Source organism: Enterocloster alcoholdehydrogenati (genome assembly GCF_013282095.1).
GTDB lineage: Bacteria > Bacillota > Clostridia > Lachnospirales > Lachnospiraceae > Enterocloster > Enterocloster alcoholdehydrogenati.
Map to the genome: position 1 here is coordinate 1 of NZ_BLTJ01000008.1, position 115343 is coordinate 115343.

The 115343-nt window shown below is 50.4% G+C and carries 109 protein-coding genes, 2 tRNA genes and 1 pseudogene (1 of these 112 running past the window's edge); 86 read left to right on the plus strand and 26 right to left on the minus strand.

Features of this window, described 5'->3' with window-relative positions; genetic code table 11:
- Window positions 1-122 precede the first annotated feature (122 nt).
- The 8 genes and pseudogenes from HW447_RS10140 to HW447_RS10175 all read left to right on the plus strand — a co-directional run.
- Window positions 123-1010: pseudogene (locus HW447_RS10140) on the plus strand (SNF2-related protein); the annotation flags it as partial.
- Between the two features lies 1 nt (window position 1011).
- Complete coding sequence (locus HW447_RS10145) at window positions 1012-1818, plus strand: DUF3848 domain-containing protein (RefSeq protein ID WP_002569160.1); 807 nt, start codon at window positions 1012-1014, stop codon at window positions 1816-1818.
- Window positions 1815-2159 (plus strand): plasmid mobilization protein, encoded by a 345-nt coding sequence (locus HW447_RS10150; RefSeq protein ID WP_002569159.1) that lies wholly within the window; start codon window positions 1815-1817, stop codon window positions 2157-2159. The genes HW447_RS10145 and HW447_RS10150 overlap by 4 nt, the downstream gene beginning before the upstream one ends.
- Before the next feature lie 152 nt (window positions 2160-2311).
- Window positions 2312-2611 carry a CD1845 family protein gene (locus tag HW447_RS10155; RefSeq protein WP_002569158.1) on the plus strand — a complete coding sequence of 100 codons (300 nt, stop codon included), beginning with the start codon at window positions 2312-2314 and terminating at the stop codon, window positions 2609-2611.
- A gap of 125 nt (window positions 2612-2736) precedes the next feature.
- A complete protein-coding gene (locus HW447_RS10160) occupies window positions 2737-3330 on the plus strand; it encodes a type IV toxin-antitoxin system AbiEi family antitoxin domain-containing protein (RefSeq protein WP_425516120.1) in 594 nt (197 codons plus the stop codon).
- The gene (locus HW447_RS10165; RefSeq protein ID WP_176255197.1) at window positions 3327-4181 is read left to right on the plus strand and encodes a nucleotidyl transferase AbiEii/AbiGii toxin family protein; all 855 of its coding nucleotides are present in this window, start codon (window positions 3327-3329) and stop codon (window positions 4179-4181) included. Before HW447_RS10160 ends, HW447_RS10165 begins: the two co-directional genes overlap by 4 nt.
- Entirely contained in the window at window positions 4178-4504 is a 327-nt protein-coding gene (locus HW447_RS10170) for a hypothetical protein (RefSeq protein WP_176255198.1), read from the plus strand. Before HW447_RS10165 ends, HW447_RS10170 begins: the two co-directional genes overlap by 4 nt.
- A 54-nt stretch (window positions 4505-4558) precedes the next feature.
- Window positions 4559-5971 carry a relaxase/mobilization nuclease domain-containing protein gene (locus HW447_RS10175; RefSeq protein WP_176255199.1) on the plus strand — a complete coding sequence of 471 codons (1413 nt, stop codon included), beginning with the start codon at window positions 4559-4561 and terminating at the stop codon, window positions 5969-5971.
- 189 nt (window positions 5972-6160) lie between these two features.
- Here the strand turns inward: HW447_RS10175 and HW447_RS10180 are convergent, their stop codons facing one another.
- Entirely contained in the window at window positions 6161-6475 is a 315-nt protein-coding gene (locus tag HW447_RS10180) for a helix-turn-helix domain-containing protein (protein ID WP_002569154.1), read from the minus strand.
- Between the two features lie 157 nt (window positions 6476-6632).
- Here HW447_RS10180 and HW447_RS10185 point away from each other — a divergent pair, with 157 nt between their 5' ends.
- The 13 genes from HW447_RS10185 to HW447_RS10245 all read left to right on the plus strand — a co-directional run bounded on the left by HW447_RS10185 (window position 6633) and on the right by HW447_RS10245 (window position 15341).
- Entirely contained in the window at window positions 6633-7175 is a 543-nt protein-coding gene (locus tag HW447_RS10185) for an SLOG family protein (RefSeq protein ID WP_006059597.1), read from the plus strand.
- Window positions 7176-7468: 293 nt separating this feature from the next.
- Complete coding sequence (locus tag HW447_RS10190) at window positions 7469-8584, plus strand: hypothetical protein (protein WP_176255200.1); 1116 nt, start codon at window positions 7469-7471, stop codon at window positions 8582-8584.
- 60 nt (window positions 8585-8644) lie between these two features.
- Window positions 8645-8878 (plus strand): immunity 17 family protein, encoded by a 234-nt coding sequence (locus tag HW447_RS10195; protein ID WP_002569151.1) that lies wholly within the window; start codon window positions 8645-8647, stop codon window positions 8876-8878.
- 13 nt (window positions 8879-8891) lie between these two features.
- The gene (locus HW447_RS10200; protein ID WP_002569150.1) at window positions 8892-9434 is read left to right on the plus strand and encodes a hypothetical protein; all 543 of its coding nucleotides are present in this window, start codon (window positions 8892-8894) and stop codon (window positions 9432-9434) included.
- 31 nt (window positions 9435-9465) lie between these two features.
- Window positions 9466-10053 carry a hypothetical protein gene (locus HW447_RS10205; RefSeq protein ID WP_002569149.1) on the plus strand — a complete coding sequence of 196 codons (588 nt, stop codon included), beginning with the start codon at window positions 9466-9468 and terminating at the stop codon, window positions 10051-10053.
- A 14-nt stretch (window positions 10054-10067) separates the two neighbouring features.
- A complete protein-coding gene (locus HW447_RS10210; RefSeq protein ID WP_002569148.1) occupies window positions 10068-10409 on the plus strand; it encodes a hypothetical protein in 342 nt (113 codons plus the stop codon).
- 7 nt (window positions 10410-10416) lie between these two features.
- Window positions 10417-11496, plus strand: coding sequence for an ankyrin repeat domain-containing protein (locus HW447_RS10215; protein ID WP_002569147.1), 1080 nt, complete (start codon window positions 10417-10419; stop codon window positions 11494-11496).
- Between the two features lie 4 nt (window positions 11497-11500).
- Window positions 11501-12121 carry a hypothetical protein gene (locus HW447_RS10220; RefSeq protein ID WP_002569146.1) on the plus strand — a complete coding sequence of 207 codons (621 nt, stop codon included), beginning with the start codon at window positions 11501-11503 and terminating at the stop codon, window positions 12119-12121.
- Between the two features lie 12 nt (window positions 12122-12133).
- On the plus strand, window positions 12134-12724 hold the full coding sequence (locus HW447_RS10225) for a hypothetical protein (RefSeq protein WP_002569145.1): 591 nt from the start codon (window positions 12134-12136) through the stop codon (window positions 12722-12724).
- A gap of 13 nt (window positions 12725-12737) precedes the next feature.
- The gene (locus tag HW447_RS10230) at window positions 12738-13577 is read left to right on the plus strand and encodes a DUF2262 domain-containing protein (protein WP_002569144.1); all 840 of its coding nucleotides are present in this window, start codon (window positions 12738-12740) and stop codon (window positions 13575-13577) included.
- A gap of 13 nt (window positions 13578-13590) precedes the next feature.
- A complete protein-coding gene (locus HW447_RS10235; protein ID WP_002569143.1) occupies window positions 13591-14094 on the plus strand; it encodes a DUF2004 domain-containing protein in 504 nt (167 codons plus the stop codon).
- A complete protein-coding gene (locus HW447_RS10240) occupies window positions 14084-14683 on the plus strand; it encodes a hypothetical protein (RefSeq protein WP_002569142.1) in 600 nt (199 codons plus the stop codon). The genes HW447_RS10235 and HW447_RS10240 overlap by 11 nt, the downstream gene beginning before the upstream one ends.
- A 22-nt stretch (window positions 14684-14705) precedes the next feature.
- Window positions 14706-15341: a hypothetical protein gene (locus tag HW447_RS10245; RefSeq protein ID WP_002592902.1), complete on the plus strand. Its 636-nt coding sequence runs from the start codon at window positions 14706-14708 to the stop codon at window positions 15339-15341.
- Here the strand turns inward: HW447_RS10245 and HW447_RS18010 are convergent.
- A complete protein-coding gene (locus HW447_RS18010) occupies window positions 15338-15496 on the minus strand; it encodes a hypothetical protein (RefSeq protein ID WP_207742681.1) in 159 nt (52 codons plus the stop codon). The genes HW447_RS10245 and HW447_RS18010 overlap by 4 nt on opposite strands.
- On the opposite strand from HW447_RS18010, the gene HW447_RS10250 reads away from it, so the two are divergent.
- The 29 genes from HW447_RS10250 to HW447_RS10390 all read left to right on the plus strand — a co-directional run bounded on the left by HW447_RS10250 (window position 15425) and on the right by HW447_RS10390 (window position 41606).
- Entirely contained in the window at window positions 15425-15844 is a 420-nt protein-coding gene (locus tag HW447_RS10250; RefSeq protein WP_242869401.1) for an SUKH-3 domain-containing protein, read from the plus strand. The genes HW447_RS18010 and HW447_RS10250 overlap by 72 nt on opposite strands.
- A gap of 73 nt (window positions 15845-15917) precedes the next feature.
- Window positions 15918-16922: a DKNYY domain-containing protein gene (locus HW447_RS10255; RefSeq protein WP_002569139.1), complete on the plus strand. Its 1005-nt coding sequence runs from the start codon at window positions 15918-15920 to the stop codon at window positions 16920-16922.
- Between the two features lie 16 nt (window positions 16923-16938).
- Window positions 16939-17484, plus strand: a complete 546-nt coding sequence (locus HW447_RS10260; RefSeq protein ID WP_002569138.1) for a hypothetical protein — start codon at window positions 16939-16941, stop codon at window positions 17482-17484.
- A gap of 16 nt (window positions 17485-17500) precedes the next feature.
- The gene (locus tag HW447_RS10265; RefSeq protein ID WP_002569137.1) at window positions 17501-17827 is read left to right on the plus strand and encodes a DUF5713 family protein; all 327 of its coding nucleotides are present in this window, start codon (window positions 17501-17503) and stop codon (window positions 17825-17827) included.
- Between the two features lie 5 nt (window positions 17828-17832).
- On the plus strand, window positions 17833-18780 hold the full coding sequence (locus tag HW447_RS10270) for a DUF4241 domain-containing protein (RefSeq protein ID WP_002569136.1): 948 nt from the start codon (window positions 17833-17835) through the stop codon (window positions 18778-18780).
- 27 nt (window positions 18781-18807) lie between these two features.
- Window positions 18808-20289, plus strand: a complete 1482-nt coding sequence (locus tag HW447_RS10275) for a hypothetical protein (protein ID WP_002569135.1) — start codon at window positions 18808-18810, stop codon at window positions 20287-20289.
- Between the two features lie 13 nt (window positions 20290-20302).
- The gene (locus HW447_RS10280) at window positions 20303-20902 is read left to right on the plus strand and encodes a hypothetical protein (RefSeq protein WP_002569134.1); all 600 of its coding nucleotides are present in this window, start codon (window positions 20303-20305) and stop codon (window positions 20900-20902) included.
- Between the two features lie 31 nt (window positions 20903-20933).
- Window positions 20934-21533 (plus strand): hypothetical protein, encoded by a 600-nt coding sequence (locus HW447_RS10285; protein ID WP_176255201.1) that lies wholly within the window; start codon window positions 20934-20936, stop codon window positions 21531-21533.
- Between the two features lie 2 nt (window positions 21534-21535).
- A complete protein-coding gene (locus HW447_RS10290) occupies window positions 21536-21781 on the plus strand; it encodes a hypothetical protein (RefSeq protein ID WP_002569132.1) in 246 nt (81 codons plus the stop codon).
- A gap of 61 nt (window positions 21782-21842) precedes the next feature.
- Complete coding sequence (locus HW447_RS18520) at window positions 21843-22526, plus strand: Imm51 family immunity protein (RefSeq protein WP_243176270.1); 684 nt, start codon at window positions 21843-21845, stop codon at window positions 22524-22526.
- Window positions 22523-22933, plus strand: a complete 411-nt coding sequence (locus HW447_RS10300; protein ID WP_002569130.1) for a DUF6966 domain-containing protein — start codon at window positions 22523-22525, stop codon at window positions 22931-22933. Before HW447_RS18520 ends, HW447_RS10300 begins: the two co-directional genes overlap by 4 nt.
- A gap of 11 nt (window positions 22934-22944) precedes the next feature.
- The gene (locus HW447_RS18260; RefSeq protein WP_002569129.1) at window positions 22945-23700 is read left to right on the plus strand and encodes an SMI1/KNR4 family protein; all 756 of its coding nucleotides are present in this window, start codon (window positions 22945-22947) and stop codon (window positions 23698-23700) included.
- 9 nt (window positions 23701-23709) lie between these two features.
- Window positions 23710-25347: a hypothetical protein gene (locus tag HW447_RS18525; RefSeq protein ID WP_002569128.1), complete on the plus strand. Its 1638-nt coding sequence runs from the start codon at window positions 23710-23712 to the stop codon at window positions 25345-25347.
- A 42-nt stretch (window positions 25348-25389) separates the two neighbouring features.
- Window positions 25390-25860, plus strand: coding sequence for a DUF4259 domain-containing protein (locus HW447_RS10315; RefSeq protein ID WP_002569127.1), 471 nt, complete (start codon window positions 25390-25392; stop codon window positions 25858-25860).
- Between the two features lie 3 nt (window positions 25861-25863).
- Complete coding sequence (locus HW447_RS10320) at window positions 25864-31380, plus strand: immunity protein Imm33 domain-containing protein (RefSeq protein WP_117627362.1); 5517 nt, start codon at window positions 25864-25866, stop codon at window positions 31378-31380.
- Between the two features lie 15 nt (window positions 31381-31395).
- Complete coding sequence (locus HW447_RS10325; RefSeq protein WP_002569125.1) at window positions 31396-32259, plus strand: CbrC family protein; 864 nt, start codon at window positions 31396-31398, stop codon at window positions 32257-32259.
- A 16-nt stretch (window positions 32260-32275) separates the two neighbouring features.
- Complete coding sequence (locus tag HW447_RS10330; RefSeq protein ID WP_002569124.1) at window positions 32276-33052, plus strand: hypothetical protein; 777 nt, start codon at window positions 32276-32278, stop codon at window positions 33050-33052.
- Between the two features lie 26 nt (window positions 33053-33078).
- Window positions 33079-33954, plus strand: a complete 876-nt coding sequence (locus HW447_RS10335) for a hypothetical protein (protein ID WP_002569123.1) — start codon at window positions 33079-33081, stop codon at window positions 33952-33954.
- Window positions 33951-34829 (plus strand): DUF4261 domain-containing protein, encoded by an 879-nt coding sequence (locus HW447_RS10340; RefSeq protein WP_002569122.1) that lies wholly within the window; start codon window positions 33951-33953, stop codon window positions 34827-34829. The genes HW447_RS10335 and HW447_RS10340 overlap by 4 nt, the downstream gene beginning before the upstream one ends.
- Window positions 34830-34970 (plus strand): hypothetical protein, encoded by a 141-nt coding sequence (locus HW447_RS10345; RefSeq protein ID WP_002569121.1) that lies wholly within the window; start codon window positions 34830-34832, stop codon window positions 34968-34970.
- A gap of 28 nt (window positions 34971-34998) precedes the next feature.
- Window positions 34999-35961, plus strand: a complete 963-nt coding sequence (locus tag HW447_RS10350) for a helix-turn-helix transcriptional regulator (protein ID WP_176255202.1) — start codon at window positions 34999-35001, stop codon at window positions 35959-35961.
- A 131-nt stretch (window positions 35962-36092) separates the two neighbouring features.
- On the plus strand, window positions 36093-36461 hold the full coding sequence (locus HW447_RS10355) for a helix-turn-helix domain-containing protein (protein ID WP_002569119.1): 369 nt from the start codon (window positions 36093-36095) through the stop codon (window positions 36459-36461).
- 11 nt (window positions 36462-36472) lie between these two features.
- A complete protein-coding gene (locus HW447_RS10360; protein ID WP_020989792.1) occupies window positions 36473-37087 on the plus strand; it encodes an ImmA/IrrE family metallo-endopeptidase in 615 nt (204 codons plus the stop codon).
- Between the two features lie 104 nt (window positions 37088-37191).
- Window positions 37192-37728 (plus strand): hypothetical protein, encoded by a 537-nt coding sequence (locus tag HW447_RS10365; protein WP_002569117.1) that lies wholly within the window; start codon window positions 37192-37194, stop codon window positions 37726-37728.
- A 300-nt stretch (window positions 37729-38028) separates the two neighbouring features.
- The gene (locus HW447_RS10370) at window positions 38029-38577 is read left to right on the plus strand and encodes a sigma-70 family RNA polymerase sigma factor (protein ID WP_002569116.1); all 549 of its coding nucleotides are present in this window, start codon (window positions 38029-38031) and stop codon (window positions 38575-38577) included.
- Window positions 38578-39065: 488 nt separating this feature from the next.
- Entirely contained in the window at window positions 39066-39446 is a 381-nt protein-coding gene (locus tag HW447_RS10375; protein ID WP_002569115.1) for a type II toxin-antitoxin system PemK/MazF family toxin, read from the plus strand.
- Between the two features lie 30 nt (window positions 39447-39476).
- Window positions 39477-39704: a helix-turn-helix domain-containing protein gene (locus tag HW447_RS10380; protein WP_002569114.1), complete on the plus strand. Its 228-nt coding sequence runs from the start codon at window positions 39477-39479 to the stop codon at window positions 39702-39704.
- 104 nt (window positions 39705-39808) lie between these two features.
- Entirely contained in the window at window positions 39809-40246 is a 438-nt protein-coding gene (locus HW447_RS10385) for a helix-turn-helix domain-containing protein (RefSeq protein WP_002569113.1), read from the plus strand.
- Window positions 40224-41606, plus strand: coding sequence for a tyrosine-type recombinase/integrase (locus HW447_RS10390; protein ID WP_002569112.1), 1383 nt, complete (start codon window positions 40224-40226; stop codon window positions 41604-41606). The genes HW447_RS10385 and HW447_RS10390 overlap by 23 nt, the downstream gene beginning before the upstream one ends.
- 348 nt (window positions 41607-41954) lie before the next feature.
- Here the strand turns inward: HW447_RS10390 and HW447_RS10395 are convergent.
- Both HW447_RS10395 and HW447_RS10400 read right to left on the minus strand, forming a co-directional pair.
- Window positions 41955-42031, minus strand: a tRNA-Arg gene (locus tag HW447_RS10395).
- Window positions 42032-42152: 121 nt separating this feature from the next.
- Window positions 42153-42225, minus strand: a tRNA-Arg gene (locus tag HW447_RS10400).
- A gap of 748 nt (window positions 42226-42973) precedes the next feature.
- Between HW447_RS10400 and HW447_RS10405 the strand changes: the two genes are divergently transcribed.
- From HW447_RS10405 to yaaA, 4 genes are read left to right on the plus strand one after another with little or no spacing between them, the layout of a single operon-like run.
- On the plus strand, window positions 42974-43999 hold the full coding sequence (locus HW447_RS10405) for a TRAP transporter substrate-binding protein (protein ID WP_176255203.1): 1026 nt from the start codon (window positions 42974-42976) through the stop codon (window positions 43997-43999).
- Window positions 44000-44010: 11 nt separating this feature from the next.
- Window positions 44011-44604, plus strand: coding sequence for a TRAP transporter small permease (locus HW447_RS10410; protein WP_176255204.1), 594 nt, complete (start codon window positions 44011-44013; stop codon window positions 44602-44604).
- A gap of 1 nt (window position 44605) precedes the next feature.
- Entirely contained in the window at window positions 44606-45889 is a 1284-nt protein-coding gene (locus tag HW447_RS10415; RefSeq protein ID WP_176255205.1) for a TRAP transporter large permease, read from the plus strand.
- A gap of 31 nt (window positions 45890-45920) precedes the next feature.
- Window positions 45921-46703, plus strand: a complete 783-nt coding sequence (gene yaaA / locus HW447_RS10420) for a peroxide stress protein YaaA (protein WP_176255206.1) — start codon at window positions 45921-45923, stop codon at window positions 46701-46703.
- A 45-nt stretch (window positions 46704-46748) separates the two neighbouring features.
- Here the strand turns inward: yaaA and HW447_RS10425 are convergent, their stop codons facing one another.
- The 4 genes from HW447_RS10425 to HW447_RS10440 all read right to left on the minus strand — a co-directional run bounded on the left by HW447_RS10425 (window position 46749) and on the right by HW447_RS10440 (window position 51005).
- Window positions 46749-48311, minus strand: a complete 1563-nt coding sequence (locus tag HW447_RS10425; RefSeq protein WP_176255207.1) for an ICP22 family protein — start codon at window positions 48309-48311, stop codon at window positions 46749-46751.
- Window positions 48312-48415: 104 nt separating this feature from the next.
- The gene (locus HW447_RS10430) at window positions 48416-49024 is read right to left on the minus strand and encodes a GTP pyrophosphokinase (protein ID WP_243176271.1); all 609 of its coding nucleotides are present in this window, start codon (window positions 49022-49024) and stop codon (window positions 48416-48418) included.
- Between the two features lie 92 nt (window positions 49025-49116).
- Window positions 49117-50334, minus strand: a complete 1218-nt coding sequence (locus HW447_RS10435; protein WP_176255209.1) for a sensor histidine kinase — start codon at window positions 50332-50334, stop codon at window positions 49117-49119.
- Complete coding sequence (locus HW447_RS10440) at window positions 50331-51005, minus strand: response regulator transcription factor (RefSeq protein ID WP_176255210.1); 675 nt, start codon at window positions 51003-51005, stop codon at window positions 50331-50333. Before HW447_RS10440 ends, HW447_RS10435 begins: the two co-directional genes overlap by 4 nt.
- Before the next feature lie 248 nt (window positions 51006-51253).
- Here HW447_RS10440 and HW447_RS10445 point away from each other — a divergent pair, with 248 nt between their 5' ends.
- Window positions 51254-53503 carry a bifunctional diguanylate cyclase/phosphodiesterase gene (locus HW447_RS10445; RefSeq protein ID WP_176255211.1) on the plus strand — a complete coding sequence of 750 codons (2250 nt, stop codon included), beginning with the start codon at window positions 51254-51256 and terminating at the stop codon, window positions 53501-53503.
- 25 nt (window positions 53504-53528) lie between these two features.
- Here the strand turns inward: HW447_RS10445 and HW447_RS10450 are convergent, their stop codons facing one another.
- Window positions 53529-54404, minus strand: a complete 876-nt coding sequence (locus HW447_RS10450) for a DUF3881 family protein (protein ID WP_176255212.1) — start codon at window positions 54402-54404, stop codon at window positions 53529-53531.
- A gap of 160 nt (window positions 54405-54564) precedes the next feature.
- On the opposite strand from HW447_RS10450, the gene HW447_RS10455 reads away from it, so the two are divergent.
- A complete protein-coding gene (locus tag HW447_RS10455) occupies window positions 54565-55608 on the plus strand; it encodes a ribonucleotide-diphosphate reductase subunit beta (protein ID WP_176255213.1) in 1044 nt (347 codons plus the stop codon).
- 112 nt (window positions 55609-55720) lie between these two features.
- The gene (locus HW447_RS10460; protein ID WP_207714808.1) at window positions 55721-58003 is read left to right on the plus strand and encodes a ribonucleoside-diphosphate reductase subunit alpha; all 2283 of its coding nucleotides are present in this window, start codon (window positions 55721-55723) and stop codon (window positions 58001-58003) included.
- Window positions 58004-58118: 115 nt separating this feature from the next.
- On the opposite strand, the gene HW447_RS10465 is transcribed toward HW447_RS10460, so the two are convergent.
- The 6 genes from HW447_RS10465 to HW447_RS10490 form a co-directional block, all read right to left on the minus strand.
- A complete protein-coding gene (locus HW447_RS10465) occupies window positions 58119-58316 on the minus strand; it encodes a PspC domain-containing protein (RefSeq protein ID WP_176255215.1) in 198 nt (65 codons plus the stop codon).
- A 110-nt stretch (window positions 58317-58426) separates the two neighbouring features.
- Window positions 58427-58588 (minus strand): hypothetical protein, encoded by a 162-nt coding sequence (locus tag HW447_RS10470; protein WP_176255216.1) that lies wholly within the window; start codon window positions 58586-58588, stop codon window positions 58427-58429.
- Window positions 58585-59370 (minus strand): HAAS signaling domain-containing protein, encoded by a 786-nt coding sequence (locus HW447_RS10475; RefSeq protein WP_176255217.1) that lies wholly within the window; start codon window positions 59368-59370, stop codon window positions 58585-58587. Before HW447_RS10475 ends, HW447_RS10470 begins: the two co-directional genes overlap by 4 nt.
- Window positions 59367-59687, minus strand: a complete 321-nt coding sequence (locus HW447_RS10480) for a PadR family transcriptional regulator (RefSeq protein ID WP_176255218.1) — start codon at window positions 59685-59687, stop codon at window positions 59367-59369. The genes HW447_RS10475 and HW447_RS10480 overlap by 4 nt, the downstream gene beginning before the upstream one ends.
- 429 nt (window positions 59688-60116) lie before the next feature.
- Window positions 60117-63122 carry an insulinase family protein gene (locus HW447_RS10485; RefSeq protein ID WP_243176272.1) on the minus strand — a complete coding sequence of 1002 codons (3006 nt, stop codon included), beginning with the start codon at window positions 63120-63122 and terminating at the stop codon, window positions 60117-60119.
- A 107-nt stretch (window positions 63123-63229) separates the two neighbouring features.
- Window positions 63230-63478 (minus strand): TIGR03905 family TSCPD domain-containing protein, encoded by a 249-nt coding sequence (locus HW447_RS10490; RefSeq protein WP_176255219.1) that lies wholly within the window; start codon window positions 63476-63478, stop codon window positions 63230-63232.
- A 225-nt stretch (window positions 63479-63703) separates the two neighbouring features.
- Here HW447_RS10490 and HW447_RS10495 point away from each other — a divergent pair, with 225 nt between their 5' ends.
- The 6 genes from HW447_RS10495 (at window position 63704) to HW447_RS10520 (ending at window position 70924) form a co-directional block, all read left to right on the plus strand.
- A complete protein-coding gene (locus tag HW447_RS10495; protein ID WP_176255220.1) occupies window positions 63704-64399 on the plus strand; it encodes a 5'-methylthioadenosine/adenosylhomocysteine nucleosidase in 696 nt (231 codons plus the stop codon).
- A gap of 290 nt (window positions 64400-64689) precedes the next feature.
- Window positions 64690-65463, plus strand: coding sequence for a hypothetical protein (locus tag HW447_RS10500; RefSeq protein ID WP_176255221.1), 774 nt, complete (start codon window positions 64690-64692; stop codon window positions 65461-65463).
- A gap of 127 nt (window positions 65464-65590) precedes the next feature.
- Window positions 65591-66940 carry a glucose-6-phosphate isomerase gene (locus HW447_RS10505; protein WP_176255222.1) on the plus strand — a complete coding sequence of 450 codons (1350 nt, stop codon included), beginning with the start codon at window positions 65591-65593 and terminating at the stop codon, window positions 66938-66940.
- Between the two features lie 227 nt (window positions 66941-67167).
- Window positions 67168-69153, plus strand: a complete 1986-nt coding sequence (tkt, locus tag HW447_RS10510; RefSeq protein WP_176255223.1) for a transketolase — start codon at window positions 67168-67170, stop codon at window positions 69151-69153.
- Between the two features lie 218 nt (window positions 69154-69371).
- Complete coding sequence (locus HW447_RS10515; protein WP_176255224.1) at window positions 69372-70178, plus strand: motility protein A; 807 nt, start codon at window positions 69372-69374, stop codon at window positions 70176-70178.
- Between the two features lie 11 nt (window positions 70179-70189).
- The gene (locus tag HW447_RS10520) at window positions 70190-70924 is read left to right on the plus strand and encodes an OmpA/MotB family protein (RefSeq protein ID WP_176255225.1); all 735 of its coding nucleotides are present in this window, start codon (window positions 70190-70192) and stop codon (window positions 70922-70924) included.
- A gap of 103 nt (window positions 70925-71027) precedes the next feature.
- Here the strand turns inward: HW447_RS10520 and HW447_RS10525 are convergent, their stop codons facing one another.
- Window positions 71028-71669: an RpiB/LacA/LacB family sugar-phosphate isomerase gene (locus HW447_RS10525; protein ID WP_176255226.1), complete on the minus strand. Its 642-nt coding sequence runs from the start codon at window positions 71667-71669 to the stop codon at window positions 71028-71030.
- A 231-nt stretch (window positions 71670-71900) separates the two neighbouring features.
- Between HW447_RS10525 and HW447_RS10530 the strand changes: the two genes are divergently transcribed.
- Window positions 71901-74210, plus strand: coding sequence for an EAL domain-containing protein (locus tag HW447_RS10530; protein WP_176255227.1), 2310 nt, complete (start codon window positions 71901-71903; stop codon window positions 74208-74210).
- A 90-nt stretch (window positions 74211-74300) separates the two neighbouring features.
- Here HW447_RS10530 and HW447_RS10535 read toward each other — a convergent pair whose 3' ends face one another.
- Entirely contained in the window at window positions 74301-74567 is a 267-nt protein-coding gene (locus tag HW447_RS10535) for a hypothetical protein (RefSeq protein WP_176255228.1), read from the minus strand.
- A 219-nt stretch (window positions 74568-74786) separates the two neighbouring features.
- Between HW447_RS10535 and HW447_RS10540 the strand changes: the two genes are divergently transcribed.
- The 4 genes from HW447_RS10540 to HW447_RS10555 all read left to right on the plus strand — a co-directional run bounded on the left by HW447_RS10540 (window position 74787) and on the right by HW447_RS10555 (window position 80192).
- Window positions 74787-75896, plus strand: a complete 1110-nt coding sequence (locus HW447_RS10540; RefSeq protein ID WP_176255229.1) for a hypothetical protein — start codon at window positions 74787-74789, stop codon at window positions 75894-75896.
- Window positions 75897-75989: 93 nt separating this feature from the next.
- The gene (locus tag HW447_RS10545) at window positions 75990-76607 is read left to right on the plus strand and encodes a TetR/AcrR family transcriptional regulator (protein ID WP_176255230.1); all 618 of its coding nucleotides are present in this window, start codon (window positions 75990-75992) and stop codon (window positions 76605-76607) included.
- 82 nt (window positions 76608-76689) lie between these two features.
- A complete protein-coding gene (locus HW447_RS10550) occupies window positions 76690-78465 on the plus strand; it encodes an ABC transporter ATP-binding protein (RefSeq protein ID WP_176255231.1) in 1776 nt (591 codons plus the stop codon).
- Window positions 78462-80192, plus strand: coding sequence for an ABC transporter ATP-binding protein (locus HW447_RS10555; RefSeq protein WP_176255232.1), 1731 nt, complete (start codon window positions 78462-78464; stop codon window positions 80190-80192). Before HW447_RS10550 ends, HW447_RS10555 begins: the two co-directional genes overlap by 4 nt.
- A 46-nt stretch (window positions 80193-80238) precedes the next feature.
- Here the strand turns inward: HW447_RS10555 and HW447_RS10560 are convergent, their stop codons facing one another.
- The 3 genes from HW447_RS10560 to asnS form a co-directional block, all read right to left on the minus strand.
- Entirely contained in the window at window positions 80239-82128 is a 1890-nt protein-coding gene (locus HW447_RS10560; RefSeq protein WP_176255233.1) for an ATP-binding protein, read from the minus strand.
- 5 nt (window positions 82129-82133) lie between these two features.
- Window positions 82134-83204 carry a metallophosphoesterase family protein gene (locus HW447_RS10565; RefSeq protein ID WP_176255234.1) on the minus strand — a complete coding sequence of 357 codons (1071 nt, stop codon included), beginning with the start codon at window positions 83202-83204 and terminating at the stop codon, window positions 82134-82136.
- Between the two features lie 196 nt (window positions 83205-83400).
- Window positions 83401-84792, minus strand: coding sequence for an asparagine--tRNA ligase (gene asnS / locus HW447_RS10570; RefSeq protein WP_176255235.1), 1392 nt, complete (start codon window positions 84790-84792; stop codon window positions 83401-83403).
- A gap of 333 nt (window positions 84793-85125) precedes the next feature.
- Here asnS and HW447_RS10575 point away from each other — a divergent pair, with 333 nt between their 5' ends.
- From HW447_RS10575 to HW447_RS10610, 8 genes are all read left to right on the plus strand, one after another.
- Window positions 85126-86400 carry a glucose-1-phosphate adenylyltransferase gene (locus HW447_RS10575; RefSeq protein ID WP_176255236.1) on the plus strand — a complete coding sequence of 425 codons (1275 nt, stop codon included), beginning with the start codon at window positions 85126-85128 and terminating at the stop codon, window positions 86398-86400.
- Window positions 86397-87518: a glucose-1-phosphate adenylyltransferase subunit GlgD gene (glgD, locus tag HW447_RS10580; RefSeq protein ID WP_176255237.1), complete on the plus strand. Its 1122-nt coding sequence runs from the start codon at window positions 86397-86399 to the stop codon at window positions 87516-87518. The genes HW447_RS10575 and glgD overlap by 4 nt, the downstream gene beginning before the upstream one ends.
- A 75-nt stretch (window positions 87519-87593) precedes the next feature.
- A complete protein-coding gene (gene spoVG, locus HW447_RS10585) occupies window positions 87594-87875 on the plus strand; it encodes a septation regulator SpoVG (protein WP_176255238.1) in 282 nt (93 codons plus the stop codon).
- A 526-nt stretch (window positions 87876-88401) separates the two neighbouring features.
- Window positions 88402-89862: an aminotransferase class I/II-fold pyridoxal phosphate-dependent enzyme gene (locus tag HW447_RS10590; protein ID WP_176255239.1), complete on the plus strand. Its 1461-nt coding sequence runs from the start codon at window positions 88402-88404 to the stop codon at window positions 89860-89862.
- Window positions 89863-89879: 17 nt separating this feature from the next.
- A complete protein-coding gene (gene speE, locus HW447_RS10595) occupies window positions 89880-90737 on the plus strand; it encodes a polyamine aminopropyltransferase (protein ID WP_176255240.1) in 858 nt (285 codons plus the stop codon).
- Window positions 90737-91618, plus strand: coding sequence for an agmatinase (gene speB / locus HW447_RS10600; RefSeq protein WP_176255241.1), 882 nt, complete (start codon window positions 90737-90739; stop codon window positions 91616-91618). The genes speE and speB overlap by 1 nt, the downstream gene beginning before the upstream one ends.
- Window positions 91619-91656: 38 nt before the next feature.
- On the plus strand, window positions 91657-92916 hold the full coding sequence (locus tag HW447_RS10605; protein ID WP_176255242.1) for a saccharopine dehydrogenase family protein: 1260 nt from the start codon (window positions 91657-91659) through the stop codon (window positions 92914-92916).
- Entirely contained in the window at window positions 92916-94124 is a 1209-nt protein-coding gene (locus HW447_RS10610; protein ID WP_176255243.1) for a carboxynorspermidine decarboxylase, read from the plus strand. Before HW447_RS10605 ends, HW447_RS10610 begins: the two co-directional genes overlap by 1 nt.
- On the opposite strand, the gene HW447_RS10615 is transcribed toward HW447_RS10610, so the two are convergent.
- The 3 genes from HW447_RS10615 to licT form a co-directional block, all read right to left on the minus strand.
- Window positions 94121-95566 (minus strand): 6-phospho-beta-glucosidase, encoded by a 1446-nt coding sequence (locus tag HW447_RS10615; protein ID WP_176255335.1) that lies wholly within the window; start codon window positions 95564-95566, stop codon window positions 94121-94123. The two genes, HW447_RS10610 and HW447_RS10615, sit on opposite strands and share 4 nt — an antisense overlap.
- A 22-nt stretch (window positions 95567-95588) precedes the next feature.
- A complete protein-coding gene (locus HW447_RS10620) occupies window positions 95589-97505 on the minus strand; it encodes a beta-glucoside-specific PTS transporter subunit IIABC (protein ID WP_176255244.1) in 1917 nt (638 codons plus the stop codon).
- A 185-nt stretch (window positions 97506-97690) separates the two neighbouring features.
- A complete protein-coding gene (gene licT, locus HW447_RS10625) occupies window positions 97691-98536 on the minus strand; it encodes a BglG family transcription antiterminator LicT (protein ID WP_243176273.1) in 846 nt (281 codons plus the stop codon).
- 378 nt (window positions 98537-98914) lie between these two features.
- Between licT and HW447_RS10630 the strand changes: the two genes are divergently transcribed.
- The 5 genes from HW447_RS10630 to HW447_RS10650 all read left to right on the plus strand — a co-directional run bounded on the left by HW447_RS10630 (window position 98915) and on the right by HW447_RS10650 (window position 104354).
- Window positions 98915-100825 carry a BglG family transcription antiterminator gene (locus tag HW447_RS10630; protein ID WP_176255245.1) on the plus strand — a complete coding sequence of 637 codons (1911 nt, stop codon included), beginning with the start codon at window positions 98915-98917 and terminating at the stop codon, window positions 100823-100825.
- A 70-nt stretch (window positions 100826-100895) separates the two neighbouring features.
- On the plus strand, window positions 100896-101219 hold the full coding sequence (locus HW447_RS10635; protein ID WP_176255246.1) for a PTS sugar transporter subunit IIB: 324 nt from the start codon (window positions 100896-100898) through the stop codon (window positions 101217-101219).
- 5 nt (window positions 101220-101224) lie between these two features.
- A complete protein-coding gene (locus HW447_RS10640) occupies window positions 101225-102460 on the plus strand; it encodes a PTS sugar transporter subunit IIC (RefSeq protein WP_176255247.1) in 1236 nt (411 codons plus the stop codon).
- An 87-nt stretch (window positions 102461-102547) separates the two neighbouring features.
- Window positions 102548-102889 (plus strand): PTS lactose/cellobiose transporter subunit IIA, encoded by a 342-nt coding sequence (locus HW447_RS10645; protein WP_176255337.1) that lies wholly within the window; start codon window positions 102548-102550, stop codon window positions 102887-102889.
- Window positions 102890-102899: 10 nt separating this feature from the next.
- Window positions 102900-104354, plus strand: coding sequence for a glycoside hydrolase family 1 protein (locus tag HW447_RS10650; RefSeq protein ID WP_207714807.1), 1455 nt, complete (start codon window positions 102900-102902; stop codon window positions 104352-104354).
- 62 nt (window positions 104355-104416) lie between these two features.
- On the opposite strand, the gene HW447_RS10655 is transcribed toward HW447_RS10650, so the two are convergent.
- The gene (locus tag HW447_RS10655) at window positions 104417-105820 is read right to left on the minus strand and encodes an NAD(P)/FAD-dependent oxidoreductase (RefSeq protein ID WP_176255248.1); all 1404 of its coding nucleotides are present in this window, start codon (window positions 105818-105820) and stop codon (window positions 104417-104419) included.
- A gap of 163 nt (window positions 105821-105983) precedes the next feature.
- Window positions 105984-107345, minus strand: a complete 1362-nt coding sequence (locus tag HW447_RS10660; protein WP_176255249.1) for an MATE family efflux transporter — start codon at window positions 107343-107345, stop codon at window positions 105984-105986.
- A gap of 323 nt (window positions 107346-107668) precedes the next feature.
- Here HW447_RS10660 and HW447_RS10665 point away from each other — a divergent pair, with 323 nt between their 5' ends.
- From HW447_RS10665 to HW447_RS10685, 5 genes are all read left to right on the plus strand, one after another.
- Window positions 107669-108316, plus strand: coding sequence for a transglycosylase domain-containing protein (locus HW447_RS10665; protein WP_176255339.1), 648 nt, complete (start codon window positions 107669-107671; stop codon window positions 108314-108316).
- Between the two features lie 167 nt (window positions 108317-108483).
- On the plus strand, window positions 108484-109056 hold the full coding sequence (pth, locus tag HW447_RS10670; protein ID WP_176255250.1) for an aminoacyl-tRNA hydrolase: 573 nt from the start codon (window positions 108484-108486) through the stop codon (window positions 109054-109056).
- Window positions 109057-109058: 2 nt separating this feature from the next.
- Window positions 109059-112625: a transcription-repair coupling factor gene (mfd, locus tag HW447_RS10675; RefSeq protein ID WP_176255251.1), complete on the plus strand. Its 3567-nt coding sequence runs from the start codon at window positions 109059-109061 to the stop codon at window positions 112623-112625.
- A 146-nt stretch (window positions 112626-112771) separates the two neighbouring features.
- Window positions 112772-114724: a BMP family ABC transporter substrate-binding protein gene (locus HW447_RS10680; protein ID WP_176255252.1), complete on the plus strand. Its 1953-nt coding sequence runs from the start codon at window positions 112772-112774 to the stop codon at window positions 114722-114724.
- A gap of 1 nt (window position 114725) precedes the next feature.
- A complete protein-coding gene (locus HW447_RS10685) occupies window positions 114726-115307 on the plus strand; it encodes a metallophosphoesterase family protein (RefSeq protein ID WP_176255253.1) in 582 nt (193 codons plus the stop codon).
- 21 nt (window positions 115308-115328) lie between these two features.
- Here the strand turns inward: HW447_RS10685 and HW447_RS10690 are convergent, their stop codons facing one another.
- Window positions 115329-115343 carry the final stretch of a diguanylate cyclase gene (locus HW447_RS10690; RefSeq protein WP_176255254.1) on the minus strand. It continues 936 nt past the right edge of the window, so the window shows 15 of its 951 coding nt (coding positions 937-951); its start codon lies off the right edge, out of view; its stop codon occupies window positions 115329-115331.

The window sequence follows — 115343 nt, forward strand, 5'->3', positions numbered from 1 at the left end:
ACTGCTTTTGAGCCGGGTTCTCGATAAGAGAGCCTTTTGAAAGGCTTGAGCCGTGTGAGGGGAAACTCTCACGCACGGTTCTTAGGGGAGGGATGGGCAGCAATGTCCATCTCTTACCCGACCAGACAGTGGAGAAGAAGCAGAAATTCATCTCCCAGATTATGACTTCTAAATCGCCGGTGCGCTCCTGCGATGATGTGGATGAAACCGCCCTCAGTTTTGCCGAGATCAAGGCTCTGTGCGCCGGAGACCCCCGTATCAAAGAGCGTATGGATCTGGATGTGGAGGTATCCCGCCTGAAGCTGATGAAAGCCGACCACCAGAGTAAGCAGTACCGCTTGGAGGATCAGCTGCTCAAATACTTCCCGGAGGAGATTGAAAAGCACAAGGGCTTTATCAAGGGCTTTGAATCTGACCTGGAGGTTTTGGCAGCTCACCCGCACCCGGAGGACGGCTTTGCCGGTATGGAGATCCGGGGAGACCTGCTGACCGATAAGGAGAACGCCGGTGCTGCCCTTTTGGACGCCTGCAAGGAGGTTAAAACCTCCGATCCGGTGCAGATCGGCAGCTATCGGGGTTATGCCATGTCCGTGGAATTTTCCGCTTGGAAACAGGAATATACGCTCCTGCTGAAAGGACAGATGACCCACCGGGCAACCCTTGGTACAGACCCTCGCGGAAATCTTACCCGTATCGACAATGCCCTCGCCCAGATGCCCCAGCGTCTGGAGGCGGCAAAGGCACAGCTGGATAACCTCTGTCAGCAGCAGGCTGCTGCAAAGGAGGAAGTCGGAAAGCCATTCCTTTATGAAGAAGAACTGAGAAGCAAAAACGCCCGTCTGGTGGAGCTGGATACCCTGCTCAACATCGACGGAAAGGGACAGGGACAGGCACACACTGAGTCCGCTGTTGCCAAAAGCACACGGCCTTCGGTGCTGGATCATCTGAAACGCCCGGTGCCGCCCCGTAGTACAGACAAGAAACCAAAACAGCATGAGGAGGTGCGATAACATGAATACCAACGATCTGAATACGGCCCTTTATGAAAAGATGGCCGCTGAGCAGGACAAATACAGGGACTGGCTGAAAAGCCAGCCCCCGGAAGAAATCCTGCACCACACCTATGAGTACACCATCCGTGAGGACATCGTGATGGCGATGGAGGAACTGGAGCTGACCGATGCCCAGGCAGAGGCACTTTTGGAATCTCCCTCGCCGCTGGCGGATGTGTACCGCTATTTTGATAAGCTGGAGACCGGCTATATGGATGTGATCCGAGACAGCATTGAAAGTCGAGCCAATGAGGTATGCAGAGAACCAGAAGAACTTAATCCCATGGTAGTTTATCTTCATTCTGCTTCATACGCGACTAAGCATGGAGAAACAGACGCATACTGGCTTTCTGACCAGGCGAATTTTTCCTGCAAAGTTGCCATTGAGCAGGCGATCAGTGCCCATTATAGGGATAACAGGCTGGATACTGCTTCTGCGGTGCAAGAGATTTTGGAGGAATTTGGAGCAGAGCGGCTGAACTTTATTCTCGCCAATACCATTCAGCATAAGGATGCAGATGGGCGGATTTCTCGTGATAACAAAGCATGGGCAAAGACCATTCCAATGCCGGAGGATAGTGCCACTTCCCAGCAATGTGCCGATCTGATAGTGGATCGAGTCAATCCGGGACTGGTGGATCTGTTTACAAGACAGGCTCGAAAGACCGTTCAGGAGAAAGAAAAAGGCTCTGTCCTGCAAAAGCTCAAACAGGAGCTGCCTGTCCATAAGCCTGCCGCCCCGAAGAAACGGGAGCCGGAGAGATGACTATGGCAAAGCGTAAGCGGGATATGCAATTAAACTTTAGAGTTTCAGCGGATGAGCTTGCTGTGATTGAGCAAAAAATGTCTCAGTTTGGAACCTCAAACCGTGAAGCCTATCTAAGAAAAATGGCACTGGATGGATATGTGGTTAAGCTGGATCTGCCAGAACTGAAGGAGTTGGTTTCCCTGATGCGCCGAAGCAGCAACAACTTAAACCAGCTGACCCGCAAAGTGCATGAGACTGGGCGGGTTTATGATGCTGACTTGGAGGATATATCCCAACGGCAGGAACAGTTATGGGAGGGCGTAAAGGAAATCCTTACTCAGCTTTCTAAACTTTCATAACAGGGATAGATACTCCATTTGCGGAGGGAGGAACGGCATTACTTCGCTGCTCCTCTCTCCGCTTCTTCTTTTTATCGGTATCCTTGTCTTTTGCCTGCCCATGCCGGATAATATGAGTAGAAAAGATACCGAGAACGCAAGGAGGAAATGATATGAAGATTTTGAAAGGGCTTTTGATGATTATAACTGCACCGATCATTTTGCTTCTGACACTTTTTGTCTGGCTCTGCACGGGGCTGATCTACATATCTGGTCTGGTGCTTGGCCTGTTCAGCACGGTGATTGCTCTGCTTGGCGTGGCTGTGCTTATTACCTATTCCCCGCAGAATGGTGTGATTCTGCTGGTCATGGCATTTTTGATTAGTCCGATGGGGCTGCCGCTGGTTGCGATCTGGCTGCTGGGCAAGGTGCAGAGTTTGAAATTTGCGATTCAGGAGTTAGTTTATGGATAAAAAATACGCAAAACCATAAAAATGCCAGACACCGTCTGTTATATTTGGGAAAAGGAATTTTATATCCGCGACTTTACTTTTGAGCTAATATTGCGTATAATATTAGTGCGAAAGGAAGTGATATGATGGGACAATTTGAACAGCTGGATCAGATGCTAACAGCACAAGAAGGAATGCTACGAACATCACAGGTCGTATCTTCTGGAATTTCAAAGCCGGTATTTTATGATTATGTGCGTTCACGAGATTTGGATAGAGTCGCACATGGGATTTATCTGTCCAAAGATTCCTGGGTGGATGCCATGTATCTGCTTCATTTGCGATTTGAACAGGCAGTATTTTCACATGAAACAGCTTTATTTTTTCACGATCTGACAGACCGTGAACCAATAGAATATACAGTTACGGTCAAAACTGGATGCAATCCAAGCAAAATGAAAGCAGAAGGCATTCAAGTTTTTACGATTAAAGCAGACTTACATGATGTAGGACTTACAACAGCGAAAACTCCGTTCGGGCATACTGTGCCGGTTTATGATATGGAGCGAACGATCTGTGATTTGCTCAGAAGCCGTAGCAGAATTGAAATTCAGACCTTTCAGGGAGCACTGAAAGCGTATGCCCGTAGAAAAGATAAGAACCTGCGAGCTTTAATGCAATATGCTGGGATGTTCAAGGTGGAAAAAATTTTACGACAGTATTTGGAGGTACTTTTATGATAAAAACAGCAAGGCAGCTTAAAGATTTAATACGAAACCTTTCCAGAGAAAAATCCGCAGATGCTCAGATTTTAATGAGGAACTACATGATGGAGCGTTTTTTGGAGCGTATTTCTCTTTCTGAGTATCGTGATAAGTTTATCTTGAAGGGTGGTATGTTGGTAGCGGCTATGGTTGGATTGGATGCCCGCTCTACGATGGATTTGGATGCAACCATAAAAGGAGCTAATGTTAATGTGGAGGATATTGAGAATCTAATTTCATCAATCATAACTGTTCCGATTGATGATGGTGTTAAATTTCAGCTGAAAAGTATTTCGGAGATTATGGATGAAGCAGAGTATCCGGGGATTCGTGTCAGTATGAGTACAACATTCGATGGCGTAGTGACCCCTTTGAAAATTGATATTTCCACAGGAGATGCAATTACTCCAAGAGAGGTCCAGTATTCATTCAAACTTATGCTGGAAGATCGCTCCATTGATATTTGGGCTTATAATTTAGAAACTGTGCTGGCAGAAAAACTGGAAACCATTATTACCAGAACCACAACCAATACTCGTATGAGAGATTTCTACGATATTTTCATTTTAGAACAGCTGCATGGAACCACGCTGAACCCGAAAATTTTACATGATGCGCTTCTGGCAACTGCTCATAAACGGGGATCGGAGAAGTATCTTAACCAAGCTGAAGAAGTTTTTGACGAAGTGGAAAATGATTCGGTTATGCAAAAACTTTGGGAGGCATACCGTAAAAAGTTTTCTTATGCTTCTGATTTGGAATGGGATGTGATTATGAAAGCAATTCGCAGGTTATATGTTCTTTGCGAGAAGGGCATCAGCTTATGAAAAAGCATGGACACTATTGTAAAGTTTGTGGTGAATACAAAGCCAACGAAAAATTTTCAGGCAAAGGTCATGCATCCCACATTTGTAAATCCTGTGCTTCGCTACCAGCAGAAAAGCAGGCTGAACTGATGACACTGAATCGTCTTTTGAATCTTCCATGGAGGCTATCGAAAGAGCAGTTGTCCTGGCTGAAAAATCGACTAAAGGATAGGCGGCCTGATGTCCGTGCATTGGCGCAAGAGCAATATGAAATGAGATTTCCACTAAGACACTTAGAAGATGATGAGTTCAATTTTTTCGATGAAGAAAGTTTTATAGAATAGTGAAAGCGGTCTGCTATGGCAGGCCGTTTTCTTTTCGGGAAGGAGGTCTGACCTATGGCAACCACGAGAATCATGCCGCTTCATGTCGGCAAGGGCCGCACAGAAAGTCGGGCGATCAGTGACATCATCGACTATGTGGCCAATCCCAAAAAAACAGATAACGGCAGGCTCATTACCGGCTATGCGTGTGACAGCCGGACTGCGGATGCAGAGTTCTTTCTGGCAAAGCGGCAGTACCTTGCCACGACCGGACGAGTGCGAGGTGCGGATGATGTGATTGCCTATCATGTGCGCCAGTCCTTCCGCCCTGGTGAGATCACACCGGAGGAAGCTAACCGGCTGGGCGTAGAATTTGCCAAGCGTTTTACCAAGGGCAATCATGCCTTTGTGGTCTGCACTCACATAGACAAATCGCACATTCATAATCACATTATCTGGTCATCGGTCAGCTTAGAATATGACCGGAAATTCCGAAACTTTTGGGGCAGCACCAAGGCAGTCCGACAGTTAAGTGACACCATCTGCGTCGAAAACGGACTGTCCATTGTGGAGAATCCGAAACCTCACGGAAAGAGCTATAACAAGTGGCTGGGCGATCAGGCAAAGCCCTCTCACCGAGAGCTGCTGCGTGTAGCGATTGACAACGCATTATCACAAAGTCCTGCTAATTTTGAGGAACTGCTGAAGCTGCTAAAAGAGTCCGGCTGTGAAGTATCAAAGCGCGGAAAATCGTATCGTTTGAAACTCCCCGGCTGGGAGAAAGCCGCCCGAATGGACAGCCTGGGCGAAGGATATGGATTAGATGATTTGCAGGCGGTTCTCTCCGGGAAGAAAGCGCATACCCCACGAAAGAAAATAGTTACACAGGCAGAGACGCAGAAGGTCAATCTGCTGGTGGACATTCAGGCAAAATTGCAGGCTGGAAAAGGTGCTGGCTATGCTCGATGGGCCAAGGTGTTCAACCTCAAGCAGATGGCGCAGACCATGAATTACTTGTCAGAGAATAACCTGCTGGAGTATGCGGTTTTGGAAGAAAAGGCTGCGGCTGCCACGGCACATCACAATGAGCTTTCGGCGCAGATCAAAGCGGCTGAAAAGCGCATGGCAGAGATTGCTGTTCTGCGTACTCACATTGTAAATTATGCCAAGACCCGTGAGGTCTATGTGGCATACCGCAAGGCAGGCTACTCTAAGAAATTCCGGGAGGAACATGAGGAAGAAATTCTGCTCCACCAGGCTGCTAAGAATGCCTTTGATGAGATGGGCGTCAAGAAGCTGCCCAAGGTCAAAGAGTTACAGACGGAGTACGCGAAATTGCTGGAAGAAAAGAAAAAGGCCTATGCCGAGTACCGGCGTTCCCGTGAGGAAATGCGGGAGCTTTTAACGGCAAAGGCCAATGTGGATCGAGTGCTGAAAATGGAGGTAGAACAGGATGTTGAAAAAGAAAAAGACCACGGCCAGCGATAAGCTGGTCCTGGTCAAAAGCGTTCGCAGAACGCGCAGCCACAGAATGAAATTCTGTGTTCAAAGGGGCTTGGGGGCACTGCCCTCAACAAGCAGTTTGTGGCGAAATGGATAGCCACAAGCATTGCTTGCCACAATATGCTGCGCATAAAATAAAAAAACTAATGATGGGACGCTTACTGCCTCCTATCATTAGTTTTCTGTGTTTAAGCGATTTATAAAACCAATCAGCATAATCAGATCGTCATCTGACATCTTTCTCATTCCGTCCAAAGCCTTCTTGATAAGCTGAGGGTTATTCTCCTGTGCATCAAAAAATTGAAGCGGCGTGATTTCAAAATACTCACAGATGTTGAGAAACTGCTTCATAGACGGCATAGAACGCCCGGAAGAAATTGCCTGAATATAGCTTCTGTTCTGCCCTAACTCCATGCTCATCTGATATTCTGAAACGCCTTTTTTCAATCGTAATTCTGTGATTCGATTGCGGATAAATTCTTCGTCCATACGCTCACCTCTCTGCTCTTTTAGCATAGCAGAAAGCAATTCTTGATACTTCGTATGTGTTGTGTTATAATTTTGTAATATAACCTTTATACGCATTATTATTTGCGTTATTTTTGCTTTATATGCGTAATCAAGGCAGTTATCAAGGGTGATTTATATGAATCAGTATGCCTGCGCCATTACCGGCCACCGACCAACAAGATTTTGCTTTGGATATAATGAGGAAGATCCCCTATGCCAAAAATTAAAAGAATGTCTCCTGGAGCAGTTTCGGATACTTCATGACGAGAAATTTGTCCGTACTTTTTTTGTCGGCGGTGCTCTTGGTGTGGATATGTGGGCTGGAGAACAGCTGCTGACATTGAGGGCACAAACGGGATACGAAGATATTAAAATTGTCGTTGTAGTTCCCTTCATCGGTTATGACTCTAAATGGCCGGATCAGAGTAGACATAGATTGAAAAAGCTGATCCAAAACGCAAACGATTCCATTGTTATTTCACATTCTGCGGATGTTTCCAGTTATAAAAAAAGGAATTACTATATGGTCGATCATGCAGAGTACCTTATCGGTGTGTTTGATAATCAGAAAAAGCTGCGCTCAGGTACAGCACAGACAGTCAACTATGCCTTGCATCAGGGAAAAGTAATCACTCTGATCCATCCAGACACTATGGAGATAACAGCCCCTGCGCCTTAACAAATTCACAAAAATTTTTCATTAGCATTTCCAACAAAATATTTTCATTGAAGGGGTGCTGTGATATAATAAGATATAAAACTACACTCAGAACAAATGGTGCCGCTATGAACAAATATATTGGACAGCAATTTGCTGCTTTAAGATACGAAAAAAATATTTTGGTTGTTGAAGAAACTACATCTGCTGGTGGATGCGGCTCCTTCAACGCGGCTTCTTCATGTCCTGCGTCAGCCTGTCTTTATGACAGTGCGGCGTGGGGCTTTTTTATTGTCTGAAAGGAGTATGAGAACATGAGTCTGAAATATACTTGCTCCAGCTGTGGAACCCCCTTGGGCTATGAGGGATTGTGTTGGAAATGTAAGTGCGAGCAGGAACGGCAAGCTGCTCTGGCCTGGACGCCGGAACAAATTGTCGAAAAACAAAGAAATTTGATACAGAACATCCAGAGGCTGGCTGATATGGAGGACCCAGAGTTCGCCAACTTTTGGCAACTGCTTGGCTACCATGATGCCATCACCTCGGAGATTCAGCGAGTGGCACTGGCCGCAGAGGTGTTCTGGCCCTGTGAGATCTATTATCATGCTCCCGCCGATGTGCGGGATGGTCTGATCCATGCGCTGTTGTCCGCGGAATATTCCAGCGCGGCCTCCAACCTGATGAGTTGCCTTGCTATGCAAGGAGATGACAAGGCAATGGAGACTCTGCTGAAGCTGGAGCGAAATCCCCGGCCCTGGCGCAAGGGCCTCTATGTGGACCCCTCCAGCTATGCACAGATCGGAGGCTGGACCTTCGACAAGGAGGGCCAGAGAATCCAGCTCAACTTCGATACCTGCTATCCTATGGTCAAGGGAACCACTGGCGAGAAATCTCCCGTCCGCATTGGCCGAGAACGGGAAGATACCTGTCCCCACTGCGGCGGACGCGTGGTGGATATATTGGTGCTGGACGGCCGGGATGAGCGTCTGAAATTTCTGGGGTTGGATGGTATCCTGACTGCCACCTGCTGCCCCAGCTGCGTGGGATTCCTCAAAGGCCCCGCCTTCAACCGGTTTACCCTGGATGGCGGCGTGGAGGTCTTTCCCTCTGAGCTATTTGACGGCGCGGAGAAGACGGATTGCTATGTCAGTCCCGAGGAGTACAAGGCCCTCACGGAAAATCCCTTTGTGCTGGGCGAAGCGCCTGTGTCCCTGTTTTACGGTGCGGCCTGCCAGGATGTGAATACCATCGGCGGCTTTGCCAATTGGGTGCAGGACGCGGAATATACGACCTGTCCTCACTGCGGCAAGCCCATGAAGTATCTGGCCCAAATCCAGTGGGATATGGTGTTTGACTGTGCGGAGGGCACGCTCTATGTGGAATTCTGCCCGGACTGTCATATCGTGTCCATGCAGCACCAGCAGACCTAAAAAAGTCGCACAGTATGAAAAGAGAAATACCAGCAGGTATTTGCGTGAGGAGGAAGTAGAATGAACAGCGAACAGACCACAGCATTTTTGCAAGAGCATTGGCACATTGCATCGGTGCTCATCGGAGCCGTGATTTTAATTGGAGCGATCCGCAACTGGAACTGGCTCTGCGACCCCACTGGTACGCGAGATGCCCATCGACACAGCAGAGGATACCGGCGTGTGGTTTTCTTTCTGTTGGGTGTCCTCCTGATTGTGGTGAGTATCTGGGGATTTGTGCTGAAATTGAAATAGAAGGAGAAAGACTATGATGACTGAGAAATATCCCACCTGGCTCACCGGCCATGTGAAAGAGTGGGCGGAAAAGCGTTTGCCTACCGTGACACTCTGTTCCACCGCCGGCAATGAACTGCTGGAAGTTTGGTATTACGGAGATCTGCTCACTGTGAAGGGAGAGCCCCAATCCTATATTGTAGATAGCGATGAGGCCCCCGGACTGGTGGCAGCCCGTGACCCAGAGAGCGGTGAGGAGTTCGTTATCTTTGACGGTGGACGGCATGGCTACGACCATCTGTTCTGCGATGAACACGATCCATCTGAATTGGAACACCGTCCCCTCAAGCAATATGAGATCCCTGCCTCCAAGTTGGTGCTGGAGCTGGGGTACAACATCGACTATGAGGACGAAAAAGAAGACTTCGAACCGGATGAGTCGGATACTGTGGAACTGATCAACGGCGAGCGGATGCCCTGGGAGCAAGTCAAGCGGGACGGCATCGACTATATTGCCCTTTACTATGTGAACGAGAAAGGAAAACCAGTCCAGATTTTGGACGCGGAATTGGCATAAGTTTTGTGCTGGCTCAGGAGGTGGAACTGCAATGTCAATCACTGCTTATAAAATAGAAGTCGTCGGCCATGACCGAACCGGCGAAGATTATGGCTATGTAAATATCATGTACCGCTATGGCAACAAGCAGTCCTGTCCTCGGCCAGATCAATGTGAAAAGATAGAGGTCATGTGGGCGGATGAGAGCGTCTACGGGCCGCCTGCTCCTGGCAGCAAGGTGGGCGACTTTATACAGACATGGCTGATAGGCTCCTGGGACTGCGGAGTATTTACCCACCGGGAGATCGCCCAGCGGCTCATGGATACCTTTACCGGTCTGAAGCTCAAGGAACTGGCGTGGTTTGAGAACCCCAGAGAAAAGACTCTGAAAAACGGAAAGCCCCGTGCGCGCCGGGCCAAGTGGCTACCGGACCGGGAGGTGGATCTGGTCTACCTCTATTCTGACCGCTATCTTGACGCCAGAAATCCCTCTCCCGCCGAAACCGACTTCTTCACCGTCACAAGGATGGATGCCTGGGGCGTGAGCACCTGGTTCATGTGTACCCCACAGGCCGCTGAAAAGCTGATCGCCATGGATTACGATAATCTGGCTATCCAGGAAACCACCATTGTGGGATAAAAGGAGAATGCGGCATGATTGGAACAGATGAAAACCGGGCGGCGCTTCATGTGGAGGTCATCTTCTGGAGCGGCAAACGAAAAATACCACCCAGCCTGGTCAGTGGAAAGTATTGTCCCCATTTTGTGGTTATTGGAACTACGGAATATCTGGGTGTATGCTTTCTGGACGGAACCGAGTGTACATTTGATACACCGGCCTTGGGAAATGCCCAGCCCCTCTATCCAGATACCATTGACTATGCTCCGCTGGAAAACAATGCGGAATTTTTAATCTATGAGGGAGCCAATGCCGTTGGCAAAGGCCGGGTGCTGGGCCGGACCGTTCCCTATCAAGTGAAACAACAACGAAAGTAGGTGCCTTATGTACCAAATTGCATATATTGGCCGCTGGGAGACCCTCCCGGAAACGGCTGCCGCCATCTGTGACCATGACACGCCCAAGCTGGAGGCGCTGCTTCAAGGCGGTCTGGATTTAGATGTTCCCATCCAGCTCAGCGAATACATCAAGCTGATGCCATTGGAGATTGCGGTTTTTCGGAACGATGTGCCTATGATCCACTTCCTGCTGGAGCATGGAGCTGATTCCAGTCTGGCAGAGGAACAGCCCCTGCTGCTCACCGCCGCCCGCTGTTGTGGGCCGGAGGTGGTGGCGCTCTTTGCTGGACAGGCCGCAAAGCTCAGCTCGAAGCAGAAAGAGCGGGCCTTCCAGGAGGTGCGCTGGGGCAAGCGCCCGGAGAATATCCAGGTGCTGGAGCAAGCCGGGATTACAGTGGAGAAGTTTGGCGGCGAGGCATTCCGGGCCGCTGTGTCCGAGGGCAATACCAAACTTGCCCGGCTGCTTCTGGAAAAAGGGGCAGACATCAATTATCACAAGCCGGACATGGTGTTCCCTTACGCCTCCACCCCTGTCACCGAGGCCGCCCGCTCCAACAATTTCCCTATGGTGCGCTGGCTCATTGAGCAAGGAGCCGACATCACCATTGCTGACAAATACGGCGACCGGCCTTACACCGTGGCGGTGCAGAACAAAAATCAAGAGCTGGCCGACTACCTGAAAGCCCTGGAGCCGGAGGAATGGCACAACGAGCAGGAAAAGATCCGGCAGCTCATGCCCTACAAGCTGCCCGCCAAGCTGGTGGAATACTTGAAGACCGGCCCCCTGCGGCTGGAGTTCCCGGATCAGGAATGGGTGAAGTGGGCGGAGCTCTACTCCTTCATGGATGTGCAGGAGATGACCTGGAAACGGAAGAAGCTGCTCTCCCTGATGGTGCAGATGGACAACTACAGCGACTATCTGCTGCTGTGGAGCCCCAGGGACAAAAAGCTGTGGTATCTGGACATCGAGCATGAGGAATTCCACCCTCTGGCCAAATGGGATGACTTCATCGCAGATCCCGGCCGGTATCTGAACGGGATGATCGAGGGTGAGTTTGAGGAGTAAAGCCATGACATCAATAGACTTTCTGAACAAGGTACATAAAAGCCTGGACTCGCAGGAATACAGCCTCTCTTATTCTCCGGCGAAGTCCAAGAATTATATGCTGTACTGCAACGGCAACTTCATCGGCGGCCTGTTCGATGAGGAGCTGTGCTTCGTCTACGCCGACAGCGTGAGTGAGCTGCTGGGGCAGCCGGAACCCGTCTACCGTGGCTACTCCAGTACCGCCCAGCACAGGATGCTGGTAATCCCGGAGGAACACTGGGCGAAGGCGCTGAAACTGCTCTATGCTGAGAAATTTGACTGGAGCCGTTTGGTGTACGACATCACCTACACCAGCATTGGCGCGGCTGTGGTGGAGGACTTCTATGACGAGAATGTGGTATTCCTGCGCTTCTGCTTTGAAAAGGAACTGCTGAAAAAGAACCCTCTGGACCGGCAGGGCCGTATCCTGCGGATGGTCTATCTCAATCAGGACCTGACAGAAGCGGGCAAATATCTGTTCCCCAGACTGCTGCAAAAGTTCCTTGTTTTTACAGATCGCAAAGGAAAAACCAGTCTGGAAACCATGCTGCAACGGTGGTACACCGCTCTGGAGAAGGAGTACCGCAGCCAGATAACGGGATAAGGTGGCAACAACATGACAGAAGAAAACAGAACCTATATCACCCATCTCAAGGTCACGGATGTCCCGTGGCACCGGCTCACCACCGCCTATGGCCGGGGGACGGATTTTCCCGCACACCTGACAGTGCTGGAGCAGATGCGTGATTTGGCGTCCGTCAAAGAGTCCCTCTACGAGCTCACCACCAACATGGAGCACCAGAGTACCCTTTGGCACGCCACCCCCTTTGGTATGGTGTTCCTGAGCCGAATTCTGGAGAAGGCCCTCGCAGACAGCGGGCAGAACCCCGCAGCCCATTTCCTGGCCGGGGAGCTGCTGGACTTCTTCTCCTGCATCCTCCAGTGCTTCCACGACGGGGACGAGATGGAGCACGCCGAGGCGCTGCCGCTGTTCTCCGATCTGCTGAAGGAAGAATACCTGTGGTCGGAGGAATACGACGAGGAAGAAGATGAGATGCGCTACGAGGAGGACGAGGTTTTCCCGGATGACCTATTTTACAGCTTCTATTACTATTCCTGGCAGGCGGTGCTGGCCTACCGGGATATATTGGAGCAGGTTTCGGAGGAGTTTGCCGGGCCTGCCGCCGCAGTGCTGAAACTGCTGTAAAGGAGGATACGCAATGTTTGAAGAATTCTATGAGATGTACGAGCCCGAGGAGCAGGAAGTGGTCGCTCTGATCAATCGCTGCATTGGGGGCGGATTTAACTGGAAAGGCAACTTTTGGGAAATGACCGTTGTGACGCTGGGCATAGTGTTTTGTGACACCGGCAAGGTCAGCACCAAAGAGGAGCGGCTGGATTGGCCGGTCACCGAGGAGGAGCGTAACGGCGAAAAGGGCTGGGGACGCTTTGGCAAGGAGCAGATCTGCCGCCTGAAGATCCGCCGGATGAAGGAAGAATGGGCAAAGGATCTGGTGGTGCAGCCCTGGTGTATCTCCCAGGTGGTCAAGGCCCACGAGGACTGCCCGGAACTCCAGGCCGTTCTGGACGAGTACCACAAGCCGGTGGTGATCCAGGACCAGGTGCTGGGAGAACTGACACTGGACAAGGACTATGATGCCTTCGAGGGCGAAATCCAGTGGTGCGGAAAGGATGTGAGCCTTTCTCTGGAGGTCAATGCTGAGAGCAAGCCATCCTGGACCCGCGCCCGCAGCGCCGCCAAGAAGCTGCTGGCCGACTGTGAAACTTGGGATAAGGCCATGCGGGACCTTGCAGCCAAGAACCTGACCGAGCTGGCCAACAACTGGCTCTCCCAGGATGAGGAAAATCCCCGCAACCCGGAAACCGACCCCATCACAGAGGAAGAACTTGCCCGGCGGATCAGTATGACCAGCCTGTCCGTCACCTCCGGCGGCAGCTTCACCGCCTGGTTTGACTGCGACGAGATCTTCACCGACCATGCGGTGACGGTCTACGGCTCTTTGAAAAAGGGCCTCAAAACTGCCAACATTGAGGGGTAAGGAGGATAACATTATGAAACTGAACTGTAAACGCATTGATTTTACATATATACCCGGCGAGGAAATCTTCAACTTTCCCGAGGAATCGGGACTACCCTTTCTCTTCGATGTAGAGGAAGAACTGACCGGCGATCCTGCTGCCATGGATGCGGTGGGAAAAATGCTGGATGAGGCGGAGAAATTGGCGGAGAAGGCCAAAACCGCCATCAAAGCGGCGCTGGCGGACGAGGACAGCCGCTACCATAGCGTTGTGACATTTTTCATGGAGTTCCACCGGGACGATGTAGGCCCGGATATTGCGGCGGAACTGTTTCCGGGAACCGACCCGGCCAAGCTGTCCTTTGCCGAGATGGTGGACTTTTTGAAGCTCAAGCGGTTTGGTAGTCTGGTGGATGACGAGATGGATCAACAAGTGTTCATCATGGATTTGTCCTTCAACCCGGAGATCACCGACGAGCTGATGGTAATCTACTTTGACTTAAACCAGGAGATTTTCTGTATTACCCATGAAAGCTGAGGAACAAAAAAGAGAAAAATATCTGCCCACACTTCTGATCCAGCAGATCCGCCTGCAATGGTATAAAGACTGCCGAGGCGGAAATGCGGCCGCACAGCGGAACCAGTATCCCAGAGCCATGCGGCTGCCTAAAGACTTCTTCTCCTATTATCCTTTTGGTCTGCCTACTCACTTTGCATCTATCATACAGAGGCCCGATGGATTTCAGATCGATAGGGACTGTCGCAGGCTGATGGAGTGGAAGCCGAATGGCACAATGCGACTTCACCCTTTTGAACTGATTCAGCAGGAGTCCGGAATCCATGTGCGTTACCGCAATGATTGGCACATCGGTGCGATGCCGGAGCGATATACCTACGATAAGACCGGGCAGAAACAGCCTCTCAATGAGCTGGCATTGGATTTGGCTCCCGGTGAGTATGGGAGAGCTGTCTGCAATGGGCGGTTCCGGGACTGGGATACAGGAATCTGGTATTATGTACTGGATATTTTGAATGTAATGCCGCTTACAGAACCCACTGACTCATTGACCAGTTTTACGGACAGAGAGCCTAATAAGATATATACCCAGATTGACCGACTGTGGTGACGAAAGACAGGAGGATAACCACATGATTTCCACAAAAGATTTATCTGGCCTTCCCAATGCGGAGCGCCTGAAAAACTTCTGCAAAGGGCTGGCAACTCTGGACATCATCATGGTGGAGGAGGAATGGAGCTTCATCCGCCACTATACATACAACCCCGCATGGCGAAAAGGCAAAGAGGCATTCTTTGCCACTGATGGCAGTGACCAGAGCATGATCGTCATGTTTGCGCCGGAAGGCTGTGTAATCAACGGTGTGGATTCCGAACTCTACGACTGGGAGGAAAAACTTCCCCGTATCGAATACCTGACGGATGGGATGCCCCCTGCGTTGCAAAAGCTCATGGGCAGCCGTGAAGTCAAAAAGATGAAAAGCACCTTCTGCGTCTGGACGGAAGATGGCACCACCTGGCACTGCAATCCCATGGACGGCGAGGACGCATCCAAAGATCTGCTCTCCACGATTGATGGTAATCCACAGAGCTATGTGGATTACGGGAAGTGGTTTTACCCAGCAGACCTGCCTTTGGAGGCTGTGCGCCAGCTTGCTGATGGGGTTCCGGTGACAAAAGAACTGGTCGCTGCGCTGAACCCGAAACGCAGCGAATGGGAAGAAATCAAGACGGGCCTTGATAAGATCGGATATCCAAATGAACTTTAATTCGCAGCCGACAGGAGAGGATTCGAGTGATCAAAGAACGCATCCCCATCTCCGGCGATCTCAAAAGCAAGGTCAAGCAGCTGATGGAGTACGCCGGATGGTACGAAGGCCGCAGTGTGGATATTTCCATTGCGGAGCAGTATTACGCCAATCATGGCGTCCCGATGATGAAGACCACTCAGCGGTTTTACCGCAAGTATTTCGGCCTGTGCTGCGAGTGGTACTTGGAACAGAAAAAGATGAACTGGGCAGCGGACTTTCAATTTGCTTTGTTTCCCTACCTGGTCAACGGGATCAAAAACCATTTGGAGGAGCCTATTTCCGGGATATGTCCGGCTGTGAGCTGGCGGAGATCGAACAGGCTGCCGGTCAGAAGTGCCAGCCCATCGGTCATATCGGCTACTACTACCCGGCGGAGGTCTGGATCTCCGAGTACGGGAAACTGTATGCGAAATATGAGTACCAGGATGAGATCGAGTGCTTTCCGGATGTGTTTGCCCTGATCGAACGGGAACTGCGGCAGTACAAATTTGATTCCGCTGCCATGAAAACAGTGGAGGCACTGGACGGAAAACTATGAAACAGGACTTTACGATTTGGCGCAATCAAATATTGCAGAATCCGTGGGACATTTCACCGCTGAAATTCGGAATGTCACAGGATGAGATCATGGAGGTATTTGGCAAGCCCGATGCCGTTTCCACCATGAGAAGCGGCGGAAAGCCTTTGATACTCAAATATTGTGACATTGAACTGCATTTCGATAGAAAAGCCCCTCATGGGCTCTACTTAGTTTACAGCGACGATGAGATCGAGTTGAGCATCACAGCCGAGCACGAAGAAACGCTGCAACCAATCACCAACACAGAGCCGGTGGACAATGAGTTTTTCTTTCAAGATGGAGCGGTCTATTTCTCCGGCTTATATGAAAACGGTCTGCTCAAAGGTGTTGCGCCCAAAGACTTTTGCTGCTGGCATTACTGGGGCAAATCCTCTACGGCCTGCTTTCTTGGCGGGATTCGCCTTCGTGGAGCAGATCCGGCATCGTTTCGGGTGTTAAACTATGCCTATGCGATGGACAAAACAGCCGTCTACACCACCAGCGGGAGAATCCCAGATGCAGAGCTGGCAGCCTTCCAGGTGTTGGACAAGGGCCAGAACGATTCAGGCGCGCCCCAGGGATATGCAAAGGACAGCCGGCAGGTCTACTTCCACAACGGGGACGGCAAGGTGAAGATCATCAAGGGCGCGGAGGTCTCCTCTTTCCGCTCGTTGGGTGATACCTATTTTGCCAGGGATGAGAAACGGATCTATGCCTACGGGAAGCAACTCTCAAAAGCGGATCTGACCGCATGGGAATTGCTCAGTCACTGGTATTCCCGCGATGCCAGGCGGGTGTACTACCTCAACCGGGAGATCAAGGGCGCGGATCGGGACAGTTTTACAGTTTGCACTCCTGTGGACGCGGCTCTACTTGCCGATCATCTGGCCCGCGATAAAGACCATTTTTACCAAAATGATGAGATAATGGAAGAAACACAGTGGCTGGAACAGCTGCGCAAAATGACCCAAGAACCGTAAACGGAGGAAAACAGCTATGGATTATTTGAAAATACTGCATGAAAAGCCTGATTTGGCGGATGAATTTGATTCGCTGTTTGACTTCTTCCTGCTGGATGAGTTGTCCCCGCGGGATGACGCAGAAGGCCGATGCACCTTCTCCCTACCCGGTATGGCCTTTGCCAGAGATGGCTCCGGCGGAGAATACCACCTGTTGGAAGATGGCTCCATCGGCTATTACAGCAGCGAAGGGGAGGCAGGCCGTCTGGCCGAGAGCATGGATGACCTTTTTTCCCTGCTTGTGAGCTGTATCTGCTGGCACGACTGCTGTGACACAAAGCAGTATGTAGATTCCAAAACACTGGAGGAGTATGGGCAGAGGCAGCGCAACTGTAACTTGGAAGATATGGATATGGACAGTTTGCAACGGGTGTCTGATGCCCTCGGTATCCCTACTGGTGAGCCGCTGGCTCCGGTTCTGGAGCGGTTCCGCAAAGCAACCCAGCGTGAGCCTGTGTACCAGTGTATATTTCACGAGGACGATGGAAGCCTGACTGAATCATACGGTTTGATGTTTGAATGAGAAAGGAGAAATCACGATGAAAGCATTTGACCCGAATTACAAACTGCTGGACGAAATGTATCAGGACGATTACTATCCTGCTTTTCTGGTGAACAAGGTAAAGGACGAGCTTCAGAAGGTCATCGACCTGTTGGAGAGCGGCGAAACCGACACCGATGCGGTGCAGGAAACGCTGGACGAGGCGGTCTGCGGCATCAACGATCTTCAGGAGGAATTTGACGAGAACGACAGCGAGATCGAAACGGTGGCGCGGGAATGTATTGCGGCAACCGTGGCCTACATTCTGGAGTGGTTTGGCATCCCCATTGACACTGAGGAGGCCATCCGGGAACGGGACTGGTGAGCCCTATGGCAGAAAAAGAACTGGCCCTTTGTGATGAGTGCGGCAGCCTGTTTTTCAAAGGCTCCTCACAGATGATGGGGCTGTGCCCGGAATGTGCCCATATTCTCTATGGCTACCCGAATTGTGACCATCATTTTCAGGATGGCCGGTGTGTGAACTGCTATTGGGACGGCTCGGAGAGTGTGTACATCAAGAAACTGAATCAACAGGAGGAAACTGATATGCCTACGACCGAATGGCTGAACAAATACGAATCCATCAAGGATAAACTGACCTGCAAAGTTGACTTGGAGGCCCATTTTACAGAAAAAGTGATTGGGAATATGGCGGTGGATGTGCTGGACATCGGCACCGTCCATTTCCCCACCGGGCAAATCTTCGCCTGTGATCCGCTGGTGGAGCTGGAGGACACTCTGCCCTTCCTTCAAACGATCCCCGCCGGAACTTATCCCGTGAAAATCTGCGTGGTGCCCAGCGAACAATACGGCGACCGCTACGCCTGCGTCAAGGTGGAGGTCAGCCGGGAAAAGCCTGTCCGCTATGAGCTGGGCATGGTGGGCAACGAGAATCTGGACGCGGCACTGGGAGATGATGACTACTTCGGTTTCGGCGTAGATGCCGGAATGGGGTGTATTGCAGACATCCAGACCCAGGCGGCTTTCAAAACATACTGGGCCAAGCGGCTGGAGGAGGACCCGGACATCGACCCCTACAACGACCTGTTCTGCGACTTACTGGAGGAAAACGCCCAAGCCCACCCCAAATATCAGGGGGACTGCGGCGACTGGCTCAACTGGACCGTGCCGGACACGGACTGCAACCTGCCCATCTTCTCCTCTGGCTGGGGTGACGGTTACTATCCCGTCTACTTCGGCTATGACGCAAAGGGCGAAGTCTGCGCCGTGTATGTGCGCTTCATCGACATTGAAGCCAGTTATCGAGAGCAGGATTAAAAATGTGACAGAACAAAGGAGAGCGCCATGAAAGCCAACGCCGGAGAGGTCTATACAGTCTATAACCAATATCTGAAACGCTACACCGCCTGCCAGGTGGCCTATATTGCGCCGCCGGACACGGTGAGCAAAGAATCTTGGGCGGTGGTCCTCTCTCTGGATTGGGTGGGCGACGCCCCTCTGACTGCGGAGGAACTGCCCCATCTCCGCCCGCTCTACAAGGACTTCATGTACTGGTCCCGCGACCTCCACCTGCTGCGGGTGCCGTTGGAGGTCCCGCCCCAGTACACGCTGGTTGGCACACTGCCGCCCTTCACCGACCAGCCCTGCCGCTCCTATGGAGGCTGGAGTGACGGCTATGATGTGTACCTCCAGATCCGGTGGCAGGCCATTCCGGAGGAACGGCGGCGGGCCTTCAAGGAGGCCATGGAGAGCGAAGAGAAAACGGAGATCGGCGGTATCCCGGTGAAGGTCAGCAGCCATCGGGTGATGGACCAGTACGCACCATTCGATTCGGCACTGGAACTAAAGGCTCTGCCCTGCCTCTCCGAACTCATCTGCCAGCGGTGGCACCCGGATCTGCTGGAATTTCTGAGGGGGAATCCCTTTATCAGTGAGCTGACCCTGCTGAACCACGGTCAGAGGACACTTGATCTGCGGGGCACCAGCATCAGAAAGCTGATGCTGGACATGACCGGGCTGGAGGAGCTATGGCTGTGTGAGGGAACGGAGCAGCTCCTGTTCCAGAACAAGGGGCTGGACGCCTGTACCATCCATGCCCCCGAAGATGGCAGCGGCTTGACCCTCCAATTTATCGGGGAATACTGCCCGCACACGGAACTGCCGAACTTACGGGGGCTGCATGGCATCGAGCTGAAGGACTTTGATCTGACCGGGCTGGCTGCTGTCCATCCCCATCTGAAGGAGCTGCGGCTCTGGGGCGCGCCGGGAAACCTGCAAAACTTCTCCGCTGTGGGAGCGTTCCGGGAACTGACGAACCTCTCCACCTTTGATCTGTTCGGCTTCGGGGCGGACGACATCCCCACCCCGGAGCAGATGCCGGAGCTTCGCTGGTTCTGGATGACCAGCCTGCCGGAAGATGCGGCAAAAGCGGCAAAGCAGCTCTGGAAAAGCAAGCCGGGAATGGATCTGCGGATCACCAAGCCCCGGAAACCGGAGTGGCTGGCGCAAAACCTGGACAACCCCTTCCGGGGCTGGGACGGCGCGGAGCATATCCCTGCCGCCGCTGCAAAAAAAGCAGCCAACCAATACCGCAAGACTCGCTCCCTGCTGATGAAGCTGGCCACTGAACCGGGCGAGGACGCCCAGGCCCAGGCGATGGATGCGGTGACAGCCTACACCCAGACTTTCAACAAGATGGGCTTTATCGAAACCGAGGAGCGGGATGAAATTTACATGGCTCTGCGGGGTATCCTGGATGCCCTGCCGGATGGCACGCTCCAGAAGGATGCCCTGATGGAGAAGTTTGAGCAGTTGAGGGATTTTTGAAAGGGGTGTCACATTGAGCTACACAAAATTCAGCAAAGAAGTAACCAAGTGGCTGAAAGACAATGGTCTGCCCTGCTATGGGACAGCCAACGATAGCCCCGAAGAAACAAAGGCCCGGCTGGACGCATGGATGCGCGGGATCAAAGAGATACTGCGCCAGTGGATCACAGAAAAGCGTTACCGTGAACTGATCTCCTGCGCCCACGGAGGCTGGTATCAGGATGATGTAATTTTTGAGCCCTTGGCTGAACACTTTGTGGCGAACCACCTGTTTGATGAACTGCGGTTTCTCTGCGAGCGCGGCATCCGTTTTTCTGCGGAAGATATGCTGTCCACCATTCAATCTGAGAAAGAGGAGCACGGGTCGCTTGATATAGAAACCATTCGGAACATAGATGTTCCAAGCTATGTGGCAGGCCGCAGTTATTCCCATTTGGGGGAAATCGCAAAATACAGGAAACGGGCACTGGATCAGATCATCCGCTATATAGGCTATCTGGAGCAGATCCACGCGCCTGCGGAGTATCTGGAACAGGTAAAATTCCTGCAAAAGATCGTTGCGGATCTGACAATCAAAGCAAAGGATTTGAAACCATTCCGATTTCGGCTGTGAAAGCAATTTCTTGAAAGGAGCGTGTGGGCGTATGAGCCGAATTGTTGATGAACCCTACTTTACATACAGTGCATACGACGCCCTCACCTCCGGCATTCAGGTGAAATGCCCCAAGTGTCATGGCACGGGCGTGGTGACCGCGGATGAGGATAATGCCTATTTCCGCTGCCTGAGCTGCGGCCATCAGGTGGCCCGTGATCGGACGATCTACCGCTACGATGTCCATAACCAGTGCAAAAACTGCGGCAGGTACTACCTGGTGGATATTGAAGATGAGGAAAGGCAGCACTTTTCCGTTCTCCATGTGGCCTGCCCCTATTGTGGGACAACCATGCCGGGAGAAGTCCATAAAACAGCGGAGGCGTTTTCATATATTGGCGAAATCAGGGATGGACGAGAACCTTATTTCGGGTTGGAACTATGGTTTTTGACTTCATTTCAGGGAAAACCTGTATGGGCACTCAACCGAGAACATCTTGCCTATCTGATCGGCTATCTCAGCGCCGACCTGCGGGAAAAGCCGCCGGGAAGAGCGAAAATGACCCAGGCCGACCATCTCCCCACCTTTATGAAAACCGCAAAGAACCGGGAGCGGATCGTGAAGCTACTGAGGCAAATGCAGGAGAAATGAAGATGGAACAGAAAGTGATTTACAACGGCCAAATTCTTACTCTGACTCGGTTTTGGGCAACAGGAGAGCCTTGCCTGTGGATCACCGACCCACAGCAGATCGGAATGCCTAAAATGGAATTTGTGGGAGGCCACCCGGACGAATACTGCATTTTCCTGAAGAATCTGACTGAAACAGAACTGTCACAGATCACATCTCTGGACGGTGCTCCACTGGATGTAAAAGAAGAACGAAACGACATCGAATGAGGAGAACACTATGAAAGACCTTTGCCAATACGGAAACCGACCGGAGGACGAATGGGAAATCTTGCCCTGGATACCTGACCCGCGCCCGCCCTTCAAAATTTGGGCGAAGCCGGAGCAGATCGCGCCATTCTTTCTCATTCCCCACCACCCCTATGCGATCTCCCTTCTGCTGAAAATCAGTGACGGATTCCGGACAGAGGAATTCCGACGGCTGGGACTGATCGGCAGCAGCGAGGATTGGGAGCGGCTTGTCCGGGGCGTGATCCAGGAGTTCGAGGAAAACAACAGCGGCGTGGATCTGTTTCACTTCGACTCCGACGAAGATGTGTTCTGCGTGTACTCCCAATACATCGATGACCTGATGCTGCTGGCAAAAATGATCCGAGTAGCCTGTGCCGATGAAAAAGCGATGCGGACTTATCTTGGCAAGATCGAGTACATCAAGCTCTTTTGGGAGGGCGCACCGGAGGGTGAACCAGCGGTCATCCTCTATGAAGTGGATACCGAAAATGAGCGGCTGGCCCATCGCTCCATCGACATTTTTGCAGATGGCCGCACCCACAACAACCCTGACCTTTACGACGGTGCCATCGAGATTACGCCGATCCCCACTGTGGAGGAGTTGAACGCCCATGTCTGGGGCGAGGAATTCCACGCCTGCATCATAGAGCAGGCGGAATTTGAGGCCATCTGGGAGAGCCACGCCTATAATGAAGAATTAAAGGGGACGGGAGAAATTGGATGAAACAGACAGATATTTATACCGAAGCTCTGACCTGTCTGCGCTCCATCCTTCTGGCAGACCATCCAGAGTTCCAAAACTGGATTGACTGGCTGGAACGGGATATTGAGGACTGGACCCAGCGGCGGGAGGTCGCCCACCACCTTCGGGCTTATGGCGGCATGGGCTCGTTCAATGACCTGCCCAGTATGCGTGGAAATCACGACTACATTTTCGGCTTTCTCAAGTCCGTGTGCTATGCCTTCGGCCATCTTTATGGCAAACGGGAAGGCATTTCTCCGGAGGCACTGATGGAGGAGTGCCTGCACGATGTAGAGCAGGCAGCCTATCACTCATATAAGGCACTGAACCAAGCCATTGCCCAGCACTTGATGCAGGGCGATTTGCAAGAGAATCTGGATCGGCTGTAGGAGGACAAACGATGGTTCAAGCGTGGCGCAAGGTGGATTTTGGCACTGGAACAGTCACCTTTTTGGATGACACACAAAAAGAAGATATGCTGCAAGTGGAATATCCAAACGGATTTTTGTTGGATATGGGCTGGTATCAGGACAGATACATCATTTCTATCATTCATAATTTTGATTGGACGCATCCAGTCAAGCGGTATGAAACGGCAGACGGAAATCAGCTTCCCGCGCTGTTGACAGAGGCAGTTCGCTTTGTAGAAAAGAAATCGCGGACTGCCGAACGGGAGAAATCAGAGGTGAACATGATGCAGGTAAGAAAATTGGAGGGATACCGTGACAAAATCAAGGCCGCTTATGAAGCAAGTGCCTTCACAAAGGGTACCCGCCCAGAACCGGAGGATGCTGTGAAACGATTTGAAAGCAGGTATACTCCCATCCCAGCAGAGTACCGCTGGCTGCTTTTGAACTTCGGCGGCTGCTATTTGGCGGAGCCGTGGATCTTCACACTGAAAGAGTTGGAAGAAGCCTACCCGATTTTTCAAGAGGCTTATGAGGATTACATGAGCGAATATGACCACGGCCCCACCTTTCCAATCGGAGGCTTGGGTGACGGGAGTATCGTATTTATCGACTTGGAGAGCGGCAGAGTCCGGGGCTATAACCGTGACTATGCCGATCTGGAGGAGATTGCCGAGAATTTTTCCAGCCTGCTCCTGGGCCTTGTGGAACAGGCATTGGAACTGGGAAACCTGTGCAAAGAATTGTGAGGTAAGCGTATGGCAAAGGACATCAGGGAGTGCCTGCTGGAGCAGGTAGGAAAATTTCATCAGTGGCAGGAAATCACTTATCCCGGAAAAACCACCGAGGAGATCGGCGGTGCATGGGAGGTCGATTACCCTGCGTGGAATGATATATTTGATGCCTTTTGCCATGTGTTGACCCAAATGGATGCAGAAACAGCAGACAGCGTCCTACTGGATGAGATGGTCTATCTGATCGCCAGGGACAACGAAGCGGAGGGGTTTATACAGGAGACCACTTCCCATCCCCAATGGTTCGAGCGCCTCTGCCGCAGGGCCGCAGCCTCCAATGAGAGTGAGGCCAAGTGGCAGTTTGCCGCATATCTGTCAGAATGTCCGTGCAGCCAGGAAGTCAAAGACATGATCCTGGACTTCGCAAAGGACCCCAATGAATATGTAAGCCGGCGGGCACTTTTGGCGATGCCCGCTCTGCGTCCTGACTGTGTGGAGCAGTTCGCTCCGCTGTTCTGGGAGCGCAACTGTTACTCTCCTGAACTTCCGGAATACCAGCGGATCGCCGTTCTGGTCTCACTGGACGCCATCCATTCCGACCTGCTTCCACAATACTTGGAACGGGCCAAGCAGGATGGTCGGAGCTATCTGCTGGAACACGCAAAACGAATCGAAGGAGGACTTGCCATGAACGAAAAACTGTCCCGTCCCCAATTCAATCAAATGGATACAACCGAGAAGCAAACGCTGATGGAAAGCTTGGCTGATCGTTATGATATGACCTTTCTCGGTCTACATACCTTTGACCGTTGGGGCCAGAGCTACACCACCGGCATCTTCGAGAAAGATGGCCGGGAGTTCGTCTTTGTCCCCGGCGATACCGTCACCCTGGGCTGGGAGCAGTTTGCCGTGGGACTGAATCAGGAGAGCCGGGAGGAATTGGAGTATCTGTTCCGAGAATGGGAAATGGAGCGGGACCCGGAGGAGATGATTCGGGAAAGCATGGCTCCTGTTCGGCAGGCGGCCATTGGACCCATGCTGGTGGGCCGGGAGCTGGAGGAAATTAACTGGGAGCCAGTCAAAATGGATGATCCCAGACTGACTGTCCACCCTGACTGGCTGAAGGAATTCCGTGATTTTGCCTGGAGTGACAGCAGCAGTCTTACCTTGCATCAGTCGGCCCGCATTGAGCGGACGGAAAAGGGCTTTCAGATCTGTATCTATAACCACACAGACTACGATGCGCTTCTTGCCATGCTGGAAAACAGGGGCTTCTCCCTGCCCACGGCGGACGAGTGGGCCTACCTGTGTGGCGGCGGGTGTCGGACCCTGTTTCCATGGGGAGATGGGTTAGACTACTCCATGCGTCTGCACTGGTTTGAGAACATGGATGAGGATGAGAACCGGCCCTATGACATGGAGGAACCCAACTTCTTCGGCCTGTCCATCGCCTACGATCCCTATATGCGGGAAGTGGTGCAGGCTGATAGGCTTACCACCTGCGGCGGCGATGGCGGATGCAATATCTGCGGAGGGCTGGGTCCATTTCTCGGTTTCCTGCCCTGTTCGCCCCACTGTAAGCCAGAAGTGCAGGAGGACAATGAACTAAACGGAGATTATGACTTTTATCGGCCTATCATTCGGTTGGAGAACTATGATTGACAATAGAAGCTTGATACGAAATAAAGAAAGAGAGGTGCCGACATGGGAGCATGGGGCATAAAAGCATTAGAGCGTGACGAAGGGTTGGATGTACTGGACATCCTCAAAAATGAATATGTACCGGAGCATCTGGTAATGGATCTGGGTGAGATGATCGAACTGATGAAAGAGGAAGGTATGTTGGGAGAAGATCTCTCCGACATCGACTTTCTCTATGATAACACCGCTATGGCTCTGGCGGAGCTGTATTTCCAATGGAAGGATAACAGCAAGCTGGACTACGATCATGAAGAAGCTATATGGGATAAAGTCACCGGTTTCACAGCATCCAAAGAAGCCCTTGCCTTCCTGCTGCGGCAGCTCACCGACATCAAAAACGAGGTGCCGGACGAGGACGGCATCCGTGAGATTGTGGATCTTTGGAAGAACGAGGACAGCGGTGAGATCGCTCCTGCGTGGTTGGAACATTTGGGCTGGCTCATCAAGCGACTGATCTCAGAACAGGAGGTGTGACAGATGTATATCAAAAAATACTGGGGCAACTTTATCGGAGGCTCGGATGACAGTCTGAACCTTGTGGCCTTTTTAGAAGACCAGAAGAAAGAGGAAATCCCCCTCAGCGAAATCTTCACCAAGATTGGGCTGGACAAGCAGAACTGGGGCTTCCGCCAGACTGTGGAGTATCTGGAGTTCACCCACTCCAGTGGTGTGGAAATGGATTTTCACTTTGCTATTGATGTGGTCACCGACCTGGCCGCCATCCTGCTGGAGTGCAGCGTCAGCGGCAGTGTGAACCTCCAAGATCTGGACGAGTACAACACCCCCTCCCGCCGTATCCGCATCACCGCCACGCCGGAGGAACACGACGCAATGAACAAGTCCCTGGCGGATTTCGCCCAGAACCCGCTGGAATACGACCTCAGCGAGATGATGGACGACGAGGAGATCCAGGAGATGGCTCGGGATGTGGAGGCGCTGCGGAAGGATCTGTACGAGGCCGCTGGCCGCAACCGGGACTACCATGTGAAAGCGGAGGATGTGAAATCTCTACTCTCTGACTGGAAGGGTGCCGATGGCTGCATTGCCACCAACCGCATCACGGTAGAGGGCTGCAAGGTTGGCTACTGCTACCGGGAGAAGCCGGACGGCGACTGGGACAGCGGCTGGCGCTTCACCGCCGGTGATGAGAGCGAGGAGTACATGGACGACCCCAACAATGCCGGGATTTACAAGCTGAACACAATCTGCAACGACGATCCCGACATCATCCCTCTGCTGAACACCCCTGCTCCCTGCGCCTTTGAGCGGGATGAGAACGGCGTGTTCCAGCAAATCAAAGACTGGAAACCGGATGAGGACGAGGAGGACCCGGATATGGATATTTTGAAGCAGTGCCAGAAGTGGCATGAGGAGGACAAACACCAGAAAATCGTAGACGCGCTGGAGGCCATCCCTACCGAGGAGCGTACCCCGGAAATGGATATGGAGCTGGCGCGAGCCTACAACAATCTGGCGGACTCCAGCGAACCGGAGGGAAGAAAGCAGCTTCACCGGGCACTGGAATTGATGCAGTGCCACGAGGAGGAACTGGGAGATACTTATTCCTGGAATTTCCGCATGGGGTATGCCTATTATTATCTGGATCAGGAGGGCCGCGCTCTGCGGTATTTTGAAAAAGCTCTGGAACAGCATCCCGGTGATGATCCGAAACTTAACACCCGACAAGACATTGAGGATTTGATCGACTGGTGCACGAAAGGCATTTCTCTGCCCCAGTTCTCGGAGTGCTTCCGAGAGCGGACAGAGAACTGGTGGGAAACCTTTGCCGAGATGGAAGCAGAATTGCGCCAGATGATGGATGAGGACAAAGATCATACCCGCGGCGCAGAACTCGTGGCCCAAATGGAGGACACCCTGAATCTGGTTTTTGATGAAATTTCCTTCGAGCTGGGCTTCAATGGCGAAAAGCATGAGCTGATCCTCACCCCGGAGGGTAATAAGGTCAAGCTGTTTGAGCTGGTCTACTTCCAGAAACACGCCCCAAAGGAGGTGCTGGAGCACTGGAACATCCTTGTGGGCCGTCAGCCCTCCCAGAATATCGGCCTGCGTACCGACGACAGCTGGGACATCTCCGGTGAGGATGTGCAGATCTGGCTGGAGGAACAGGGCGAAAACAGTTTCAACATCTCCGCCTACTGTGAAAAGCTGCTGCCTATGCTCCGGGAGGCGGAAGGCCGAGTCTGGTGGATGCTCACCACCCTCACCGATCAGATACTGGGCGAGATCCCCCACATGAGATACATAGACAGTTTTGATGTGCTGGAGGAACCCAAGGCAGAGCCGTCCTTCCTCCTGTCCCAGCTGCCCGACAAACTGCGGGAGCAGGGCCTGGAGCTCTCCACCGATCCGGAGGCCTATCTGGAGAGCTATCTTGGCTACGAAATGAAACCCAATGAAGACCCCAACGCCGATTGGCGGCTGGATGTAATGGCCGGTTCCACCTGCTGTGTGCCGCTCATCAACGGCTATCTGAATGCCGACAACGACTTTATGGACGATCTCCATGCCGACGGAGCGGTAGCGGGCTTTTTCTGCTATCCCCTGGATACCTTGCGGGAGGAGGAAGGATCGGAAAAGATTTTCGACTTCCGGGACAAGCTGGAGGAATTGTTCACCACCGTGGACGGATCGGAGATGCTCGCCCTCATCGGCGGGGCCACCGGCCTCTACTGTGGCTATGTGGACTTCATCGCCTGGGACATCCGAGAGGCGCTGAACATGGCGAAAGAGTTCTTTGAAGGCACGGATATCCCATGGGCCATCTTCCACACCTTCCGCCGTGAAGCCGGTTCTGTACCTCTAAAGCAACAAGATGATGGGACAGAAACTGAAAATCAGGATGACGAGTTGGATGAAACGCTTACGGGCATGGACTATATTCCTTATACCCAACAGGACGCCGAAGCATTCTTCGCTCAGCTGGAGCAGTGGAACGACGAGGACGAGTACACCCGCTGCATCCAGGCACTCAATGCCATCCCAGAGGACTGGAGGAACTATCGCACCGCCTACGCCCTGGCACGGGCGCTGGAGAACTACGCCATCATCGGGGACCATGATGAGGGTACTTTGAAATTCAAGGGAGACAAAGCCCTCCAGAGGGCCATTGAGGTGCTGGAGTCCGTCCGGGAGGAAGGTCAGGACAAGGCGGAGTGGAATATGCGGATGGCCTACGGCTATCAGTATCTCTATGGTCAGGAGGAAAAGGCCATTCCCTACGCCCAGCGGTGGGCAGAGCTGGACCCGGAGGATGAAAATGCCCCGGCGGTAATTCGGGAGTGTAAGGCGGAGATCCGGAAACGCCAGCGCAGCCGGAAGAAGAAGGCCAAATTCGTGCCCGGTGATACCCCATTTGAGGGTTTCGACCTCACCAACTTCTGGGATGATAATTGGTATGCACTGAAAGAATATGTCAGTGATCCGCCTTCCGATGAGCTGATTGCCAGCGTGGAGGAGGAACTGGGCTACAAGCTGCCCGCCGCCTATATCTGGCTGATGAAGCAGCACAACGGTGGCATTCCGATGAACACCTGCTATCCCTGCGATGAGCCTACCTGTTGGGCAGATGATCATGTGGCCATCACCGGCATTTTCGGAATCGGACGGGAAAAGAACTGCTCCCTCTGTGGAGAGATGGGCAGTCAGTTTATGATCGATGAGTGGGAGTATCCTGCCATCGGCGTGGCCATCTGCGACTGTCCAAGCGCCGGACACGATATGATTTTCCTGGACTACCGGGCTTGCGGTCCCCAGGGAGAGCCTGCGGTAGTCCATGTGGATCAGGAAAATGACTATAAAATCACCCATCTGGCAGATAGCTTTGAGGAATTTATCCGCGGACTGGAGCATGAATCCCTCTATGATCCGGATGAAGATGTAGAGGATCTTAACGAAGATGTTGATGCTGACGAGGAAGAAACCGACCATAAGGGCTCCTTTGCCGGGTCTGTGCTCCTCTCCAAAGTAGAGTGGGACAAGGAGCAGTTGATTCGGGATCTACGGGAAGAATGGGGCATCGTAGATGAGGAGCCGGATGAGGGCGACGAAGACGATGAGAACAGCGATGACGCTGTGGTAATGCGGGTCGGCGGAATGATGCTGATCGTGACACTCTTCCACGGTCACATCCCGGACAATGAAGCTGAGATCAACGCCGAAAACAACTATATGTGGCCAGAGGCCGTAGAAGTGACCAAAGCGCACAAGGCCCATATCATGGTGGCTGTGTTGGGCGAGGAGGAAAAACTGCTGGAACGCGGTAAGCTGTTCACCAAGGCGATGGCAGTGTGCTGCAAGCAGAAATACGCCACCGGTGTCTACACCAGCGGCGTGGTATTTGAGCCTCGTTTCTATGAGGGCCTTGCCGATATGATAAAAGAGGACGAGCTGCCCATCTTCAACTGGGTCTGGTTCGGCCTGTACCGGAGCGAGGGGGGCCTAAACGGCTACACCTACGGCATGGATGTGTTCGGCAAGGAGGAAATGGAAGTGCTGAACACTGACGCCGAGCCGGAGGATCTGCGGGACTTTTTGGCCAGCCTTGCCTCCTATGTGCTGGCGTGTGATGTGACGCTGCAAGACGGCGAAACCATCGGTTTTTCTGCGGATGATAAGCACACCATCACCCGCAGCCCCGGTGTCTCTCTGCCGGAGGAGCAGATGACTCTGAAAATCTCCTATGAGCCCACAGAAGTAGAGCCAGAGACTGACGATGACAGCATAGGAATGGATGATGTTTCCTATCATATTGAGAGCATTGAGGAAAAAGAGCTTCCCATTGACCCCATCAACGCCTACAATCACATGGCGATTTATTTGCGCTGGTGCATGGAGCATGACTTGATGGGCGAAAAATTCCTGGAAGAGCATGGTGATGTGGTAAACCAGGTCAAAGCCGATCCAGGCAGCACAGACCTGCGAACATTCATCCGGGAGGAGTTATTCGGCTGTCTATTTTCGGCTCTGTTCAACCAGAAAGGCCGTGCCTTTGCCCATTATTACTATGGAGAAAATGATGCGCCCTATTATCCTGCCGACATTGATGACTATGCCCTGAAATATTTTGGTCCGTCCCGGTATCACTCCAATGAATTTCAACAGGAGACATATTTATTTATCCCCTTTGATGAGAAATACTATCAGGCCATGGCCAAGGTCATTGAAAAACGCTTTGTCAACTGGCAGGGACAGGACTTTGACGAGGATACGCTGGAGCCTTCCGAGGTGGCGCAGGCCATTATGGAGTATCTGGACTGTGAGTGCACCTATTTCCCGTCTATGGCAGATGATGATCCCATCATGTCAGCATACAGCTACGCCCGGCGGCTGGGCGTGCGGGAGGACTTTATTCCTGTTCTCATCAAGCCGGATGAAACGCTGTTGGAGTGTCTGGTGATGAATGCCGACCCGGAAAACGATGCAGACTGCTATGAATTTAACCCCAAAGCTGTGGAGGAATACCGGAAGAAGATGCTCTCCGCTCCCGTCAAGGACGGAAAGGCGGTTCTGGAGGAATTGACCGGCCAGCGCAAAGAAGAAGCCGAGGAGGATGATATGGACTGGGAGGAGGAAATTATTGGTGAGATAGACGGCGGTATCAACAACGACCGCTTCGCAAGTTATTGGGATTCTGATACCAATATGACCGTTCCGCTAATTCTGGCTAAAATTCCGGTAAAGAACCCCTGGGAGATCTTTGCCTACCTGCCCTTCGGAAACTGGAATGAATGTCCTGATACGCTGGAGCTAATGGCAGTGGCGAAATACTGGTTCGAGCAGTATGACGCGGTGCCTGCCGCCATGAGCCACGATGAGCTGGAGTTTCTGCTCCCGGCTCCTGTCCCCAAGGAGAAGGCCATAGATGTAGCTGTGGAACAATACGGTTTTTGTCCTGATTTGGACCAAAATGCAAGTATTGGCACTTTGGCTGATACTATACACCAATCCACCGTCTGGTATTTCTGGTGGGATTGATGGGAGGTGCGACCAATGACAGAATATCAGAAAACCTATATCGAACTAAAAAAACAGTTTGTTGCGACCAATGAAGGTCCGGACAGTGTCCGCGCTCTATATACCTTCAAGGAAGAACTTGAGCAGAGTGAGGATCAGCAGGCCAAGGAAGTGCTGGTAGATGTGTATGATCTGCTGGACTTCAAGGAGGATGCCTACGAACTGCTCTGCCAAATCGGAAATCGTTCCGATAAAAAGACCCTCAAGCGGCTGGGCGTCTTGAAGGACTATGCGGAAAACTGGGGCAATCATTACGCCCTCCCCAAGCCCAAAACGCCGGAGGAAAAGCAGAAAGAGAAGGAACGGCAGGCCCAGCTGGGCCTGCCCGCCTTCCGGTATCACCCGGACCCGCTGGATACCGGGGCCTTTGAGGAATCCAAAGAAGGTGTTATCTGCGGCTGCTGCGGCAAGACGACCCACATCTACTATACTGGTCCATTCTATTCGGTAGATGAAATTGCGTATCTGTGTCCGGAGTGTATCGCCAGCGGCGAGGCGGCCCGAAAATATGACGGCAGCTTTCAAGACGATTTCTCTGTGGACGATGGTGTAGACGATCCGGAGAAGCTGGACGAACTGATCCACCGCACCCCCGGCTACTCCGGCTGGCAGCAGGAATATTGGCGCGCTCACTGCGGCGACTACTGTGCCTTTTTGGGCTATGTGGGTGCCAGAGAACTGCGGGCACTGGATGTGCTGGAGGAGGTGCTGGGCGATCCCATGTGGAACGAGGAGCAGAAAGATATGATCCGGGAATCCGTCAATGGCGGGCACCTGCAATGCTATCTGTTCCAGTGCCTCCACTGCGGAAAGCACCTGGTCTGGATGGATTTTGATTGAAAAGGAGGCAAACACTATGGGACTTGACATCTACGCCGGGACGCTGACCCGGTACTATTCTCACAACTGGAAAACCGTTGTTCAGCAGTGGGCGGAGGAAAACGGATATTCCTTCAACCGCATCACCCCGGATGGGGAACCCGCCGACGACGAGGAATTGTCCCCGACCAATGTTCAGGCGGCGGTGGAGAACTGGCGGGATCAGATTCTGGCCGCCATTTCTCAGCCGGACCAGCCCCCCTACGCCCCCTGGCCGGAGGATAATGAGAAGCCCTATTACACGGACAAGCCGGATTGGGATGCCTTCGGCGCTATGCTGCTGGTGGCCGCCTGTCGTACATACGAGGAACCGGTGCCTCCCACCGTGGAGAAGGACTGGATCTTCGGGGAGCATCCCCTGATTGCCCGCCTTGCATCGGACGAGGAGCGGGTGTGGTCCCTGTTTCGGGGCGTGACTTGGTGGCTTCCCCTCACCGACAGCTTTCTGTTCCAAGGCCCTCTGCCCACCGATGACACCGTCGCTATCGCCACCTTGGGCGGACTGCGGAAGGAGCTGGAAAAGCTGAACCAGCTGGCATGGCAGGCCGATGAGGATACCATCCTTGGCTGGGCAGACACGGAGGGATACCCGGTAGACGGAACCGTAGACTCAGATGGACAGTATAGCAAGGCAGACATCCCGGAACACACCCAGTATGACACCCAATCCCTTGCCAAGTTCGCCTTCTCCATGTTCTGGCGGGCCATGCGGTTTGCCGAGGAACAGCAGGTGCCCATCCTGCTTGATTATTAAGGAGGATTCGTCAGGAGGTGGAGACCGTGGAACAAAAACGCCCGGCAGATATATTTCAGGAGGCCCTGGACTACTTGTGGAACGGCTTGGGCCTGGAGGAAAAGGGCTGGAAGCGGCTGAAAAAAGGCGACTTCAAAAAGAAAATGAAAAACGGGCTGACCTATCAGATCTGGTTTGACCGGAGGCGCTACAACTACATAGACTACGAAATCGGCCATGGAAATGTGGAGGTGGGCTTCACCTGTATCATAAAGCAGGGAGATGACCGGCTCTACTCTTTCAAAATAGAACCGACAACAGGCGTTTCATTCTTTCGGATGCTGACAGAGGACCTGCGGCTGAACACCGGGCTGCTGGACACCTTTCTGCCCCTGATCAAAGCCCACTACCTTGACTTTATCGACCGCTTTGAGACGGACCCAGCAGAGGCATTACATCCGGTCTGCGCCCCCTTTATCCAGCCAGAGGATTACAGCTGGTGCATCCATGTGGATGAGCAGATGGTGGAACAGTACGGAACGGCGGAGCAGATGGAGGAGTACCGCCGTCAGGCAGAATTGCGCGGAACGCCGGAGTGCAAGGCAAAGAACTGGATGGGTTCGATGTTGTTCCACCTCTCCCACGCCAATGATGTGGATCACGCCTGGGCCTCAAGCCGCACCAAAGAGGAACTGGACCAGGTGGTGGAACCCTTTGTGCAGGCCAAGCGGCAGACAGGACAGTGGACGCAGGAGGATGAGGCGGGCTATCAGCTCTACCAGCAGGAAACAGATCCGAAGAAGCGCACCTTTCGGGTATGGTATCTCATCGCCAACCCCCGCGGCCTGCCGAAAGAGTTTGTCCAGAAAGAGCTGGAGTTTCGGTGGAAACTGTTCCCGGAGAAGAAGGAGGAAGCCAAATGAGCAATCAACTTTTCCAACAAAACCTGGATGACAAAAAAGGCCCACAACCCGGAGGTCCCTATCTCATTCAGATGCTGTTCAAAGAGCCGGTAGAAATGCCGGATAAAGAAAAAATGACTGCCGTAATGGAGAAGCACATCGGATCAACAGAATGCTTCTGTTATGATAAGAAAATGGCCGGCTTTGCCGCACAGGAGCATATTGCAGAGTTCAAGGACGGAAAATGCCCGGTGCAGCTGATGGTGATGAAATGCGACAAGTTCAAGGGCAAAGGCTTTGATGCCTTCCTGATGAGCCAGATGTGGGACTGCCAGGAGGACCGGGAGCGGATCTTCCGGGAGTGCAAATATCAGGTGGTAGCCACCGATATGCTGGCCGCGGCGCTTCCGGCGCTGGAGCGTGCCAACCTGGATGCCGACTTTTTGGAGGCTCTGGCGGAGCTGTACCCCACCTGTGAGGCATTCTATTTCCAGAACTGCGGCAAACTGTTTCTGGCGGAGGATGTGCGTTCTCACCAGATTGAAGGCTCGGATCGGTTCATCCGCTTTGGCGTCAATGTCCGCTTCTTTAACATTGAGGGCACCGAGGATATGCTCATCGACACGGTGGGCATGAGCACCCTGTTCCTGCCCGACCTCCAGTACCACTTCCACGACATGGACCCCAACTGGGTGGTAAACCACGCCTACAATGTGGCATCGTACATATTGGAACATGATAACCCCATTCAGGATGGTGAAACCATAGACGGCGTGGCGGATGGCCGGATGTGTCGGGAGATCCAGTGGAAGTGCCAGTATGAGGACGCCCTGATCCAGCCGCCCAGAGGGGTGCTGGACATCCACATGGGCGAATATGCCGCGGGAGGGCGTTGAATGAACGGCGTTGTGCTCCTGGTGGGCGGAATGCTGCTTGTGGCGGTGATCAAGCTGATCGTAGACCGGAATTGGATGGTTCTGCTTCTCTGTGCGGTTGCCCTGTTCCTGGTCTTTGGGGCTGGACATCATACAAAATAGGCCATTTTAAAAATCGAGGAGGTGAAGTATGCAGAATTCAACAAATATGCGGATACTGGAATTACTCCGGTTTCTCTATGAGCAGACCGATGAAAACCATCCCGCCACAGTATCTGACATCATTGCCCATCTGAATGGAAAAGGAATTCAGGCAGTGCGGCAGACTGTTTACGCGGATACCAATGCACTGATCGATGCAGGAATTGATATTGTGGTGGTCAAGAGTACCCAAAACCAATATTTTATGGGAAGCCGCCTGTTTGAGTATCCAGAACTGAAAATGCTGACAGACGCAGTAGCATCCTCGAAGATCATTTCTGCCAAGAAATCTGAGGAACTAGTACAGAAATTATGCCGTCTGACCAGCACACATCAGGCAGAGCAACTTCAAAAATTTGCTGCTTTATCCAGCCGTGTCAAACCGCATAATGAAAAGGTTTACTATATCATTGATAATATCCAAACAGCGATTGGAAACCATCAGCAAATTCGGTTCCAATACTATGAATACACTCAGGAAAAAAAGAAAATCTTAAAGCATGATGGATATTATTATGTCGTAAATCCTTATGCGCTTGAATGGAAAAATGACCATTACTATTTGATTGGATTTTCTCTGAAGTATCAGAAAATTGCTCACTTCCGTGTAGATCGTCTAACAAGCATAGAAAATCTTGAAACTTGCTTTATGCCGATAGAGGGATTTGATGTAGCCTCCTATACAAATAAAATGGTTGATATGTTTACATCGGAGTCATCGAAGGAAGTAACCCTTCTATGTGAAAACGAATTGATGAGAGTAATCATAGATCATTATGGAGAAGATGCTGCTGTTGATAGGTATGATGATACACACTTCACAGCCAAAATTGAAGTGAACCCCAGTGGAACTTTTTATGGCTGGATATTCAAATTCAAAGGGAAAATAAAAATTCTCTCTCCCAAAGAGTGCATTACGGAAATGCAGCAAATCGCTCAGGAATTTATATAGTGCAAAAGAGGTGTTATTGATTTTTAACACCTCTTTTCAAATGAAATTTTTATCCTTGAAGTGAACAGATGTTCGATATACAATATAAGCAAGATGTTCGCAGTTCGTCGAACAAATGAGAGGTGAATGCTGTGGGCAATATAACTTTTGGATCATTTATAGCCGAGAAACGCAAGGCGCACAAATTCAATTTACGCGATACAGCCAAGCATTTGAATATTGCTTACGGTTATCTGTGTGATATTGAACAAAGCCGCCGTCCTGCACCCAATGGAGATTTTGTGGAACGCATCTCCGCCTTTCTGAATTTGGATAAATCAGAACATGAGTTGCTTTTGGATCTGGCCGCAAAATCACGCAATACAGTATCTGCTGATTTGCCAGACTATATCATGGAAAAAGATATTGTTCGGGCAGCCTTGCGTGTGGCAAAAGAAGTAGACGCTACCGATGAAGAATGGCAGACATTTATGAAAATGCTAAAGGAGCGTAAACGATAGGGGGGAGAGCTTTGTCAATTCCACAAATCCGTACAGAAGCAATCGAAGCGGTAGGGCGAAAAATCCTGATGGAATATGATCCCTCTCTGCTATCCGGTCAACCGTGTCCTGTGCCAATCGAAACCATTATTGAGACAAAGTTTGATCTAATCCTGGAGTTTCATACACTAAGAAAAAACCCCAAGATATTAGGGGAAACAATTTTCGATGACGGTGCCGTTGTTTTATATGACCAGATACAGAGACAGTATCGAATGATTGCAGTAAGAGCCGGTACAATCTTAATTGATGAACGGCTTTGTGATCCGTCAAAATTAGGGCGGCTCCGTTTTACCTGTGCCCATGAGCTGGCTCATTGGGTACTACATAAGAAGTTGTACTCCGGTACTGGAGATGTTGCTGCTTATAACGGAAATGTTTCTTCCGACGAAAGTCATGGCATAATTGAGCGTCAGGCAGACACTCTGGCCTCTGCTCTGCTAATGCCTTTACCGCAGATTAAAAAATGTTTTTACCGGCTTAGAATAGGACGGACAGATGAACAGCTCATTGCAGAAATGGCAAATATTTTTGAGGTTTCCAAGCAAGCAATGCAGATTCGTCTAAAATCCAGGAACCTGATATAACCAAAGGGAGGAATAGAGGGAGGCACTGCCCTCTCTCACTCTCCTCCTCTATGCTATTTTGCGCCTAATATGTTCGCGATATTGCGAACAAGGAGGGATATTCCATGAGAAAAGAAAGTACAACAATCCAAAAATGTAACAGCAGGCTAACAGCTTTGGGGCTTAACAGCGACGCTGCGTTTCATAGAAGTAAGCTGATTCTAAAGATTTACCGTGATGTAGTCTGGGTTCTGAGTGAACGGGCAGAAGAATTACAAGAAACTGCTTGGATTATGGGAGAACAAGATATAGAGTCTGGCCTCTGCTATCTTGAAAATTTTGCACCAGATATTGAACTGCAAGCCTTTGAAGAAAAAGTGTGCTGCCTTGTTCAAAATCAAATGCTGGTCAATATTATTGACCGCGCACTCCTTCGTCTGAAACGGTATCCAGATCGAGGAGAACTTTACTATGAAATTTTGACTAAGCAATTCATCTATCGGTTCAACAGTACAGAGAAAGAATTGCTGGAAGAACTAAATATAGAGCGCAGTGTCTTTTATGACCGAAAACGAGAAGCCATCTATTTATTTTCTGTTTGCTTGTTTGGATATTCTATTCCAGAAGTCCTGGAGGAGCTGCCCCGACTAAATTCCGACTAAATCCCGACAAATCCCCGACCTAATCCCTACTCCCTTCCGACTTCCGACCTGCTATACTTGGTATAGTGGCAGGAATGTGCTAAATTGGATACTTTTCTACATAAGGCCCGGCATTGACCGGGCTTTTTTCATTCCTGCTGCAATATGGCGGCAGGAACATGGCTGGAAGTGAAAACACTTCCGGCCTTTTTCTTTGCCCGGTATTAGGAGGCCGGTATGCGCTGGGAGGCGTACATAGCAAAATATCCATGACACCGTTCAAATTCGCTGACTACCAAAAATTTGAACGGAGGAAAGGATATGACGAGAGTATTTATTTGGAAAAATAACAGCCCACAGGAATGGGAGGAAATCAGTTTTTCAGCGTTCAGTAAGGCACGCCGCAATGGTTGTTTTACTGGGCGCTTTTTTGTTGAAACAGTCAAAATGTTCCGTGATGAAGATGACCGCATTATTATGGAATGTTCTCGCAAAGATTTTGAAAAATACCAGCAGGAGGACCGCCACAGCCGCTATCTCCAAGAACATGAGAAAAGCCGCTCTATATTCCCAGCTTCCCATGTGGGAGATCGTGACGGCACAGAGGAAGGTTATCAGGATACAGATTTGTTTGTGGATGAATCTGTTGATACTGCGGAACAAGCAATTTGTAATCTTCTTATGGCCGATCTGCACCGTGCCTTGCAGCAGCTGAGTCAGAAAGAACGCTCTTTTATCTTGGATTATTACAGCATGGAAAAGCCAAGTACACTGCAATTAGCCAAAAGATATGGCATTAGTCAGCCCGCAGCTCATAAGCGTCTGAAAAAAATTGAAGAAAAAATAAAAAAGTTGGTTATAGATTTCTAAAAAAAGTGGCAGTAGCAAGTGAGAGGGAAATCCTTTCACTTGCACCTTGACAACCTCATATACGAATCATTAAGTTTGATCCTCTTTGGGCGTAATAGCCGCTACATCAGCGGTATATTTTCTGAGAGCTGCCACTCACATAACAGGCCAACCCATTTTTGCTGTATAGATGAGTTTGCGGTTTATCAGAAATATATCAGGCTGGAATACATCGGATGGCATCCGGTCATGGCATAACAAGGAGGAAAGCTCTCTTACAGCCATAGTCCGAGCGTGATAACAACCGTCGCAGGCCATGGGTAAGACCAAACGAAGTGGAGGTGAAATTCCTGAGAAGCAGGCCAGCCACCTGCGGCTTAATGATTACCCAAATCCCTGGGGTGTCGTGGACAAGTAAGGGATAAAACAGGCGCTAAATTGAAGGAGACTCTGTAATTTGCAGAGCCTCCTTCTTACATAATCAAATCTCAAAACATAGGAGGATGAACATGAAAGAAGATTGGATTTATAAGCGTGGGGATTTATATTATGCCAATTTGAATCCTTATTTTGGATCAGAGCAAGGCGGCACCCGTCCTGTCCTGGTTCTTCAAAACAATGTGGGGAATTTTTTCTGCCCCACTTTGATCGTAGCTCCGCTCACCAGTAAATGGATTAAGAAAAAGGAGCTGCCCACACACTATGCACTGGAGAGCGTTCCAGAGCTTGGACTGAAATCTGTTGTTCTGCTGGAGCAAATTAAAACGATTGATAAAAGGCGTGTTTTATCGTACATTGGGCGCGTATCTCGCGAAGAAATGAGAGCGATTGATGATGCTCTGCAAGTTAGTTTGGATATTCATATTCCAGAGGAAATGGAGGCTCCGTAAGGCCACTTACCGGATAAAGGAGGCGTTTTTATGTTTGAAGCAAGAATTGCGGAATTGAACCGATTTAATGAACAAAATCCTGTCAGCTATGACAAAAGAACCTATACGGTCGATGAGATTCAGGACATTCTGGGTATCAGTCGTCCTACAGCATATAATCTGGTAAAACAAGGTGTATTCCACAGCGTCAGAGTCGGCGGTCATATCCGCATTTCCAAAAAGAGCTTTGATGACTGGCTGGATCACGCAGATGAATGATTTGTCAAGGATGCCGATCTCCAAATCGACATCCTTAACTTTTTTTCTGCTTTCTCTTACAATGAGGCCATAGCAAGAAAAACTTTATAGAGGAGGCAAAAGCCATGCAAAAACAAAGAGTAAAGACCAGTATGTCTGTACCAGAGATGGGCAAAATGCTTGGGCTTGGTAAAGTAGAATCCTATTGGTTGGTTAAAAAGAACTATTTCAAAACAATTCAAGTGGCCGGACGAATGAGAGTTATGCTGGATAGCTTTGAAGATTGGTATGCCGGCCAGTTCCACTATAAAAAAGTGGATGGTACACCGCCCGGAGAGAAATGGAGGCATACTACGATGTCAGTTCCAGAAATGGCGGATCTTTTGGGGCTGAAATCTGGCACAGCTTATGACCTTGTTAAAAGGGGCTATTTTGAGACGACCTTGATTGATCGAAGAATTCGTATCATTACCAGCAGTTTTGAAGCCTGGTATCAAAAGCAAACTCATTATGTGAAAATCTCAGAAAGGAGCAATGAAAATGGCATCTATCGTGAAGCGTAAAAGCAAATATTCTGTGGTGTATGATTACACAGATGAAAACGGAAAACGCAGACAGCGTTGGGAAACCTTCAGCACAAATGCAGAAGCAAAAAAACGAAAAAAGCAAATTGAGTATGAGCAGGACTCTGGAACCTTCTTTATTCCTACGGCAAAGACCCTGAACGATCTGCTCGATGAATATATGTCCATCTATGGTGTAAATACATGGGCAATGTCAACATATGAAAGCCGCCGTGGTCTGGCGAGAAACTACATAACTCCTATTATCGGAGATATGTTACTATCCGACATCACTCCAAGGATGATGGATAAGTATTACCGCGATCTGCTCTCTGTGAAAACGGTAAGCGTCAACAACCGCAAACCCACAAGCGAATATCTGACCCCGCATACAGTAAGAGAAATTCACAAGCTACTTCGCAGTGCCTTTAATCAGGCGGTGCGTTGGGAACTAATCAGCCGTAACCCTGTTCTGAATGCGACACTTCCCAAAGAAGAACATAAAGAACGGGATATATGGACTGCCGAAACGCTGAGCAAGGCGATGGAAGTCTGTGATGATCCTATCCTCTCCCTTGCCTTAAATCTGGCGTTTTCCTGCTCTTTACGCATTGGCGAAATGCTGGGCCTTACCTGGGACTGCATTGATATTGCACCACAGAGCATAGAAAATGGTTCAGCTTATATATTCGTCAACAAAGAGCTGCAACGGGTTACACGAGGTGCATTGGACGATTTGAGCGACAAAGGTGTTATTAAGAAGTTTCCACCTTGCATAGCCAGTACCCATACTGCTCTGGTCCTGAAAGAGCCTAAAACCAAAACCAGTATTCGCCGCGTGTACCTGCCGAAAACAGTTGCCTATATGCTGGTAGAGAGAAAAAAAGAAATCGACGAGCTGATGGATCTGTTTGGAGACGAATACATCGACAATAACCTGGTCTTTTGCTCCAGCAATGGCCGTCCGATGGAAAGCCAGGTGATTAACCGTGCTTTCAATAAACTTATCAAAGAAAACGGACTGCCTCATGTTGTATTCCATTCTCTCCGCCACTCCAGCATCACCTACAAGCTGAAACTCAATGGCGGCGATATGAAATCCGTCCAGGGCGACTCTGGTCATGCTCAGGTAAAAATGGTTGCAGATGTCTATTCTCACATCATCGACGAGGATCGCTGCATAAACGCTCAGCGATTGGAGGAAGCATTTTACTCATCCAAGACTCCTGATCCTGTTGAAGATACAGAGCCTAAAACTGCGGATACTGCCGTCACTGAAAGTGATGCAGCGAAGATACTGGAACTGCTTAAAAATCCCGAAACTGCCGCACTGCTCAAGCAGCTGGCAAAAGCTTTATAAAGTCCCTCCCTCAGAAGAACGCCTCTCACTTTGTGAGAGGTTTTCTTCGTTTGAACCACTTTGCACAGTGACCAAACACTTTTTTTGTTAGCAAGGTTCTGAAAGCATTTTTGAGCGATGTTAGCAAATTCGCGATTTTGTTTGCAACTTCCTCTAATTTCTGCTAACAAATGTTTGCAAGTTCCTTTGGTAAAAATCGAACCTCTGACTTACCGCCTTTCTTAGCAAAAGGCCAAATCTCGTTAGCAAATGTTAGCAAACCAAGGTTTTTTGCAAAAAATCCACAAAAGCCGCAGAAATAAGAAAAGCCGAAAACCCTGATAAATCAAAGGTTTTCGGCGTGTTTGCTGGCGTCCCTGGCGGGATTCGAACCCACGGCCTTTCGCTTAGGAGGCGAACGCTCTATCCTGCTGAGCTACAGAGACATCTATTCAATTAAAAATGGTAACAATCACTTTTCATCGTAAGGCGGCCGGTAGAGCATAACCTTAGGAGGCGTGTGCTCTATCCAGCTGAGCTACATGGACATTTAAAATTATTCAGTTGTTTGCCTCATTTGGACTCGAACCATCTACCGCTTAGGAGGCGGACGCTCTATCCTGCTGAGCTACAGAAACAACGATAAAAATACCTAAGGCTCAGACCTGCAGGTATAAGACAGGCTGCGGTATATGCTTTACAGCCTGTTCTATATCATACATGATTTCCGGAGAAAAATCAAGTATCAATCCCACCTGTTTTTCTGATGGTTTGCAATCGTAAAAGAGATGCTGGTATATAAGTTTGAACATAAAAAACAGTATAATCCGATATTAGTATACAAGTATGGATCATAAAAACGGAATAGTTTACAATACCGCAATAAAAGCGTAAAAGGTTCAGTTTTCCAAAACATATGGATGAAATGTTTTTCCCATCATTTTATAATCTGCCGTAACATATAGCCGCCGCTCTGGGGGAAAATCCTCCCGGTTTCAGCACAGCAGCATACCGGTTGGGCTGTGTGGCACATGGTATGGGGAACTCTCACGATGGTTTTTGGACAACAATGTCAACCTGCCTTTGTTATATGCAAATATCTCTGCATAAATAGTTTAAAATATTGTTCTTACATACCAGGTATGGTGTTATTTGAATTAAATAAGCGTAAATATGTGTAAAATAATAAAAATAAAATATACAAAATGCACAAAAAACATTGTCTACATTGCAGATTGAAAAAAACATAGCTGTATGTTACCATACAAGCATAAAGAGCAAAATTATAAAATTTTAATATTTGTCTTATAAATTTTATAATTTTGCTGATTCATGGGGCCTGATTGAATAATTGTTTACACGATAACGAAACAGGAGGTAATTAAGGTATGAGACGACTTGCAGGGGTTGTGAAGCTGGGAATGGGGCTTGTAGCTGCCGTTTCAGCAGCTATGGCAGTTACCGGATGTTCCGCTCAGGATGGTGAAATGGGCAAGGGCAAGCTGGTGAAGGTGTCGATCTGTGTTTCCAGCCAGACGCCCACTACTCGCGCGATGCGGGAAGTATTTAAACCAAGACTGGAGGAACTTACGGACGGACGCTACAACATTGAGATCTATGATTCCGGAGTGCTGGGCGGTGAGAAGGTAACGTATGACTATACCAGAAGCGGGATTATCGAAATGTGCGTTGTAGGTACGCCTATGTGGTCGGAAAACCCCAAGATGTCTATTTCTGACTTTCCTTTTGTATTCAGAGATGTAAATCACGCGCGCAAAGCTTACCAGGGGGAGCTGGGGGAATATATTTCAGAGGATATTGAATCCAGAGAGCCTCTGGAGCTCCTTGCCTGGTGTCCCAATGGAGCCAGGGCTTTTTCCTCTAATAAAAAACTGGAAAGCCTTGAGGATTTTAAGGGACAGAAGCTGAGAATGCCCAACAATCCCATTCATGTGAAGCTGGCTGAGAGTCTGGGGGCAAATGTCGTTATCATGGATATGGGTGAGGTATTTACCGCCCTGGAGCAGGGGGTTGCCGATGGACAGGACAATCCGCTTTCTACCGTCAGAACGGAAGGATGGTATGAGGTTCAGGACTATGTTTATAATACCAATCATATTGTCGCTTCTCTTGAGCTTTTTGCGGGGGATAAGTTCTGGGACGAGGTTCCTGATGAGGATAAGGAAGCCTTTCGTCAGGCGGCATCAGAGGCTTCAGATTATGCCTGGGATCTTTATATTGAGCAGCTGGAGAGCGATAAGCAGTTTATGATAGATAATGGCCTGACAGTGACGGAACTGACAGAGGAGGACCGGGAGCGCATGATTGAGATGATCCAGCCGGTCTATGACTATCTTGACAGTCAGTATGATTGGGCGGCAGATGTAAGAAAGATGATTGATGAGATTGAATAGGGGGCAGACGTATGAATAAGGCAATCGATAAGTTATTTGTGGCAATTGATTATTTTACAGGAATTCTTACCGGCCTGATGGTATTGTTCGTATTTCTGAATGTTGTGCTTAGAACCTTCTTCTCATCGGGCCTTACCTGGTCGGAGGAACTGGCAAGATACCTGTTTGTGTATGTAACCTACATAGGAGCTATCAGCGCTATGCGGGCCAATGCCCATCTGGGTGTAGATCTGCTGATGTCAAGAGTAAAGCCCGGTATGCAGATGCTGCTTTATATTATTTCACAGACCCTGATTGCGGTTATGATGTGTATGCTGGCCTGCGGCGCATGGGGGATGGTAATGCAGAATACACGCGCCACAACGGCAGCGCTGCGGATTCCATACTCTGTTTTGTACTTTTCCGGTGTGCTGACGGGTGTTTCCATTGCGATTCTGGCAGTGGGAAACATTATCCATGCGTTGAAGAATCCTGACAGGATTTCCGAGATCGTGGTAATGCAGAACTCCGAGGATGACGATATTGCGGCAGAGGCCATGGAAAACGCCGAGGATCTGTCTGATGAAGAATACATGAAACGCCTTAACGAAAAGGGAGGAAACTGATATGACAATGATTGTATTTCTGGTATCACTGTGCGGCTCCATGGTAATTGGAATGCCCATATGCTTTTCGCTTCTGTTCAGCGGCGTTTGCATGATGTTCTATATGAATGGATTCAATACGCAGATTTTATCCTATAATCTGTTTGCGGGAGCGGATTCCTTTGCAATGATGGCAGTTCCGTTTTTTGTTCTGGCAGGCGAGTTTATGAATCGGGGCGGTATTACAAAGCGAATTGTAAACGCTGCCAATGCCTGTGTAGGCCATGTCCGCGGCGGTCTTGGCTATGTATCTATTCTCGCGATCCTTTTATTTGCAAGCATGGTTGGCTCCGCTGTGGCTTCCACCGCAGCTTTGGGAGCAATCTTAATTCCCATGATGGTGCGTGCGGGCTACAGCCGTGATAAGAGTGCGGGCCTGATTGCCGCGGGGAATATCCTTTCCCCCATTATGCCTCCCTCGGTTCCCATGATCGTGTTCGGCGTACAGGCCGGCGTATCTGTAACAAGTTTGTTTATGGCAGGTATTGCTCCTGCAGTCTATCTGACCATAGCACTTTGCGCGGTATGGTTTGTGATTGCAAAGAAGGATAATCTTCCTACTCAGCCCCGTCAGAGCAAACGGGAGATTGCAAGGGCCCTGTTTGACGGATTCTGGGCTTTGCTGCTGCCTGTATTCGTTCTCATAGGTCTGAGAAGCGGTATGTTTACTCCAACCGAGGCAGGCGTGATTACCGCAGTTTATGCCCTGGTAATTGGACTGTTTGTGTATCGTGAATTAAAAATTACCATGCTCATGGACTGCCTGGTATCTGCTGCAAAATCTTCTTCAGTTATCATGTTCTTAGCGGCTGGGGCCATGGTTTCTTCCTGGCTGATGACAGTGGGAAATATTCCGGCGATTGTTACCGGTATTCTTGCTCCGTTTATCAACCATCCGGTCCTGCTGATGATCGTTATTAACATCATTGTAATTCTGGTTGGAACGGCCATGGATGTAACACCGACAATTATGATTCTGACACCGGTTCTGTTGCCGGCCATTAAGGCGGCCGGAATCGATCCGGTATACTTCGGCCTGGTATTTATTCTTAACAATGTAATCGGACTTTTGACGCCGCCGGTAGGAACGGTTCTTAATGTAGCCTGCAGCGCTGGAAAGATAAATATGGAGCGAATCATAAAGGCAGTGATTCCGTTCTTTGCCGTAGAGTGTGTGATATTGCTGCTGCTGATTTTCTTCCCGGTACTTGTTACTGGCCCCGCAGCCTTCTTTATGGGGAAATAGCTGTTGACAGAATAGACACAGGAGGGATAGGATGAAGATCATTTTATCGCCCGCTAAAAAGATGAAGGAGGATTTGGAAAGCCTGGCGCCTTTGGGGCTGCCGGCGTTTCTTGGCCGGACAGAGGAGCTTCTGTCCTGGCTAAGATCCAAATCCCATGAGGAATTAAAGAAACTCTGGGGCTGCAATGATAAGATCGCAGAGCAGAATTTTGTGCGTCTGGAAACCATGGATCTGAACAAAAGACTGACGCCGGCTGTTCTTTCCTATGAGGGGATTGCCTATCAGTATATGGCCCCGGCGGTATTTGAAAAGGATCAGATTGACTATATCCAGGAGCATCTGCGTATTCTTTCTGCTTTTTACGGAGTGTTAAAACCCATGGATGGCGTGTCGCCGTACCGCCTGGAGATGCAGGCAAAGGCTGCGGTGGGCGGACATAAGGATCTGTATGCTTTTTGGGGAAAATGCTTATACGGGCAGGTGAGAGATGAAAGCGGAATCATCATCAATCTGGCGTCCAGGGAATATTCAAAATGTATTGAGAAATATCTTACAAAGCAGGACAGATATATTACCATTACCTTTTGTGAGAGATCCGGCGGCAAAATGGTAACCAAAGGCACCTATGCCAAGATGGCCAGAGGGGAAATAGTGCGCTTTATGGCGGAAAAACGATTGGAGGATCCTGCCGGGATCCGCCGGTTTGACCGGCTGGGATATGGATTCAGGGAGGATCTGTCATCAGACAGGGAGTATGTGTTTGAGAGAAAGGGCCCTGTGTCTGCAAAGGCAGAATCCACAGGCCCTTTTTAGGAAACGAATAATCAGAACAAATCGGTCGGCCGGTTTCCGGGAGGGTTACTGGCTGCTTTCTGGTTTTTCCGGCTGCTGCTGACCATCTGCCGGTTTTTCCGTCTGCTGGCCGTCTGCCGGTTTTTCCGGTGGCTGCTGGCCATCCGCAGGTTTCTGAGGAGGAGTCTGTCCGTCGCCGTCTTTGCCTTTTTCAGGTGCCCCGCCATTTGGCTTTTGGCCTGCTGCGCCTGGGGCTTTTTCTCCTGGGGCTGTTTTGTCTGTCAAAGCCCCGTCAGGGCGGTCTGCGTTTTCGCCGGTTCCGGCCTCAGTGTTTCCGCTGCCAGCGTAGGCCGCTACAGCGGTTCCCTCAGAGGCAGTTCCTTCTGTATAGGGAGTTCCATTTACATAAAGCGTATGTCCGTTTAATTTTACATTATCTGTGCCGCAGGTCAGTGAGGTAATATATGAATCTCCGGTTAAGGTCCAGGTAGAATCCCCGGAAAGCTCTACATAAACGCTGCCGGCTACACCGTCTGTATTGACAGCGCCGGTGTAGGAAGAGCCGTCCTTCAGATACATATTTAAAGTGGAAATATCGTCTACGGTAGTCTGACCCTCAAGCTTCTGATTGGCTGCAGTAAAGGTCACATTTCCGCCGTTGGAGCCTTCCTGGCCCCAGCCGGCCTTGGCAATACGAAGCAGATCGTCTGTAGCGCAGGTGAGAGCCACATTTTCAAGGGAGATCTCAGCGGTGGTATTGTTGACGAAGAACATCCCGCCGTTTTTTGAGGTAAGAGAACCTCCGGTCATGTGGAAACTTGCGGTGCCCTCGTCTGCGTCGCCGGACATAGACTGATACAGCATGACAGCCTGATATACATCGGAGTTGCTGCCGTTTAATTTGGTATGATTGGCAGTGACATTGGTATTTTCCAGGGTAACGCTGTTTTTGCCTTCTACTACAACGCCCTGGGAGGCATTGGACACCAGCTCGGCATCTTTTGCGGTGATATCGGCAGTGGAGTAGATGGCTGGGGAACCAACTCCGTTACTTTCATAATGTCCGCCGGTTACAGTGACGGTTCCGCCGCCGCGGTCGGAACGGATGGGAGCGGAGGAGTTGCCTTCTGTGGTTACGTTCAGGTTTTCAGCGTTCATGGAAGCGCCGCCGGTGGTCATAAGTCCCCCGGAGCCGTCGCCCTTTGTGTGGATGGTGGAATCCGAGATATCCACGCTTGTGCCCTCTCCATAACTGAATACACCGTTGGCGTGTTTTCCGTCTGTGGTAATATCTGCGTTGCTTATGGTAAGCTTGGCTCCGTTTTCGGCCAGAACGGCGGCATTTTCACCGTAGAAGTCCGGCTCATCCCCTTCAGAATCACCGCTTTTTACTACGGAAATGTTGTTATAGGAAGCCGATTCTCCATCTGCATGAAGAGCGTGGCCGCCATTTTCTGTGTTTTCATAGCGGACATTTTCAGAGGTGTCACTTTGGCTGGCGGCTTCGGCAGCGTTGACGGCGGTTGTTTCCTGGGACTGGGCGGTATGACTGCCGCAGGCGGACAGCATCAGACCTCCGGCTGCAGACAGGGCCAGCAGGTTGGCATACAGTAAGGCTCGTTTTCTCATATTTCATTCTCTCTTTCTGATATATTTTGAAGGTAACTATTCATCCATATGGCCGAATAGCTGCTTTTGAAGCTGTGTCCCAGTATAAACACCTTACCTTAAATCTACTTTAAAAGTGATGAGGAAATTAAAAGTTCCTGAATGGTCTGCATGGTCAGGTCAATGGATGCGATTTCATCAGCGCATCGTTTCAGTTCTTTTCGGATCAATTCTTCTTTGGGTACTTCCTGTTTATATTTAATCTGATGCTCCAGACTGGCCCAGAAATCCTGGGCGATGGTACGCAGCTGGAGCTCTGCTGTGAGTCCTGCGGCCTCGCCTTCCCGGATTCTCAGGATCATGTGAAGGCTGCGGTAACCATTCTCCTTGGGACGGGAAATATAGTCCTTTTCTAAAAGCACCTCCAGTTCCGGACGCTGCCTGATCCACTGGGCCATATGATACACGCCGCTTGTAAAGGAACAGACTGCCCGAAAACCCAGGGCATCATGAACTCTTGTAAGAGCCAGGGAGCCGTCGGCTTCCAGTCCCCGCCGCTTTAATTTTCGGGCCATGCTTTCCGGCGCTTTGATCCGTGAGGTGATGCTTTGAACCGTATAGGGGCTGCCCTCGTCCCGGTACAAATGTGTATATTCTGAAAAAAGCCCCGTCAGCTGGGTCTGGGCCAGCTGCAGACGGGGAAAGTCATTTCCGTAAAATTCTTCTTCTGTCAATGAAATATTCACCATCCTTTCGATGGGGAAACCATATCTTTTTGTGCGGAATCACTGCTGCTATCCGCGGACGGGAGCGTGTATCCGCTTATCTACGGATGCTGCGCCGCCGGCAGCAGAACGGTGATGGTGAGAGACGTCCCATCCTCTGTCGCTGCAGATATCCTGCCTTTATGAGCGCCTGCCACCGCATTTGCAATAGAAAGCCCGATCCCGTATCCGCCCGTTTCTGAATTACGGGAGGTGTCCGTGCGATAGAAACGGTCAAAGAGATGGGGCAGGTCTGACGGATGGATGGACTGGGCTGTATTGGTAAGCTTTAGACAGAGGTATTTTCCCGTCTGTTTTAAAGTAAGATGGATGTATCCCTGGGGCGGACAGTATTTTACAGCGTTGTCAAGGAGAATGGACAACAGCCTTCCAAGGTCCTTGCGGTCTCCCCGGACAAAGAGAGCGGAGGCAATGTCCATGGAAAAGGTCTGCTGCCGGCTTGCGGCCATGGCCTGAAAGGACTGAGCGGCCTCCTGGGTCATTTCAGAAAAAGAAAAAACCTCCATCTGAAGATTTCCTCCGGCCTCCTCCATACGGGAAAGGCTGATGAGGTCATTGGTCAGCACAGTCAGACGCCGGGTCTGGTTTTTGATTTCTGCCAGCCACTCATTTTCGCCCAGATCCATTTCCAGAATATCCGTATTGGCATTTATGATGGCTAAGGGCGTTTTGATCTCGTGTCCGGCATCGGTGATGAAACGGCGCTGTTTTTCGTAGCTTTCCGCTATGGGTTTTACGATTCGTCGGGAAAACAGAAGGATCAGCACCAATACAGCTGCCATGCCCAGAAGGGAGATAAGAACGCAGGTCAGGGAAAAGCTGTAAAAGCTTTCCAGGCTTCTGCGGCAGTCCAGAAAAAGTACCATGGATCCGTTGGACGTGTTCTGAACTGCATACCGGTATACATCCTTAAAGCCGCAAGTCCGGCCGGAAGCGATGATCTCTCTGGCATAATCCAATGCCTTGTCCTGCTTGACTGCGGCGATCCGTTCCATATTTGCGGTGATGAGCTCCCCTGTATTTGTCAGACGTACAGAAAAAAAACGGGATTCAAAGGGAAGCTCCGGCGCGCTCTTAAAAGGACCGGACTCCAGGGGGAACACCCCTCCGTTGCCTGCAAGCACGGCCAGAGTCCGGTCTGCCTCCATGGTGAGATGGCGGTAGCTGACCGCCATGCTGAGGCTTATAATAAGAAAGAGTACAGTAAAAAGTGAGATCATGGATACCAGGATCAGTTTATTTCTCAGCTTTCGGATCATATCTGTTCCTCCAGTGAATAGCCGGCGTTTCTGGCGGCCCGGATCTGGATGTTGGCCTGAAGAGATGCCAGTTTTTTACGCAGATAGGAGATATAGACCCATACTACGCTGACGTCGGCCTCGCTGTCATAGCCCCATATCCGTTCCATAAAACGGTCAGCGGAGATCCGCTGCCTGGGATTGCACATCATAAGTTCCAGCATTTGAAACTCTTTGTTGGCCAGACAGATGCTGCCGGTGGGAGAACTAAGCTCAAAGGTGGCCCGGTCCAGGGTAATATTTCCAAAAGAAAGCCTGGAGGAGCCATGGTCAGTCTGTGTCCGTGTCATGGCCCGGATCCGGGCTGTAAGTTCTCTGGCGTCAAAGGGCTTGGTGAGATAGTCATTTGCCCCCATATCCAGGCCAGTCACCTTGTCGTCGATCTCACTTTTTGCTGTGAGCATCAGCACCGGCGTCAGATTACCTTTGCGCCTTAATGCTGCAAGCACTTCAAAACCGTTCATTTTCGGCATCATAATATCCAGTATGATGCCGTCGTAGATTCCGGATTCCAGATATTCCAGGGCCTCCTGGCCGTCAAAGGCTGTATCGACGGTATAATGGTTTCGTTCCAGAATTGCGGTAATGGCCTTAGACAGCGGCCTTTCGTCCTCCGCAAGCAAAAGTCTCATGATCCCAACTCCTTATTTATACTAAGATTCGGCTTCTCATCGGCGGGGCTGTGTCCCTTTGTCCGCCGACAATATAAAATATTATAACGCAGAAACCTAAAATAAGCCTTAAAAATTTGGTCTGTGAATTAAAAAATGAAAGTAATGGGATAAATCGGTAACAAATGGCATTTTATGTTGATTAACAGTCATGAAAATGTTATTATTTTAAAATAAATCAGGGGGAGACGAAAGGATCGGGTATAGAAATGGATGAAAAATGGATGCAAAGGCGGCTGAGACGGCTTACCCTTTTCTGCGTTTTGATCAGTATTGCCCTAACGGTGGGCGGCGGTATTGCCGCAGCGCTTTTAGATAATATGTTTAAAGGATCCCTTAATGAGCAGATGGCAGCTGAGACGGTTCAGTACAAAGCGAATATAGAAAGAAAGATCGATGCAGATATCCAGACGCTGGCGACTTTGTCCAGTTTTATGGAGTTCAGCAACTCCATGGATGCGGATAAATTTGCTAAGAGCCTGTATGAGTCGAACAATCAGAACAGCTTTATTCGAATGGGCTATTTTGAAAAGGATGGGAGCGGAATACGCGTGACGATCAACGGCCCCATAGAACAGGATCTGAAGGCCGATCAGACCGCCCCGGCTGTGTACCAGCTGATAAAAGAGGCCTGGCAGGGTGAAACGGCAGTTTCAGGGGTCTATCGTGACGGCCCGGAGAAAAAGGAGTTTATCGCCTATGCGGTGCCGGTATGGAAGGATGACCAGGTGGTCGGAGCGCTGACGGCCTGCGACAGCGTATCGGTATTGCTGGATATCCTAAAGGATAAGGGGCGGTTCAGCGATCAGGGCAGTGTCTATATAATAGGGCCGGATGCAGATATTGTGCTTCGTGATGGAAACTGTGGGGACGGGGAGCTTATGTCCGAAGAGGAAAAGGCGGCTTTCCGCGAGGCGGCTGGAAAGCAGGAGAACATTTTCCTCAAATTAGACCATCAGGGTACGGACTGCCAGGCATATGCGCAGCCACTGGGCCTGAATGACTGGTATCTGCTGTTTGCAGTTACCGGGCGCGGAATGAATGAGCCTATGTATCACAACATGATGATCACGCGGATGCTGTTCATTATGATTGTAATTATAGCTAACTGCTGTATCTTCCAGGGATATCGTATGCTGAAAAAGAGCAGCAGGGATTTATTAAAACTTGCCTATTATGATCCCGTGACAGGGGCGTACAATATGGTGCGCTTTTCCGATATGCTGGAACCGGTGCTGCAGAGCACCAGGGAGTTTAGCGTAGTGGCTCTAAATATCCGCAAATTTAAATTTATCAACGAAATATTCGGAAATGAGATGGCGAACCGGCTGCTTTGCGAAGTAAAGCGTGCGCTGGATGACGCCATAAAGGAGAATGAATTCTTCTGCAGAGAAACGGCGGATAAATTTTATATCCTGTTCAGAACTGCTGACAGGGAAGAGGTACGGCGGCGTCTGGAGAAGATAAGCGGGCAGATCAGCACTATTTTCCAGGATCGTCAGCGCCATTACCGGATCATGCTGTACATGGGTGTGGTCACAGGGAACGACATCCTGCGGGAAAGGATGAACCGGGAAGACGTAATGACCCATGTAATGTTTGCTTTAAATAAAGCCAGACAGGGACAGCAGGATGATATTTGGTTTTATAACGCAGAGCTTCATGAAAGGGAGGAACTGATCAACTATATCGAGAGCCATATGAACCAGGCGTTAAATGACGGCGAATTTAAGCTGTTCCTTCAGCCCAAGATAGAACTGAATACAGGAAAGCTGGGCGGGGCGGAGGCGCTGGTGCGCTGGATCAAGGCAGACGGAAATATGATATTTCCCGGTGATTTTATCCCTCTTTTTGAGCAGAACGGCTTCTGTACGGAGCTTGATATGTATATGATGGAACAGGTATGCCGCCAGATCCGTTTCTGGATGGATGAGTACGGCGCGGAGATTTCCGTTTCTGTGAATCAGTCCAAGCTTTTATTTTATCAGGACGGTTATGTGGAAAAGCTCTGTGAGATCATAGAGAGGTATCATGTCCCGGCCCATTTGATTACGTTGGAAATCCTTGAAGGAATGGCTCTGGAGGACGCAAAGGGGCTGAATGATAAGCTGAGTGAACTGAAGGAAAAAGGTTTTAAAATATCCATGGATGATTTCGGAAGCGGCTATTCTTCTTTTAATACCCTAAGCAGTCTGGACATAGACGAGCTGAAGCTGGATCGGGGATTTTTAATGGAGATGCACGGAAGCAGAAAGGAACGCCGTCAGATCGTTCTGGAGCAGATCGCGCAGCTGGCCAGAAAAATGGAGATTATCACTGTGGCAGAGGGCGTGGAAACCAAGGAGGACGAGGCGATTATCCTTCAGGCAGGCTGCGATTATGGCCAGGGATATTATTACAGCAAACCAATTTGTGCAAAGGAGTTCACGGAAACATATATTTCCTCAGATCAGGCATAAAAAACAGAGGAGCAGCCCGCCGACATCAGTCGAAGGCTACATTCCCCTGCATCCAGATTTGTCCCTTAAAACGGCGTCCCACTGCCGGTTCGCCGATCAGATCCATGGAGTTGACGGCAATCATAAAATTAAGATCATTACATTCCAGGCCAAGAAGCAGGATCTCCTCACCGGTAATGCGGTTGGTCCTGCGGTCAACGGAAAGGATATTTCCGATGATGGCATACTGATCACATTCAATGCCGGATGGCATAAAACAGGTTTCTACAATGGAATAGATATCCTCCCGCGCCACACGCCGGGATACGGAAGAAAACAGGTCGATATCTTCTACGGTCAGCGTCTCGATGGCGTCCTCATCACCCCGCTTTGCGGCTTCGATGAGGCTGCTGCGTTTGCTGGCCGCTTTTTTTCTGTCCTCGGTCTGTTTGAGCGTTTTCTGAACGGGCAGAAGAATCTTGCCCTGAACAGACAGGCCGGAAAGAGCGGCGCCTTTTGGAAGAAGGGGCAGACGCTCCTGCGTGCGCAGACGGTACTCCATGGAATTTTCCATATAAAAGATCAGGGAGATACCCACCCGGTATTCATCGAGAAGCCCGGCAAAGGTTTCCCGTTCTGTATGGCGCTGGATGGAGCAGTCTGCCCGTGATGTAATCTGGGTATTTTCCACATAGGGGAAATAGTATTCCTGCTTAAATGTGCCGCGCTCAGTTAAACGGCCCGCAATAGCCACGCCCATACCAGGCGCTGTCTCGGCCCGCAGTTCACAGAACGTATCTTTTCCGGTTCCCTTTAAAATATCGGAACGTGAGGCATCTTTGGAAAGCTTTCGCAGAAGCTTATCCATGTCGGGACGTGCCGTATACTGGCTGAATCCAATGGTACGCATATATTTGTGCATGAGTTCACCTTCTTTTCTGAAAATTGATTTGAGACTGTTCAGCCCATTATATCCTACTTTGAGGGAGATTACCAGTGTTTTCGCGCAAAAAGCCTCCCGCATATTGACAGCCCATGATATGATTATACCATCATGACACACGTATATGGAAAGGACGATAATGGATCAGCTTACAAAAAAACCCCTTTTTAACCCCCAGGGCGATACAGGCCTTTTAAAACGGAGGGTAATTGGAGGCAATACGACCAACTTAAATGATTTTAACAATGTGCGCTATACCTGGGTCAAGGACTGGTATCGCCAGGCCATGAATAATTTCTGGATACCGGAGGAGATCAGTCTGGGACAGGATAAGAAGGATTACCCGGAGTTAAGCCATGACGAGCGGGCGGCCTATGATAAGATCTTAAGCTTTCTGGTGTTCCTGGACTCTATTCAAACGGCAAACCTTCCCAATATTGGAGAATATATTACGGCAAATGAGATCAATCTCTGCTTAAATATCCAGACCTTTCAGGAGTGCATACACAGCCAGAGCTACAGCTATATGCTGGACACCATATGCAGCCCTACGGAGCGGGATTCCATTTTATACCAGTGGAAAACGGACGAGCATCTTCTAAGGAGAAACACCTTTATCGGAGACTGCTACAATTCCTTCCAGGAGGATAAAAGCCCGGCTAACTTTCTGAGGGTCCTGATGGCTAACTATATCCTGGAGGGCGTGTATTTCTACTCCGGCTTCATGTTCTTTTACAACTTAAGCCGCAATGGGAAGATGCCCGGATCAGCCCAGGAGATCCGGTATATTAACCGGGATGAAAACACACATCTGTGGCTGTTCAGAAATATTTTAAGGGAACTGAAACAGGAATGTCCCGAACTTTTTGCACCGGAAAATGTGGAGATGATGAAAGAACTTTTAATGGAGGGCGTCCGCCAGGAGATCCTCTGGGGAGAATATGTGATTGGAGACCGTATTCCCGGCCTGACCGTACAGATGATACGGGATTATATTTACTATCTGGGCAATCTGCGCTGGATGGGCCTGGGCTTTGGAACTCTTTATGAGGGATACGACACAGAACCCCAGAATATGGCCTGGGTGAGTCAGTATTCCAACGCAAATCTGGTAAAGACCGACTTTTTTGAGGCGCGCAGCACTGCATACGCCAAGAGTACGGCTCTGGTGGATGACCTGTAAGCCGCGGCCGGACAGAGCATAGGCAGACTGTAGCGGCGAGCGGCGGCAGGTGTCCGCTTAAGTAAAAAGAAAAGGATACAATATGGAATATATATTACAGATTTTTATTATGATGGCCGAGGGAGGTCAGGGGGAGTGTCCGGGACATGGAGACGAAAACGCCAAAAATGCTGCAGATGTAAGTTTGCGGGAGAAATTGGAAAGGACGCTGTCTGGCATTGTCTCAGACTTTACAGAGCCAGCCTATTCCCTGGACCTTCTGGCAGATAAATTTAAAAGCTTTGCCAAACCGGGTATGGAAGAACCGGCATTGTGGGCGGCTCTGGTAAAGGCCGCCATAGAGCTTACCAGCGTGGAAGCGCCCGGATGGGAGTTTATTGCGGCCCGTCTGCTGGCGTCTTCATTCCGGAGGGAACTGGCGGGACGGCTTAAGGAGCTTGGCATCACGGATTTTTACAGTAAGCTCTGTTATCTGACAGAGGAAAAGCTCTATGGAGATTACATCTTAGAGCATTATACAAAAGAGGAGATACAGGAGGCAGAGGGCTTTCTGTGTCAGGAGCGGGATCACCTTTTTACTTATTCCGGTCTGGATCTTCTTTTAAAACGGTATGTGATCCACAGCCGTTCCCTGAAACCGCTGGAAACGCCTCAGGAGATGTTTCTGGGGATCGCCCTTCACCTTGCCATGGAGGAAAAAACGGACCGGCTTTACTGGGTGCGGAAGTTTTATGATATGCTCAGCAGGATGTATGTCACCATGGCGACGCCCACTCTTTCCAATGCCAGAAAGCCGTATCATCAGCTGTCCAGCTGCTTTATCGATACCGTTCCCGACAGCTTGGAAGGAATTTACCGCAGCATTGATAATTTCGCCCAGGTCAGCAAGTTCGGAGGCGGCATGGGGCTTTATTTCGGAAAGGTACGGGCGGCGGGAAGCCGGATCCGGGGCTTTGAGGGAGCTGCGGGGGGTGTGATCCGCTGGATCCGCCTTGTAAATGACACGGCCGTGGCAGTAGACCAGCTGGGAATGCGCCAGGGTGCGGCGGCGGTCTATCTGGACGCATGGCACAAGGATCTGCCGGAGTTTCTTCAGCTGCGCACCAACAACGGGGACGACCGCATGAAAGCCCATGACATTTTCCCGGCAGTCTGCTATCCGGATCTGTTCTGGCGTCTGGCAAAGGAGGATCTGGATGCTCCCTGGCATCTGTTCTGCCCCCATGAGATACGCCAGGCAAAGGGCTACGCCCTGGAGGACAGCTTTGGCGAGGAGTGGGAAAAGCGCTATCGGGAATGTGTGGAGGACACGCGCATAAGCCGCAGGACAGTCACAGTCAAGGACATTGTGCGTCTGGTCTTAAAGTCCGCTGTGGAGACGGGAACTCCGTTTGCCTTTAACCGCGATACGGTGAATAAGGCCAATCCAAACAGCCATAAAGGAATAATCTACTGCTCCAATCTCTGTACAGAGATCGCCCAGAATATGTCTCCTATGGGAACGGTAAGCCAGACCATAGAGACAGAAAACGGGGATCCGGTGGTGGTAACGAAGGTGCGTCCCGGCGATTTCGTGGTTTGCAACCTTGCCAGCCTCTCTCTGGGAAATATCCCTCTGGAGGAAGAAGGGGTTTTGGAGGATACGGTTTGTACCGCTGTCCGGGCGCTGGATAATGTGATCGGCTTAAATTTCTACCCCCTGCCATATGCGGAGCGTACCAACCGCACCTACCGCAGCATCGGTCTAGGCGTGTCCGGCTATCACCATATGCTGGCGAAACGCCGGATCCGATGGGAAAGCAAGGAGCATATCAGCTTTGTGGATCGTCTCTTTGAGAGGATCAGCCGCGCAGCCATCAGGGCCAGCGCTGATCTGGCGGCAGAGAAGGGAAGTTATTCTCTCTTTGAGGGCAGCGACTGGCAGACAGGGGCGTACTTTGCCAAGCGCGGCTACAGCGGCCCTCTCTGGGAGCAGACGGCCGCCCTGGCGGCCAAAGGGATGCGCAACGCCTATCTTCTGGCCATTGCACCTACCAGCTCTACCAGCATCCTCTCAGGCACCACCGCAGGCATTGATCCGGTTATGCACCGGTTCTTTCTGGAGGAAAAGAAGGGAGCCATGCTCCCAAGAGTTGCCCCGGAGCTGACGCCGGAAACCTACTGGTATTACAAAAATGCCCATCTGCTGGATCAGACCTGGAGCGTAAAAGCCTGCGGCGTCCGCCAGCGGCACATCGACCAGGCGCAGAGCATGAATCTTTATATCACCAACAGCTATACCTTCCGCCAGGTCTTAAACCTCTACCTTCAGGCCTGGGAGCAGGGCGTAAAGACCATCTACTATGTCCGTTCCAGATCATTGGAGGTGGAGGAGTGTGAAAGCTGTTCTTCCTGAGGATCCGGCATAACATAAAAGAGGCGGTTTCCGTCTGATCTGTCAGCCGGAAGCCGCCTCTTGTTTATGATGGGGTATGCTGCGCCCATTGTTTATACATAAACAGGCCGGTTTGTCAGCGGATATTGTTATCTGCCGGGATAATGATGGCTGCGATAATATAAGCCGCCAGTCCTGCCCCTACCGTCACGCAGGTAAAGATAGCCCAGACAAGACGGATCAGAGTGGGATCGATGTCTAAATATTCGCCGATGCCTCCGCATACGCCGCTGAGCATACGATTGGTGGTGGAACGGAATAATTGTTTTTTCATAGTGGTAATGCCTCCTTTGTATGGCGGTGTCCATGATCCGGCCCGGTCTGACGGGACGCGGTGAAAAAGACACCCTTTGCATTCATTCTATTGTTTTCATAAATGATTGGTTATATACAGTCATCCAGACGGTCCAGAACCCATTCCATATGGTGGGGGCGCAGGCGGGACCAGGAAATTCCTCCGGCAGCGGAGGCGATTGAGGATATGGCCAGGCCGCTCAAAAGGAAAATGAGACCGGCAATGGCGCAGAAACGGATCAGTCTATTCATCGTTTGCACCTTCCTTTATGAAGCAGGCTGCTGATCCACTCAATGATGCTGCAGACCAGACGGGGGATCAGCCTGCCGTAAAATAACAGGCAGAGGGCGAGAAGAAGAAATCCTGCGCCCAGTGCGGTCAGTCCCGCTCCCGCAGTAAAAATTCCCTGCAGGGGATGGATAAAGAGCCATATTATACCAGTGGGAATCATGATGACGGCGGAAAGGAAAGCTGCTGCGGTCATAAGTCCAAGACCGATAAACAGGATAATCAGCACGCCTCCGATTCCCGTAAGTACGCCTGCGATACCGCCTCCGATCCCCAGAAGAAGCGGAGCGCCGACGATGATCAGAATAATCCACAGGATCGCCTTTAAAAGAGGATACTTTTTCGGGGATCGATAGGAGGAATCCGCCTGAGGGGCGTCCTCTTCAGCTTTCTGACCCTCGTTGGGCCGGGAACTGAAACGTCCATAAAAGTTCCCTTTATTATGAAACGGTGTTTCAGGCAAATCCATCCTCCGGGCCAGTTCATGCCCCGGATCTTTATAACGTTCATTTTCGTAGCCGGAATCGGTAAATTCGCCGTTCGCATCCGGGTTGCTGTGAAGGCTGGTGCGTACAATAGAAGCCACCCGCTCAGGGCTTCCCAGTTCATTTATGATATCGGTTTCATGTTCTGATCCTGCCTCATCAAAGTAATCCTGATAATATCCTAGGGCATCCTGCCGGTCATCATCATCAATATCCTGGAGCAGATATGCAAGCTGTTTCATAAAAGTGTCTCGGTTCAATGTTCTCCCTCCTTCATGATCCGGGAGATCTTCTGGGAGTAGACCACCCATTCTCTGCGGTAGAGCTGCAGCTGCAGCCGCCCCTGTTCTGTGAGCCGGTAATAGCGCCGGTTTCTGCCGTCAATGGCCTTGTCATAAACCTCCAGGCAGTCGTCCTTCTGAAGCCGCCGCAGCACCGGATACAGGGTGGATTCGGATATATCGATAGCCCCGCGGACCTGCTGGGTGATCCGATAGCCGTAAGCTCCTTCTTCCTCTCTGGAAACGGCTGCCAGCACAATGGCGTCCAGAAGGGCAGAGCCGGTATTGAATACCATAAGCATCCCTCCGTTTCGTGTGTTTGTTAGATTCCCTCCGGGCTTTTGGGGCCGCAGATGAAACGCTTTTTAAAGCTTGTATGTTATTTACAACAATATTATATGACATATAATATTATGCGTCAACGAAAGAATTATCAAAGAAAGAGGAAAGATTTCGTTAGATTTTCTTAAGCTATTTTAGAAAGTGTTAACTGCGAGGTCAAATTTTTGACACAATTGACCTGTATACTTAGTGCCATAAACAAGCAGTCAGAGCTTTTTACATAGAGAACAGCAGCAGAAGACGCTGAGAGATCACAGTGGAAAACAGGCGTCAGGGCGCTCATAGATATGTTTTCCTTTATGATCTCTCAGCGGGACAGCTGCACGATAGATTACTAAGCCGGCGGGGTTGGCGTATGGACAGCCTTGCCGGCTCAAACCAATTTATGGGGAAGTATGGGCAGAGGAACCGCCCTTTGTATCCCGCAGGGTCAGTATTTCCTCAAACAGCTCTCCATTTTCCCGTATGGTTTTTTCGTTTCCCACCGCAGAAACCGAACCGGCCGCCAGAAGGCGGTCTATGAGGGCAGCCGCCGTTTCCTTATCCTTCACAGAGCTTCTTCGGATATCCCGTATCATTTCATTTATATATTTGGCAGAGATCCCCATGAGCCTGCGGCGCATGGCCCGCATCCGGTTATTTAGGATGCCCACAGGCAGAAGGGCCTGGGCGTAGGCGCTTAAGATGTAGCCCTGGAGATCCTCTGGAGTAATGGACAGATTCTTAAGGGCCTTTCCTGTTTGCAGAAAGACGGAAAGGGTAGAGCGGATATCTGGATCCTCGGTGCTCCACAGAGTAAAGTAGGATCCTGGCAGGAGAAAATCAATACCGCTGTCATAGGCTCTGCCCTGATAACGAACAGCGGGCTTTACATATTTATCTCCCGCTGCCAGCAGATAGGGCAGATAACGTCCCTTAAACTCCGGCATATCTTTAAAATCACCTAATACACGGATTTCCTGAAGAGGGCTGTCGGTACAGGCCGCCGTCCGGCGGGCGGGCGTCAGATCCCAGTCAGGAAGTGTAAGGGAATGGGAAAACGTTTTCATATCAGTTTTGCCGTTCAGAGACTCTAATATACGGGATGCGGATCCCAGAATATCCTCCAGGGCTTCGCTGTCGGCCGATGCCAGAAAGACCAGCTTTCTGCGGCTGACCAGCCTTTGCGTCAGTCCGGTCAGCCGCTTTGTTACTTCTTCCCCGGCTTTTCTTGCATCCGTATCCTCAGGATGTTCCTGTTCCAGCGTCAGCCGGTTCTGTATTTCTTTTAAAAACCCATGGATTTCGGGCGGATTTAACAGATAGCGGAAACGGCTGTCCTGCCGGATGCACCGCTCTGCCAGACTATAGGCCAGGGAAGGCCCGTTTTCTCCTTTTGACATATCATAGTCTGGGATATACTTATCGATCACCTGCAGAATCGTCTCACGGTCACTGTAGTTTCCGCCGGTCATCAGATCCAGCAGGAAATCAAGTCCGGTCTCAAAATCCCCGGTCAGCCCCGACCAGGCAACACTCATCATGGGGCGGCTGTTTTCTCCTGCTTCTCTGCCGGGATACAGTTCATCAAAGGTACAGTCATAAAGAAGTTCCTGTTCCATGTTTTTCTGCTGTTCTACGGTAAAGCGGTCTGTATCCAGCTCGGTAAGCAGCATCTGATACAGCGTGAGATACTTCCAGTCCTCGGCCTCCAGCTGCTGAAGGTCAAAAAACAGCTGATAGCTGCCGATTCCATGAAGGGGAGAAGGGGAGCCAAAGCAGAGAATCCCCCGGCGGACTTCACTGAAAACCTCAGGATCCTCTTCCGGCTCCGGCAGCTCTTCCGGCCGGATCAGAAAGTCCAGGCAGCTCTCATCGGCTGCGCTCCATGCTTTAAAATCCCTGGTTTCCTGGATAAGGCAGCAAAGCTCTTCTTGGGTCATGCCCGCCTTTTTTTCTTTCAGCCAGGTATCGCGCTCGGCTTCCAGCTGTTCTGCCAGCCCCGGCACAGGCACGGTTACAGACAGTACGCTGGCTGCCGGATGGAGCGCCCAGGCGGCCAGCCGCTTAAGGATCGCCTGCTCCCTGTCCTCGGAGAAGGTTTCAAAGGACTGTTCATACAGAGAATAGTAATCCGTCCGTCCGGTCAGGCTCCAGAACCGCCCGATATCCTCTGACAGATGAAAGCCCAGATGCGGCGTCTCGCCCATGAGAAGGTCAGCCAGCCGGTTTTCCTTAATGGCTGCCTGGTATAAAGCCTCCGGGATTCCGCTTTGAGAGATTTCCATAAGCCCCTGGCGTACTGCCTTTAGAAATGTCTCTTCCTGACCCTCATCCCCGTTTTGAAGGCGGAATTTAAGCGACGGCTGCTGGGACGCGGTGTCCAGATAGACCTCAATCACATTGTTAAGCCCCAGTGAACGGGCCGTGCGCTGGATCGGGGAGGTATCCTGGTTCATCATATCGGCAAGAAATCCCATATAGATCACATCCTCATGGCTTAAACCGGAAAGGTCTGCCGTGTAGTCAATAATGGAGGAGTGGATGGCCGGACTGCCCTCATAAGCCGGACTTTCCGCCCGGATCTTTTTAAAGCCGGGAGCCACCGGTTCATGAAACCAGGGGCGCAGATCAAGGCTGCGGCTCTTAAAACGGGACAGATGGTTCTCGTCCAGAAAACGGAGCGCTGCTTCCAGATCGGCGTCCCCATAAAGGATCATCAGGCAGTTGGAGTAGTCATACAGGTTTTCATAGGCTTTTTTTATCTTTTCAAAGGTCATTTCCTTATAATGAAAATGCAGCCGGCCTAAAAGATTAGCTGCCGTCTGGCCCTGATAGAGTGCTTCTGCTGCCGCGCTGTCGGCATTTTCCTGTATATCGGTGAGATGTCCCCAGTCCTCGCTGAGCACCGTTCCCAGCATGGAAAGCTCCCCGTCAGGCTCCTCCAGCTCAAACCTCAGGCCTTCCCTGCGGAAAAAACGGTCATCCTTCATGGCATCCGGTTCTTCCATGCAGCATAAAAATACATCCATCAGCTTTAACAGCTGTTCCATGCTCAGGGAGCAGACCGGGTAGCAGGTGCAGGTATTGTCCGTAATCCCGTTCATAAAGGTGGAGTAGCTTTTGCTGTCCATGTCAAAGAAAACATCCCGGCTGGGATATTTGGGGCAGGAGCAGAGCATCAGATGCTCTAATATATGGTTGGAATCCAGCGGATCCAGCTGGGGTGTTCTGTAAATCAGATCAAACCCCAGCTCTCGGTCATCATTATGTATATATAAAAGTCTGGCTCCGCTGAAGGGATGGAACAGTTCCGCTGTCTCCGCCCCCAGCATGGAGATGGTATTGCGCTCTGTGACGGTAAAACCCCACAGAGTCTGGCCTGTTTCAGGCAGCCTGGACATAGGCATATATCCTCCTGGATTATGGTCGGTATGCTCCTTAAGAGCAAAAAATGCTGCACCTTTGGCACTCCTGCCATCGGTACAGCACACGGTTCCCTCTAAGGGTAGGGTTTTTACTGCTGCGCCTTATACTCCTTTAATGCCTGGGCCAGCTGGTCAGGACATGAGGTGGGACGGGGGCCGCACTGGATACCCTCCAGACGCTGGATTGCTTCATCCACATCCATGCCCTCTACCAGTCTTGCCACACCCTGCGTATTGCCGGAGCAGCCGCCTGCAAACTGGACATTAACCAGCCTGTTGTTCTCTACATCAAAGGAAATGGCTCTGGCACATACGCCATGTGTCTTATATGTTGCCATTGGATACCTCCATATGTGTATTTGTACGTTGGGAATATATCCGTGCGCACATTGTATTTTCACCGGGCAGACGGGGCGTGTGCCCCTGATCTGCTGATGGTAAATTCGATTATGCCCCAAGGAAGATGGATTGTCAAGAAGATGGTTGAAAAAAAGGGGCAGGGCACAGTATAATGGACGAAAGCGTGTGTGCGCAGAACAGGATAGATGAAGGAGGAAATGAACATGATAGCGATTATTGGAGCCATGGATGAGGAAGTGGCAATGTTAAAGGAAAGAATGACGGAGGTACAGGTGGAACGATGGGCGTCCATGGAGTTTTATAAGGGAAAACTGGAGGGAAAAGATACGGTAGTGGTGCGCTCCGGTATTGGGAAGGTAAATGCGGCTATGTGCGCCCAGCTTCTGGCTGACCGCTATGCTCCGTCCTGTATCATCAATACCGGAATTGCCGGTTCTCTGGATGCAGAAATCAACATCGGGGATATAGTGCTTTCTACCGATGCCTTACAGCACGATATGGATGCAGGGGCCTTTGGATATGAGGCAGGGCAGATCCCCAGAGTGGATACCTTATCTTTCCCCGCAGAGGGAGAACTGGTGCGTCTGGCAGAGGAGTGCTGCCGTCGGGTAAACCCTGAGATCAATGTCTTTGCAGGCCGTGTGGTTTCTGGGGACCAGTTTATTTCTGATAAGGAGAAAAAGAAGTGGATTCGGGAGACATTTTCCGGTATGTGTACAGAGATGGAAGGAGCCGCCATTGCTCAGGTATGCTATTTTAACAGGATTCCGTTTCTGATCGTGCGTGCGATCTCAGATAAGGCGGATGACAGTGCGGGCGTAGACTATCCGGTATTTGAGGCTCAGGCGATCCGCCACAGCGTCCGTCTGATGGCGGAGATGGTGCGCTGCATGGGGTAACCCCGGGACTTTAACGGCTATAAAGCCCTTTTCCTCCCTTGAGAATCGTTTCGTGGGGGAATTTGACGAACGATTCTAGGGGTTCTCAACTTCCCAAATCGGATCCCCTGACTATAATAGACCTTACCGGAGCCGCTCGGAGCATTTTTAAAAATGATCCAGACCTGCAGGGGCGGCCGCCGGACGGTAAGGCAGCCGCCAGGGCTGCCATAGGAGCCGCTATGGCCGCGCGGGAACATTTGTCCCCAGGCGCAGGCGGCAGAGATAAGCAATAGAAAGGGGAATTGGTTATGATGAGTTTTTTACAGACAGGAAGAGCTTTATACGTGCTGGCGGCGATCTGCCTGGGAGGTATTTTTGTAAGGCTGGCAGCGGGAGGCTTCTATAAACGGCTGATTCGGGAAAGCGCCAATCTGGCTCTTACAAAAAACCGATATCTGCGCACCCTGCGTCAGAATGCAGAGGATACATACAGAATCAATATGGGAATGAGCAACACCAGAGTTTATCTGGAACGCCAGCTTTACAGCCTGCGTTTCATGGGCATGAGCCTGCGGGGGCTTGAGAGCCTTGGCGGCCAGCTGACTCTTCTGTGCTTTCTGGCAGGAGGAGCGGCGGCTTTCCTTTCCTATTGGTATAGAAGTGACAATTACTACATTGTCCTGTACGGCGTCATGGGGATCTTTGGAGGCATGGTCACTATGTTTGCGGATTACGGTGTAAATCTGGAGGAAAAACGTCAGCATCTTCTCACCTGTCTCCAGGATCAGCTGGAAAACGCCATGTGGTCCCGGCTGGAGCGTGAAAATACTACAGACCAGCAGCCTGCTCTTCCCGCAGAGGAGGAGCGCAGGGAACAGGCACCGGTGCGCAGTATCGGGAGAGACCGCAGATCCGGCGCCCATGCAAGGCGCAGCGCTGAGCAGACAGCGGCCAGCAGAGAGAACCTGAGGGAGGTAAGCCGCGATGCCAGGGAGGACCGATCGGGTGAGAACTGGCTTCAGGACTTAAATCCCGATCAGAAGCGGATGCTGGGAGAGATGTTAAAGGGATTTATTTCCTGAAATGATAAAAAAAATGGAATTGTAGAATAAAATATGGTATAATCGGGCCATAAGCGGGCAAAACCGCGGCAATATCAGCCACAGGCCCTTATATGCCTGTGGACATAAGAAAAGGAGAGCGCGAGTTATGGGAAAGGAAGTAGTTTTTGATTATTCCAGGGCAGCAGAGTTTATTTCCGCGGAAGAGATGGAGAATTTTAAGACCACTGTTATGAGTGCGAAGGATACGCTGGTGAATAAATCAGGCGCAGGAAACGATTTTCTGGGATGGATCGACCTGCCCGTTGATTATGACAGGGATGAGTTTGCACGGATTAAAAAAGCAGCGGCAAAGATCCAGGGGGATTCCGATGTGCTGTTAGTGATCGGCATCGGAGGTTCCTATCTGGGAGCCAGGGCGGCCATTGAATTTCTGACCAACAGTTTTTACAATGTGCTTCCAAAGGAGGTTCGCAAAACCCCGGAGATCTATTTCGTGGGAAACAGCATCAGCAGTAAGTATATTGCGGATCTGAAGCAGGTGTTGGCGGGAAAGGATTTCTCCATCAATATCATTTCCAAGTCGGGAACAACCACAGAACCGGCCATAGCATTCCGTGTGTTTAAGGAAATGCTGACTGAAAAATATGGAAAAGAAGAGGCAGCAAAGCGTATCTACGCAACCACAGATAAGGCAAGAGGCGCGTTAAAGAATCTGGCAGACGAGGAAGGCTACGAGGAGTTCGTAGTGCCGGATGACGTAGGCGGCCGCTTCTCCGTACTGACCGCTGTAGGCCTTCTTCCCATTGCAGTCAGCGGCGCTGATATCGACAGGCTGATGGAGGGTGCTGCTTCCGGCCGGAAGAAGGCCCTGGAAACTCCCTATGAATCCAACTCCGCTCTTTTATATGCCGCAGTCCGCAATATCCTGCTGCGCAAGGGAAAGACCGTAGAGATCGTGGCAAACTATGAGCCAAGCCTCCACTATGTATCCGAGTGGTGGAAGCAGCTTTTCGGCGAAAGCGAGGGTAAGGACAACCGGGGTCTGTTCCCCGCAGCCGTTGATCTGACCACTGATCTTCACTCTATGGGCCAGTTCATTCAGGACGGTGCCCGCATCATGTTTGAGACCGTGATCAATGTAGAGGAATCTCCGGCCGAGATCCTTCTGAATAAAGAAGATGTGGATACAGACGGTATGAACTACCTGGCAGGAAAGAGCGTGGATTTTGTAAACAAGAGCGCCATGAACGGAACCATTCTGGCTCACACCGACGGCAGTGTGCCGAACCTTATGGTAAAGATTCCGGAGCAGAATGAGTTCTATTTAGGCGAGCTGTTCTATTTCTTCGAGTTTGCCTGCGGCGTCAGCGGCTATATCCTGGGTATCAATCCATTCAACCAGCCGGGCGTTGAAAGCTATAAGAAAAATATGTTTGCGCTCCTTGGAAAGCCAGGTTATGAGGCCCAGAGAGAAGAACTGTTAAAGAGACTGTAACCGAACGGCAAAAGCCGCTTCCGGATCCCTGTTTTGGGAACGGGAGCGGTTTTTTATTTATATGGAATAACAAGTCGAACAGATACGTTCATATACTCAGAAAATTCGCATTACAAAATTCCAAACAGGGCCTAGACGGAATGGTAATGAAATGTTAAGATTAAGTGTAATACTGGTTTATAGAAATGCAAAACACCATACATGACACACGAGAAAGGAGAACGATCATGGAAATGATCAAGACCAAAACCGCCAATGCCATCCGCGTACTCTCTGCGGACGCCATTGAAAAGGCAAAGTCCGGCCATCCGGGACTTCCTTTAGGCTGCGCCTCTATCGCCTACGAACTGTGGGCAGAACATATGAAACACAATCCGGCAGACCCGCAGTGGGCCGACAGGGACCGTTTTGTATTATCGGGAGGTCACGGCTCCATGCTGTTATACTCTCTGTTCCATCTCTTTGGATACGGAAACCTCTCCATTGAAGATATCAAAAACTTCCGCCAGACCGGTTCCCTGACACCGGGCCACCCGGAGTACGGTCATACCGTAGGGGTAGAGGCCACTACAGGGCCTCTTGGTCAGGGCATGGGCATGGCAGTGGGTATGGCCATGGCAGAGGCCCATCTGGCTGCTGTATTTAACAAGGAGGACTGCCGGATTGTTGACCACTATACCTATGTACTGGGCGGGGACGGATGTATGATGGAGGGACTTTCCTCGGAAGCATTCTCTCTGGCAGGCACTCTTGGGCTTGGGAAACTGATCGTGATCTACGATTCCAATAAGATCTCCATCGAGGGAGACACAGATATCGCTTTTACGGAGGATGTGGCAAAGCGCATGGAGGCATACGGCTTCGGCGTATTCAGGGTAGAGGATGGCAATGATTTTGACGCCATCGGCGCAGCCCTTGAGGCCGCTAAGGCAGATACGGAGCGGCCATCTGTGATCATCGTTCGCACACAGATCGGCTATGGCTGCCCGGCAAAGCAGGGCAAGGCTTCCGCTCACGGCGAGCCTCTGGGCGGGGACAATGTGCTTGCATTAAAAGAAAATATCGGCTGGGAGAGCAAAGAATCCTTCTTCGTTCCTCAGGATGTTTACGATCACATGGAAACGGTCAAAGAGCGTCTGAAGGCGCCTGAGGAGGCGTGGAAGGCACGCTTTGCTCAGTATTGTGAGAAGTATCCTGAGATGAAGGAGCTTTGGGATCAGTACCACGACAGGACGCTGGCTGAGAAACTTTATGACCAGGACGAGTTCTGGACATTTGAGGACAAGCCTCAGGCTACCAGAAATATTTCCGGAGAACTGTTAAACCGCATCAACAAGGCGGTTCCAAACCTCTTTGGCGGCTCCGCTGACCTGGCTCCCTCCAATAAGACAGCTTTAAAGGGAGAAGGGGATTTTTCCAGAGAGGACCGCGCCGGAAAGAACCTGCACTTCGGCGTCCGCGAGCAGGCTATGGCGGCAATCGGAAATGGCCTGGCGCTGCATGGCGGCGTGCTTCCCTATGTTGCTACCTTCTTTGTATTCAGTGATTACATGAAGCCTGTGGCAAGATTGTCCTCCCTGATGAAGGCGCCTTTGACCTACGTTCTGACCCACGACAGTATCGGCGTAGGCGAGGATGGACCGACCCACGAGCCCATCGAGCAGCTGGCTATGCTGCGTTCCATGCCAAATTTCCATGTATTCCGCCCTGCGGATGCCAGGGAAACGGCGGCTGCCTGGTATGCAGCAGTGACTTCTAAGGAAACGCCAACCGCGCTGGTGCTCACCAGACAGAACCTTCCACAGCTGGAAGGAACTGGAAAGGCTGCTTTAAAGGGCGCTTATGTTCTGGAAGATTCCTCCAAGGAGACGCCGGATGCCATCATTATTGCAACGGGATCAGAAGTAAGCCTGGCGGTAGAGGCAAGGAAACTGCTTCTGGCAGAGGGAATGGATGTAAGAGTCGTTTCCATGCCGTGTATGGATGTATTTGAGGAGCAGACGGCAGAATATAAAGAGTCTGTGCTTCCAAAGGCTGTGAGAAAGAGAGTTGCCGTAGAGGCGCTGTCTGACTTTGGGTGGGGCAGATATATAGGTTTAGACGGAGCTTCCGTCTGCATGGAAGGTTTTGGAGCTTCCGGCCCAGCAAATGAACTGTTCGAGAAATTTGGTTTTACTGCGGCTCATGTGGCTGAGGTGGTTAAGAGTCTCTAAATTTGAATAAAATATAAAAAACAGCCGATATATGCTTTAGGGGATATATTGGCTGTTTTTTTGGACAATTTTCACAACTTTTTAACACGTGGAGCGCTGTGATATCTGTATATGTTCCATGTATAATCAGGAATAAAAATTTGCGGATATCAGACGCAGGAGAGCAGCCTGCCCTGAATAACGTAGAAAAGAATGTAAATCAGCAGGAGGATAACAGAATGGAACCATCATTGATCATCGGAATAGTCGTAGGACTTGCCGCTCTCTTGACGGGTTATACGCTGGAAGGCGGAAAATTAGTCAGTCTTATGCTTTTCAGCCCGGCTCTCATCGTAATAGGCGGCACCATAGGCGCAACGGTTGCGTCGTTTTCCCTGAGGGATATTCTTCAGTCATTTAAATATCTGGGAAAAACGTTTCGCCAGCCCAATTCTACCAGCACAAAAAAGCTGATCGATAAGATACTTGAGATTGCGGCAAAATACCGCACAGAGGGCATTACTGCCCTGGATACCATTGTCCAGGATCCGGAACTGCAAAGAGAAGATATGCTGCTTCTGAAAGAGGGGCTGGTTCTTTTGCAGGATGGTAAAAATGAAGAGGATATCCAGTATGTCCTGGAGTCTGAGCTTCATGCATTTTCCACACAAAAGGCAGTTGAGGCCAGCGTATTTGAATCTGCCGGGGGCTATTCTCCCACAATGGGCGTTATCGGTACGGTAATGAGCCTTGTAGTCGTGCTTGCCGCAGGCTTCGGCGATTCTGCCGAGCTGGCGGAAAAGATCAGTACGGCGTTTATTGCAACTTTGTATGGCGTCAGCCTTTCCAATATCGTTTATCTTCCGATTGCGAACAAGATGAAGATGCTGACAAAGAAGAGTATTATCCAGAAAGAAATTATTATCGACGGCGTTTGTATGATCTCCAAGGGAGAGGTTGCCCGCAGTATGGAAAATGAACTTTCCATGTATTATCAGGCATTTCCGGATGGTCATAAGAACTATAAGGCCGGTATTGAAAACTAGGAGGTGAAATCATGGCACGGAAACGACGCAGTGAAGAGGAGGAAGGCGGACACGAAAACAGTGAACGCTGGCTTCTTACATATTCGGATATGATCACGCTTCTGCTGGCCTTGTTTATTATCATGTATGGAATGAGTACGGAAAATCAGGCCAAAATGCAGGCTATGTCTCAGGCTCTTTCAAATGCTTTTAACGGGTCTGCCAGTGAGGCGGGCGCGGGCACAGGTACAGGCACGGGAACCGGGGAAGGAAACGGAACGGCCACGGATCTGGCTTCTCTGGATCCGCTGCAGAGCATTTATGATCAGCTGAACGGCTATATCCGAGAGGAGAATCTTGAAAACGATATGCAGCTTGAACGGACGGAGCATTCCATTTCGATTCGTTTGAGGGATGCCCTTTTGTTTGAGGGAAACTCTTCGCAGTTAAGTCAGGAGAGCCTTCCGACGCTGGAGAAGGTAAGCTCTGCAATCCAGAAGGTATATGGCGGAGTGAACCATATCACGATCACGGGAAATACAGCCGATCTGGGAAATCGCGATGCGGCCAATGAGAGGGATTCATGGCAGCTTTCCGTGGACCGTGCGGTCAAGGTATTGAATGAGCTGACCGCAGCAGGCCTTATGCCGGATAAGATGTCCATTGAGGGAAATTCCCATTACCATCCGATTGCTGACAACAGTACAAAAGAAGGGCGGGCAAAAAACCGCCGGGTAGAGATTACGATTACCGATTCCGCTAATTAGGATGGAATATAAAAAAGAGGCGTTAAGCAGATGGCCGAAGGGTTTTCTTCGGAATCTGCCGGACGCCTCTTTTTATTTGCCATATTTTATTGTGCAGAGCCGATTAAGCGTTCAGCACACCCCTCAAATACTCGGCAATCTCAGCTACCTGGCAGTTTGCGAAGAAGTACTCCTGGAACTTCTCGCCGCTGATGGCAGTCTTTAAGAAATCCTGATCGATGTTCTTTAAGATGGTCATGATGTCGGTATGAGTAATCTTCTTAACCTCATCTAAGATTTTCTTATTGCGCTGCTCTGGGATGACGCGCTCCTTGGGGTAGCCGCCGCCGCTTTCGCAGCCGAAAAGTTTCTCAAACACATACTGCAGGTGCAGTTCAGCGCCCCAGCCAAAGCCCTTGGCAAACGGCATTGCGATTGCGTTTCCGTCGTTGATCTGAGCGAACATATAAGCATCTTCTACATCCACGATGTGGCCGCAGAGTACGCCGGGGAAGGAGTTGCAGGCTAACATGGCGCCTTCTCCTGTACCGCAGCCGGTAACTACATAATCAGCAGCCTTGGAGTTTAACAGGATCGCGGACAGCAGGCCGCACATAACGTAGGTCAGCTGTGTCTCATCCTCAGCGGTGTACATACCATAATTAAAAACTTCATGGCCCATGGGTTCTACGATTTTCTTTAAGCTTTCGCAGATCATTGAATTTTTCCCTGCCTGGCTGTTCTCATTGATCAGTGCAATTTTCATGATGATTCTCTTCTCCTTAAAAAATAATATCTGTCCCCCTAATCATACTACAGAGCGCAGAAGAAAGGAAGTACAAAATAGAAGTATTAGGAAAATATGGTTTTACATAATACTAAGATCATAAGCAAAAACAGGTTGATTTTTGCCCTTGTTTTGGGTACTATTTTAGATAAGCAAATTTTTATTATGCAATAAGTACCCCTGCTATACAGGCAGATAGGGAGACAGGCCATGGATAATTATCAAAAAATCAGACAGCAATATTCAAGTTCCATAGAAAAAATGCAGAAGAAGAGAAAAAATCAGCTTATTTGGCTGATAACGCTGTCGCTGATACTGATTATTTTTTCAGGGGTTAATATCATTTCCATGAGGAGGCAGGCGGCAGATAATGCTTTAGGGTATGTAGACCGTTACACGGCTCAGCTGACCAGGCTGGCAGCCCGCCATATCAGGGAAAAACTGACCCTTGTAAACAATATCAGTGATTCTGTTTTAAGAATCTCAAAGGAAGATACACAGGAATTTTTAGACCGCAAACGCGGTGTGTGCGGTCTGGACTTTATCATATACTGTGATTTAGAAAACGGAAAGGTATATACCTCCGGCAGTTCCCAGGGCCATGTCAGTGAGGATGGACAGGAGATAGGAAATCTTACGGTGGTTAAACGTTCTCTGACAAATGAAAGCGGGACAGTGGCGTTTCAAGATGGCTATGTAATCTATGCGGCAGCTCTTCGGGAAGGCGCAAAGACGGTGGGATACTTTCTGGGGGGAAATGAGCAGGCTGCGATGCAGAATATCCTTACAGACGAGATTTTTGAGGGACAGAGCTACAGCTGTATTATTGACCATGAGGGGAATATTATCCTGTCTTCAGAGGATAAGGGCGCTCGCGAGAAAGCATATGCCCTGTTTGAAAATCCCGATTATGGAATCCCTATAGAAAATGACATGAAACAGATGAAGAAAAACCTTCGTGCAGGCCGCGGCGGCGTATTTTCAATTTCTGTGAAAGGCCAAAGGGATGTTTACTTATCCTATGATCCATTAGGCATCAATGACTGGGCCATGGTATCTATAGTGCCTTCCAATTTATTTTCCAGTATTTCAGAGGGATATGTAGTCCGGGCGCTGGCTTATGAGCTTGCGCTGCTTGCAATTCTTGGCTGTTTTTCCGCCGCATTTTTTAAAAGCCATGACGCCATGACGAATTTTCTGGAAAGGCTTGCATTTTCTGATGATGTGACAGACGGAGGAAATAAGCTGGATTTTCAGATGAAATATGAGGCGCTGTGCCAGGCGGGAAAAGCAGGGCAGTATGTGGTCGTTCTTCTGGATGTGGTGGATTTCAAACATATCAATGAGAAGCATGGTGAGCAAAAAGGCAGTGAGATGCTGAAGTATTTTTACAGGGTTATCATTTCCTGCCTGAATAAGGAAAATGGGGAGTTTGCCGTCCGCAGTGAGATGGATCATTTTTTCCTCTGCCTGCAGGAACGGGAGCCTGCTGCTCTTCAGGTACGGCTGAATGAGATCATAGAGGATATAAATGCGTATGGGCCGCTTGCAGATCCTGGACTTCCCAGATATCGGATGATCTTTCGTCAGGGAGCCAGTTTTATTGAAAATAATGATACCGATTTTACTGCGGTTCAGGATCAGGCCCGGCTTGCGGCAAAAAGCAGCCCCAAAGGGGAAGACGGAACCTGTGTGTGCTACAGCAGAGAACTGGCAAAACGGCTTCAGGACGAAAGAGAACTGAATGACCAGTTTGAAGAGGCTATTGGAAGTCAGGACTTTAAGGTTTATTTTCAGCCAAAGGTAAGCCTCAGAACAAAGAAGGTGGAAGGCGCAGAGGCTCTGGTGCGCTGGCAGCACCCAGAGCGCGGACTGCTTTCTCCGGCTGTTTTTATTCCTCTTTTAGAGGCAGGTGACAAGATTCGGACACTGGATCGGTATGTATGCGAGCGCACCTGTGAATGGATGCGTACATGGATAGACAGGGGGAATCCCTGCTTTCCGGTGTCTGTCAACCTTTCACGGGTTCATTTCACAGAAACTCATTTTCTGGAACGGTTCGTGGAGATTACAGACCGGTATCAGATCCCAAGAGAGTTGATTGAGTTTGAACTGACCGAGTCTATATTTTTAGATGATGCTCATTTACAGAAGGTGAGAGAAGGCGTAAAACAGATCCATGAATACGGCTTTCGCTGTTCCATCGATGATTTTGGCGTGGGATATTCTTCTCTTTCTCTGATGCGGGAGTTTGATACGGATGTGCTTAAGCTGGATCGTTCCTTTTTCCTTGATCTGAAGGATCAGAAGGCCCGCAGCATTATCTCCTGCGTTATGAACCTGGCTAAGGCTCTGAACATCAAAACAGTGGCAGAGGGAATTGAGACAGGGGATCAGATCGCATATTTAAAAACGACAGGCTGTAATATTGTTCAGGGATATTTTTTTTCAAAACCTCTTCCAGCGGATGAATTTGAGCGGTGGATCGAGGCGTTTGATTATGACAGATATGACGGATAGAAAAGATGAAAGACCAGTCCCGACGGGCTGGCCTCTTTTGCGTGTGTCCCCAGAAAATGCTGCCGCAGGCAGGAGTTTTTGGTGCGTCTTTTATTCCTCAATGACCTGTATTTCCAGATAATCAAAGTCAATGGATTCGATGAAATGATCCCGGCCGAACCGGGTTTTTGCGTGAAGCTGGAAGTCCTTTACATTGGAATCCAGCCATATGGGCTTTTCCAGGTCAAAGTCGCAGCATATCTCATCCAGGCAGTCAAATACCATCTGGGTCCGGGACTGGGAATAGTCGCTCCGGCAGACGGTCATATCCTTTATCAGATGGTTGTCTTTTATGAGTTTACCCCACATTCTGAACATAATAATCTCCTTTTTCTGAAGGCGTATATTTGTCTGTGCTTTAGTATAGCATAACAATGGGGGCTGCGTGAAGGCTCATTTTCCAAAAATCAGAGATGGAAAATCGGCCCATCTCTTGCCCGCAGGGTTAATTTGTAGTAAGCTATGGAAAGAAGATCACGAAAGAATGGCGTTTGCAGACCATCTGGGAGCGTCAGGATTTACAAGGAGGACATACAGGTGGCACAGGCCATTACAGACTATGGAAAATTTCTGGCAGAGGCCAGAGACGCGGTATACCGTGTAAACTGCGACAGCCGTACAGCCCAGCAGCTGTCGGCAGAGGAGAGCAGAAGGGAGAAAGAGCTGGCTTCTGTGAAAAAGGAGGTGGCGGATACCATTTCCCGGACGATCCGGTCACGGAGGGATGAGATCGATACCAGCTATGACAGAGAAATCGCCAGGGGGCAGGAGAAACTTAAGAAAGCCAGAACCAGACGGGAGAAGGCCAAAGACAAAGGTGTAAAGGAGCGGATCGCAGAGGAGACCAGCCAGCTGAAGGATCATAATCGTGACCTGAAGGTGCAGCTAAAGACCACCTTTAAGAAAGACAGGGTTCCGGCCTTTGTAAATTCTACCTTTTATTATGCTCTTTATTATCCCAGAGGGCTTAAGGAGCTGGGAATCGGGCTTGTGACCTTCCTGATCTGTTTCCTGGCGCTGCCTTGCGGGATCTATTTTCTTATCCCGGAGCGGAAATGGTGGCATCTGATCGCGGTCTATGTGGCGGACGTATTTCTTCTGGGAGGCCTTTATCTGATGGTGGGAAACCGCACCAGAATACGGTATCAGGAGGCGTTAAAGAAGGGCAGGGAGATCCGCAACCTGCTGCGCTCCAACAACAAAAAGATCCGGGTTATTACCCGTACCATTCAAAAGGACGGCAATGAAGCTCTGTACGATCTGGAAAAATATGATGATGAGATTGCCTGCGCCCAGCAGGAACTGTCTGAGATCGCAGAGCGGAAAAAGGAGGCCATCAGCAGCTTTGAAAATGTGACCCGCAACATTATTTCTGACGAGATCGAGGGAAGCCGGAAAGCTCAGATTCTGGAGATGGAGGCTGAGTTAAACGACACCATCGCCCAGCTGCGCAGCTTAGAGGACAGCATCCGCGATCAGAACATCTATATTACGGATACCTACGGCCCCTACCTGGGAAAGGAATTTTTAGACCCCGACCGTTTAAGCGAGCTGTCGCGGCTGATCCAGGCCGGCGCCGCTTCTAATATAACAGAGGCTATCGCCCTGTATAAGGCAAACGGGCAGAAGAAAGCGGACGGCCAGTAGGAGGGAAGCTGAAAAATCCCATTGACAAATGTTTAAAAGCGATATAGAATATAACGGTGTTATATATCGCTGTTATATTCGAGGAAGGCATATATGAGTGTAACAGAGCAGACAACGTTGGATTTAATTCGTTCAGCCGCCATGCAGGAGTTTCTGGAGAAGGGCTTTAAGTCTGCGTCTCTGCGAAATATCGTAAAGACGGCCGGTGTTACGACAGGGGCGTTTTACGGGTATTTTAAGAGCAAGGAAGATTTATTCGAGGCGCTGGTGGGCGAACAGTATGACCATTTTTTAAACTGCTTTTCCAGGGCGCAGCAGGAGTTTGCCGATCTGCCTAAGGAAGAGCAGCCGAACAATCTTAGCGCCGTTTCCGGCGAATGTATGTATGATATGCTTTTATATGCATATGCGCATCTGAATGAGTTTAAGCTGATACTCTGCCGCTCGGAGGGAACGCGCTTTGCAGGGCTTATCGATGAGATGGCAGAGATTGAGACAAAGGGAACGCATGATTATTTAGAGGTTCTTAAACAACTGGGAAGGCCATCGCCCCCCATTGACCAGAGACTGGAGCATATTTTGATTACGGGAATGTTTAATACATTTTTCGAGCTGATCATACATGAGATGCCGTTAGAGGAGGCAAAGGGATACCTGAAAGAAATGCGGGCCTTTTATACCGCTGGGTGGATGAAGATTATGGGGCAGTAGCCCTATAATTTTTACATATAAGTTAGTTTAAACTAACAAAAAAAGGGGATTATAAAACAGGTTTAAGCAAGGAGGTTTTTGGATGAAAAAACAGTCGGATCTGTCAAGACTAATGGAGTATGCGGGAAAATACAGGATCCTGGCATATCTTTCCTGGACCCTGTCCGCAATGAGTGCGCTGCTGGCTCTTGTGCCTTTCTGGTATATATGGCGCATTATTCACGATATACTGGAGGCTTTCCCGGATATTTCCCAGGCAGGAAACATCACCGGCTGCGGCTGGTCTGCTGTAGGATTTGCGGTTATCTCGGTTATTGTTTATATAGCTGCACTGATGTGTTCGCATATAAGCGCATTTCGGGTAGCGTCTAATATACGAAAGGCCCTTATGCGCCATATTGTTTCTCTGCCTCTTGGGGTAACGGAAAAATACGGAAGCGGAAAGCTGCGCAGGATCGTAAATACATCCAGCAGTGCGACGGAAACCTATCTTGCCCATCGGCTGCCCGATAAGGCCGGAGCGGTCGCTGCTCCCATAGGGCTGCTTTTTATGCTTCTGGCGTTTGACTGGAGGCTGGGACTCCTGAGCCTAATCCCGGTGGCGCTTGGTTTTCTTATTATGATGAGAATGACCGGAAAAAACATGGAGCTGAAAATGAAGGAATACCAGAACGCTCTTGCGGATATGTCCAATGAGGCAGTGGAATATATAAGGGGCATACCAGTGGTAAAAACCTTTGGACAGACCATCTTTTCGTTTAAGCGCTTTAAGGCATCCATTGATAATTATGAAAAATGGGTCATCGAGTATACAAAGGAGATGAGGGGGCCGATGCTTTTTTATACCACCGCAGTCAACTCTGTATTCGCGTTTCTGATTGCCGGCGGAATAATATTAACAGGAAACGGCGCGTCAAAGGAAGTGCTGCTGAATCTCATTTTTTATATTGTGGTCACACCGGTTATCGGAACGACATTGACAAAGATCATGTTTATGAGCGAGGATTCCATGATCGTAAATGACGCAATAAACCGGATCGATGAGGTTTTGAGAGAAAAACCGCTTTCCCGGGGAAGGGAAGACCATGTGCCGGCGGACGCTTCGGTTGTGCTGGAACACGTCAGCTACAGCTATGACGGAGTAAAAAATGCCGTAAGCGATGTGTCGCTGTCCATCCGACCAGGGCAGAAAATAGCCCTGGCAGGCGCATCTGGAAGCGGCAAGACCACGCTGGCAAATCTTGCGGCGCGTTTTTTTGACCCTCAAAAGGGGCGCGTGCTGATTGGAAAGGTGGACATACGGGATATTCCAAAGGAAACGCTGATGAATGCTGTGTCTTTTGTATTCCAGAACAGCCGTCTTATGAAAGCGTCCCTGCTGGAAAATGTACGCATTGCAAAGCCGGACGCATCGCGGGAAGAGGTTCTTAAGGCATTAGAGACGGCGCAGTGCCTGGACATAATCAAAAAACTGCCGGAGGGGATCGATACCGTTGTGGGCGCAAACGGCGTATATCTCTCCGGCGGTGAACAGCAGCGGATCGCCATTGCCCGCGCAGTTCTGAAAAATGCGCCTATCCTGATTCTTGATGAAGCGACCGCGTTTGCCGATCCTGACAATGAGGTTCGTGTGGGACAGGCCATCTCAGCACTTTCAAATGGAAAAACGGTGATCATGATTGCTCACAGGCTCTCATCCATTACGGACGCGGACTGCATCTATGTACTGCGGGACGGCGAGATAGCTGAAAGCGGCGGACACAGTGACCTGATAAAGCAAAAGGGGATATTCAGCCGTATGTGGAGAGATTATTCTCAGGCGGCGGAATGGAAGATTGCAAAGGAGGTAAGAGCATGATTGAGATACTGCAAAGGCGCTTTGCGCTGTCAAGACAGGGGGCTGTAGATCTAATCAAAGGGTGTGCTGCCTGCGTGGTCCAGGATATATCCCTTATGTGTCCGGTAGGACTTATGTATTATTTTGTTATCGATACCATGAATGGGGCTGTGAACGGGAGCCGGACTGCTTTCTATGCGGCAGGTGTTTTTATCTGTCTTTGCCTGATATGGACCGCAGCGCGGTTTCAATATAATGCAACCTATCTGGCAACCTATGTGGAAAGCGGAGTGAGACGGATCGCTCTGGCGGAACAGCTCCGAAAAATACCCCTGTCCTTTTTCGGGAAAAAGGACATTGCGGATCTGACAAATTCCATTATGGGGGACTGCGCCGCCCTTGAAACGGCATTCTCCCATTTTGTACCATCCCTGACGGGGTCCATTATTTCAACTGTGCTTATTGGGAGCTGCCTGTTTGCCTATGATTGGCGGATGGCTCTGGCGGCAGTGTGGGTGCTGCCGATTGCATTTGCAGTGACACTTTTTTCAGCGCGTATACAGGAGTATTTTAAAAGCAGATCTGTCACAGCCAATGTGGCACTGGAGAGCGGTGTGCAGGAGTGCATCGAGTGCCTGCAGGATTTAAAGGCAAATAATGCGGAAGGAGATTATCTGAAGGGGCTTAATGAAAGAATTGACCGGGCAGAAAGCGGCCAGATCGTCACAGAATTTGGAACGGCGCTGTTTGTTGTTTCTTCTACTCTGATCTTAAAGCTTGGGATAGCTACGGTTGCCCTTACCGGCTCTGCTCTGCTGATCCGCGGGGAAATTGACATTCCGCTTTTCTTTATGTTTTTGCTGGCCGCCTCAAGGCTGTACTCCCCTCTGGAAGGTGCACTGCAGAATCTTGCTGCGGTGATTTCTACCAGAACGAATATAAAGCGCATGAATGAAATTTTGGAGTACCCCGTTCAGACAGGAGAAAACAGGGTAACGAACCAGGGCTGCGATATTGTGTTTGACCATGTGGGCTTCGCCTACAATACAGGAAGAACGGTTTTAAAGGACGTTTCTTTTACTGCAAAGCAGGGGGAGGTGACTGCCTTAGTGGGGCCGTCCGGCGGCGGGAAAACAACGGTATCGCGTCTGGCGGCGAGATTCTGGGACATAGACAGGGGGAAAATAACCGTTGGAGGGATGGATATATCAAAAATAGAGCCGGAAACACTGCTTTCATTATACTCAATCGTATTTCAGGATGTGACTTTGTTTAACAATACTATCATGGAAAACATCAGGATCGGCAGAAAAGACGCAGCGGATGAAGAGGTGATGGAGGCGGCCAGGCTGGCAAACTGCGATGAATTTACCAAGAAGCTCCCCAGGGGTTATCACAGCATGATCGGTGAAAACGGCTGTGAACTGTCCGGCGGAGAGAGACAGAGAGTGTCCATTGCGCGCGCGTTCCTTAAAAATGCGCCCATTATACTGCTGGATGAAGCGACAGCAAGTCTTGATGTGGAAAATGAGAGTCAGATACAGACGGCGCTGTCAAGGCTCATAAAAGATAAAACTGTACTTGTGATCGCACACCGTATGCGTACCGTCAGCCGTGCAGATAAGGTGGTCGTACTTTCGGACGGTATAGCCGCAGAACAGGGAACGCCAAAAGAGCTGATGAATACCGGCCGTATTTATCCCCATATGGTCAGGCTGCAGGCGATGAGTCAGAGATGGGGAATTTAAAAGGTTTGACAACGGGCAGGAAACCATGTTTTCCGCCCGTTGTTTCTTAAAGGGTCAGATAGTGGAAGTCCACCTGATTTGCGGTCAGAAGCTGCGCTTCTCTCTGATGGCAGGTAAATAGAATGATCTGGCCCTGAAATGCCCTGGAAAGCCATTTTAAAGCAGTTTTTAACCGGTCGTCATCGTACAGGGCAAAGCTGTCGTCAAAGATTAAGGGCATCTGATCTTTGTCTGCCTGCACCAGCTTTGCTGCTGCCAGACGCACTGCCAGATAAATCTGATCCATGGTGCCGCTGCTGACCTGTTCGATGGGCACCAGATGGTCGGGAGTATTCATAAAGATGTTTAAATCCTGGTTGATGCTCATACTGGTATAGATGCCTCCGGTGATGCCTGCAATGAGCTCAGAGGCGGTTTTGTTCAGATACAGCCCAAAGGAATCTCGTATGGTAGCGGACAGATTCGTTAAGGTATCCTGGGCCAGATCCAGGGCGTCAAGCTCCTCCTGAACCCGCTCATTTTCCGCCAGAACGTGTTTTAGCCCCTCGGCTTCACTGCGGCAGATGCTGAGGCGTTCCAGCTTCTGCTCCAGTTCCCACTGAAGGCGCTGCTGTACCTCGATTTCATTTGTAAGGGTGGATTCTCTGGACTGCAGCTGTGCAATCTCAGCCGTAAGACGTTTCAGGGCCTCCTCTGACTGACGGACAGCTTTTCCCAGACGAAGGTATTCTGCCATACGCCGTTCAAACTGCGCCATAGATTCTTCAGAAACAGAAGTTTCCCCCAGCTGCTCCTTTAACAGCCCGGAGAGTCGTTTTGAGGTAATGGCAAGCGTTCGTCTGCGCCTCCGTGCGCCATATATCTGCATCAGGACCGCTGTCAGGAAAAGAATGGCTCCCAGCCCGGAGACCGCGGTCAGAAAGGTGAAAAATGCAGGAGATGATCCGGCGTTTCTGGGGCCGAACCGGATGAGCAGCTCACGCATGGTATCAGGAGCTCCGATACACAGCCCCATGGAGGTCATAAAAAGGCACGAAAGAACAATGCATAGGATGTTTCCAGGCCCCAAAAGCATCCCCCTGCAGTCGGCCTCTGCGCGCCGGTACGCTTCATAAGTCCGGGAGGCCTGCTCCTGGTATTCTTCTACAGAAGTCTCATCTGTGAAATGGCTGTTCTGCAGGATCTGCTGTCCTCTGGCCGCTTTTTCCAAAAGGGTTTCCTTCTCTTTCTGCCGGCTGTCCAGCTCCTCCTTTACGGCTGCCCGTTCTGTTTGTCTGGCTGTCAGTTCGTTGGCGTAGCGGGGATCGGAAATCTCGTGCTCTATGGCCCTCATCTCTCCCAGAAGTGCAGTATACCGTCTGGCCGCCTCAGGAACGATTTTCGCCGCCATTTCCCGCCTCTGGGCTTTCAGCAGAGCGCTTGCCCTGGTAATATTTAAGGCAATGCTGCCGGAGGTGTTTAAGTTGGCTATGTAGTTGCGAAGCTCAGCCACCATGCCGCTGTCGGTGGCGCTTTTCAGCTGTCCGATGCTGATGGTGTTGTTATAGGCTGTCTCCGTAAGGCCGCACCGCAGCCGTTCCCACAGGGCCGCATCGGGCGTTTCTTCGCAGCCCTTTGTCTCATTTACAATTGTAAGGCTTTTATTTCCCCTGTGAAACCGTCTCTGGATCCGAAAGATTTCTCCCTGGCTTTCCAGGCGAAGCCAGCCTTCGTATACGCTGCTTTTGGACCAGGGCTCGAAACGGGAGTAGATGTCATTTTTTGAGGCCCGTCCCCGTTGGCGTTCGATGCCAAAGAGCATCCCGCGGATAAAGGTGTGGAGCGTGGATTTGCCGGCCTCATTTCTCCCGTATACCACGTTTAAGCCGTCTTTAAAGGAGAGATCACGGTCATTTAATTTTCCAAAGCCGTCGATATGCAGACTGAGTATTTTCATTGGGTCTAACTCCTTTCGTCAGTGGTGTGGAGCAGCGCATTGACTCCATAGTACAGGGCCTTTTTTTCTATTGCAGACATATCATCCTTCTGAAGGGCCTGGATGTAAAAACCGATCATATCGCTGGAATGCTCCGCAAACAGGGCGGGAAAGTCGTACTGGGGCTCGGATTCGTCGATGATCTCACCGATCCGAAAACGGGCCGAAAGGGAGGATAGGTCAAACTCAATGTCCGGATCTCTCATACCTTTCAGACGAAAGCGGTAGATATGCTCCCTGCCCCGTTTTTCAATCTCATTTACAATGCGGTCCGTAAGACCGCCGTTGGTAGTCTCCGGCGTAACTGTTACAGCAAGAGGGATATAGCGGAGGGCAGAGGCAGGGATAAACTCCAGACGGGTCAGACGCCGTGTCACAGGATGGATCTCCCCTTCAAAATACCCGTGAGGCCCCGTTTCTGTCAGGTCAAGAGGCTCCGGGGAGCCGCAGTAGGCGATTTTATCCTCAGCGATCACCTGGGGTTTGTGGATATGTCCCAGGGCAATATAGGAAAATGGGGATAACCCCAGGGTATTGAAATTCATAGGAACATGGGAAATATCGCCTCCGTGAGCTAAAAGGATCTGGATCCGGTTGTTTAAGGGAACCTGGATATCTTCTAAAAGGGGCGCGCGGATTTCCGTGGTGTGATAGCTGAAGCCGTAGACCTCTGTGTTGATATCTTCAAAATACACAGAGCTTACGTCAGAGTTCATGAGAAAGGTGACATTGGGACTCCATTTGAAACTTAAAACTGTGGAATTATCCCGGATCCGGTCATGATTGCCCGCAATGAGTATGACCTTTACGTCCGGGATGGTAGAAAAGAGATAGTTTACCTCCTTCAGATCCCGCATCAAAGGCTGGCGGTGGAAGAGATCGCCGCTGATAAACAGGCAGTTTGCCTGGAGCTTCCCCGCGCGGTCTATGATCGCCTTAAAGGTATCGCGGATGGCCTGGGCCCGTTCCTTTCCCCAGGGTTTATCCGCGTCTGGGGTCATGCCCCAGTGTACGTCGCCGGTGTGTATGAATTTCATAGAGCCTCCCCTATAAACATCAGGGCCTGTTATAGATGTAACAGGCCCTAAAAATGTGTTTAAATGTGTATAAAATCAAATGATTCAGGATGGGGCATCTTTTTGAATGCCTTTCAGGAGCAAAATCAAGCTTATAAGCGAGCGCAACACCTGTTTTTGTTCCTGTTTTCCCGCCGTTGTGAGCAGCTGCTGTAAATTACAGCTCGCAGTTGTTTACAGTTCTTGGGAATGGAATCACGTCGCGGATGTTGGACATACCGGTTAAGTACATCACGCAGCGCTCAAAGCCCAGGCCAAAGCCTGCATGGCGGGCAGAGCCGTATTTGCGCAGATCCAGATAAAAGCCGTAGTCCTCCTTCTTAAGGCCAAGCTCCTCCATTCTGGCAACCAGTTTATCATAGTCGTCCTCTCTCTGGCTTCCGCCGATGATCTCGCCAATGCCGGGAACCAGGCAGTCTACTGCGGCTACCGTGCGGTTATCCGGGTTCATCTTCATATAGAAAGCCTTGATCTCTTTCGGATAGTCAGTAACGAATACAGGCTTTTTAAAGATCTGTTCGGTCAGGAAACGCTCATGCTCCGTCTGAAGGTCGCAGCCCCAGGATACCTTGTAGTCAAACTGGTCATTGTGCTCCTCTAACAGCTTTACGGCATCTGTGTAGGTGATGCGGCCGAACTCAGAGTTCAGCACGTTGTTCAAACGGTCTAATAATCCCTTGTCCACAAACTGGTTAAAGAAGTTCATCTCCTCCGGAGCGTGCTCCAGTACAAAGCGGATGATGTACTTTAACATACCCTCAGCCAGTCTCATATTATCGTCCAGATCCGCGAAAGCGATCTCAGGCTCGATCATCCAGAACTCGGCAGCATGGCGGGTGGTATTGGAGTTCTCAGCGCGGAAGGTTGGCCCGAAGGTGTAGATATTGCGGAAGGCCATAGCATAGGTCTCGCCGTTTAACTGGCCGCTTACCGTCAGGTTGGTGGGCTTACCGAAGAAATCCTGCTTAAAATCCACTTTGCCGTCCTCGGTCTTTGGAATATTGTTCAGATCCATGGTAGTAACCTGGAACATCTCGCCTGCTCCCTCGCAGTCGCTGCCTGTAATCAGAGGAGTGTGCACATAGACGAAATCACGTTCCTGGAAATACTGATGGATGGCGTAGGCGATGAGGGAACGCACGCGGAACACGGCTTGGAAGGTGTTGGTTCTGGGGCGCAGATGGGAAATGGTGCGCAGGTACTCAAAGGAGTGGCGCTTCTTCTGGAGGGGATAATCCGGTGCGGAGGCACCCTCTACGGCAACCTCTGTGGCCTGGATCTCAAAAGGCTGTTTTGCCTGAGGCGTAGCCACCAGGACGCCCTTTATGATGACGGCCGTTCCTACGCCCAGTTTGGATACCTGCTGAAAATTTTCCAGGGTGTCATGATAAACAGCCTGCAATGGCTCAAAATAGGTTCCATCGCTGATAACGATAAAACCGAAGCTTTTGGAATCGCGGAGGCTGCGGATCCATCCGCCGATGGTTATTTCCTTATCCATATACTGTTCGGGGTGTTTGTAGAGTTCTCTTACTGTAATCAGATCCATGATAATGGTAACTCCCTTTCTTTTTTCTGTAAATTTCTATATAAAAAAGCGCATATCGTGATTATATGATATTTTTCTCAATGTTTCAAGGCTTTCCAGGCCCTTTCGGACATAGAAAGAACCGGCTTTTTGTCGACATCAGAAAGAACATCTAGTGGGAGAAAGGGCGTAATAACACAATATATGGAGAAAATAGAAGAAATATGGAGCTTTTAATCAAAAAATGTCGGAAAACTGCGTAAAAATAACAAAATAAAATTAAATATTTGTGTACGAAAAATGAATTTTATGATATAATTATATTTACAAAAAATAACAGCAAGAGGTGATAACGTGATTAAGAAAGAAATGATAGCCATGCTTTTAGCTGGCGGACAGGGAAGCCGTCTTGGCGTTCTGACACAGAAAGTAGCCAAGCCGGCGGTATCTTTTGGGGGAAAGTACCGTATCATTGATTTTCCGCTGAGCAACTGCATTAACTCCGGTATCGACACAGTAGGAGTTCTGACGCAGTACCAGCCGTTGCGTTTAAATGCCCATATTGGAATCGGTATTCCATGGGATCTGGACAGGAACGTAGGCGGCGTGACCATCTTACCTCCATACGAAAGAAGCAAGGGCAGCGACTGGTACACCGGCACTGCCAACGCGATCTACCAGAATCTGGAGTATATGGAAGCGTATAATCCTGAGTATGTCCTGATCCTTTCCGGCGATCACATCTACAAGATGGATTATGAGGTAATGCTGGATTATCACAAGGCGAATAATGCGGATGTCACCATTGCTGCCATGCCTGTGCCGATCGAGGAGGCCAGCCGTTTCGGTATCCTGATCACAGACGAGACTAACCGTATTACAGAGTTTGAGGAAAAGCCTGCTGTTCCCAGAAGCAATCTGGCTTCCATGGGTATCTATATTTTCAGCTGGCCCGTATTAAGGGATGCTTTGATCCGTTTAAAGGACGAGCCCGGCTGTGACTTCGGAAAGCACATTATTCCATACTGCCATGGCAAGGGAGACCGTATCTTTGCCTACGAGTACAACGGCTACTGGAAGGATGTAGGCACACTTGGTTCCTATTGGGAGGCCAATATGGAACTCATCGACATTATCCCTGAGTTTAACCTTTATGAGGAATACTGGAAGATCTATACAAAGAGCGACGTGATTCCGCCGCAGTACATAGGGGAGGACGCCAGTATCGAACGCAGCATCATCGGAGAGGGAACAGAGATCCACGGCAATGTGTCGAATTCCGTGATCGGCGCCGGCGTGATCGTTGAGCCGGGAGCGGTGATCCGCGATTCCATCGTGATGCAGGGAACCCGCATTGGAGCCGGAACAGTGGTGGACAAGGCGATTATCGCTGAAAATGTGAGAGTCGGCGCAAACGTCCAGATCGGCACAGGCGAGTACGCGCCCAGCATCTACGATCAGAAGGTATATCAGTTTGAACTGGCTACCATCGGCGAAAATTCCGTGATCCCTGACGGCGTGCAGATCGGACGGAATACAGCCATTGCGGGGGAGACGGACAGAGACGACTATCCTGACGGAATACTGGCAGGGGGACATTACATTATAAAGGCAGGTGGCGTGAAATGAGAGCAATCGGTATCGTTTTAGCAGGTGGAAACAGCAAGAGGATGCGGGAACTGTCCAATAAGAGGGCAGTAGCCGCCATGCCGGTTGCAGGAAGCTACCGCAGCATTGATTTTGCGTTAAGCAATATGAGCAATTCCCACATTCAGAATGTGGCGGTATTTACACAGTACAATTCCAGGTCCTTAAACCTCCACTTAAGCTCCTCCAAATGGTGGGATTTCGGACGCAAGCAGGGAGGACTGTTTTTATTCACTCCTTCTATTACCCCGGAAAACGGAGACTGGTACCGGGGGACGGCAGACGCTCTGTATCAGAATCTTACATTTTTAAAGAACAGTCATGAACCCTATGTGGTGATTGCCTCCGGCGACGGCGTGTACAAGCTGGATTACAACAGGGTCCTGGAGTATCACATTGAGAAAAAGGCAGATATAACCGTTGTGTGCAAGGACATGGAAGAAGGCACGGACGTAACCCGTTTTGGCTGCGTGAAGCTGGCGGGGGACGGAAGGATTGTGGACTTTGAGGAAAAGCCCATGGCATCGGATGCCACTACCATTTCCTGCGGTATTTATGTGATCCGAAGAAGGCAGCTGATCGAACTTTTGGAGCGCTGTGCGGCCGAGGATCGGTACGATCTGGTCAATGATATTCTCGTGCGCTATAAGAATTTAAAGAGGATCTATGCCTATAAGCTGGAGAGCTACTGGAGCAATATTGCCACAGTGGAGTCTTATTATAAGACAAATATGGATTTTCTGAAGCCTGAGGTGAGAAATTATTTCTTCCGGGAGTATCCGGACGTCTACACCAAGATTGATGATCTGCCTCCGGCCAAGTACAACCCCGGAGCAGCGGTGAGAAACAGCCTGATTTCCAGCGGATGTATCTTAAACGGCACAGTGGAAAACTCGATTCTTTTTAAGAAAGCCTATGTTGGAAATAACTGTGTGATCAAGAACTCCATTATCTTAAATGACGTATATATCGGGGACAACACAGTGATCGAGAACTGTATTGTAGAAAGCCGCGATACCATCCGGGCCAATACCACTCATATCGGTATGCCGGATAACATCAAGATCGTTGTGGAGAAGAACGAGAGATATACATTATAATTGACGCGCAGTCGCTTCCCGCTGCGCGCGGGAGGGGCAGCAAGGGGGCTGCCGAAAAGACGGAAGGGGATAAGTATGCAGGTTACAGATGTAAGAGTCAGAAGGGTAGAAAAAGAAGGGAAGATGAAGGCAATCGTATCCATTACCATGGATAATGAATTTGTCGTTCACGATATCAAGGTGATTGAGGGAGAAAAAGGGCTGTTTATTGCCATGCCCAGCCGCCGCGCTGTGGACGGAGAGTATCGTGATATCGCCCATCCTATCAATTCCGACACCAGAGAGATGATACAGAATATCATTTTGGATAAGTATGAGATGACCCTGCTGGAAAATGACGCTGCAGAGGAAATATAAACAGGGACAACAGGCCCTAAGACAGGACGTCCTGCGGACAGATCAGAAAAATCGTTGACATTTGCGGCCCTCTGTGCTATGTTGAATACGATTTGGACGAGAAAGTCAGAGCAGGAGAATCCCGGCGTTTTGAAACGACGGGGAATTTTCAGACGGATCGTGCAGAAGCTAAAAGCAATAATTACGGACCGCCCCAAAGGGGCTAAGGCCATACGGACAGCCGGGTCCAATGCCGACAGGCAGCTTTGGTTGCCTTATTGATTGAGTTAGAAGCTCAAATTTTATAAGTTGGTTCCTTTTGATAACCAGAATTGCGCAGGCTGCGCAGACTTGTGAAACGGTCAATAAGAGTGGTAAAAGTAGGATTGCTATATAGACTCTGACACGAAGGATATCCCTGTCAGGAAAGACAGGGGAGGAATGTTTTCGGGCTTATGAACGCAGGTTTGCACAGATGCTGTGCGGATCTGCGTTTTTTATATTGCCATGAAAACCGGGAAAAGGATACCAAAGGACGGAGGAAAATATGAATGGAACACATAGCCGTCTGGATCAGCGCCGTGCGCCGATCCACGAAGCGCTGGAACGATTCCGCCAGATGCGGGTGGTTCCTTTTGATGTGCCGGGACACAAAAGAGGAAGGGGAAATCCAGAACTGACCGCATTTTTGGGGCAGCAGTGCGTGGGAGTGGATGTAAACAGCATGAAACCTCTGGATAACCTGTGCCATCCTGTCTCTGTGATCCGTGAGGCGGAAGAACTGGCTGCGGATGCCTTTGGGGCGGCTCATGCTTTTTTGATGGTGGGAGGGACTACCAGTTCGGTACAGAGCATGGTGCTGACGGTCTGTAAGCGGGGAGACGAAATCATTCTTCCCAGAAATGTACACCGCAGCGTGCTTAATGCCCTGGTTCTCTGCGGTGCTGTGCCTGTTTATGTGAATCCGGAGGTGGATCAGCGCCTTGGAATCTCCCTTGGGATGAAACGGGAGCAGGTAGCAAAGGCGATTGCGGAGCATCCGAAGGCAGTAGCGGTTCTTGTGAATAATCCCACATACTACGGCATATGCAGCGATCTTAGGGCCATTGTGCGTATGGCTCACGATGCAGGTATGCTCTGTCTGGCGGACGAGGCTCACGGCACCCATTTTTATTTTGGCGGAGGCCTTCCGGTGTCCGCTATGGCGGCGGGAGCAGATATGGCTTCTGTTTCCATGCACAAGAGCGGAGGCAGCCTTACCCAGTCCAGCCTTCTGCTGACCGGGCCAAATGTCCATTCGGGCTATGTGCGCCAGATCATCAACCTGACGCAGACCACCTCCGGCAGCTATCTTCTGATGTCCAGCCTTGACATTTCCCGAAGGAATCTTGCCCTGAGGGGACGTTCTATTTTCCATCAGGTATCGGATATGGCAGAGTATGCAAGGGAGGAAATCAATGCTGTAGGAGGCTATTACGCCTTTGGAAAGGAACTGTGCAACGGAAATTCCATCTTTGATTTTGATGCCACCAAGCTAAGTGTTCACACACTGGATATCGGTCTGGCAGGCATTGAGGTCTACGATATCCTGCGGGATGAGTACGATATACAGATCGAGTTTGGCGATATTGGAAATATTCTGGCGTACCTTTCCATCGGAGACCGGCCTCAGGAGGTAGAGCGCCTGGTCAGCGCTCTGGCAGAGATCAAACGGCGCTATCACACCGATGGAACGGGACTTCTCAGCCAGGAGTATATTGATCCCCAGGTGGCCGCCAGCCCCCAGGAGGCCTTTTACGCGGACAAGATCAGTCTTCCTCTGCGGGAGACGGAGGGGAAGGTGTGCAGCGAGTTCGTCATGTGTTATCCGCCTGGTATCCCGATCCTGGCGCCGGGGGAGCGGATCACCGCTGAGATCCTGGATTATATCGAATACGCCAAAGCCAAGGGATGCAATATGACAGGCCCTGAGGACCCGGATATCCTGCATCTGAACGTACTTGCATAAGAAGAGGAGAAATGAACATGGAAATGTGGTTTTCTGAATTTCATACCCCGGATGTCAAGCACAGCATCCGTGTCAACCGCCAGCTTTATTCCAGACAGAGTGATTATCAGCGCATCGATATCTTTGAGACGCCGGAGTTCGGCCGGGTGCTGACCCTGGACGGCAATGTGATGCTGACTGAGCGGGATGAATTTATCTACGATGAAATGATCACCCATGTGCCGATGTCGGTTCACCGGGAGGCCAAGGATATCCTGGTGATCGGAGCAGGAGACGGAGGCGTGGTGCGGGAATTGACCCGCTATGACCGGGTGGAGCGCATTGATCTGGTGGAGATGGATCCCCAGGTGGTAGAGGCCTGCCGCGCCTACCTTCCGGGAAATGCCTGCCGGATGGATGACCGCCGGGTTCACATATACTTTGAAAATGCCCTTAAATTCATCCGACGGAGGGAGGAGCGCTACGATCTGATCATTGTAGACTCATCTGATCCCTTCGGGCCTTCTGAAGGACTCTTTACCCGTGAGTTTTACGGCAACTGCTTTAATGCCCTGCGCCCGGACGGAATCATGGTAAACCAGCAGGGAAGCCCTTTCTATGCGGAGGATGCCAGTGCCATGCAGCGCAGCCATAAGCGCATTGCCAGCACCTTCCCTATCAGTAAGGTATACCAGGCCCATATCCCTACCTTTGCGGCAGGATACTGGCTGTTCGGCTTTGCCAGCAAGAAATACCATCCTATCGACGATCTGGACGCTGCAGCCTGGAACGGGCTGAATATGCGCACCCGGTACTATACCACCCGGCTTCATGTGGGCGCCTTTTACCTGCCGGCGTTCCTGGAAGAAATGCTGAGAGAAGTGGAGGAACGATGATGCTTTACCCAAATATTGAAACATTTATCGGCTGTGAGAGCAGCTATGAGGAGGCAGACATGGTGCTGTACGGAGCGCCCTTTGACTCCACCACAAGCTACCGTCCGGGAGCCAGGTTCGGCCCTGCGGCCATACGCCACGAGAGCTACGGGCTGGAGACCTTCAGCCCTTATCAGGAGGCGGATCTGTGCGACTGCCGGGTCTTTGACAGCGGGGATATGGAGCTGTGCTTTGGCAGCAGCGAGGCGGCTCTGGCGGATATCGAGGCCAGGGCAGAGCAGATTCTTTCAGATGGGAAATTCCCCCTTTTATTAGGCGGAGAACATCTTGTGACCCTGGGTGCTGTGAGAGCTGTCTTAAAGCGCCATCCTGACCTGCATATCATACATTTTGACGCCCATGCAGATCTGCGGGACGATTATCTGGGAGCCGGACTGAGCCACGCCTGTGTGCTGCGCCGCTGCCATGACCTGATGGGAGACGGGCGCATCCACCAGTTCTGCATCCGCAGCGGCGACCGCAGCGAGTTTGAGTTTGCAAAGCAGCATACAGATATGCACCGGTTTGATTTCTCGGGTCTTGAGGAATTGACAAAGCGTCTGGCTAAGGCAGGGACGCCTGTGTATCTTACCATTGATCTGGACTGTCTGGATCCCTCCTGCTTTCCCGGAACAGGAACGCCGGAGGCGGGCGGCATAAGCTTTATGGAGCTTTTAAACGCCATCCGCACTGTGACCAAAGTCAATATCGCAGGAGCGGATATAAATGAACTGGCTCCCATGCTGGATGCCAGCGGCGTTTCCACCGCTGCGGCCTGCAAGGTGCTGCGGGAGCTGATACTTGCCCTGAATATCAGGGATGAGGGCAGACTTTATCGGTAGATCCGAAACCTAATATTTTTATATAAAGGAGATCATTTATGAGTAGAGTTCTTGTTATCGGCTGCGGCGGCGTAGCCAGCGTAGCGATCCAGAAGTGCTGTCAGGTCAGCGAGGTATTTACAGAGCTGTGTATTGCCAGTCGCACCAAATCCAAGTGTGATGCCCTGGCAGAGAAGCTGGAGCCTGTTACAAAAACAAAGATTACCACAGCCCAGGTGGATGCGGATGATGTGCAGCAGCTGATCCGCCTGATCCGGGAATATAAGCCGGAGCTTGTGATGAATATTGCCCTTCCATATCAGGATCTGACCATCATGGACGCTTGTCTGGCCTGCGGCGTCAACTATATGGATACGGCTAATTATGAGCCTGAGAATATCGATGATCCCAAGTGGAGGGAGATTTACGAAAAGCGCTGCAGGGAAGAGGGATTTTCTGCATACTTTGATTATTCCTGGCAGTGGGCTTATAAGAAAAAGTTCGAGGAAGCAGGACTTACGGCCCTGTTAGGCTGCGGCTTTGATCCCGGCGTGACCCAGGCGTACTGCGCCTATGCGGCAAAGCATGAATTTGATTCCATTGACACCATTGATATCTTAGACTGTAACGGGGGCGACCACGGCTATGCATTTGCCACCAATTTTAACCCTGAGATCAACCTGCGTGAGGTTTCCGCTCCGGGAAGCTACTGGGAGGACGGCCATTGGATTGAAATTCCGGCCATGAGCATTAAGAGGGATTATACGTTTGATCAGGTGGGACAGAAGGATATGTATCTTCTGCACCATGAGGAGATTGAGTCTCTGGCAAAGAACTTCCCGGATGTAAAACGGATTCGTTTCTTTATGACGTTTGGACAGAGCTATCTGGATCATATGCGCTGTCTGGAAGATGTAGGTATGCTGGGAACAGCTCCGATCCAGTACAATGGACAGGAAATCGTGCCGATTCAGTTTTTAAAGGCGCTTCTGCCCGACCCTGCCAGCCTTGGCCCACGCACGAAGGGAAAGACAAACATCGGCTGTATCTTTACAGGAACCAAGGACGGACAGCCAAAGACCTATTATATCTATAACGTATGCGATCATCAGGAGTGTTACCGTGAGGTAGGCAGCCAGGCCATCAGCTACACCACTGGTGTTCCGGCAATGTGCGGCGCTCTTATGCTGCTGACGGGAAAATGGAGCAGACCAGGCGTATATACGGTGGAGGAGTTTGATCCGGATCCCTTCTTGGATGCATTGGATCAGTACGGTCTGCCGCGCAGCGAAAGCCACGCTCCGGCGCTGGTGGACTGATGAAGGGGCAGGATCTTCGCCCTCCGTTTCAGGCTGCGGGGGGGTGTGTGCCTTCAGAGTGGGAGAAACTTCCCACACCCTGTTATCTTCTGGACGAAGGCGCGCTGGCGGAAAATGCCCGTATCCTGGGCAGTCTGGCAGCGCGCACCGGCTGCCGGATCCTGCTGGCCCAGAAGGCGTTCAGCAATTTTAATCTGTATCCGCTGTTTCAGGGAAAACTGGCCGGAACAGAGGCCAGCGGGCTGTACGAGGCCAGACTGGGAGCAGAGGAAATGCCGGAGGGAGAAGTGCACGTTTTCTGCGCGGCCTACAGAGAGGATGAATTTGAAGAACTGCTGCAATATGCGGATCACATTGTATTTAACTCTCCGGCCCAGCTGTTGAAATTCGGGCCGTCTGCCAGAGCGGCGGGAAAAAGCACAGGGCTTCGCATTAACCCGGAGTGTTCCACTCAGGAAGGACACGCCATCTATGATCCCTGCGCTCCGGGCAGCCGTCTGGGAACCACCAGAGCCCAGTGGGATGCGGCCGTAAGCGCTCACTCTCAGCTGCCCTCGCTTTTGGACGGGCTTCATTTTCACACGCTTTGCGAGCAGGACTCTGACGCGCTGGAGACAACGTTAGATGCAGTTTCCAGGCAGTACGGTGATCTTCTTTCCCATATGAAATGGCTGAATTTTGGAGGCGGACACCATATTACACGTCCTGGCTACGATATGGAGCGGCTGGAGCGCTGTATTGCCCGCGCCAATAGGGAATGGGGCGTACAGGTCTATCTGGAGCCTGGGGAAGCCTGCGCCTTAAATGCGGGATTTCTCTTGACAAGAGTGCTGGATGTGGTGAAAAACGGTGAGGTGCAGACGGCTGTTCTGGATGCCAGCGCCGCCTGCCATATGCCGGATGTGATCGAGATGCCCTATCGTCCGCCTCTTTTGTACGGTGATGAGCCGGGAAAACTTCCTTTTTCCTGCCGTCTGGCAGGGCCTACCTGCCTGGCTGGAGATGTGATCGGAGATTACAGCTTTTTAGAGCCTTTAAAGGAAGGGGATCTTTTGGTGTTCGGCGATATGGCAATCTATACCACCTGTAAGAACAACACCTTTAACGGGATGCCCCTTCCGGCGATCTTTGCCCGCAGCGAGGATGGGAAATGCAGGAAACTGGCAGAGTTTGGCTATAAAGATTTTAAGGGACGTCTGGGCCGTTAGGAGCGGCCGTCCTGGCGCAGACACTCGCCGTTTGTGGCGATGACCTGCTGATACCAGGCAAAGGATTTTTTCTTTCTTCGTTCCAGGGTTCCGTTTCCGGCATTGTCCTTATCCACATAGACAAAGCCATAGCGCTTTTTCATTTCACCCGTTGAGGCGCTGACCAGGTCGATCCATCCCCAGGGTGTATAGCCGATCAGATCGACCCCATCCTCCTCCACCGCTTTAATCATTTCTCTGATATGAGCGCTCAGATACTCGATTCGGTAGTCATCGCTGATGGTACCGTCTTTTTGGATAGTATCTACCGCTCCAAGGCCGTTTTCTACGATAAACAGGGGCTTCTGATAGCGGTCATACAGACTGTTCATGGTGATCCGCAGGCCAAGAGGGTCGATCTGCCAGCCCCACTGGCTGGCCTTCAGCCAGGGATTGCGCAGCGTTTTAAAGGCATTGCCTGAGGTTTCTATCTCAGGGTGGGGATGGGCGCTGATCATGCGGGAGGAGTAGTAGCTGAATGCGATGTAGTCGACGGTATTTTCACGGAGGATGGCCTCGTCCTCCGGCTCCATCTGGATCGTGATTTGTTCCCGCTCCATCTGTTTTTTTGCATAGGCCGGATACTCGCCTTTGGACTGCACATCAATGAAGAAATAATTTACCCGGTCCTTTTTCATAGCCTCCCATACGTCCTCAGGATCGCAGCTGTAGGGGTAGAACTGGCCGGCGGCCAGCATACAGCCCACCTTTGATTCGGGATCGATCTCATGGGCCAGTCTGGTGGCCAGGGCGGAGGCAACCAGCTCATTGTGTGCTGCCTGATATTTGACCTCAAGCTCATTTTCTCCCTTTTTGAAGGAAATGCCTGCTCCCATAAAGGGCAGATGCATCAGCATATTGATCTCATTAAAGGTCATCCAGTAGCGCACCTTTCCTTTAAACCGCTCAAAGATCGCGCGGCAGTAGCGCAGATAGGCGTCGATAAGGCGGCGGCTCCTCCAGGAACCGTATTTCTGCTCCAGATGCAGCGGCACGTCAAAGTGGCAGATTGTCACAACCGGCTCGATATGAAGCCGCAGCATTTCATCGATTATATTTTCGTAGAATTTCAGTCCTTCCTCGTTGGGTGCTTCCTCTTCGCCGGTAGGGAAAATCCTGGACCAGGCAAAGGAGAAGCGGCAGCATTTAAAGCCCATTTCCGCCATCAGGGCGATATCTTCTTTCCAGCGGTGATACATATCGATGGCTTCCCGTGCGGGGAAATAGGAATCCTCAGGAAGCTCCCGGTAATCCATATGGCCCTGCATCACTGCCAGGCGGTTTTCGCCCCATGGGATCATATCCACCGTTCCAGGCCCTTTCCCTCCTTCCATATATCCGCCTTCACACTGATTGGCAGCTGTAGCGCCTCCCCATAAAAATCCTTCTGGTAATCCTTTCATCATATAAAGTCCGCCTCTCTTTCTATTTAACCACTTTAATCAGGCTGTCGCCGGCCTTTACCTCCTGTCCGGTCAGTCCAAGTACATCTCCAAATTCATAGGTATTGCTGATGATGACTGGTGTGATCACATCATAACCCTCTTCCTTCAGTTTTTCAATATCCACATCCACCAGGGGAGAGCCGACAGTTACACGGTCGCCGGAGGCTGCCCGTGGAGTAAAATGCTTTCCTCCCAGCTTTACGGTGTCAAGGCCCACATGGATGAGAACTTCTATTCCGTCATCCGATTTAAGGCCGATGGCATGAAGGGTATCAAAAATCGTTACCACCGTACCATTGACCGGAGAAACGATATGGCCGTCCGATGGAATGACAGCAACGCCCTGCCCAAGAACCTCCTGGGAAAATGCGGCATCGTTTACCTCTTTTAATGCAACGGCACGTCCGTTTACGGGAGCGTGTACCGCAGATAAAGCCGCAGGCGCAGAGGAATCTGCAGGGCTGCTGCCGTTTTGGGAGGTGTTTTGTGTATCCCTGTTTGCCTCAGCGGTTTCCTCTTTGGTGGTGTTATCTCCGCTGCCATTTTCTCTGAAGGTGATAAAGGAAAAGATAAATCCCAGTATAACGGCCAGGACAGCGCCTGCCGCTCCAAAATAAAAGTTGTTCAGGCTGTCTCCGCCGATATAGCCCGGCAGTACCAGAAATCCAGGAGAGCCTCCGGCATAGGTTCTGACCTTCATAAATCCAAGGAACACACCGGCAATGCCGCCTGCCGCCATGGTGGAATACAGGGCGGAACGGTATTTTAAAGTAACGCCGTAGAGGGCCGGTTCTGTAATTCCGCATACAGCGGTGATTCCGGCTGAGGTAGCCATAGCCTTTACGTCCTGTTTTTTAGTCCGCAGAGCCACGGCCAGAGCCGCTCCGCCCTGAGCCACATTGGATGCCAGCATTCCGGGATTTACAAAGGAGTCATATCCCAGCGTCATACGGTTGTTAATGCCCACAGGAACCAGACCGTAATGGGTTCCTGTCATAACAAGAAGTGGGGATGCCAGACCAATGATGCCCGGGACCAGCCAGCTGCAGTAGGTATCGATTGCAGTCAGAACGGATGCGATGCCGTTTCCGATAATATATCCCACAGGCCCGATTACACAGAGAGAAGCAATGCCCGTCACAATGGTGATGATGAGGGGCTTTACAAAAAATCTGACCGGCTTGGGAGAAAGCCTGTCCGCAACTGGTTCTACATAAGACATCAGCCATACGGTAAGAATGATGGGCACAACGGAGGAAGAATAGGTCGCTTTATATACAGGCAATCCAAAAACCGTAAGAGCCATATCGCTGCCGGATGCCGCGCTGACCAGACTTACAAAATTTGGATGAAGCAGGATGCCGCCCAGCATCATAGCCAGGTAGGTGTTGCAGCCGAATTTTCTGGCTGCGGAATCGGCTAAAAGGATGGGAAGGAAATAAAACGCCGCATCCCCCATAAAATTCAGGATCTGATAGGTGGTGGAAGTATTGTCTACCCAGTGGAAGGCTACAAGCAGGGCCAGGACTGCTTTTAACATACCCGCGCCTGTAATGGCGGGGAGAATAGGAGTGAATATGCCGGAGAGCGTATCGATCAGCCTGGCGCCGATGCTTCGGCTATCCTTTGAGGCCTTTGCCCCGTCTCCGTTAAAGTTTCCTAAAGCCTGCAGCTCCTTATAGACATGAGATACGTCGCTGCCGATGATGACCTGATACTGGCCTCCGCTTTTCACGGCCCCCATGACCCCTTTCAGTTTTTTGACGGCCTCTGTTTGAGCGGCGGTTTCGTCTCTGAGGTTGAAGCGCAGTCGGGTAGCGCAGTGGGTCAGACCGACTATATTTGCGCTTCCGCCTACATTTTCCAGGATATCTTCTGCAAGTTTTTTGTAATCCATAATGTAATCCTCCTGATTTAGTATTTTAAATGTGACTGTCCCATCCTGAATGGTTGCTTTTTAAATAAAAATACCCGAATCGGGAAACGGTGCGGCAGGCGCAGAGCCGTTTCCTGATCCGGGTATAGCCTTTTTACTGTAAAGAAAAAGTAACAATCCCTGTTTTATACGGTTTTGCAGGGCGCTCATGCGACAGGCATGGTCACCCGTTTGATATGCACGGTGAGGAAGATCAGCTCATCTTCGGTCAATTCCTGGCCAAACTCCCGCTTCATATAATCCCTTATCTTTAAGGTGCACTGGTATTCGTTCCGATACCGTTCCTTTAATATGAGCAGAAAGCTTTTATCGTCCTCGTCCAGCTCCTCGCCGTTAAAAACCCGCTGGACAAAGAATTTCAGATGAGTGATAAAACGTTCATAATGGAGGGAATACTCATCCAGCTCCATCTGATAGTGATATTTGACGATGCTTACAATGTTCTGAATGATACGGGTCATCTCTGTGATCTGGCTCATGGTTCCTAATTCCATGGATGCGTTGACCAGATGCAGGGCAATAAAACCGGCTTCATCTTCCGGCAGTTCTACACCAAGCCTTTTACGGATTATGGATAAGGCTTCCCTGCCTACCAGAAACTCGTGGTTGTAGAACCGCTTGATCTCCCAGAGGAGCGCATTTTTCAGGACAATACCCTCTGCGGCCCGGTCAATGGCATAGCTGATATGATCGGTGAGAGTCAGATAGATCCGGTCGCCGAGCTTTTTTCCCAGAGAAGTCCTTGCAAAGCGGATGATCTCATTGGTTACCTGAACACGCTCCAGAGGAATGCGGCTTAAAAGCTGTACCAGATGGCTGGACTGCGCCGGATCTTCCGCAATATAGATTTTTTCGATCAGGGCTTCATCAATGGGATCGCCCGGTTTCTTTTTAAAGCCCAGACCGCACCCCATGATCAGGATCTCCTGTCCGCTTTCATTGTGAGATCGGATCAGGTTATTGTTGATTACCTTTTCAACCGTTATCGTCATCTGCTGTCTCCCAGGCTGTGCCTGTGAGTGGTGCAGCAGCCCTCAAAAGTAAGGTTTATGGTACAAAAAAAGACTACTGCCCCTTTGACCCAATGAAACAAACCTTTCAATGATAGCAAAGTGGTATAGCCTGCTTAACCAGTAACAATCCATTTACTGTCTACAATATTACCAGATAAAAGAGGATATGTCAATCTGCTTTCGTGAACTTTTTGCCGGAAATTAACGGAAGAAAGCCGGATTGAAGTAGTTCTTTGTTCCGTATATACTAGAGTGCATAGAGAACCTTTCTGTTAGTTGTGATCCGCATACAGGTGTGTGCTCCCGATATTCGGATTGCGATACTTACACATACCACAGGGATGGGAGGGATGCTGTATGCAGATGGATGGGCGGCTGGATACACTGCTGTCGGTTCTGTCAGAAGAAGAATATGTGAATCTTGACACTGCGGCAAAGAAACTGCAGATCAGTCAGAGAACTGCCCGAACGCTGGTGAGCCAGCTTGGCGAGCTGCTGGAGCGTCACGGCGCAGCCATCGAGCGCCGCAGAGGCCATGGCATTCGGATCATGGTCAGAGACAGGGGACCGTATCAGGAATTTGTAAAAAGAAAGACAACCGTGCTGCACCCGGAAACGGGAAAGCAGAGAACCGAGTTTATCCTGGCCCGGTTTTTCTCCTCATCCTCTTATGTAAAGGCAGAAGAGTTGTGTGAACGGCTGTTTGTATCCAGGAAAACCTTATCACTGGATCTGAAAAATGCAGAGCAGTATCTGAACCGCCATCATCTGGAACTGGAGCGAAAGCCCTACTACGGACTGCGGCTGTGGGGAGATGAATTTTCCATACGGCTCTGCCTGAGCGCCATTTTTCATGAATTCAGCGATCAGTGGTTTAAAGAGATTTACAGCGGGTTTAAAGATCCAGACCTGATCCGCAGGGAGATCTTAAACAGCGTCAGACAATGCGGATTTACCATTTATGAAATGGATATACCGAATATGGTGCTCCAGATCCAGATCGCCCTGTACCGGCAGGAGCGGGGGTATGTTGTCAAAATGGAGGATATGGCCCATGGAGACCTTTTGAGGGAAAGCGATATACAGGCAGCCCGCCTGTGCGCACAGGGACTCAAAGATGCCCTGGGGGTAAATATACCAGTTCCTGAGATCAAGTATATGGCGATTCAGCTCCTTGGGAAGAAGAAGGTTCTGGCAGGCGACCGGAGCAATGTATTTATAGACATGGAGATCAACCAGCTGGTAAACCGTATGCTGGAAAGCGTTCATCAGGCCTACAGCCTGGAGCTTGGATCAGATTTTGATCTGAATACATCCTTAAGGCAGCATATGGTTTCCCTGCGCATCCGCCTTCAGTACCGTTTGAAAATGGACAATCCGCTCTTAAGGGAAATTAAAGAGGTCTACAGCTTTCCCTATGCCGTGGCCGCCCATGCCTCTACGGTGCTGTCAGAATATTTTCACACCATAGTGCCTGAGGAGGAAATCGGCTATCTGGCTCTGTGCTTTGCTCTTTCCCTAAAGCGTCAGGACAGGCAGCGGCATAAGAGAAATATCCTTCTTGTATGTGCCTCCGGGGCAGGAAGCGCAAAGCTGTTTGAATACAGGTTCCGGGAAATGTATGGAGATTATCTGGATCGGGTGGAGACCTGTGAGATCGGTTCCCTGGCTTCCAGAGATTTTTCGGATATCGATTATGTATTTTCCACAGTGCCAATCAAGGCTCGCATACCGGTTCCCGTCTGCCAGGTTCAGTATTTCTTTGACCGGCACAATGCGGGAGAGGTAGAGCGCATCCTGAAGCATGACTGCGGCAGCAGCATAAAATCCTGTTTTGATCCGGAGCTTTTTTTTACAGATATAAAGGGAAATTCAAGAGAAGAAATCCTTCATGAGCTGTGTCAGAGGGTAAAGAAAGTGAGAGGCATACCGGAGGATTTTGAGGAATCCGTGCTTAAACGCGAGAACCTGATGCAGACAGACCTCTGCCGTCAGATAGCCATTCCCCATCCTTACCGCCCGGTCACAGAGGAGACCTTTGTATGTGTGGCCGTGCTGGAAAAGCCGGTGTTCTGGCATATTTACGAGGTTCAGATCGTGTTTCTTCTGTCGGTTTCCGTCAAAAGGGAGAATCTGGAAGAATTTTACAGTATAGCGCCCCGTTTCATGATGGATGAGCGCTGTATGAACCGTCTGATCCAGACAAAAAGCTATGATACCCTGATGGAGATTATTGACTGGGCGGAGCAGGATGAAGCATCTTCTTGAATGACGAGAGGCATTCAGACGCCCCGTCCTGAATAGTTACAAATAATTTAAATACCAGGAGGTAATGATTATGGGAACGATTAGAGTTTTATTATGCTGCGGAGCCGGATTTTCAAGCGGTTTTCTGGCACAGAAGGCAAGACAGGCCGCAAAAAAGAAAAAGCTGGACATGACCGTTGAGGCAAGAAGCGAGAGTGTGGTAAGCGAGTACATGGACAAGATGGATGTGCTGATGGTAGGTCCCCATTACGCAAGTGCGGTTCCAAAACTGAAAGCAGAGTGCGAGCCTTATGGAATCCAGGTAGAACTGATCCCGGCAGAGATATACTCTTCTCTGGATGGCGCGGCGCTGGTTGAGCTGGCAGAACAGGTAGCGGCCAGAAAGGACGGATAAGCGTGATGAAAAACTTAATGACATGGCTTTCAGATGTATTTGCGCCCAAGGCGAGACAGGTTTTCGCAAACCCCTGGATCGACACCGTAGCAAGTACCATGAAAAAGGTTCTGCCGATCATTCTGACTGGTTCCCTGATCTTTTTCTATAATGTATTCCGTTCATATCTGCCTTTTTTGCCGGATCTTAGCCCTATTGCCAACTTTTCCTTTGGCCTGCTGGCAATTTTTGTAGCCTTCTTTATTACTCATGAGGCTATGCTTAAGCTGGGACACGGACAGTATCAGATCAATGCGTCGCTGATTTCTGTCGCAGCGTATCTGATGCTGTGCCGTCCTCAGGTGGTTGACGGCGTATTTCAGATAGATAACGGGCGCATTGGGCCGGCGGGAATCATGATGGGTATTGTGGTTGGTCTTTATGTCGCCATTGTATTCCACCTGTATGCAAAGCTTCATGTGCTGGAAAATAATGACACGCTGCCAGACTTTGTGAGCGACTGGATCAACAACATTATCCCGATCACTCTGACTCTGGGGATCGCCATGGTATTTGCCAATGTGTTAAAGCTGGATCTCTACAATATGCTGGTCAGCCTGTTTATGCCTCTCCAGAAGGGGGCGCAGACACTGCCCGGATTTATTCTGATCTGCTTTGTGCCTATTATTTTTTATTCTATGGGTATTTCCAGCTGGGTATTCAACGCGGTTACGACTCCGATTTTTATTGTAGCCATTGCGGAAAATATCGAAGCTGTGGCAAACGGCGGCGCGGCTATGAATATTGCAACCAGTGAGGCGGTATTTACCGCGGCGCTCATCACCATGGGTGGACGCGGCGGCACCCTTCCTTTAAATGTGCTGATGCTGGGATCCAAGAGCAGGAAACTTAAAACAATGGGAAAGATCTGCATCGGTCCGTCTCTGTTTAATATCAATGAGCCTCTGATGTTTGGAGCGCCGGTTGTATTTAATCCACTTTTGATGCTGCCTATAATGATCAACAGTATTGTTGGCCCTGCGGTTGTATGGCTGACCATGCATTATGGCCTGTTAAATATTCCATCCAAGATGGTTCAGGTAGGACAGATTCCTGCTCCGTTTTCCAGCGTGATGATCACAGAAGACTGGAGGGCTGTGCCGGTATATATCGTGCTCTTTATCCTCTATCTTCTGACCTGGTATCCATTCTACAAGGTGTATGAAAGACAGTGTGTGGAAGAGGAGGCAAACGCGGCCTGATAAACAGGATCAAGCCTGTAATATATGGCGGCGTTTCCGGTTTGGGAGCGCTGCTTTTCAGAAAGGAGACTGACCCAGGTGGGAGAAATGTTATTTAATGATGATGATAAGGTAGTTCAGGTTGCCATGCAGATTGTGATTGAGGCAGGCGACGCCAGAAATGCGGTGGGAAAGGCTCTGGACTGCGCGGCAAAATTTGATTTTGCAGGGGCAAAGGAGTATATGGAGGAGGCTGGCAGCCACATTTCCCAGGCACACAACGCTCAGACGGAGATGATCCAGTCTGAGATCGCAGGAACGGAAAATATTCAGCCAAGCCTGCTGTTTAACCATGCACAGGATACGCTGATGACTGTTATGTCAGAGATCCATCTGACGGAGAAGATGCTCTCTGTGTTTGAGCGCTTTTATGACAGGATGAACGGATAAAGGAGGAGCTATGGGCGGGAATATCAGAAAAGAGATGCCGAAAGGTTTTTTATGGGGCGCTTCCACAAGCGCTTACCAGGTAGAGGGAGCAGCTGAGGAGGACGGCAAGAAGCTGTCTCAGATGGACGTTTTAAACCGGGGGACTGGATTCGCGGATGCCAGCGTAGCCAGCGACCATTATCACCGTTATAAAGAGGATATTGCCCTCATGAAGGAATGCGGCTTTACTGCGTACCGTTTTTCCTTCTCCTGGTCCCGTATCTTCCCTGACGGTGTGGGAGAGGCAAATCCAAAGGGGCTGGAATTTTATGACAATCTGGTGGATGAACTGGTTAAAAACGGAATCCGTCCGGTTCCAACGATATACCACTACGATATGCCTATGGCACTGGTAGAGAAGTACGACGGCTGGGTGAGCCGCCAGAGCGTGGATGATTTTGTGGCTTATGGTGAGTTCCTGATCCGCAGGTACGGCGACCGCATTAAAGACTGGCTGATTATCAATGAGCAGAGTATTATTGTAGAGTTCTGGAAAAAGAAGAATTATGTTCCGGAAAAATACCATGGGGATCCTCAGGTAAAATTCCAGATTAACCACCATATGAACCTGGGTCAGGCAAAACTCAGCAAGCGGATCCATGAACTGGTGGAAGGCGGGCGTTCCGGTGCAGCCATTGGATATTCCCCTGTATACGGCCTGGATTCCACGCCGAAAAATATGCTGGCTATGTTAAACGCAGAGGATTTAAAAAACCATTTCTTCCTGGATATTTATTTTAAGGGAAAATACCCGGCAGGTGCGTTTCGGTATCTGGAGGAACACGGGATGGCCCCGGTGATGGAAGCGGGTGATATGGATATTATACGCGAAGGGAAGCTGGATTTTCTGGGAGTGAACTATTATGCAAGTAAGTGTGTCCGTTTCCCGGATGCGGATAAGAATGAACTGACTGAGGCAAAGAGCAATCTGAGCGGACGCAAGGGAGCCATGGGAGCCTATGAGGTAATGCCGGACTTCTATCAGTACATGAAGAATCCAAATGCGGATACAAATGACTGGGATTGGACCATTGATCCAACAGGTATGCAGTATCTGCTGCGGGATATTTATGAGCGTTATGAGATCCCGATGATCATTACGGAGAACGGTCTGGGCGCAAGGGATGTGCTGGAGGACGGCAAGGTACATGATGATTACCGGATCGACTACTGGAGCAGGCATCTCCAGGCCATACACAGAGCCATTGAGCTGGGAGTGGATGTAAGAGGTTTCCTTCCCTGGTCCTTTGTGGATGTGCTCAGCACCAGCAACGGCTATCAGAAACGGTATGGACTGGTGTATGTGAACCGGGATGATGAGGATATAAAGGACCTGGCAAGAATCCCCAAGGACAGTTTCTACTGGTATCAGAAGGTGATTGCAACCAACGGAGCCCACTGTCTGGAACAGGAAAGCGAAAATTAGAGTGAATAAAACAAGGGAAACCTGACGGATACAGCCGGGTTTCCCTTTTTCAGCGGCCCGTATTACATCCGCTTTAAAATACTTCTGGCTGCACTGATTCCGTTGGCAGAGGCCTGCTGAAGCCCTCGGGTCACGGAAGCGCCATCTCCGATGGCCCTTAAGCCATGGATGCTGGTCTTAAAGTCTCTGTCAACCACTACCTTATTGGAATAGAATTTCACCTCTACGCCGTAAAGCAGCGTTTCATCGCTGGCAATGCCGGGCGTTACCTTATCTAAGGCCAGGATCATTTCCTTAATGTCAGTCATGATGCGGTAGGGGAATACAAGAGAGAGATCGCCGGGAACCGCGTCCTTTAAGGTTGGGATCAGGTTATTGCGGCAGAGGCGTTCCTCGGTGGTGCGCCGTCCTCTCTGGAAATCGCCGAAGGTCTGCACCATGATACGTCCTCCGCAGAGCATATTGGAGAGCTGTGCAATATGTTTGCCGTACTCGATGGGCTCGTTGAAGGGGCGGGTAAAATTCTTGCTTACCAGAAGGGCAAAATTTGTGTTGTTTGTCTTGTATTCCTTTGATTTGTAGGCATGGCCGTTTACCACGGCAAGCCCGTTTTCATAGTATTCCGTGGCTACCTCTCCGGATGGGTTAGTGCAGAAGGTACGGACCTTATCGTCAAAGGTGGGTGTGTAGTATACCAGTTTGGCTTCATACAGGTTTTCATTGAGAAACCGCATCACCTCATCACGAACCTCTACCCGCACACCGATATCCACCGTTCCAACCTGTGTTTCAATGTGGTGGTCGCCGCAGACATGGGAGAACCAGTCAGAACCTTCCCGCCCGATGGCGGCTACTACCTCGGGAGCAAAATAAGCTTCATCCCTGTCGGTTACAACGCCTTTTACAGTGTCTCCTTCGATGATGATATCCTTTACCATGGTGTTAAACTCCATGACGATGCCCTGAGACAGAAGATGCTCCTGAAGGCGTGTATAGATCTTATAGCCCTCTTCGGTGCCGAGATGGCGGATGGGACACTCGATCAGCTTTAAATTGGCGTTGATGGCCTTGCGGCGGATTTCTTCGATCTCCGCCTGCTTATCTATCCCATAAACATTCTGGTCGGCTCCGAATTTCAGATAAATGTCGTCCGATTCCTTTAAAAGCTCTGCCGTTTCATCGTAACCCAGGATCTCCGGCAGGTTGCCCCCTACATCTGGTGACAGGGAAAGCTTTCCGTCAGAAAATGCGCCTGCGCCTGCAAAGCCGGTGGTGATGGAACAGGGCTTGCAGCCTACACAGACTCTGGTTGTCCGCTTGGGACAGACACGTTTTTCGATGGGGCGTCCCTTTTCAATCATAAGAACCTTAAGCTCCGGTTTTTTGCGGATCAGTTCGTAGGCGCAGAAGATGCCGGACGGGCCTGCGCCGATGATGATCACGTCAAATGTGTTGTTTTTGCTCATAAAATAACTCCTCTCTTTTCCTGTCTGCGGCCCTTGGATCAGATATCTGAAAGACCGGATCCTGAAGCTTTAGACGCCGCATACCGCCCCGGGAGGGTGCGATGCTTACAGTTTACCATGGTTTCTGCGGAAGATCCAGTACAGCATAAAGCGGCCGCCTGTTTTATCCCTCCTTTTTCATCACCCGCATGACCATAAAGATACAGTAAAACATGGCCAGCCCCCAGGCAATGGGATTTGCAAGGCAGATGCCAAGAAAGCCCAGTCGGCTCACCGCCAGAACACCGCCCAGGCTTCGGCCGATGAGTTCTCCTACGCCGGAGATCACCGCCTGGATGCTGTAGCCCAGCCCCTGAAGGGTATTTCTAAAGATCATGAGAAGGCCGTGGAAGGCAAAGAGCAGGCTCATAACACTCAGATAGGTAAGCGCCCCTGTGGTTACTGCCGGATCGGCGTCCCCTAATACCAGTCCTACCGCGTATTCTTTGCACAAAAAAATCGCCGCCCAGGCCGCCGCGCAGTAGCACAGCTGGATTTTGCAGCCGTCCCGGATGCCCTGACGAATACGGTCCGGACGTCCCGCGCCGTGGTTTTGGCCGGCATAGGTAGCCATAGCCATCCCCACGCTCTCCATGGGAAGGGTAAACATCTGACGGATCTTTTCGCCGGCCGTCTGGGCGGCCACAGCTGCGCTTCCCAAAAGATTGATGGCATCCTGCATGATGACCGCGCCTATGGCGGAAACGGAGTATTCAAAGCCCATGGGAAGGCCGATGCAGGCCAGCCGGCGTAAGTGATGCCAGGAGAGACGGAGGTCATTTGCCGTAAAATGCAGTTTTTCACCTTCGGCAGTTCTGGCAAAAAACCACCAGGTACATAGAAGGCCGCTTACGGCCTGGCTGAATACGGTGGCAATGGCCGCTCCGTCGACTCCCATATGAAAGGGAACAATGAGAATCCAGTCTAAGGCAATGTTTAATATACTGGCTGCCAGAAGGAAATAAAGGGGATGGCGGGAGTCACCCATGGCCCTAAGGACGCTGGAGGAGTAGTTGTAAAGCACGGTTGCCGGTATGCCAAGGAAGATAATTCGGATATACAGTGCCGCGTCATCAAAAAGCTCCGCCGGGGTATGCATCAGGGTCAGAAGGGGAACGGCGGTCAGTGTGGTAAGAAGGGTAAACAAAGCGCTGAGGGCAGCACAGAGGGCTGCGCCATTTACCAGATACTTCTGCAGGTTGTTCTTGTCCCTGGCACCGAAGGCCTCGGCTGCCGGAATGCCAAATCCCACACAGGCCCCCTGAATAAAGCCAAGGATCAGAAAATTCAGCGAATAGGTAGTTCCCACAGCCCCCAGGGCATCTGTTCCAAGACAGCGGCCTACGATCACCGTATCGGCGAAACTGTAGAGCTGCTGAAAGAGTGTCCCAAGCACCAGTGGGAGGGAAAAACGAAGGATCTGGGTCAGCGGGCGTCCCACTGTCAGATCCGTTGTTCCAGAACGTGTTTGTCGGGCAGTTTCCATGATAATACATTCTCCTTTGCTGCTGCCGTTTCATGCCCGGCAGATGGTATAAGGCTATTCTATCATGTAATGGTAAGAAAGAGACAGTATCTTTAGAAAATATTTCATAAAGCGTCAGATTTATGTCAGAGTTCTTTAAGGCTTTCTCAAAGACAGTAAGAAGGGGATATGCTAAAATAAAAATATAAGGGTAACTGGCAAAGGCAGCTGCTTACAGCACACAAAAGAGAGAAGGTGGACAGATGAGGACGCGGACAAATAAAAAGGTCTGGAAAAAAGCGGTTCTTTGGCTGGTGGGAATCGCCGCAGCGGCAGCGATAGGAATGTGCGTGAATATCGGAAAAAGGGGATATGATATGTACCGGGAAGCCATAACGGAAATGAGCCTTGAGGACAAGGTAAATGAGATTCGATCCAAGGAGCATTACACCGTCTTTGCGGATCTTCCGGAAACCTATGTAGACGCCGTTCTCTCTGTGGAGGACCATCGTTTCTACGGCCATATCGGCATTGATCCCATCGCCATCGCACGGGCGGTCATCAATGATCTGAAGGCCGGGGCGTTTGTTGAGGGCGGCAGCACCATTACCCAGCAGCTGGCTAAAAACCTTTACTTTACACAGGAAAAGAAGATGGAGCGTAAGGTGGCTGAGGTGTTTATGGCTTTTGCCCTGGAACATAAGTACAGTAAAAACGAGATATTGGAGCTCTATGTAAATACCATTTACTTTGGAAATGGATATTACTGCATTAAGGATGCCAGTGAAGGCTACTTCGGGAAAGCGCCGGAGGATATGACGGATTATGAGAGCACCATGCTGGCAGGCATTCCCAATGCCCCTTCCAAATATGCTCCCACTGTAAATCCAGTTCTGGCGGCCAGACGCCAGGAACAGGTAGTGGAGCGGCTGGTGGAGTGCGGGATGTTTACCGAGAGGCGGGCGCGGGAAACCCTTGCCGCGGAAAATTAGAGAATCCCTTCCGCAGACATTTACAACCCGTATAGAATTTGATAAAATGGAAGAAATATAAGCGTTAGATACCCCGGTTCGGGGAATCTAGCGCTTGTGGGCGTGTCTGAAAGAAGCGTCCGTTCGGCAGTGAAGAGTATACAGAAAGAAATGAGGAAAAGATATCTATGTATTTGATCGTTGGTTTGGGAAATCCCACAAGGGAATACGACAGGACAAGGCATAACGTTGGCTTTGACACGCTGGATGTGCTGGCAGAGGAGTTGAATACGTCCATCGGAGAGAATAAGTTTAAGGGCTGCTGCGCAAAAGGCGTCATCGGAGGGGAAAAGGTGATCCTTTTAAAGCCTCAGACCTTTATGAACCTGAGCGGTGAAAGTGTCCGGGCGGCGGCGGATTTCTATAAAATTGATCCGGAACATATCATAGTGATATATGATGACATCAGTCTGGAAGTGGGGCAGCTGCGCATCCGCAGCAAGGGAAGCGCCGGGGGACACAACGGCATTAAAAATATCATTGCTCATCTGGGAACCCAGGAATTTCCCAGAATCAAGGTAGGCGTAGGAGCCAAGCCCCCAAGGATGGATCTGGCAGACTATGTGCTGAGTCGTTTTTCAGCGGAGGACCGCGTGAAAATGGAGGAGGCGTTTAAAGAAGCGGTTCAGGCCGTTCAGGTGATGATCACAGAAGGGGATCAGGCCGCCATGAACCGATTTAATGGCCATAAGGAGCAGTAAAAATGGAAAACCCGTTATTGGAATTACAGGAATATGAAAATCTTCTGGAGGCCCTGAAAAAGGCGAAGGGGCCTCTGCAGGCTGCCGGAACGCTGGAATCCCAGAAGGTTCATCTCATGCATGAGCTGGGAGAGGATGGGGGATTTCCCTGGAAACTGGTAGTGACATACGACGAACAGAGAGCAAAAGAGATCTATGATGATTTCCGCAGCTTTACAAAGCAGGTATGGCTCTATCCGGCCAAGGATCTGCTTTTTTATGCCGCGGATATTCATGGAAATCTGATGACCCGACAGCGTATCTGTGTCCTGCGCCATCTGATGGAGGATGAGGGCGGCGTGGTGGTTACGACGGTGGACGGGCTTATGGATCATCTGATGCCGCTGGCGTTCCTAAAGCAGAACGCTGTGACTGTAGAGTGCGGACAGGTCATTGATCTGAATGAGTGGAAGGAGCGGCTGACGGAGCTGGGCTACGAGCGTATGGGCCAGGTGGACGGTATGGGGCAGTTCTCCATCCGAGGCGGGATCATAGACATTTTTCCTCTTACGGAGGAGGTGCCGGTGCGGATTGAGCTGTGGGATGATGAGGTGGATTCCATCCGAACCTTTGATCTGGAAAGCCAGCGGTCTGTGGAACAGCTGGAGCAGGTGGTGATCTACCCTGCCACAGAAACGGTTCTGACAAAAGATCAGCTGGAAGAAGGCGTCCGCCGTCTGGAAGAAGAAACGGCCGCTTATGTAAAGGCTCTGGAAGGGCAGAAGCGCAGAGAGGAGGCCATACGGATCCGGGGGATCATAAGGGAAGTGACCGAAGGAATCCGGGAAGGCTGGAAACGGGGAGGACTGGACGGCTATATCCGGTATTTCTGTCCGGAAACGGTTTCATTTTCCGATTATTTCCCCAAAGGGGACTGCGTGGTTTACCTGGATGAACCGGGGCGCTTAAGGGAGCGCGGCGAGACCATAGAGCTTGAATTTCGGGAAAGCATGGTTCATCGGCTGGAAAAGGGCTATCTTCTCCCGGGCCAGACAGAGCTTCTTTACCCGGTGGGGCGCGTCCTTGCAGGGATTCAGGGGCCGTACTGCGTTATGCTTACGGGGCTGGATCAGAAACTGTCCGGGATGAAGGTAAATGAAAAGTTTAATTTTGACGTAAGAAATGTAAATTCTTACCAGAACAGCTTTGAGATTCTGATTAAGGATCTGACCCGTTGGAAAAAGGAAGGCTATCGGGTAGTGCTTTTATCTGCCTCCAGAACCAGGGCCAGCCGTCTGGCAAACGACCTGCGGGAGTACGACCTGAGGGCCTACTGCCCGGACGGGGAGGATGAGGGAAAGGACGGCGGCAGTACAGGCCGCAAGGTACAGGCCGGAGAGATCATGGTCACCTACGGCAACCTTCACCGGGGCTTTGAATATCCCCTGATCAAGTTCGTTTTCATCACCGAGGGCGATATGTTCGGGGTGGAAAAGAAGAAAAAAAGAAGAAAGAAACAGAGCTATCAGGGACGTGCCATCCAGAGCTTTTCGGAGCTGTCAGTGGGGGACTATGTGGTTCATGAGGAGCACGGACTGGGCATCTACCGGGGTATCGAAAAGGTAGAGCGGGACCGGGTGGTAAAGGATTACATTAAGATCGAGTACGGCGACGGAGGAAATCTCTACCTGCCGGCCACCCGCCTGGAAAGTATTCAGAAATACGCCGGTTCCGAAGCCAAAAAGCCTAAGCTGAACCGTCTGGGCGGCACGGAATGGACCAAAACCCGCGCAAAGGTAAAGGGAGCGGTGCAGGAGATCGCCAGAGATCTGGTAAAGCTTTATGCAGCCCGTCAGGAGCAGAAAGGGTTCCGGTACGGCAAAGATACGGTATGGCAGAAGGAGTTTGAGGAGCTGTTTCCCTATGATGAGACAGAGGATCAGTTAGATGCCATTGAAGCGGTAAAGGAAGATATGGAAAGCCCTAAGATCATGGATCGGCTGATCTGCGGAGACGTGGGCTACGGAAAGACAGAGGTGGCTCTGCGTGCGGCCTTTAAGGCAGTTCAGGACAGTAAGCAGGTGGTTTACCTGGTGCCGACAACCATTCTGGCCCAGCAGCATTACAATACCTTTGTCCAGAGGATGAAGGATTTTCCTGTAAGGATCGAGATGATGAGCCGTTTCTGCACCCCGGCCCAGCAGAAAAAGACCCTGGAGGGACTGCGCAAAGGGCTGGTGGATATTGTGATCGGCACCCATCGGGTTCTGTCAAAGGATCTGCAGTTTAAGGATCTGGGACTGCTTATCATCGATGAGGAGCAGCGTTTTGGAGTGACCCACAAGGAAAAGATCAAGCAGATGAAGGAAAATGTGGACGTTATGACGCTGACCGCAACTCCTATCCCCCGGACGCTGCATATGAGTCTGGCCGGGATCCGCGACATGAGCGTGCTGGAAGAGCCGCCGGTAGACCGCACGCCCATCCAGACCTATGTGATGGAATACAATGAAGAAATGGTCCGGGAGGCTATTAACCGGGAACTGGCGAGAGGCGGACAGGTGTATTATGTATACAACAGGGTGACGGATATTGACGAGGTAGCAGGGAAGATCCAGGCTATGGTGCCGGAGGCGGTGGTTACTTTTGCTCACGGTCAGATGCGGGAGCATGAGCTGGAGCGGATCATGACGGATTTCATCAACGGGGAGATTGATGTGCTGGTATCCACAACCATTATTGAAACGGGACTTGATATTGCAAATGCCAATACCATGATCATCCATGATGCAGACCGAATGGGCTTATCCCAGCTGTACCAGCTGCGGGGACGCGTGGGACGTTCCAACCGCACCTCCTATGCATTTCTCATGTATAAAAGAGATAAGCTGCTTAAGGAGGAAGCAGAAAAACGCCTTCAGGCTATCCGGGAATTTACGGAGCTTGGATCCGGCATCAAGATCGCCATGCGGGATCTGGAGATCCGGGGAGCCGGAAACGTCCTGGGCGCGGAGCAGCACGGCCACATGGAGGCAGTAGGCTATGGCCTTTACTGCAAGATGCTCAATCAGGCGGTGCTGGCCTTAAAGGGAGAGCAGACAGAGGAGGATCTTTACGAGACGGCGGTGGAATGTGACATCGACGCATATATTCCTCCGGCGTATATTAAAAATGAGTATCAGAAGCTTGACATTTACAAACGGATCTCCACTATTGAGACGGAAGAGGAATATATGGATATGCAGGATGAGCTGCTGGATCGTTTCGGGGATATTCCAAAGAGCGTGGAAAACCTTCTTAAGATTGCTATGGTGCGGGCGCTGGCTCACAGGGCCTATGTGACAGAGGTCTTCGTGAATCGTCAGGAAATCCGGCTGACCATGTATCAGAAGGCAAAGCTCAGGATTGATGGGATACCGGCCTTTGTACAGTCCTATAAAGGGGATTTGAAGCTGGTTCCCGGCGAGACGCCGGTGTTCCATTATATAGACCGCAGGAATAAGAACACAGACAGTATGGTGACGCTGGAAAAGGCAAAAACCATGCTTAAGGAGCTGACCGGTCTGAGACAGCAGGGAACGGGTGCATAGAGACGGTGCAGGATGAAGGGAAAGCTGTCCAACAGGCACTTGCGCACATCCGGGCCGAAGGCGTATAATAGGGCATATACGAAGCTGCCGGCCGGAGGGCACTTATGGAGGCAGCTGCTCCCAAAAGAGAGGACAGGAGGTAAATTATGCCGGATACAGAGTATGGATACGCATTAAAACAGGCAAGAAAACGGTATCAGGACGCGCTGGCAAAGGGGGAATACCCATATCTGCCGGTACTGGACAATATATTGGCAGATACGGATATTGTATCCACCGTAAGCCTTGGAATCATGGATATCCCCCTGGCAAAGCTGGTGGGAACAAAGACGGCAGAGCGTTCCAGCTCCTTTGCCAGCAACTTTATGCCCCTTCTGCCGGAGCGGTCGGAGTTTGGGTCAAAATGGGCCGCTCTTTATAAATATCAGGTTCACGAGGGAATACAGGATCCCATCGTAGCCTATGAATTTATGAACCAGTTCTATGTCCAGGAGGGAAACAAGCGCGTCAGCGTCATGAAATACCTGGGTGTCTACAGTATCCCCGGAAATGTGACCCGCTTGATCCCCAAGCGCACCGATGATAAGGAAAACAGGCTCTACTACGAGTTTTTGGATTTTTACAGGGTGTCCTTAAACTGTGATGTGTGGTTCAGCAAGGAGGGCAGCTATCAGAAGCTTCTGGAACAGATGGGAATGGAACCGGATCAGGTCTGGACGGAGGAGGAACGGCTGTTTTTCCGCTCTTCCTACGGACGTTTTGCCAAGGCCTACAGCATGGCCCACGGAGAGCAGCTGCAGCTTACAGAGGGAGACGCATTTTTAGTGTATATGGAGATCTACGGCTATGACAGCGTAAAAGGCCAGACGGAACGGGAGATGTACCGGGCGCTGATGCGGATCTGGGAAGAGATCCAGCTGGCCAACCGGGGCCGTAAGGTAGAACTGATCGAGACGCCGCAGGAGATGGAGACGGATCACAGGCCCTCTCTCTGGAAATGGTTTTTGCCGGCAGAGGATATGCCGGAGCATTTAAAAATTGGTTTTATCTATGCGGATACGGTGGAAAATTCCAGCTGGAACTATGGCCACGAACTGGGCCGCCTCTATCTGGAGCAGGCCTTTGAAGGACGGGTTTCCACCACGGTCATTGAAGGGGCGGATACGGAGGAGGATATCGCCGCAGCCATCGAAAAGCTGGTGGACTGCGGCTGCACCATGATCTTTACCACCAATTCAAAAATGGTGAACCAGAGCGTGCGCTCTGCCATCGGGCATCCGGAGGTAAAGATTTATAATTGCTCCATCAATATGTCGTATTCCTCCATCTGCACCTATTACGCAAGAATGTATGAGGCAAAATTCCTTATGGGCGCCATCGCGGCGGCTGTTTCCAGAGAAGATAAGCTGGGCTACATCGCCGACCAGCCCACCTACGGTATTCTGGCGGATATCAACGCCTTTGCCATGGGAGCAAGGATGATCAACCCTTACGTAAAGGTATATCTGGAATGGCGGCGGGTGCGTCAGGCCAGGACGGCCACAGAACGTCTGAGGGAGAAGGGAGTCCGGTACATTTCAGGAAAGGACATGATCATTCCCAGATATCCTTCCAGAGAATACGGCCTGTATGTTCTGGAAAAAAATGGGGAAGTTACAAACCTGGCATCGCCGATCTGGAACTGGGGAAAATTTTATGAACAGATGATCCAGCTGGCTTTTGAGAGCAATGAGGAGCTGGAGGCCAGAAAGGGAAAGAAGGCGGTAAACTACTGGTGGGGAATGTCGGCGGATGTGATTGATGTGATCTGTTCAGGAAATCTCCCTCACGGAACCCTGCGTCTGATTGAATTTCTTAAAAATTCCGTCCGGTCGGGAAGCTTTCACCCCTTTGACGGGCTGATCTATGCTCAGGATGGATCCGTCAAGTGCAGAGAAGGGGAGAAACTGCGTTCCGAGGATATTGTTACCATGAACTGGCTGGCTGAAAATGTAGAAGGCAGCGTACCGGAACTGGAGGAACTCAACGATGAAGCAAGAGAACGGATGCAGCTTCAGGGCATCCGGGTAGACGAAACTGCACAGACGGAGAAGAAATGATATGAATATTTTGATATTATCAGACCAGGAGTCAAAGCTTTTGTATGAATACTATGACCCGGAACGGATCAAGGATATTGACCTGATCATTTCCTGCGGAGATCTGCCGCCGGAGTACCTTACTTTTTTTGCCAGCGTGTGCCATGCGCCGCTGGCCTACGTCAGGGGAAACCATGACAGCAAATACGCCTATAAGCCGCCGGAAGGCTGTATCTGCCTGGAGGATGATATTTATGTATATAAGGGAGTGCGCCTGCTGGGACTGGGCGGCTCCATGGAGTATATTCCCGGTTCAGACAACCAGTATACGGAACGCCGGATGCGCTGGAAACTGTGGCGTCATAAGGGCTTTGATATCTTAGTGACTCATGCCCCGGCCTTCGGCCTGAATGATATGGAGGATCTTCCCCATCAGGGATTTAAGGCATTTCTTGCCCTTATGGACAAGTATCACCCCAAATACTTCTTTCATGGCCATGTGCACGCCAACTACGGCAGTAACTTTAAGCGAAAGGATACATATGGAACTACCACCGTGATCAACGGGTATGAGTTTTATGTAGTGGAGTATCCAGAAGGGTAACGAGATCCTCAGAAGATCCGTTTACCGATCCATCTG

Coding starts and splice junctions, on each gene's coding strand:
- HW447_RS10145 (WP_002569160.1), top strand. CDS start 1,012: ATGAATACCAACGATCTGAATACGGCCCTTTATGAAAAGATGGCCGCT.
- HW447_RS10150 (WP_002569159.1), top strand. CDS start 1,815: ATGACTATGGCAAAGCGTAAGCGGGATATGCAATTAAACTTTAGAGTT.
- HW447_RS10155 (WP_002569158.1), top strand. CDS start 2,312: ATGAAGATTTTGAAAGGGCTTTTGATGATTATAACTGCACCGATCATT.
- HW447_RS10160 (WP_425516120.1), top strand. CDS start 2,737: ATGGGACAATTTGAACAGCTGGATCAGATGCTAACAGCACAAGAAGGA.
- HW447_RS10165 (WP_176255197.1), top strand. CDS start 3,327: ATGATAAAAACAGCAAGGCAGCTTAAAGATTTAATACGAAACCTTTCC.
- HW447_RS10170 (WP_176255198.1), top strand. CDS start 4,178: ATGAAAAAGCATGGACACTATTGTAAAGTTTGTGGTGAATACAAAGCC.
- HW447_RS10175 (WP_176255199.1), top strand. CDS start 4,559: ATGGCAACCACGAGAATCATGCCGCTTCATGTCGGCAAGGGCCGCACA.
- HW447_RS10180 (WP_002569154.1), bottom strand. CDS start 6,475: ATGGACGAAGAATTTATCCGCAATCGAATCACAGAATTACGATTGAAA.
- HW447_RS10185 (WP_006059597.1), top strand. CDS start 6,633: ATGAATCAGTATGCCTGCGCCATTACCGGCCACCGACCAACAAGATTT.
- HW447_RS10190 (WP_176255200.1), top strand. CDS start 7,469: ATGAGTCTGAAATATACTTGCTCCAGCTGTGGAACCCCCTTGGGCTAT.
- HW447_RS10195 (WP_002569151.1), top strand. CDS start 8,645: ATGAACAGCGAACAGACCACAGCATTTTTGCAAGAGCATTGGCACATT.
- HW447_RS10200 (WP_002569150.1), top strand. CDS start 8,892: ATGATGACTGAGAAATATCCCACCTGGCTCACCGGCCATGTGAAAGAG.
- HW447_RS10205 (WP_002569149.1), top strand. CDS start 9,466: ATGTCAATCACTGCTTATAAAATAGAAGTCGTCGGCCATGACCGAACC.
- HW447_RS10210 (WP_002569148.1), top strand. CDS start 10,068: ATGATTGGAACAGATGAAAACCGGGCGGCGCTTCATGTGGAGGTCATC.
- HW447_RS10215 (WP_002569147.1), top strand. CDS start 10,417: ATGTACCAAATTGCATATATTGGCCGCTGGGAGACCCTCCCGGAAACG.
- HW447_RS10220 (WP_002569146.1), top strand. CDS start 11,501: ATGACATCAATAGACTTTCTGAACAAGGTACATAAAAGCCTGGACTCG.
- HW447_RS10225 (WP_002569145.1), top strand. CDS start 12,134: ATGACAGAAGAAAACAGAACCTATATCACCCATCTCAAGGTCACGGAT.
- HW447_RS10230 (WP_002569144.1), top strand. CDS start 12,738: ATGTTTGAAGAATTCTATGAGATGTACGAGCCCGAGGAGCAGGAAGTG.
- HW447_RS10235 (WP_002569143.1), top strand. CDS start 13,591: ATGAAACTGAACTGTAAACGCATTGATTTTACATATATACCCGGCGAG.
- HW447_RS10240 (WP_002569142.1), top strand. CDS start 14,084: ATGAAAGCTGAGGAACAAAAAAGAGAAAAATATCTGCCCACACTTCTG.
- HW447_RS10245 (WP_002592902.1), top strand. CDS start 14,706: ATGATTTCCACAAAAGATTTATCTGGCCTTCCCAATGCGGAGCGCCTG.
- HW447_RS10250 (WP_242869401.1), top strand. CDS start 15,425: ATGGAGTACGCCGGATGGTACGAAGGCCGCAGTGTGGATATTTCCATT.
- HW447_RS18010 (WP_207742681.1), bottom strand. CDS start 15,496: ATGATTGGCGTAATACTGCTCCGCAATGGAAATATCCACACTGCGGCC.
- HW447_RS10255 (WP_002569139.1), top strand. CDS start 15,918: ATGAAACAGGACTTTACGATTTGGCGCAATCAAATATTGCAGAATCCG.
- HW447_RS10260 (WP_002569138.1), top strand. CDS start 16,939: ATGGATTATTTGAAAATACTGCATGAAAAGCCTGATTTGGCGGATGAA.
- HW447_RS10265 (WP_002569137.1), top strand. CDS start 17,501: ATGAAAGCATTTGACCCGAATTACAAACTGCTGGACGAAATGTATCAG.
- HW447_RS10270 (WP_002569136.1), top strand. CDS start 17,833: ATGGCAGAAAAAGAACTGGCCCTTTGTGATGAGTGCGGCAGCCTGTTT.
- HW447_RS10275 (WP_002569135.1), top strand. CDS start 18,808: ATGAAAGCCAACGCCGGAGAGGTCTATACAGTCTATAACCAATATCTG.
- HW447_RS10285 (WP_176255201.1), top strand. CDS start 20,934: ATGAGCCGAATTGTTGATGAACCCTACTTTACATACAGTGCATACGAC.
- HW447_RS10290 (WP_002569132.1), top strand. CDS start 21,536: ATGGAACAGAAAGTGATTTACAACGGCCAAATTCTTACTCTGACTCGG.
- HW447_RS10300 (WP_002569130.1), top strand. CDS start 22,523: ATGAAACAGACAGATATTTATACCGAAGCTCTGACCTGTCTGCGCTCC.
- HW447_RS18260 (WP_002569129.1), top strand. CDS start 22,945: ATGGTTCAAGCGTGGCGCAAGGTGGATTTTGGCACTGGAACAGTCACC.
- HW447_RS18525 (WP_002569128.1), top strand. CDS start 23,710: ATGGCAAAGGACATCAGGGAGTGCCTGCTGGAGCAGGTAGGAAAATTT.
- HW447_RS10315 (WP_002569127.1), top strand. CDS start 25,390: ATGGGAGCATGGGGCATAAAAGCATTAGAGCGTGACGAAGGGTTGGAT.
- HW447_RS10320 (WP_117627362.1), top strand. CDS start 25,864: ATGTATATCAAAAAATACTGGGGCAACTTTATCGGAGGCTCGGATGAC.
- HW447_RS10325 (WP_002569125.1), top strand. CDS start 31,396: ATGACAGAATATCAGAAAACCTATATCGAACTAAAAAAACAGTTTGTT.
- HW447_RS10330 (WP_002569124.1), top strand. CDS start 32,276: ATGGGACTTGACATCTACGCCGGGACGCTGACCCGGTACTATTCTCAC.
- HW447_RS10340 (WP_002569122.1), top strand. CDS start 33,951: ATGAGCAATCAACTTTTCCAACAAAACCTGGATGACAAAAAAGGCCCA.
- HW447_RS10345 (WP_002569121.1), top strand. CDS start 34,830: ATGAACGGCGTTGTGCTCCTGGTGGGCGGAATGCTGCTTGTGGCGGTG.
- HW447_RS10350 (WP_176255202.1), top strand. CDS start 34,999: ATGCAGAATTCAACAAATATGCGGATACTGGAATTACTCCGGTTTCTC.
- HW447_RS10365 (WP_002569117.1), top strand. CDS start 37,192: ATGAGAAAAGAAAGTACAACAATCCAAAAATGTAACAGCAGGCTAACA.
- HW447_RS10370 (WP_002569116.1), top strand. CDS start 38,029: ATGACGAGAGTATTTATTTGGAAAAATAACAGCCCACAGGAATGGGAG.
- HW447_RS10375 (WP_002569115.1), top strand. CDS start 39,066: ATGAAAGAAGATTGGATTTATAAGCGTGGGGATTTATATTATGCCAAT.
- HW447_RS10380 (WP_002569114.1), top strand. CDS start 39,477: ATGTTTGAAGCAAGAATTGCGGAATTGAACCGATTTAATGAACAAAAT.
- HW447_RS10385 (WP_002569113.1), top strand. CDS start 39,809: ATGCAAAAACAAAGAGTAAAGACCAGTATGTCTGTACCAGAGATGGGC.
- HW447_RS10390 (WP_002569112.1), top strand. CDS start 40,224: ATGGCATCTATCGTGAAGCGTAAAAGCAAATATTCTGTGGTGTATGAT.
- HW447_RS10405 (WP_176255203.1), top strand. CDS start 42,974: ATGAGACGACTTGCAGGGGTTGTGAAGCTGGGAATGGGGCTTGTAGCT.
- HW447_RS10410 (WP_176255204.1), top strand. CDS start 44,011: ATGAATAAGGCAATCGATAAGTTATTTGTGGCAATTGATTATTTTACA.
- HW447_RS10415 (WP_176255205.1), top strand. CDS start 44,606: ATGACAATGATTGTATTTCTGGTATCACTGTGCGGCTCCATGGTAATT.
- yaaA (WP_176255206.1), top strand. CDS start 45,921: ATGAAGATCATTTTATCGCCCGCTAAAAAGATGAAGGAGGATTTGGAA.
- HW447_RS10425 (WP_176255207.1), bottom strand. CDS start 48,311: ATGAGAAAACGAGCCTTACTGTATGCCAACCTGCTGGCCCTGTCTGCA.
- HW447_RS10435 (WP_176255209.1), bottom strand. CDS start 50,334: ATGATCCGAAAGCTGAGAAATAAACTGATCCTGGTATCCATGATCTCA.
- HW447_RS10440 (WP_176255210.1), bottom strand. CDS start 51,005: ATGAGACTTTTGCTTGCGGAGGACGAAAGGCCGCTGTCTAAGGCCATT.
- HW447_RS10445 (WP_176255211.1), top strand. CDS start 51,254: ATGGATGAAAAATGGATGCAAAGGCGGCTGAGACGGCTTACCCTTTTC.
- HW447_RS10450 (WP_176255212.1), bottom strand. CDS start 54,404: ATGCACAAATATATGCGTACCATTGGATTCAGCCAGTATACGGCACGT.
- HW447_RS10455 (WP_176255213.1), top strand. CDS start 54,565: ATGGATCAGCTTACAAAAAAACCCCTTTTTAACCCCCAGGGCGATACA.
- HW447_RS10460 (WP_207714808.1), top strand. CDS start 55,721: ATGGCCGAGGGAGGTCAGGGGGAGTGTCCGGGACATGGAGACGAAAAC.
- HW447_RS10465 (WP_176255215.1), bottom strand. CDS start 58,316: ATGAAAAAACAATTATTCCGTTCCACCACCAATCGTATGCTCAGCGGC.
- HW447_RS10470 (WP_176255216.1), bottom strand. CDS start 58,588: ATGAATAGACTGATCCGTTTCTGCGCCATTGCCGGTCTCATTTTCCTT.
- HW447_RS10480 (WP_176255218.1), bottom strand. CDS start 59,687: ATGGTATTCAATACCGGCTCTGCCCTTCTGGACGCCATTGTGCTGGCA.
- HW447_RS10485 (WP_243176272.1), bottom strand. CDS start 63,122: ATGCCTATGTCCAGGCTGCCTGAAACAGGCCAGACTCTGTGGGGTTTT.
- HW447_RS10490 (WP_176255219.1), bottom strand. CDS start 63,478: ATGGCAACATATAAGACACATGGCGTATGTGCCAGAGCCATTTCCTTT.
- HW447_RS10495 (WP_176255220.1), top strand. CDS start 63,704: ATGATAGCGATTATTGGAGCCATGGATGAGGAAGTGGCAATGTTAAAG.
- HW447_RS10500 (WP_176255221.1), top strand. CDS start 64,690: ATGATGAGTTTTTTACAGACAGGAAGAGCTTTATACGTGCTGGCGGCG.
- HW447_RS10505 (WP_176255222.1), top strand. CDS start 65,591: ATGGGAAAGGAAGTAGTTTTTGATTATTCCAGGGCAGCAGAGTTTATT.
- tkt (WP_176255223.1), top strand. CDS start 67,168: ATGGAAATGATCAAGACCAAAACCGCCAATGCCATCCGCGTACTCTCT.
- HW447_RS10515 (WP_176255224.1), top strand. CDS start 69,372: ATGGAACCATCATTGATCATCGGAATAGTCGTAGGACTTGCCGCTCTC.
- HW447_RS10520 (WP_176255225.1), top strand. CDS start 70,190: ATGGCACGGAAACGACGCAGTGAAGAGGAGGAAGGCGGACACGAAAAC.
- HW447_RS10525 (WP_176255226.1), bottom strand. CDS start 71,669: ATGAAAATTGCACTGATCAATGAGAACAGCCAGGCAGGGAAAAATTCA.
- HW447_RS10530 (WP_176255227.1), top strand. CDS start 71,901: ATGGATAATTATCAAAAAATCAGACAGCAATATTCAAGTTCCATAGAA.
- HW447_RS10535 (WP_176255228.1), bottom strand. CDS start 74,567: ATGTTCAGAATGTGGGGTAAACTCATAAAAGACAACCATCTGATAAAG.
- HW447_RS10545 (WP_176255230.1), top strand. CDS start 75,990: ATGAGTGTAACAGAGCAGACAACGTTGGATTTAATTCGTTCAGCCGCC.
- HW447_RS10550 (WP_176255231.1), top strand. CDS start 76,690: ATGAAAAAACAGTCGGATCTGTCAAGACTAATGGAGTATGCGGGAAAA.
- HW447_RS10555 (WP_176255232.1), top strand. CDS start 78,462: ATGATTGAGATACTGCAAAGGCGCTTTGCGCTGTCAAGACAGGGGGCT.
- HW447_RS10560 (WP_176255233.1), bottom strand. CDS start 82,128: ATGAAAATACTCAGTCTGCATATCGACGGCTTTGGAAAATTAAATGAC.
- HW447_RS10565 (WP_176255234.1), bottom strand. CDS start 83,204: ATGAAATTCATACACACCGGCGACGTACACTGGGGCATGACCCCAGAC.
- asnS (WP_176255235.1), bottom strand. CDS start 84,792: ATGGATCTGATTACAGTAAGAGAACTCTACAAACACCCCGAACAGTAT.
- glgD (WP_176255237.1), top strand. CDS start 86,397: ATGAGAGCAATCGGTATCGTTTTAGCAGGTGGAAACAGCAAGAGGATG.
- spoVG (WP_176255238.1), top strand. CDS start 87,594: ATGCAGGTTACAGATGTAAGAGTCAGAAGGGTAGAAAAAGAAGGGAAG.
- HW447_RS10590 (WP_176255239.1), top strand. CDS start 88,402: ATGAATGGAACACATAGCCGTCTGGATCAGCGCCGTGCGCCGATCCAC.
- speE (WP_176255240.1), top strand. CDS start 89,880: ATGGAAATGTGGTTTTCTGAATTTCATACCCCGGATGTCAAGCACAGC.
- speB (WP_176255241.1), top strand. CDS start 90,737: ATGCTTTACCCAAATATTGAAACATTTATCGGCTGTGAGAGCAGCTAT.
- HW447_RS10605 (WP_176255242.1), top strand. CDS start 91,657: ATGAGTAGAGTTCTTGTTATCGGCTGCGGCGGCGTAGCCAGCGTAGCG.
- HW447_RS10610 (WP_176255243.1), top strand. CDS start 92,916: ATGAAGGGGCAGGATCTTCGCCCTCCGTTTCAGGCTGCGGGGGGGTGT.
- HW447_RS10615 (WP_176255335.1), bottom strand. CDS start 95,566: ATGAAAGGATTACCAGAAGGATTTTTATGGGGAGGCGCTACAGCTGCC.
- HW447_RS10620 (WP_176255244.1), bottom strand. CDS start 97,505: ATGGATTACAAAAAACTTGCAGAAGATATCCTGGAAAATGTAGGCGGA.
- licT (WP_243176273.1), bottom strand. CDS start 98,536: ATGACGATAACGGTTGAAAAGGTAATCAACAATAACCTGATCCGATCT.
- HW447_RS10630 (WP_176255245.1), top strand. CDS start 98,915: ATGCAGATGGATGGGCGGCTGGATACACTGCTGTCGGTTCTGTCAGAA.
- HW447_RS10635 (WP_176255246.1), top strand. CDS start 100,896: ATGGGAACGATTAGAGTTTTATTATGCTGCGGAGCCGGATTTTCAAGC.
- HW447_RS10640 (WP_176255247.1), top strand. CDS start 101,225: ATGAAAAACTTAATGACATGGCTTTCAGATGTATTTGCGCCCAAGGCG.
- HW447_RS10645 (WP_176255337.1), top strand. CDS start 102,548: ATGTTATTTAATGATGATGATAAGGTAGTTCAGGTTGCCATGCAGATT.
- HW447_RS10650 (WP_207714807.1), top strand. CDS start 102,900: ATGGGCGGGAATATCAGAAAAGAGATGCCGAAAGGTTTTTTATGGGGC.
- HW447_RS10655 (WP_176255248.1), bottom strand. CDS start 105,820: ATGAGCAAAAACAACACATTTGACGTGATCATCATCGGCGCAGGCCCG.
- HW447_RS10660 (WP_176255249.1), bottom strand. CDS start 107,345: ATGGAAACTGCCCGACAAACACGTTCTGGAACAACGGATCTGACAGTG.
- HW447_RS10665 (WP_176255339.1), top strand. CDS start 107,669: ATGTGCGTGAATATCGGAAAAAGGGGATATGATATGTACCGGGAAGCC.
- pth (WP_176255250.1), top strand. CDS start 108,484: ATGTATTTGATCGTTGGTTTGGGAAATCCCACAAGGGAATACGACAGG.
- mfd (WP_176255251.1), top strand. CDS start 109,059: ATGGAAAACCCGTTATTGGAATTACAGGAATATGAAAATCTTCTGGAG.
- HW447_RS10680 (WP_176255252.1), top strand. CDS start 112,772: ATGCCGGATACAGAGTATGGATACGCATTAAAACAGGCAAGAAAACGG.
- HW447_RS10685 (WP_176255253.1), top strand. CDS start 114,726: ATGAATATTTTGATATTATCAGACCAGGAGTCAAAGCTTTTGTATGAA.